Source organism: Virgibacillus profundi (genome assembly GCF_002287375.1).
Lineage (GTDB): Bacteria > Bacillota > Bacilli > Bacillales > Amphibacillaceae > Virgibacillus_K > Virgibacillus_K profundi.
In genome coordinates, this window is record NZ_NPOA01000004.1 from 1 (window position 1) to 115,343 (window position 115,343).

Annotated in this window: 107 protein-coding genes, 1 rRNA gene and 2 pseudogenes (1 of these 110 running past the window's edge); 47 read left to right on the forward strand and 63 right to left on the reverse strand. The window is 35.6% G+C overall.

Annotation, left to right across the window (positions count from 1 at the left end):
* Window positions 1-195 precede the first annotated feature (195 nt).
* Window positions 196-311, forward strand: a 5S ribosomal RNA gene (gene rrf / locus CIL05_RS06465).
* Window positions 312-862: 551 nt separating this feature from the next.
* Here the strand turns inward: rrf and CIL05_RS06470 are convergent.
* The 3 genes from CIL05_RS06470 to CIL05_RS06480 all read right to left on the reverse strand — a co-directional run bounded on the left by CIL05_RS06470 (window position 863) and on the right by CIL05_RS06480 (window position 3,901).
* Entirely contained in the window at window positions 863-2,050 is a 1,188-nt protein-coding gene (locus CIL05_RS06470) for a dicarboxylate/amino acid:cation symporter (RefSeq protein WP_095654703.1), read from the reverse strand.
* A gap of 302 nt (window positions 2,051-2,352) precedes the next feature.
* Entirely contained in the window at window positions 2,353-2,556 is a 204-nt protein-coding gene (locus CIL05_RS06475) for a hypothetical protein (RefSeq protein ID WP_095654704.1), read from the reverse strand.
* 73 nt (window positions 2,557-2,629) lie between these two features.
* The gene (locus tag CIL05_RS06480) at window positions 2,630-3,901 is read right to left on the reverse strand and encodes a BaiN/RdsA family NAD(P)/FAD-dependent oxidoreductase (RefSeq protein WP_095654705.1); all 1,272 of its coding nucleotides are present in this window, start codon (window positions 3,899-3,901) and stop codon (window positions 2,630-2,632) included.
* A 180-nt stretch (window positions 3,902-4,081) separates the two neighbouring features.
* Here CIL05_RS06480 and CIL05_RS06485 point away from each other — a divergent pair, with 180 nt between their 5' ends.
* The 6 genes from CIL05_RS06485 (at window position 4,082) to CIL05_RS06510 (ending at window position 9,778) form a co-directional block, all read left to right on the forward strand.
* Window positions 4,082-5,704 (forward strand): putative polysaccharide biosynthesis protein, encoded by a 1,623-nt coding sequence (locus CIL05_RS06485; protein WP_095654706.1) that lies wholly within the window; start codon window positions 4,082-4,084, stop codon window positions 5,702-5,704.
* Window positions 5,705-5,719: 15 nt separating this feature from the next.
* Window positions 5,720-6,436, forward strand: coding sequence for a pseudouridine synthase (locus CIL05_RS06490; RefSeq protein ID WP_095654707.1), 717 nt, complete (start codon window positions 5,720-5,722; stop codon window positions 6,434-6,436).
* 14 nt (window positions 6,437-6,450) lie between these two features.
* Window positions 6,451-7,032 (forward strand): RNA 2',3'-cyclic phosphodiesterase, encoded by a 582-nt coding sequence (gene thpR, locus CIL05_RS06495; protein ID WP_095654708.1) that lies wholly within the window; start codon window positions 6,451-6,453, stop codon window positions 7,030-7,032.
* Entirely contained in the window at window positions 7,016-7,933 is a 918-nt protein-coding gene (locus tag CIL05_RS06500; RefSeq protein ID WP_165769056.1) for an NERD domain-containing protein, read from the forward strand. The genes thpR and CIL05_RS06500 overlap by 17 nt, the downstream gene beginning before the upstream one ends.
* A gap of 3 nt (window positions 7,934-7,936) precedes the next feature.
* Window positions 7,937-8,878: a diacylglycerol/lipid kinase family protein gene (locus tag CIL05_RS06505; protein ID WP_095654710.1), complete on the forward strand. Its 942-nt coding sequence runs from the start codon at window positions 7,937-7,939 to the stop codon at window positions 8,876-8,878.
* An 81-nt stretch (window positions 8,879-8,959) separates the two neighbouring features.
* The gene (locus CIL05_RS06510) at window positions 8,960-9,778 is read left to right on the forward strand and encodes a phosphotransferase family protein (protein ID WP_095654711.1); all 819 of its coding nucleotides are present in this window, start codon (window positions 8,960-8,962) and stop codon (window positions 9,776-9,778) included.
* Here the strand turns inward: CIL05_RS06510 and CIL05_RS06515 are convergent.
* Window positions 9,765-10,052 carry a YtzH-like family protein gene (locus CIL05_RS06515; protein WP_095654712.1) on the reverse strand — a complete coding sequence of 96 codons (288 nt, stop codon included), beginning with the start codon at window positions 10,050-10,052 and terminating at the stop codon, window positions 9,765-9,767. The two genes, CIL05_RS06510 and CIL05_RS06515, sit on opposite strands and share 14 nt — an antisense overlap.
* 81 nt (window positions 10,053-10,133) lie before the next feature.
* Here CIL05_RS06515 and trmB point away from each other — a divergent pair, with 81 nt between their 5' ends.
* Entirely contained in the window at window positions 10,134-10,772 is a 639-nt protein-coding gene (gene trmB / locus CIL05_RS06520) for a tRNA (guanosine(46)-N7)-methyltransferase TrmB (protein WP_095654713.1), read from the forward strand.
* Between the two features lie 204 nt (window positions 10,773-10,976).
* Window positions 10,977-11,831: a YtnP family quorum-quenching lactonase gene (locus CIL05_RS06525; protein WP_095654714.1), complete on the forward strand. Its 855-nt coding sequence runs from the start codon at window positions 10,977-10,979 to the stop codon at window positions 11,829-11,831.
* A gap of 105 nt (window positions 11,832-11,936) precedes the next feature.
* Here CIL05_RS06525 and CIL05_RS06530 read toward each other — a convergent pair whose 3' ends face one another.
* Entirely contained in the window at window positions 11,937-12,251 is a 315-nt protein-coding gene (locus tag CIL05_RS06530) for a PepSY domain-containing protein (protein ID WP_095654715.1), read from the reverse strand.
* A gap of 180 nt (window positions 12,252-12,431) precedes the next feature.
* Here CIL05_RS06530 and CIL05_RS06535 point away from each other — a divergent pair, with 180 nt between their 5' ends.
* A complete protein-coding gene (locus CIL05_RS06535; protein ID WP_095654716.1) occupies window positions 12,432-13,499 on the forward strand; it encodes a M42 family metallopeptidase in 1,068 nt (355 codons plus the stop codon).
* A gap of 63 nt (window positions 13,500-13,562) precedes the next feature.
* Complete coding sequence (locus CIL05_RS06540; protein WP_095654717.1) at window positions 13,563-14,069, forward strand: DUF84 family protein; 507 nt, start codon at window positions 13,563-13,565, stop codon at window positions 14,067-14,069.
* A 309-nt stretch (window positions 14,070-14,378) separates the two neighbouring features.
* Here the strand turns inward: CIL05_RS06540 and CIL05_RS06545 are convergent, their stop codons facing one another.
* A complete protein-coding gene (locus CIL05_RS06545) occupies window positions 14,379-14,819 on the reverse strand; it encodes a YtoQ family protein (RefSeq protein ID WP_095654718.1) in 441 nt (146 codons plus the stop codon).
* 174 nt (window positions 14,820-14,993) lie between these two features.
* Here CIL05_RS06545 and CIL05_RS06550 point away from each other — a divergent pair, with 174 nt between their 5' ends.
* From CIL05_RS06550 to CIL05_RS06590, 9 genes are all read left to right on the forward strand, one after another.
* Window positions 14,994-15,524, forward strand: a complete 531-nt coding sequence (locus CIL05_RS06550) for a hypothetical protein (protein ID WP_095654719.1) — start codon at window positions 14,994-14,996, stop codon at window positions 15,522-15,524.
* Window positions 15,525-15,639: 115 nt separating this feature from the next.
* The gene (locus CIL05_RS06555) at window positions 15,640-15,957 is read left to right on the forward strand and encodes a thioredoxin family protein (RefSeq protein ID WP_095654720.1); all 318 of its coding nucleotides are present in this window, start codon (window positions 15,640-15,642) and stop codon (window positions 15,955-15,957) included.
* Window positions 15,958-15,985: 28 nt separating this feature from the next.
* The gene (locus tag CIL05_RS06560; protein ID WP_095654721.1) at window positions 15,986-16,792 is read left to right on the forward strand and encodes a DUF1444 domain-containing protein; all 807 of its coding nucleotides are present in this window, start codon (window positions 15,986-15,988) and stop codon (window positions 16,790-16,792) included.
* A gap of 12 nt (window positions 16,793-16,804) precedes the next feature.
* Complete coding sequence (gene ytpR / locus CIL05_RS06565) at window positions 16,805-17,407, forward strand: YtpR family tRNA-binding protein (protein ID WP_095654722.1); 603 nt, start codon at window positions 16,805-16,807, stop codon at window positions 17,405-17,407.
* A 114-nt stretch (window positions 17,408-17,521) separates the two neighbouring features.
* Window positions 17,522-19,690, forward strand: a complete 2,169-nt coding sequence (locus tag CIL05_RS06570; RefSeq protein ID WP_095654723.1) for a DNA translocase FtsK — start codon at window positions 17,522-17,524, stop codon at window positions 19,688-19,690.
* A 154-nt stretch (window positions 19,691-19,844) separates the two neighbouring features.
* Window positions 19,845-20,951, forward strand: a complete 1,107-nt coding sequence (locus CIL05_RS06575) for a nicotinate phosphoribosyltransferase (RefSeq protein ID WP_095654724.1) — start codon at window positions 19,845-19,847, stop codon at window positions 20,949-20,951.
* Between the two features lie 129 nt (window positions 20,952-21,080).
* The gene (gene murC / locus CIL05_RS06580; protein ID WP_095654725.1) at window positions 21,081-22,394 is read left to right on the forward strand and encodes a UDP-N-acetylmuramate--L-alanine ligase; all 1,314 of its coding nucleotides are present in this window, start codon (window positions 21,081-21,083) and stop codon (window positions 22,392-22,394) included.
* A 253-nt stretch (window positions 22,395-22,647) separates the two neighbouring features.
* Window positions 22,648-23,052 carry a DUF948 domain-containing protein gene (locus CIL05_RS06585; RefSeq protein WP_095654726.1) on the forward strand — a complete coding sequence of 135 codons (405 nt, stop codon included), beginning with the start codon at window positions 22,648-22,650 and terminating at the stop codon, window positions 23,050-23,052.
* Window positions 23,053-23,082: 30 nt separating this feature from the next.
* Window positions 23,083-23,505, forward strand: coding sequence for a YtxH domain-containing protein (locus CIL05_RS06590; RefSeq protein ID WP_095654727.1), 423 nt, complete (start codon window positions 23,083-23,085; stop codon window positions 23,503-23,505).
* Window positions 23,506-24,249: 744 nt separating this feature from the next.
* On the opposite strand, the gene CIL05_RS06595 is transcribed toward CIL05_RS06590, so the two are convergent.
* Window positions 24,250-26,382, reverse strand: a complete 2,133-nt coding sequence (locus tag CIL05_RS06595) for a cell division protein FtsA (RefSeq protein ID WP_095654728.1) — start codon at window positions 26,380-26,382, stop codon at window positions 24,250-24,252.
* A gap of 124 nt (window positions 26,383-26,506) precedes the next feature.
* Here CIL05_RS06595 and CIL05_RS06600 point away from each other — a divergent pair, with 124 nt between their 5' ends.
* The 4 genes from CIL05_RS06600 (at window position 26,507) to motS (ending at window position 30,377) form a co-directional block, all read left to right on the forward strand.
* Entirely contained in the window at window positions 26,507-27,583 is a 1,077-nt protein-coding gene (locus tag CIL05_RS06600; protein WP_095654729.1) for a bifunctional 3-deoxy-7-phosphoheptulonate synthase/chorismate mutase, read from the forward strand.
* 156 nt (window positions 27,584-27,739) lie between these two features.
* Complete coding sequence (gene ccpA, locus CIL05_RS06605; RefSeq protein ID WP_095654730.1) at window positions 27,740-28,735, forward strand: catabolite control protein A; 996 nt, start codon at window positions 27,740-27,742, stop codon at window positions 28,733-28,735.
* A gap of 54 nt (window positions 28,736-28,789) precedes the next feature.
* The gene (gene motP / locus CIL05_RS06610) at window positions 28,790-29,614 is read left to right on the forward strand and encodes a flagellar motor protein MotP (protein ID WP_095654731.1); all 825 of its coding nucleotides are present in this window, start codon (window positions 28,790-28,792) and stop codon (window positions 29,612-29,614) included.
* The gene (gene motS / locus CIL05_RS06615; protein WP_095654732.1) at window positions 29,604-30,377 is read left to right on the forward strand and encodes a flagellar motor protein MotS; all 774 of its coding nucleotides are present in this window, start codon (window positions 29,604-29,606) and stop codon (window positions 30,375-30,377) included. Before motP ends, motS begins: the two co-directional genes overlap by 11 nt.
* 402 nt (window positions 30,378-30,779) lie before the next feature.
* Here the strand turns inward: motS and CIL05_RS06620 are convergent, their stop codons facing one another.
* From CIL05_RS06620 to CIL05_RS06635, 4 genes are all read right to left on the reverse strand, one after another.
* A complete protein-coding gene (locus CIL05_RS06620) occupies window positions 30,780-31,937 on the reverse strand; it encodes an acetoin utilization protein AcuC (protein ID WP_095654733.1) in 1,158 nt (385 codons plus the stop codon).
* Window positions 31,934-32,584, reverse strand: coding sequence for an acetoin utilization AcuB family protein (locus CIL05_RS06625; protein WP_095654734.1), 651 nt, complete (start codon window positions 32,582-32,584; stop codon window positions 31,934-31,936). Before CIL05_RS06625 ends, CIL05_RS06620 begins: the two co-directional genes overlap by 4 nt.
* Window positions 32,585-33,238: a GNAT family N-acetyltransferase gene (locus tag CIL05_RS06630; protein WP_095654735.1), complete on the reverse strand. Its 654-nt coding sequence runs from the start codon at window positions 33,236-33,238 to the stop codon at window positions 32,585-32,587.
* Between the two features lie 146 nt (window positions 33,239-33,384).
* Window positions 33,385-36,420 (reverse strand): transglycosylase domain-containing protein, encoded by a 3,036-nt coding sequence (locus CIL05_RS06635; protein ID WP_095654736.1) that lies wholly within the window; start codon window positions 36,418-36,420, stop codon window positions 33,385-33,387.
* A gap of 427 nt (window positions 36,421-36,847) precedes the next feature.
* On the opposite strand from CIL05_RS06635, the gene tyrS reads away from it, so the two are divergent.
* Complete coding sequence (tyrS, locus tag CIL05_RS06640) at window positions 36,848-38,119, forward strand: tyrosine--tRNA ligase (RefSeq protein ID WP_095654737.1); 1,272 nt, start codon at window positions 36,848-36,850, stop codon at window positions 38,117-38,119.
* Window positions 38,120-38,209: 90 nt separating this feature from the next.
* Here tyrS and rpsD read toward each other — a convergent pair whose 3' ends face one another.
* On the reverse strand, window positions 38,210-38,812 hold the full coding sequence (gene rpsD, locus CIL05_RS06645; protein ID WP_095654738.1) for a 30S ribosomal protein S4: 603 nt from the start codon (window positions 38,810-38,812) through the stop codon (window positions 38,210-38,212).
* 378 nt (window positions 38,813-39,190) lie between these two features.
* On the opposite strand from rpsD, the gene CIL05_RS06650 reads away from it, so the two are divergent.
* Entirely contained in the window at window positions 39,191-41,017 is a 1,827-nt protein-coding gene (locus CIL05_RS06650; RefSeq protein ID WP_095654739.1) for a sensor domain-containing diguanylate cyclase, read from the forward strand.
* Between the two features lie 35 nt (window positions 41,018-41,052).
* On the opposite strand, the gene CIL05_RS06655 is transcribed toward CIL05_RS06650, so the two are convergent.
* Complete coding sequence (locus tag CIL05_RS06655; RefSeq protein WP_095654740.1) at window positions 41,053-41,532, reverse strand: free L-methionine (R)-S-oxide reductase MsrC; 480 nt, start codon at window positions 41,530-41,532, stop codon at window positions 41,053-41,055.
* A gap of 130 nt (window positions 41,533-41,662) precedes the next feature.
* Here CIL05_RS06655 and refZ point away from each other — a divergent pair, with 130 nt between their 5' ends.
* The 6 genes from refZ (at window position 41,663) to CIL05_RS06685 (ending at window position 49,165) form a co-directional block, all read left to right on the forward strand.
* Entirely contained in the window at window positions 41,663-42,295 is a 633-nt protein-coding gene (gene refZ, locus CIL05_RS06660) for a forespore capture DNA-binding protein RefZ (protein WP_095654741.1), read from the forward strand.
* Window positions 42,296-42,448: 153 nt separating this feature from the next.
* Window positions 42,449-44,140 (forward strand): septation ring formation regulator EzrA, encoded by a 1,692-nt coding sequence (gene ezrA / locus CIL05_RS06665; RefSeq protein WP_095654742.1) that lies wholly within the window; start codon window positions 42,449-42,451, stop codon window positions 44,138-44,140.
* 72 nt (window positions 44,141-44,212) lie between these two features.
* Window positions 44,213-45,352, forward strand: coding sequence for a cysteine desulfurase family protein (locus CIL05_RS06670; protein ID WP_095654743.1), 1,140 nt, complete (start codon window positions 44,213-44,215; stop codon window positions 45,350-45,352).
* Window positions 45,353-45,358: 6 nt separating this feature from the next.
* A complete protein-coding gene (gene thiI, locus CIL05_RS06675; protein WP_095654744.1) occupies window positions 45,359-46,561 on the forward strand; it encodes a tRNA uracil 4-sulfurtransferase ThiI in 1,203 nt (400 codons plus the stop codon).
* A 649-nt stretch (window positions 46,562-47,210) separates the two neighbouring features.
* A complete protein-coding gene (locus CIL05_RS06680) occupies window positions 47,211-47,408 on the forward strand; it encodes an alpha/beta-type small acid-soluble spore protein (protein ID WP_095654745.1) in 198 nt (65 codons plus the stop codon).
* 152 nt (window positions 47,409-47,560) lie between these two features.
* A complete protein-coding gene (locus CIL05_RS06685; RefSeq protein ID WP_095654746.1) occupies window positions 47,561-49,165 on the forward strand; it encodes an amidohydrolase in 1,605 nt (534 codons plus the stop codon).
* A gap of 180 nt (window positions 49,166-49,345) precedes the next feature.
* Here the strand turns inward: CIL05_RS06685 and CIL05_RS06690 are convergent, their stop codons facing one another.
* Window positions 49,346-50,146, reverse strand: coding sequence for an NAD kinase (locus CIL05_RS06690; protein WP_095654747.1), 801 nt, complete (start codon window positions 50,144-50,146; stop codon window positions 49,346-49,348).
* Window positions 50,147-50,279: 133 nt separating this feature from the next.
* On the opposite strand from CIL05_RS06690, the gene CIL05_RS06695 reads away from it, so the two are divergent.
* The 4 genes from CIL05_RS06695 (at window position 50,280) to CIL05_RS06710 (ending at window position 52,391) form a co-directional block, all read left to right on the forward strand.
* Window positions 50,280-50,855, forward strand: coding sequence for a DUF2953 domain-containing protein (locus tag CIL05_RS06695; protein ID WP_095654748.1), 576 nt, complete (start codon window positions 50,280-50,282; stop codon window positions 50,853-50,855).
* 24 nt (window positions 50,856-50,879) lie between these two features.
* Window positions 50,880-51,341: a GerW family sporulation protein gene (gene ytfJ, locus CIL05_RS06700; protein WP_095654749.1), complete on the forward strand. Its 462-nt coding sequence runs from the start codon at window positions 50,880-50,882 to the stop codon at window positions 51,339-51,341.
* Window positions 51,342-51,478: 137 nt separating this feature from the next.
* Window positions 51,479-51,985, forward strand: coding sequence for a thiol peroxidase (gene tpx, locus CIL05_RS06705; RefSeq protein WP_095654750.1), 507 nt, complete (start codon window positions 51,479-51,481; stop codon window positions 51,983-51,985).
* A 61-nt stretch (window positions 51,986-52,046) separates the two neighbouring features.
* Window positions 52,047-52,391: a recombinase zinc ribbon domain-containing protein gene (locus CIL05_RS06710; RefSeq protein WP_095654751.1), complete on the forward strand. Its 345-nt coding sequence runs from the start codon at window positions 52,047-52,049 to the stop codon at window positions 52,389-52,391.
* 310 nt (window positions 52,392-52,701) lie between these two features.
* On the opposite strand, the pseudogene CIL05_RS23025 reads toward CIL05_RS06710, so the two are convergent.
* The 49 genes and pseudogenes from CIL05_RS23025 to CIL05_RS06945 all read right to left on the reverse strand — a co-directional run.
* A pseudogene (locus tag CIL05_RS23025) lies at window positions 52,702-52,896 on the reverse strand (peptidoglycan-binding domain-containing protein); the annotation flags it as partial.
* A 126-nt stretch (window positions 52,897-53,022) separates the two neighbouring features.
* Window positions 53,023-53,976 (reverse strand): annotated as a pseudogene (locus CIL05_RS06715) (peptidoglycan recognition protein family protein); the annotation flags it as partial.
* An 88-nt stretch (window positions 53,977-54,064) separates the two neighbouring features.
* Window positions 54,065-54,358 carry a phage holin gene (locus tag CIL05_RS06720; protein ID WP_095654753.1) on the reverse strand — a complete coding sequence of 98 codons (294 nt, stop codon included), beginning with the start codon at window positions 54,356-54,358 and terminating at the stop codon, window positions 54,065-54,067.
* A 46-nt stretch (window positions 54,359-54,404) separates the two neighbouring features.
* The gene (locus CIL05_RS06725) at window positions 54,405-54,842 is read right to left on the reverse strand and encodes a hypothetical protein (protein ID WP_095654754.1); all 438 of its coding nucleotides are present in this window, start codon (window positions 54,840-54,842) and stop codon (window positions 54,405-54,407) included.
* A gap of 14 nt (window positions 54,843-54,856) precedes the next feature.
* Window positions 54,857-55,126: a hypothetical protein gene (locus CIL05_RS06730; protein WP_095654755.1), complete on the reverse strand. Its 270-nt coding sequence runs from the start codon at window positions 55,124-55,126 to the stop codon at window positions 54,857-54,859.
* Window positions 55,127-55,363: 237 nt separating this feature from the next.
* A complete protein-coding gene (locus CIL05_RS06735) occupies window positions 55,364-56,734 on the reverse strand; it encodes a BRO-N domain-containing protein (RefSeq protein ID WP_095654756.1) in 1,371 nt (456 codons plus the stop codon).
* A 74-nt stretch (window positions 56,735-56,808) separates the two neighbouring features.
* Window positions 56,809-57,162, reverse strand: coding sequence for a phage integrase N-terminal SAM-like domain-containing protein (locus CIL05_RS06740; protein ID WP_095654757.1), 354 nt, complete (start codon window positions 57,160-57,162; stop codon window positions 56,809-56,811).
* Between the two features lie 135 nt (window positions 57,163-57,297).
* Window positions 57,298-59,211, reverse strand: a complete 1,914-nt coding sequence (locus CIL05_RS06745) for a hypothetical protein (RefSeq protein WP_095654758.1) — start codon at window positions 59,209-59,211, stop codon at window positions 57,298-57,300.
* 85 nt (window positions 59,212-59,296) lie between these two features.
* Window positions 59,297-60,979, reverse strand: a complete 1,683-nt coding sequence (locus CIL05_RS06750) for a tail fiber domain-containing protein (protein WP_095654759.1) — start codon at window positions 60,977-60,979, stop codon at window positions 59,297-59,299.
* A gap of 88 nt (window positions 60,980-61,067) precedes the next feature.
* Window positions 61,068-61,298 carry a hypothetical protein gene (locus tag CIL05_RS06755; RefSeq protein WP_095654760.1) on the reverse strand — a complete coding sequence of 77 codons (231 nt, stop codon included), beginning with the start codon at window positions 61,296-61,298 and terminating at the stop codon, window positions 61,068-61,070.
* Window positions 61,299-61,332: 34 nt separating this feature from the next.
* Window positions 61,333-67,092 (reverse strand): DUF7359 domain-containing protein, encoded by a 5,760-nt coding sequence (locus CIL05_RS06760; RefSeq protein WP_095654761.1) that lies wholly within the window; start codon window positions 67,090-67,092, stop codon window positions 61,333-61,335.
* Between the two features lie 27 nt (window positions 67,093-67,119).
* Window positions 67,120-67,893: a phage tail domain-containing protein gene (locus CIL05_RS06765; protein ID WP_095654762.1), complete on the reverse strand. Its 774-nt coding sequence runs from the start codon at window positions 67,891-67,893 to the stop codon at window positions 67,120-67,122.
* A 66-nt stretch (window positions 67,894-67,959) separates the two neighbouring features.
* The gene (locus CIL05_RS22775; RefSeq protein ID WP_133065293.1) at window positions 67,960-72,558 is read right to left on the reverse strand and encodes a transglycosylase SLT domain-containing protein; all 4,599 of its coding nucleotides are present in this window, start codon (window positions 72,556-72,558) and stop codon (window positions 67,960-67,962) included.
* A gap of 305 nt (window positions 72,559-72,863) precedes the next feature.
* On the reverse strand, window positions 72,864-73,082 hold the full coding sequence (locus CIL05_RS21815) for a phage tail tape measure protein (protein ID WP_107505448.1): 219 nt from the start codon (window positions 73,080-73,082) through the stop codon (window positions 72,864-72,866).
* Between the two features lie 884 nt (window positions 73,083-73,966).
* The gene (locus CIL05_RS06775; protein WP_165769057.1) at window positions 73,967-75,445 is read right to left on the reverse strand and encodes a phage tail tape measure protein; all 1,479 of its coding nucleotides are present in this window, start codon (window positions 75,443-75,445) and stop codon (window positions 73,967-73,969) included.
* Window positions 75,446-75,724: 279 nt separating this feature from the next.
* Complete coding sequence (locus CIL05_RS06780; protein WP_095654765.1) at window positions 75,725-76,750, reverse strand: tyrosine-type recombinase/integrase; 1,026 nt, start codon at window positions 76,748-76,750, stop codon at window positions 75,725-75,727.
* 41 nt (window positions 76,751-76,791) lie between these two features.
* On the reverse strand, window positions 76,792-77,295 hold the full coding sequence (locus CIL05_RS06785) for a YomN family phage-derived protein (protein WP_095654766.1): 504 nt from the start codon (window positions 77,293-77,295) through the stop codon (window positions 76,792-76,794).
* Window positions 77,296-77,368: 73 nt separating this feature from the next.
* Window positions 77,369-77,941 carry a YomO family phage-derived protein gene (locus CIL05_RS06790; protein ID WP_095654767.1) on the reverse strand — a complete coding sequence of 191 codons (573 nt, stop codon included), beginning with the start codon at window positions 77,939-77,941 and terminating at the stop codon, window positions 77,369-77,371.
* 227 nt (window positions 77,942-78,168) lie between these two features.
* A complete protein-coding gene (locus CIL05_RS06795; protein ID WP_095654768.1) occupies window positions 78,169-78,900 on the reverse strand; it encodes a YomU family phage tail tube protein in 732 nt (243 codons plus the stop codon).
* 29 nt (window positions 78,901-78,929) lie between these two features.
* A complete protein-coding gene (locus tag CIL05_RS06800) occupies window positions 78,930-79,733 on the reverse strand; it encodes a YomV family phage-derived protein (protein ID WP_095654769.1) in 804 nt (267 codons plus the stop codon).
* The gene (locus tag CIL05_RS06805) at window positions 79,730-80,260 is read right to left on the reverse strand and encodes a YomW family phage-derived protein (protein ID WP_095654770.1); all 531 of its coding nucleotides are present in this window, start codon (window positions 80,258-80,260) and stop codon (window positions 79,730-79,732) included. Before CIL05_RS06805 ends, CIL05_RS06800 begins: the two co-directional genes overlap by 4 nt.
* Window positions 80,257-80,871 carry a hypothetical protein gene (locus CIL05_RS06810; protein ID WP_133065294.1) on the reverse strand — a complete coding sequence of 205 codons (615 nt, stop codon included), beginning with the start codon at window positions 80,869-80,871 and terminating at the stop codon, window positions 80,257-80,259. Before CIL05_RS06810 ends, CIL05_RS06805 begins: the two co-directional genes overlap by 4 nt.
* A gap of 35 nt (window positions 80,872-80,906) precedes the next feature.
* Window positions 80,907-81,206 carry a hypothetical protein gene (locus CIL05_RS06815; RefSeq protein WP_095654772.1) on the reverse strand — a complete coding sequence of 100 codons (300 nt, stop codon included), beginning with the start codon at window positions 81,204-81,206 and terminating at the stop codon, window positions 80,907-80,909.
* Window positions 81,206-81,634, reverse strand: a complete 429-nt coding sequence (locus CIL05_RS06820) for a hypothetical protein (RefSeq protein WP_095654773.1) — start codon at window positions 81,632-81,634, stop codon at window positions 81,206-81,208. Before CIL05_RS06820 ends, CIL05_RS06815 begins: the two co-directional genes overlap by 1 nt.
* A gap of 14 nt (window positions 81,635-81,648) precedes the next feature.
* Complete coding sequence (locus CIL05_RS06825) at window positions 81,649-82,083, reverse strand: hypothetical protein (RefSeq protein ID WP_095654774.1); 435 nt, start codon at window positions 82,081-82,083, stop codon at window positions 81,649-81,651.
* An 83-nt stretch (window positions 82,084-82,166) separates the two neighbouring features.
* Window positions 82,167-83,153, reverse strand: a complete 987-nt coding sequence (locus CIL05_RS06830) for a YonB family capsid-like protein (RefSeq protein WP_095654775.1) — start codon at window positions 83,151-83,153, stop codon at window positions 82,167-82,169.
* A 71-nt stretch (window positions 83,154-83,224) separates the two neighbouring features.
* The gene (locus tag CIL05_RS06835) at window positions 83,225-83,644 is read right to left on the reverse strand and encodes an MBL fold metallo-hydrolase (protein WP_095654776.1); all 420 of its coding nucleotides are present in this window, start codon (window positions 83,642-83,644) and stop codon (window positions 83,225-83,227) included.
* Between the two features lie 96 nt (window positions 83,645-83,740).
* Window positions 83,741-85,222, reverse strand: a complete 1,482-nt coding sequence (locus CIL05_RS06840; protein ID WP_095654777.1) for a DUF8531 domain-containing protein — start codon at window positions 85,220-85,222, stop codon at window positions 83,741-83,743.
* Between the two features lie 31 nt (window positions 85,223-85,253).
* The gene (locus CIL05_RS22085) at window positions 85,254-85,406 is read right to left on the reverse strand and encodes a hypothetical protein (protein WP_165769058.1); all 153 of its coding nucleotides are present in this window, start codon (window positions 85,404-85,406) and stop codon (window positions 85,254-85,256) included.
* A gap of 13 nt (window positions 85,407-85,419) precedes the next feature.
* On the reverse strand, window positions 85,420-86,883 hold the full coding sequence (locus CIL05_RS06845) for a hypothetical protein (RefSeq protein WP_133065295.1): 1,464 nt from the start codon (window positions 86,881-86,883) through the stop codon (window positions 85,420-85,422).
* Between the two features lie 151 nt (window positions 86,884-87,034).
* Window positions 87,035-88,267, reverse strand: a complete 1,233-nt coding sequence (locus CIL05_RS06850) for a hypothetical protein (RefSeq protein WP_095654779.1) — start codon at window positions 88,265-88,267, stop codon at window positions 87,035-87,037.
* 939 nt (window positions 88,268-89,206) lie between these two features.
* On the reverse strand, window positions 89,207-89,485 hold the full coding sequence (locus tag CIL05_RS06860; RefSeq protein ID WP_095654781.1) for a hypothetical protein: 279 nt from the start codon (window positions 89,483-89,485) through the stop codon (window positions 89,207-89,209).
* A complete protein-coding gene (locus CIL05_RS06865) occupies window positions 89,482-90,390 on the reverse strand; it encodes a YonG family phage-derived protein (protein WP_095654782.1) in 909 nt (302 codons plus the stop codon). Before CIL05_RS06865 ends, CIL05_RS06860 begins: the two co-directional genes overlap by 4 nt.
* Window positions 90,391-90,688: 298 nt before the next feature.
* Complete coding sequence (locus CIL05_RS06870) at window positions 90,689-91,126, reverse strand: hypothetical protein (protein ID WP_095654783.1); 438 nt, start codon at window positions 91,124-91,126, stop codon at window positions 90,689-90,691.
* Between the two features lie 87 nt (window positions 91,127-91,213).
* Window positions 91,214-91,537: a hypothetical protein gene (locus tag CIL05_RS06875; protein ID WP_095654784.1), complete on the reverse strand. Its 324-nt coding sequence runs from the start codon at window positions 91,535-91,537 to the stop codon at window positions 91,214-91,216.
* A complete protein-coding gene (locus tag CIL05_RS06880; protein WP_095654785.1) occupies window positions 91,538-91,753 on the reverse strand; it encodes a hypothetical protein in 216 nt (71 codons plus the stop codon).
* On the reverse strand, window positions 91,753-92,013 hold the full coding sequence (locus tag CIL05_RS06885) for a hypothetical protein (protein ID WP_095654786.1): 261 nt from the start codon (window positions 92,011-92,013) through the stop codon (window positions 91,753-91,755). The genes CIL05_RS06880 and CIL05_RS06885 overlap by 1 nt, the downstream gene beginning before the upstream one ends.
* Window positions 92,014-92,077: 64 nt before the next feature.
* The gene (locus tag CIL05_RS06890) at window positions 92,078-92,668 is read right to left on the reverse strand and encodes a ClpP family protease (RefSeq protein ID WP_165769059.1); all 591 of its coding nucleotides are present in this window, start codon (window positions 92,666-92,668) and stop codon (window positions 92,078-92,080) included.
* Between the two features lie 91 nt (window positions 92,669-92,759).
* Complete coding sequence (locus CIL05_RS06895; RefSeq protein WP_095654788.1) at window positions 92,760-92,999, reverse strand: hypothetical protein; 240 nt, start codon at window positions 92,997-92,999, stop codon at window positions 92,760-92,762.
* 36 nt (window positions 93,000-93,035) lie between these two features.
* A complete protein-coding gene (locus tag CIL05_RS06900) occupies window positions 93,036-93,914 on the reverse strand; it encodes a GIY-YIG nuclease family protein (RefSeq protein WP_095654789.1) in 879 nt (292 codons plus the stop codon).
* A 100-nt stretch (window positions 93,915-94,014) separates the two neighbouring features.
* Window positions 94,015-95,208 (reverse strand): hypothetical protein, encoded by a 1,194-nt coding sequence (locus CIL05_RS06905; RefSeq protein ID WP_095654790.1) that lies wholly within the window; start codon window positions 95,206-95,208, stop codon window positions 94,015-94,017.
* The gene (locus tag CIL05_RS06910) at window positions 95,208-95,417 is read right to left on the reverse strand and encodes a YonK family protein (RefSeq protein WP_095654791.1); all 210 of its coding nucleotides are present in this window, start codon (window positions 95,415-95,417) and stop codon (window positions 95,208-95,210) included. The genes CIL05_RS06905 and CIL05_RS06910 overlap by 1 nt, the downstream gene beginning before the upstream one ends.
* A 262-nt stretch (window positions 95,418-95,679) precedes the next feature.
* Entirely contained in the window at window positions 95,680-96,330 is a 651-nt protein-coding gene (locus CIL05_RS06915; protein WP_095654792.1) for a PhoH family protein, read from the reverse strand.
* 139 nt (window positions 96,331-96,469) lie between these two features.
* Window positions 96,470-96,754 carry an HU family DNA-binding protein gene (locus CIL05_RS06920; RefSeq protein ID WP_240510138.1) on the reverse strand — a complete coding sequence of 95 codons (285 nt, stop codon included), beginning with the start codon at window positions 96,752-96,754 and terminating at the stop codon, window positions 96,470-96,472.
* A gap of 514 nt (window positions 96,755-97,268) precedes the next feature.
* Window positions 97,269-97,892 (reverse strand): hypothetical protein, encoded by a 624-nt coding sequence (locus CIL05_RS06925; protein WP_095654793.1) that lies wholly within the window; start codon window positions 97,890-97,892, stop codon window positions 97,269-97,271.
* A 238-nt stretch (window positions 97,893-98,130) separates the two neighbouring features.
* Window positions 98,131-98,946, reverse strand: a complete 816-nt coding sequence (locus CIL05_RS06930; RefSeq protein WP_095654794.1) for a hypothetical protein — start codon at window positions 98,944-98,946, stop codon at window positions 98,131-98,133.
* Window position 98,947: 1 nt separating this feature from the next.
* Window positions 98,948-101,722 (reverse strand): RNA dependent RNA polymerase, encoded by a 2,775-nt coding sequence (locus CIL05_RS06935; protein ID WP_095654795.1) that lies wholly within the window; start codon window positions 101,720-101,722, stop codon window positions 98,948-98,950.
* Between the two features lie 35 nt (window positions 101,723-101,757).
* The gene (locus CIL05_RS22405) at window positions 101,758-103,587 is read right to left on the reverse strand and encodes a zinc-ribbon domain containing protein (protein WP_206207756.1); all 1,830 of its coding nucleotides are present in this window, start codon (window positions 103,585-103,587) and stop codon (window positions 101,758-101,760) included.
* A gap of 27 nt (window positions 103,588-103,614) precedes the next feature.
* Window positions 103,615-103,827, reverse strand: coding sequence for a hypothetical protein (locus CIL05_RS06945; RefSeq protein ID WP_095654796.1), 213 nt, complete (start codon window positions 103,825-103,827; stop codon window positions 103,615-103,617).
* A gap of 530 nt (window positions 103,828-104,357) precedes the next feature.
* Between CIL05_RS06945 and CIL05_RS06950 the strand changes: the two genes are divergently transcribed.
* The 11 genes from CIL05_RS06950 to CIL05_RS06995 form a co-directional block, all read left to right on the forward strand.
* Window positions 104,358-106,601, forward strand: coding sequence for an AAA family ATPase (locus CIL05_RS06950; protein ID WP_095654797.1), 2,244 nt, complete (start codon window positions 104,358-104,360; stop codon window positions 106,599-106,601).
* 200 nt (window positions 106,602-106,801) lie between these two features.
* Window positions 106,802-108,319, forward strand: coding sequence for a DEAD/DEAH box helicase family protein (locus CIL05_RS06955; RefSeq protein ID WP_206207757.1), 1,518 nt, complete (start codon window positions 106,802-106,804; stop codon window positions 108,317-108,319).
* A gap of 221 nt (window positions 108,320-108,540) precedes the next feature.
* Window positions 108,541-110,400: an ATP-dependent helicase gene (locus CIL05_RS06960; protein ID WP_095654798.1), complete on the forward strand. Its 1,860-nt coding sequence runs from the start codon at window positions 108,541-108,543 to the stop codon at window positions 110,398-110,400.
* 194 nt (window positions 110,401-110,594) lie between these two features.
* Complete coding sequence (locus CIL05_RS06965; protein ID WP_095654799.1) at window positions 110,595-111,170, forward strand: hypothetical protein; 576 nt, start codon at window positions 110,595-110,597, stop codon at window positions 111,168-111,170.
* Window positions 111,167-111,289 (forward strand): hypothetical protein, encoded by a 123-nt coding sequence (locus CIL05_RS22780; RefSeq protein ID WP_276245332.1) that lies wholly within the window; start codon window positions 111,167-111,169, stop codon window positions 111,287-111,289. Before CIL05_RS06965 ends, CIL05_RS22780 begins: the two co-directional genes overlap by 4 nt.
* 1,610 nt (window positions 111,290-112,899) lie before the next feature.
* Entirely contained in the window at window positions 112,900-113,220 is a 321-nt protein-coding gene (locus CIL05_RS06970; protein WP_095654800.1) for a hypothetical protein, read from the forward strand.
* Between the two features lie 30 nt (window positions 113,221-113,250).
* Complete coding sequence (locus tag CIL05_RS22090; RefSeq protein ID WP_165769060.1) at window positions 113,251-113,418, forward strand: hypothetical protein; 168 nt, start codon at window positions 113,251-113,253, stop codon at window positions 113,416-113,418.
* Window positions 113,419-113,494: 76 nt separating this feature from the next.
* Entirely contained in the window at window positions 113,495-113,725 is a 231-nt protein-coding gene (locus tag CIL05_RS06975) for a hypothetical protein (protein ID WP_095654801.1), read from the forward strand.
* Window positions 113,726-114,147: 422 nt separating this feature from the next.
* Complete coding sequence (locus tag CIL05_RS06985; RefSeq protein ID WP_095654803.1) at window positions 114,148-114,462, forward strand: hypothetical protein; 315 nt, start codon at window positions 114,148-114,150, stop codon at window positions 114,460-114,462.
* A gap of 1 nt (window position 114,463) precedes the next feature.
* The gene (locus CIL05_RS06990; protein ID WP_095654804.1) at window positions 114,464-114,820 is read left to right on the forward strand and encodes a hypothetical protein; all 357 of its coding nucleotides are present in this window, start codon (window positions 114,464-114,466) and stop codon (window positions 114,818-114,820) included.
* 146 nt (window positions 114,821-114,966) lie between these two features.
* A protein-coding gene (locus CIL05_RS06995) for a hypothetical protein (protein WP_095654805.1) crosses the window boundary here: on the forward strand, window positions 114,967-115,343 show its 5' portion. Its footprint extends 235 nt past the window's final position; 377 of the gene's 612 nt are visible here — the first part of the coding sequence; it begins with the start codon at window positions 114,967-114,969; the stop codon falls past the right edge of the window.

A 115,343-nucleotide genomic window follows, 5' to 3' on the forward strand; every position in this document is an offset into this window, starting at 1 on the left:
GGTTGATAGGTTCGAGGTAGAAGCGTGGTGACACGTGAAGCTGACGGATACTAATCGATCGAGGACTTAACTAAATTCTTTTAGATCGTCCGTTGATAACACTCTTATTTAGTTTTTAGGGTATAAATCTAAAAAACCCTTGCATTTTTCAAAAGAAATGCATATAATATATTTTGTCCTTATTTTTAAGGGATGTCTGGTAGCAATAGCGAAGAGGTCACACCTGTTCCCATACCGAACACAGAAGTTAAGCTCTTCAGCGCCGATGGTAGTTGGGACTTTGTCCCTGCAAGAGTAGGACGTCGCCAGTCAAATGATAAAAGCTAAGAAACATAATTGTTTCTTAGCTTTTTTTGTATGATTAAAACTGAACACCACCAAAGGTAATTAATGGGCTACATACGGCAGCTTTTAAATAGTGATTCTTAAACGACCACCTGGCTAAAGCAGGTGGATTTAGACATAAATGCCGGCGATTAAAGTCGCTTTTCAGGCTGAAGTTCTGCTCGAAGTCCTTATGCTTAAGCATACTCTAATGTTGACTAAACTCATTCCTCAATCTTGAATATTTCATCCCTACCTTCATTGAATTGATTTGCTATAAAATTTCTTATTATCTCGTCTGTCACAGTGCTAACAGTGAAACAAGAGTGACCTTGTCAAAAAAGAGGAAAAAAGTTACTTATAAACTTCTAGGAACATCCGTAGAAAAGCAGAAACTCCGAAGAACATCGTAAGAAGAATGAGAATAACTTAGAAAATCGCTTACTTCCGAAGTTATATTAGCACCGAAATATATGTTTTCCATTAAAAAAAGCACATCAAGATACACTTGATGTGCTTTTTCAGCATTCTTTACTTATTAAGCTTCTGCTTGATCAGTTTCTGTGATATTTCTGCGTTTACTTATGGAATCTGTAATAGATGTAATTGCCCCATCACCCGTTACGTTACATGCGGTTCCAATGCTGTCCTGGGCAAGATATAATGCAATCATTAATGAAACCATTGTAGGTCCGAATCCCAGCATAGTTTCAAGTAGACCAATTGCTGCCATAACTGCTCCACCCGGAACACCAGGTGCTGCTATCATCGTTACTCCTAACATTAGAATAAACGGCATAATAGAGCCAAACGTAACAGTTTCTCCCTGCAGAAACACAACTGCAAGTGCACAGCTTATCAATGTAATAGTACTTCCGGATAAATGAATATTTGCAAGTAATGGTACAGTAAAATCTGCTGTACTTTCACGCACTTTTAAGGATTTTGTTCGCTTTAGTGTTACCGGGATTGTTGCAGCTGAAGACTGTGTTCCTAATGCAGTGAAATATGCCGGTGACATCTTTTTAAGCATTACAAAAGGGTTTTCCTTACTCAGTGAACCTGCAATCGTGTATTGTACTATTAAATAAAGAAGATGCAAAATAATTATCATTACAAAGACCTTTGCAAAAACACTTAATATAGTAGTTACCTGTCCGGCATACGTCATATTTGCAAAAATACCAAAAATATGAAATGGAAGTAATGGAATAATTACTTTTTCGATAACTAAATGGATAATATCCCGAAATTCTTCCGTTAAATGAAGCAGTGTGTTTCCTTTAATTGCAGCAATTCCGAGTCCAATTACAAATGAAAGAAGAAGTGCGGTCATAACTCCCATTGGTGCCGCCATTTCAACTTCGAAAAAACTTGTACTCAATCCTTCGGAAGGATCAGAGAATGCTTGTAGGGATTGTCCACTTAATAGTGTTGGATAAATATTCTTTGCAACAAAAAAAGCAATGATTCCGGCTATGATTGTGGAAGAATAGGCGATTAAACCTGTAAGCCCAAGAAGTTTTCCTGCTCCCCGCCCCATGGAGCCAATTCCCGGTGCAATAAAACCTAAGATAATTAATGGGATAACAAATCCCAGGAAATTCCCAAATAGTCCATTAAAAGTCGCAAATAGCTTAATAAACCATTCATTTGCAACAGAACCGATGGCTATACCTAAGAGAATTGCTACAACTATTCGTGCTAGTAATCCAAAACTTTTCATGATGTTCTCTTCCTTTCTACAGCCGATTATGTAAAAAATAAATAACATATTCATTCTACATAAAATGTCATGAATAGTCTATCAATTTTTTATTTGTAGAAAGAGCGTGCCCAAAGGACACGCTCTCTGACGGGATTTAAGGTATAAATTAAACAGCGACGTCGACTGCGCTTTCTCACCCCATCGAATACCGGAATGCCCAATATCATTGAAAAAGAAAATTCTTCGTGCGATATATTTTAGGGAAGCTTTCCTTGCCCTGTTGGCCTTGGTTCAACCGTCGCCATTGGTGCGCCCGAATGTTAGCTCATTCCAAAAGGACCTAGCTGTTGGGAATTTCCATTGGTTCCACCACTGTTATTACCACCGCTCATTTGTGACACGAAGGGTACCATTTTTTGCATGGTTTGACCCAGATTTTGGTTGTTCTTGGTCATTGTATAATAAGTCGCTGCTCCAACCCCGACAGAAGCGATTAAGGGTAGCCACATTCCGTTCTTTTGCATACCTAATCATTCCTTTCTATAATGTCCCCGGACACTATTAGGATGGCACTGTTTTTTTAAAAAATGTCAGGAATCATATACCAGTATAAAGTGAAGCTTCGTCAGCAGCATTCCATCCTGCGAGTCTGCCGGTAACTAAAGCTGATGTTATATTATATCCGCCGGTGTAGCCGTGAATATCCAATATTTCACCACAAAAATACAGACCATGCATTATTTTTGATTGCATGGTATTTGGTACAATTTCTTTAATGGATACACCGCCACCTGTAACAAATGCTTTTTCAAGTGGTAACGAACCATGGACATCAAAGGTAAAGTTTTTTATGTCATGGACAATGGAGCGGATAGATTCTTTGGAAATATTGCCGGCTTTTTGTTCTTCATTTACATTATTTTTTGATAAAAGATATGATAATAACCGTTCTGGAATAATACCTTTTATTAAATTTTTAATGGATTTTTTTGGATTAGCCTCCATTGAACTTAAAATATCTTCAACAAGCTTATGTTCATTTTCTTCTGGTAAAACATCGAGCATCATCGGCACATGCTGCTGTCCTTTCATAAATTCTTTTACGACAAATTGGGAGCAGCGTAGTACTGCAGGACCAGATACTCCGAAATGGGTGAAAATCATATCCATTTGATGTGTGATGATCGGCTTGTTCTTTTTATTCAAAACTGTTAATGCAACATTACGTAAAGATAGCCCTTGCAGACTTTTATTTTTGATAAACGCTTCAGTGGATGTAAGAGCAACCTCTGTTGGATACAGCTCTGTGATCGTATGACCTGCTTTCTTTGCCCAGCTATAGCCGTCTCCTGTAGATCCTGTGTGTGGAACTGCTTTTCCACCAACCGCAATTACAACAGCCTTTGTTGTTATCTTTTCCTTATCTGATAAAATTATTGTATGTTCAGATTCGTCAAAATGCACTGCCTTAACAGGAGTATTCAGATAAACCTCAACATGCAGTTCATGTAATTTATCAATTAATGCATTGACTACCGTTTTTGCTGAATTGGAAACAGGGAACATGCGGCCATGATCCTCTTCTTTCAAACCAACACCCATTTTTTCAAAAAAATCGATGATATCATAATTATTAAAAACTGAAAAAGCACTATATAAAAATTTTCCATTCCCGGGTATATGTTTAATAACCTCTTCCTGTGGCAGACGATTTGTAACATTACATCTGCCCCCACCTGAGATGGCTAACTTTTTCCCTAATTTACTTCCTTTTTCAATTAACATTGTTTTTGCCCCATTTTCGGCTGCAGCAATAGCTGCCATTAGACCTGATGGGCCTCCACCGATAACGACTACGTCATATTGCAATTAGCTTCATTCCTTTCGTATGTATCTTACCATTAATGGGAGAAGTGCTACAATATATTACTGATTTTATTATAGGAAGTCTTAACGCTCCGGATAAAATGTAATGGAATCGTTATCTGTATAATGTCCATGTATGGTAAAATAACGGTTGTATACATAAATAGAAATCAAGGTGAAAAAATGTCGAATAATATAGTAAGAGGTGCAATGTTGCTTACAGGAGCAACATTTTTATCGAAGTTTTTAGGGATGATTTATGTCATTCCATTTAATGCGCTGGTAGGAGGAACCGGGGGGACACTATATAATTTTGCTTATACGCCATATAATATAATACTTAGTATATCAACAATTGGCGTGCCACTTGCTGTCTCAAAATTTGTTTCGAAATACAATTCATTAGGTGATTATGAAACAGGACGGCGAATGTTTAAAGCAGGAATTACATTAATGCTTGTTACAGGATTTTTAGCGTTTTTAACATTATTTTTCAGCGCCGAATGGCTGGCAGGGTTTATGATCACAAGTGAAAATTCCGAGAATATTACAGTTGCAGATCTGACTTTAGTAATACGCATGGTCAGTTTTGCTTTAATAATTATTCCTGCTACAAGTATTGTAAGAGGTTTTTTCCAGGGACATCAATCGATGGGGCCAACAGCTGTTTCACAGGTTGTGGAACAAATCATTCGAATTATATTTTTATTAATTGCAGCGTTTATCGTTATTGTTGTTCTTGACGGACCAATTTCTACTGCGGTTGGTTTTGCTACATTTGCTGCATGTATTGGTGGGATAGCCTCAGCAATTGTTTTATGGGGATATTGGAAAAAACGTAAGCCGGGCCTGGATAAACAATTAGCACAGCAAACCTATACGAGTAATATTCCAAGAAGTGAGTTATTCAAGGAATTATTCAGCTATGCAGGTCCATTTATTATAGTAGGTTTAGCCACTTCATTGTATCAGCTCGTAGATTCCTTTACATTTGAAAGGGCGATGGTAGCATCAGGCAATAAAGATGTATGGGAGATCTCTCTGTCTGCGATCAACCTATATGGTCATAAACTTGTTATTATTCCAGGAACCATTGCCACAGGACTATCCCTGGCAATATTACCGGTATTAACTAAATCTTTTACACAAAATAATCGTGCATTATTATACCAGCAAATAAATCAGGCACTGCAAATTGTCCTCGTTCTTGTCATTCCAGCAGTTGTCGGACTTTCTGTATTATCTTACGAGGCGTATGGTGCATTATATGGATTGTATAAGATTGATATCACAGGATCATTATTAGCATGGTACGCACCAGTCGGGTTATTATTTGCTTTATTTACCGTATCTTCTTCCTTATTACAGGGGATAAACCAACAGAAGTTTGCTGCTGTCAGTTTATCAGCAGGTCTCCTTGTTAAAATATTGCTAAATATACAGCTGATCCATATGTTTGGTGCAAGAGGTGCTATTTACGGAACGATGCTGGCAGTGGGAATTGCTGTTACATTAAATATATGGCGTGTTAAAACAGCAGTACAATTTCCATTTAAAGAAGTTATTAAACGAACGATGTTAATCGGTATTTTTGTGATTATTATGTGTATTACCATCTGGATCGTCAAAGCGGTATTCGGAACCTTCCTTCCATACGAAGATGAAAGATGGGCAACTATTTTAATGCTTGCTCTTGGTGTTGGATCCGGGGGTATCATATACTTATTCCTTGCACATAAATCAACATTGCTTGAGCGGGTACTTGGTAAACGTTTCGGTATATTGGATCGGATATTTGGCAAATAAAGGAGGCAATTTCAGATGCGTCTTGATAAGTTGCTTGCCAATATGGGAATTGGCAGTAGAAAAGAAGTAAAATTATTACTGAAGAAAAAACAGGTTACAGTCAATAACAAGCTAATAAAAGATGGAAGTTTTCATATTGACCCGGATAAGGATATTGTGGAAGTTGATAAAAAACAAATAAATTATCAGCAGTTTATTTACCTGATGATGAACAAGCCACCGAATTATATTTCAGCTACAGTGGATAAACGGGAGAAAACAGTGATCGATCTTTTAGCTGAAGAACACCAGCACTTTAAAGTCTTTCCTGTAGGGAGACTGGATAAAGATACGGAGGGATTATTAATAATTACAAATGATGGGGATCTTGCACACCAATTAGTTTCACCGAAAAAGGATATAGAAAAAACCTATTATGCTAAAATAAGTGGAAAGGTTACAGAAGCGGATGGACAAAAATTCACGCAAGGTGTCGTGCTGGAGGATGGTTATCAAACAAAGCCAGCAAGCTTGAGAATCCTTGAGAGTGAAGCTGTTTCCAAAGTGGAGATCACAATAACCGAGGGGAAATATCACCAGGTTAAACGAATGTTTGAAGCTGTTGGGAAGCAGGTAACTTATTTAAAGCGGATTAGGATGGGGGACCTGCTTTTGGATGAAAACATTAAATTAGGCTCATACCGGGAGTTAACAGATGCCGAATTGAACTATTGTCTTTCACTGAAAAAATAGATGGAGGTTTTTCCGTGTCAGAATCCCATTATTTTATAGCAATTCCTTTATCGTCTAACTTACAAAATCTCTTTTCATCATGGCAGGAGGAGATTAAAGGAAAAGTATTCTACAAACAATGGCCCGAGAAACAAGACCTGCATATAACATTAAAGTTTTTAGGTGCAGTTGCCGATAATAAAGTACTAGCGTTAAGAAAAGAGCTTAAGAAAATAGAGGAATTAAGTGAATTCTCGATTGAGGCAGGATCGATTGGTACTTTTGGAAACCCATCTAAACCGCGTGTTATATGGGCAGGTGTGGATAAAACGGAGTCTCTAACCAATTTATATGCGAAAATTGAAACCATTACGGCGAGCATAGGGTTTCCAAAAGAAAACAGAGAATATCGTCCACATATTACACTTGCTAAAAAATGGGCAGGGGATGCAGCAATCGCAAACTTAGAAGAGATAAAAGATCAGTTTACGGCTGTGGAATTATTACATGTCAATCATATCGTCCTATACCGAATCCATCCAGCCAAGTCACCAAAATATGAAGTTGTACAAAAGTATAAGTTAAAAAGGGATGAAGGAAATGGCCCAGCTGATTAAATTACGGGATTATATTTCCCGTTACGAATGGAATGCATACCGTTATCCAAGCCAGTTTATTCGTTTAAAACAGGATAATTGGAGAAAACTTCAACACACTTGGAATAATCCAAGTGAAGAAATAAAAGAAGAGAATTTAGAAGCCCCTGAAACTGGTTCCAAATTTTCAAAGTGGAAAAACTTCCTAAAAAAAGATATTAAAAAGGAAGAAGTAATTAAGCAGAAGCCAAAATTGCCCGACACTAAAACAGAATTGAAACATTATTTTTTAGATGAAATGTTACGTTTTCAATTAAAATGGGCCACTTCTACAGTTACAGATAAGTCATTTATGGATGAAAGCTACCATAAAGATCCACTACTAAAATATTTCCTGCAGCGATTTCCGGATATTTATCTCATTATGTTTTATCCGGTATTTAATGTAAGAAAGGCTCCTATAGATGGAGAAATTATTTTAATAAGTCCTGTTGGAATAGAAATTATCTATGTATTGGAAGAACCCCCCCAAGCCGAAATTGTGGCCGGAGATGAACGAACATGGACAATTGAAGATAGCGGAAAAGAGTCCAAAATAATTAACCCAATAATTTCTTTAAAAAGAACTGAACAAATTATCCGAAGTATATTAAATTCAGCGGTTCTTGATTTTTCTATACAGAAGACTGTTTTGTCACGCACAAATAATATTGTTTTTTCGGCAGAGCCTTACAATTTATCTATTGTTGGAAACACAGCATATGAAGAATGGTTCCAGGAGAAACGCAGATTACAATCCCCATTAAAAAGCCGCCAATTAAAAGCAGCAGAGGCTTTGCTGAAACATTGTCAATCCACTTCTGTTAAACGTCCGGAATGGGAAGAAGATACAAATGCGTATTCTTTTATGGATGAGAAGTAGTAAATGTATATTTTTATTGTAAATCCTAGTGCCGGTAATGGACGTGCAAGACGGGTCTTCTCAAAGCTTGCAAAAAGTTCTTTATACAAAGAAATTGACAGTACATATTATTATACGGAATATAATGGGCATGCCGAATTACTTGCAAAACAGATAAAAGAAAACCTTTATAAACAGGTCACCGCAATAATTGTTATCGGGGGAGACGGGACACTTCATGAAGTGATAAATGGTCTAGAAAATGATGAGATTCCAGTTTCATTTATTCCTGGGGGATCAGGCAATGATTTCGCCAGGGGTATTGGTATGAAACATAAACCGCTCGACATATTGCGTGATATAGTTACAGGTAAAAAAGAAAAGTCGTATTGGCTGGGCAATTACAAATTGGATAACAACGCTGGTCGTATTTTTGTGAATAATATGGGATTTGGTTTTGATGCAGAGATAGCAAAAACCGCAAATGAATCAAGTTATAAAATTTTGTTTAATAAACTTCATCTTGGTACAGTTAGTTATATTATTGCACTTATACAGGTTTTATTTAAGTTTAAACCAAGGGAAATTAAAATGGAAATCAATAAACAAAAGCTTACTATCCCTGAATGCTGGATGATTACAATCTCCAACCATCCCTATTATGGTGGGGGAATGAAAATTATACCAGATGCTAAGATACAGCCAACTCGTTTTCCTGTATTAATTATTCACGGTATTTCCAAATGGAAGGTTTTAGCATTGTTTATGACTGTATTTACAGGTAAGCATATTAATTTCAAAGAAGTTAAATTGTATGAAGCTTCAGAGGTAAAGATTTTTTCAAATGAAGAAATGTATTATCAGGTGGATGGCCAGACAGATACGTTTGAATCAGTTGTGATTCGAAAATCGTCAAAGGCAATTAAAATGATGGGAATTGAATATAATAAAAATGCAGGTGCATAATGTACCTGCATGGTTGTGTTTTTTAATCAATCACTATAAAATGGATAGTTGAATGTTAATTTTGAAAGATGTGAGGAATGTATGGTGGATTGGCTTAAACGTGTACTGGGCACAGGCTGGGAAGTAATGCCTGCCGGTGGACTGACAGGTGATGCTTATATTGCAACAAAGAATAATGAACGCCTATTTCTAAAAAGGAATTCTTCGCCATTTCTGGCTGTATTGTCAGCAGTAGGTATTGTTCCTAAGCTTATCTGGACAAAACGGATGGAAAATGGTGATGTAATAACTGCACAGGAATGGTTGGATGCCAGAGAACTCAAACCTCTGGAAATGCAGCATCATCAAGTAGCGGAATTATTACGTAAGATTCACCATTCCTCCGAATTGCTGCATATGCTGATGCGAATGGGAAAGAAGCCCGTAACCTCAGACGAAAGCTTTATTAATATGAGTGAGCGTCTGGACTCAACGGATTTGATAACAAAGTATGATGATGTTCGTATCGCAATGAGATACCTGGAACAATTATTACCAATAACCGGAGAACAAAAGCTGGTTGTCTGTCATGGTGATTTAAACCATAATAATTTATTACTGACAAATAAAGGTTCTCTGTATTTAGTTGATTGGGAAAATGCAATTATAGCAGATCCAGTAACAGATTATGGCATGGTTTTGAAATGGTATATTCCAAAAGAAAATTGGAATGACTGGCTGAGAAATTATGGGATTGCTAAGGATGAACATTTAATTAAAAGAATGTATTGGTATTTATTACTCGACGGACTTAACTATTTAAGCTGGCATAGTGAAAGAAATGAACCAATTAAAGTAATGGATCGACTAAAGGATTTAAATGAATTAAATGAGTATATTGGTACATCTATTCTAAATTAGTTTGTTGTATTGCACTTATCCAGTTTTCGATATTCTGTTTATTTGTAGTAATATGCTCAGGTACATTTTGTGCATTTTCACCCTGGCGTCCATAATTATAAATTTCTGGAAGCAGCTGCAGTAATTGTTCGTCGGTTATCCTGTTGTTTGCTAGCATAGAACTTACTAATCGCTTAATTTGCTGGTATTCGGATATATTTCCAATACTATCCAAATTTTGTTCATCCAAAAGATCATGTAATAATGTCAATTGGTTATTTACTGTTAAGGACATTGATAATCACCTCTTGTCATAGTTTTAGTTATTTTAATTTTTATATACAATTTTAATTTGTTGTAAGGAAAGGTGTAAAATATGCGTCAACGAAATAAACCATGGGCTGATGATTTTCTGAAGGATAACCCACATATCATCATTCCAAACCCGGTTGAAAATAAAGCAAAATGGCAGTCTGTATTTGGAAATAATAATCCAATTCATATAGAAATAGGTACAGGTAAAGGGCAGTTTCTTGTAGGTATGGCTAAGCAATTCCCGGAAATTAATTTTATCGGAGTGGAGCTTGCCAAAAGTATTATCGTAACTGCAGGTCAAAAGGTAATCGATTCAAAATTGGATAATATATTATTATTAAATGAAGATGCTGAGAAGCTGCAGGAAATTTTTGCGGAAAATGAAATAGCTTCCATTTATTTAAATTTCTCAGACCCATGGCCGAAAAACCGCCATGAGAAACGAAGATTAACTTATCATACTTTTTTAGAGCAATATAAAAAGATAATGACTGCATCAGGCGAAATAATTTTTAAGACAGATAATCGAGGGTTATTTGAATATTCGCTAGTTAGTTTTTCTAAATTTGGAATGATGCTGGAAGAAGTAAATTTGGATTTGCATGATCATCAGGATCCATTAAATGTAATGACAGAATACGAAGAGAAGTTTTCTGAAAAAGGACAGTTAATCTATCGATGTCGGGCAAGGTTTTTATAATATGGAGAAATAAGGACCTGTATAGGTTCTTTTTCTTTAGGCAGTTTTTTAAAAGAATAGGCCTGTGCTTACTTTTCGATCCATTGAAATAAATGTCGTTTTTGCTATAAAAGATGTAAAAGGTGATTTAACTAAAGATGGCAGCGTTTGCAGAAAATTATATAATTAGCTACACTTTGTGTAGAGAGAAAGGGGAAGATATAGATGGAGAAACTGCAAATTGGAAGAGCAAATTTAACATGGCTAAGTGGGGGAGTAAACTTCCTTGATGGTGGTGCAATGTTTGGAGTTGTACCTAAAGCTCTGTGGGCAAAGAAATATCCACATAATGACAGAAACCAGATTGAATTACGTACAGACCCGATCTTATTACAGATAGATGGGAAGAATTTTATAATTGATTCCGGCATGGGAAATGACAAATTGACGGACAAGCAGTTACGGAACTTTGGTGTACTTGAGCAATCTTTGGTTGAAGAATCGCTTCAAAAAGCCGGCTTAACAGTAGAGGATATTGATAGTGTTATCATGACACATTTACATTTTGATCATGCATGTGGATTAACGAAGAAGGTTGGGGACAGCTATGCATCGATTTTTAAAAATGCGACAATCTATGCCTCAGCAGTTGAATGGAATGAAATGAGAAATCCTAATATTCGTTCGAAAAATACATATTGGGAAATGAACTGGAAGCCAATTGTGAACCAGGTAGAAACGTTCGAAAAAGAAATTGAAATAGTCCCCGGATTAAAATTGATTCATACGAGTGGACATAGTGATGGGCATTGCATTTTGACTTTTGAGGATGGTGAAGATTGTTTCATTCATATGGCTGATATCATGCCGACACATGCACATCAAAATAAACTATGGGCACTTGCATATGATGATTATCCAGTAACCTCTGTTCATGAAAAGGAAAAATGGATGGATTTCGGATATAAACGAAAAGCATGGTATACCTTTTATCATGATGCCTACTATCGTGCGGTTAAATTTGATGCATCTGGAGAGAAGATTGATGAAATTGAACGATTGCGTTATGAATATAAATAACCTGGGATCTGGTGAACATCAGCCCAAGCGCCGGAACATCATCCGACCAACTAAATGAATATATCACAAAAAAAGAAATCGGCTCTTTCGCCGATTTCTCCTAAATTATGCGGTTTGAACAGATCCGATTACTGCACCTGTTTCCACATCTACATAAAATTCGTATTGTTTATTTTCACCATCGATACTTCGTGTAACTCCACCACGATAGGCATTGTACAATAGGCCGTTTTTTTCAACTTCTTCCGGCTTCATATAAATCCAAGAACCACTGATTGGGCCATTTTTCCTAAACGTTTCTTTTGCTTGTTTCAATGCTTTTTCCGGTGTGATTTTTTGAAAGTTATCCACCTGCTGTTTAGCTAAATAGCCTACTGCTACACCTAGACCTGCTGCAAGAACTGTTTTTCTTACACTCATTTTCCCTTCACCTCTTGCTAAAATTTTAATTTATCCAGTAACCTTATCTTCAATAAATAGTATACCTTAAATACAAAAAAATAGAAAATCATACAAAAAATGACCGAATGGTGGAAACTAACTGACACTTTCCGTTATACTAAATATATTACATAGTAATTGAGTTGGAGGGAATTACAGATGAACCAGGATACAATGGATCTTTTTAAAAACCTAACTGAGCTACAAGGTGCGCCAGGAAATGAACATCTTGTACGTTCTTTTATGAAACAGGAATTGGAAAAGTATTCAGATGAAGTTATTCAGGATAATCTTGGTGGTGTTTTTGGTGTGAAAAAGGGAAACGGGCCAAAGGTTATGGTGGCAGGACATATGGATGAGGTTGGCTTCATGGTAACACAGATAACTAAAAATGGGATGATTCGTTTCCAAACATTAGGTGGCTGGTGGAGCCAGGTATTACTTGCACAACGAGTACAAATAATGACGGGTGACGGCCCGGTTACAGGAGTGATCGGTTCCATTCCACCACATAATTTAACAGAGGCACAACGTAAGAAACCAATGGAAATAAAAAATATGTTAATTGACATTGGAGCAGATGATAAAGAGGATGTAGAAAAAATCGGTGTTAAACCAGGACAACAGATTGTTCCGATATCCCCTTTTACTCCAATGGCAAACAATAAAAAAATCCTGGCAAAAGCTTGGGATAACCGCTATGGATGTGGACTTTCCGTAGAATTATTAAAAGAATTGCAAAATGAAACATTATCTAATCAACTGTATTCAGGCGCTACAGTTCAGGAAGAAGTAGGTTTGCGCGGCGCTCAGGTTGCTGCACATATGATTAAACCGGATATTTTCTATGCACTGGACGCATCTCCTGCAAATGATGCTTCAGGGGATAAAGAAGCATTCGGTCAACTAGGAAAAGGTGCATTGCTTCGTATTTTTGACCGGTCCATGATTACACACCGTGGCATGAGAGAATTTATTCTGGACACAGCAGAATCGAATAATATTCCTTATCAATACTTTATTTCCCAAGGTGGAACAGACGCCGGTCGTGTGCACCTGTCAAATGATGGTGTACCATCTGCTGTAATTGGTATCTGTTCGCGCTATATTCATACATCAGCATCGATCATTCATGTTGATGACTATGCAGCGGCTAAGGAGCTAATTGTAAAGCTTGTGAAAGAAACGGATCAAAATACTGTGGAACAAATTCGTACATCAAGTTAATTTAAATAAATTGCTGCTATCAAAATGGATAGCAGCAATTTTTCAGTAAAGGATGAACTAGCAGTGGAGATTATAATCGGTTCAAAGAATCCAACAAAAATAAAAGCGGTCCAGGAAATTTTTCCGAATTATACGGTTCATTCATTAAATGTACCTTCTGATGTAGCTGCACAGCCATTTTCAGATGAAGAAATACGGCAGGGAGCGATAAACCGGGCAGTTCATAGTATGGAATCCAGTCCGAATGTGATAGGTATCGGCCTTGAGGGTGGAGTAATGTATGTGGAGAACCAGTTATTTTTATGTAATTGGGGTGCGCTTGCAACTCGGGATGGGGAAATTTTCACCTCAAGTGGTGCCAGAGTAGTTTTACCCGAAGAAATTGATTTCGATCTGAAAACAGGTATGGAATTGGGTGACGTGATGGATGTATATGCAAAGAAACAGGAAGTAAGAAAAAAGGAAGGTGCAATTGGCATTTTTACAAATGAACTTGTTTCACGGCAGGAAATGTTTGCTCATGTTGTTAAATTGTTAAAGGGACAGTGGGAATACTGGTCAGAACGCTGAGGCGTATCAGAGTTGGAGGGTTTATGGCTGGAGATTGCTTGGAATTTGAGAGGTTTTGTGTGAAAGTTGAGAGAAAACATATGGAAGTTGAGAGAGCTCAGACCAAAGTTGAGAGATAAACAGATATCATGCAGGTGTCTCTCAACTTCATGTGCACGTCTCTCAACTTTAAGCACACTTCTCTCAACAAAGCCAAGCTATCTCTCAACTTTACCGAACCGCACCTCACACCTGAGCACCCCCACAACCCCACTAAAACTTGCACACTAAAAAAGCAGCGACAACACATCGCTGCTTTCACTTTCAAAATCATTCAAAAATATAACCCAATACTTCCAATGCCTGATCAACTGTTTCCACAGTGACATTTGCTTTATTTGAAAGCTCTTTTAATGGGTGAATTAAAACTTTAGGTCGAATGATAATTGTTGGTTTATTCATTGTTATCGCGGCACTTGCATCCATCGCTGTATTCCATTGTTTATATTGCTCACCAAATAAAGCGATGACTACATCCGATTTTTGCATTAAAACCTGAGTCCGAAAATTATTTACACTTGAGGCAGCATCATCTTTATATACGCTTCCTGGCTGCTTTCCTAAAATATCTTCACCAATATCATCAGATCTCCCGTGGTTCGTTTGTGGTGCAACGAAAGTTAATGGCAGGTTTTTTTCTTTTGCTTTTTGTTGTACCTGCTCACGCCAATCATCATGAATCTGTCCTGCTAAATATACAGTTAGCTCCAATTATACCCCTCCAATATTTTTCCATTGATTTAATACTATCCAATTATTTAATTATTCGCAAATAAATTGCTGTATGGAGGTTGTTATATATTTTTAAAAATCTTTTATTGAAAATTTATGATTTCATAGTATTATATTAAATAGGTTAAAAGCACTAATGCAGGAGGAAGAAAATTGAAGAAACCAATACAAATTGTCATAGCGGTATTCTTTTTACTATTTGTGACACTCAGTGGCTGCAGTATGAAATCGGAAGAGGAAACAATAACAGACACGAAGGATATTGCGGAAAATACGTTTATGGATGATACACCGATAGAATCTAATTATGAGTTTAAAGGGAATTCTTTCTATCTCCCAAGCGGGTTGGAAGAAAAAAGTGGAGATGAAAATAACCTTGTTTTAGAAGATGGAGACCAGACCTATATAGTTTTTAATAATAACAATGAGGAGCCTTTAAGTCAGTTACATTATAATGCTGCACAGGATAAAAATGCATTATTACTTGAATCCTTCAGTGATGAGAATAAATTTGGCTATATTCGACTGCAGCCTGATGAAGGTGAAGGTTATGAATTACAGATTGGTATTGGCGGTGTAAAAATAACTACCTATACAACAAAAGGAAAGATGGAAGAAGATACCGAGGAATTAATGAAAGTTGCTAAGTCTATTGCAATGGATGCTACAAAAGAATCCGAATAAAGGAAGAAGCTGTCGGGATTATTGGACAGCTTCTTGCTCGTTACCTAGTTTATAATTCCTGATAGTTGAAAGCGAGCAAAAACAAAGCTATGATAAATTAGGGAGATGATTTGAAATGAAAACACTGGAAACTATTGAACAATATAATGAAATGACAAATAAGGAAAATGTTATTATGATGTTTACTGCCGGCTGGTGCCCGGATTGTCGCGTTATTGAACCTGTACTACCAGAAATTGAAGCAGAATTTCCTGAATATACATTTGTGGAAGTAAACAGAGATGATTTTATAGAAATATGCCAGGAACAGGATGTGTATGGGATCCCCAGTTTCCTTGCATATAAAAATGGTAAAGAAGCAGGAAGATTTGTCAGTAAGGATCGTAAAACCAAAGAGGAAATTATAAAGTTCATCAAAGGATTACCTGCGTAATTCCTCCCTGAAGGAAGGAGAAGCAACCATGAAAATGACCAGTTTAAAACTGAAAAAAATATTGGAAGAACGACTATCAAATGATAATTATAGAACGTCTTATAACAGGGACAAAGATACGTTTCGAATTGAATGGAAAGAATCGAAGCAGGGAATGACAGTTACATTGCCTAACGTTATTTCTAAATATAATCAGCGTGGAGAAGAAGCGATTGATGAGTTGGTGGATCACATTACAGAAGCGCTTAAAATAATGAATGAGGAACATCATTTAATAGGGATGGAGAAATTTATTTATCCTGTTATCCGATCAACTTCTTTTCCGACTGAAACCAAATCCGGTATGAAGCTTTTAACGAAAGAACATACTGCAGAGACTCGTATCTTTTATGCGTTGGATCTGGGAAAGTCTTATAAGCTTATTGATGAGGCCCTACTTGAAAAAGAAGGGTGGACCAAAGATAGAATAGATGAAATTGCATCCTTTAATGTTCGCTCATTGCCTGTTGACAGAAAAAGAGACCGGGTAGCAGATAATGACTTTTATTTTATAGCAACTCAAGACGGCTATGATGCCAGCCGAATTTTGAATGAAGCATTTCTTGAGGAAATGAAGGCAAATGCAAAAGGCGAACTTGCTGTTGCTGTACCACATCAGGATGTACTGATAATAGCTGACATTGAAAACAAAACAGGTTATGATATATTAGCACAAATGACGATGAAGTTTTTTGCGGAGGGAAGGATTCCAATTACATCACTATCTTTCATTTATGAGGACAGGAAATTGGAGCCGGTATTTATTCTTGCAAAAAATCGACCGAAAAAGCAATAGGAGGATAAGGAAATGGACGTTTTTTATAACCCAAATGGAGTTGGTGATGTATTGATTATCCCATTGGAAGAGGGAAATCGATATGAAATCAAACATGAAAACTATGGTGATATTACAAAAATAACTTCACATGATGGAAAGGTATTGGGATATAATATTTTTCAGGCATCAAAACATTTTAACTTAAGAGAAACAGGACAAATAACGTTAACCGAAGAATTATTAAATCAAATAAAAAATTTCTTTAATGAAAAGGATTTAAATGATTCCCTTGATTTTGATTTAAGTCCTAAATTTGTAATTGGTTATGTAACCAGTAAGGAACCTCATGAAAATGCTGATAAATTAAATGTCTGTAAGGTTGATGTTGGTGACGCAACACTGCAGATTGTATGTGGAGCACCAAATGTTGATCGGGATCAAAAGGTAGTTGTAGCGAAAGTTGGTGCTACCATGCCTAGTGGATTGAAAATTAAACCGACAGAATTAAGAGGGGTACCATCGAATGGTATGATATGCTCTCAAAAGGAATTGGGGTTACCTGATGCACCGCACGAAAAAGGTATCTATATTCTGGATGATTCATATACCGTTGGTGAAGCTTTCCCATTTTAACAAGCCTAACAACCTGAGTTTATACAAGGGTTGTTTTTTCTTTTTCTACTGTCTACCAATTCCTTTAAAAACTGATAGAATATAAGTAATGAATAAAGAAATGAGTGAATTCAAGTGTTGGAGCAATGGAAAAATAAAATAAAAGCTCTATTTAAAGATGATGAAAAAATAGAAGTTACTAAAAATAATGAATTAAACCAAGTGCAACAAAATGTTCAGGCGAAAATAAAATATCAATATCCAAATAAAAAGTCTTTTCGTTTTCCCGTTATTCCTGATACTGTAGCAGAACGGAAAGTAAAAAGTGATACGCCGTCCTATCAAAGAAAAAGAAATAATAATCCGGATGAAAACAGGAAGAAACTTGGGAAACAGCCGTCTATAAGTAATCATAAAGTATATAAAAAAAATAACGATATACCATTTGAACCAACAGATGTGCCTTCACCAATTCATGGTTTCCAGCAAAGAAAGAAAGACAAAGAGATAGAAGAGGTGCCCGCTTTCAAACGGAAACAGGAAGAACAGGAAAAACCTGAAGATAATAAACCAAATGATATGCAGCAATTTGTGGAAAATACGCAGGTAGAAGAGAAAACCGCGCCTCAGGATGTAATACATAATGAAGTTGCAAGCACAAACGAACCGGTCACCAATCAAGAGCAGCCTGTTACGCCTATTAGGCAGCCTGTAGAAGATATAAAAAAAGATGATACACAGAAAAAAACAGAAAATAAGCAAAGGAAAATTAATACCAGGCACAAAAAGACTACGCAACAGGGTCCTTATAATGTAATTATGACTCCAAGGGATAAAAAGAATTTATTTGATAAAAGTGCAAGAAATGCTGAGAAAAAAGAAAATCCCGAAAAACTTACCCGTCCGATTCCATTCCATTTGCTGAATGATCCTGTTCAAAAAACCAATGAAGATCATCTTTGGGTAAAACAGCAGCAACGATTGCTTGAGGAGACACTTAAACACTTTAATGTCCGTGCAAGGGTAGTTAATGCAACACAGGGACCTTCTGTAACAAGATTCGAAGTACATCCGGAATTAGGTGTGAAAGTAAGTAAAGTCAAAAACCTAAGTGATGATTTGAAGTTAAACATGTCTGCCAAGGACATTCGGATTGAAGCCCCCATACCGGGAAAAAATACGATTGGGATAGAGATTCCCAACCTTCATGCAGAAATGGTAGGATTACAGGGTATTTTTGAAACGGAGCAGTTCAGGCAAAGTACTTCACCATTAACAATAGCTTTAGGTTTAAGTATTGAAGGACTGCCAATGATTACAAATATCCAGAAAATGCCACACGGATTAATAGCAGGTGCAACAGGTTCTGGAAAAAGTGTATGTATTAACACAATATTAATAAGTTTACTGTATAAAGCAAGTCATGAGGATGTAAAGTTTTTATTAATTGATCCAAAAATGGTAGAGTTAGCTCCATATAATGGTATTCCTCATTTGGTATCTCCTGTGATAACAGATGTAAAAGCTGCTACAGCTGCATTAAAATGGGCTGTCAGGGAAATGGAAGATCGTTATGAGCGTTTTGTTCAAGCAGGTGTACGTGATATTGAACGATTTAATCAAAAAATGATAAACCAGGGTCAAACCGTAGAAAAAATGCCATTTATTGTAATTGTAATTGATGAATTGGCCGATTTAATGATGAGTTCTCCGCAGGACGTTGAGGATGCGATCAGTAAAATCGCCCAAAAAGCCCGTGCCTGTGGGATTCACTTACTACTTGCAACACAAAGACCTTCTGTAGATGTAATAACTGGATTAATTAAAGCAAATATTCCTACAAGAATTGCGTTTAGTGTATCCTCCCAGGTTGATTCCCGTACGATTATTGATACAGGCGGGGCAGAGAAGCTGTTAGGAAAAGGAGATATGCTCTTTATCGAAAATGGTGCCGGACAAAGTATTCGACTGCAAGGCCCATTTGTATCTGATGAAGAAATTGAACGGGTTACAAGCCATGTGAGAAATATTGCAGCACCGAATTATTTATTCGAGCAGGAACAATTGCTTGAACAAACCTATGCTGATGAGGAAGAAGATGTATTGCTGCAGGATGCGACGCAATTTGTTCTAAATCATAATAGTGCAAGTACATCTTTATTGCAAAGGCATTTTAAAATCGGTTATAATCGCGCAGCACGCTTAATTGATACGTTAGAATCCAAAGGTATTATTTCAGGACAAAATGGAAGCAAACCGAGGGAAGTACTGGTTACACAAACACAAATTGAAGAAATGCAATAAGAATAGACCCGAGAAGAGTTTGGGGGATCACTATGTTAATTTGCTTATATCTTTCCCCTTTTGTTCCCGGACATTATAATATAAATTCTTGTTTAGTTACTAAAATTTATATATGATTAGAAGAACAGAGAATTAGACGAAGGAGAAAGTTGTTATGAAGGAAATTGAACAAAAGCTAACAGGACAAATAAAACGATTAACAAATAAAACTTTTAAATTTGATGAACGAATAAAAGAAGGCTGGTTCTCAGCTGTTTATTTTTTGAAAACAAAAGAGATAGTTGAGGAAAAGTTACCCGAAAATTATGTGACCATGCAATTTTTTCAAAAAGAGAATGCAGTTCTATGTGGAACAGATGAAGCAATAGCATTGCTTCATACATTTGCAGATCATCCCGAAACACTGGAAATAAAGTCATTGATGGATGGGGATAGAATTAGTCCATATGAATCTATCTTAACAATTTCCGGAGCATACCAGCAGTTTGGATTTCTGGAAGGTATTATAGATGGAATTTTAGCGAGAAGAACATCAGTAGCTACAAATGTATACAATGTTGTAAAAGCAGCCAGAACTTCAGGCAAACAAAAGCCGGTAATTTTTATGGGGGATCGTGATGATCATTACACACAGCAGGCAGGAGATGGGTATGCTGCATTTATCGGCGGCTCCACAGCACAAGCGACACATGCCATGAATGAATGGTGGGGAAAAGAAGGCATGGGTACAATGCCACATGCGTTAATTCAGATGTTCCGCGGAGATATTGTTGCTGCTTCAAAAGCCTATTATGAAATGTATCCTGAAGATGAACTTGCAGCACTTGTGGATTATAATAATGATGTAATAACGGATTCATTAAAAGTAGCTCGTGAATTTGGGAAAGATTTAAAATCTGTACGATTAGATACATCAAGAACATTGGTGGATAAATATTTCCTGAGAAATCATCACCTTATGGGTACTTTTGATCCCAGAGGTGTTAATCCGGAGCTTCTGTTTGCTTTAAGAAAAGCACTGGACGATGAAGGATTTACACATATTAAAATAATGGTTTCCGGTGGTTTCACAGAAGAACGTATTACAGAATATGAAAAAATGGGAGTACCGGTCGATATGTACGGAGTCGGCAGAAGCTTGTTGCGAATAAATACCGGATTTACCGGTGATAATGTCTTATTAAATGGTACCCCTTCAGCAAAAGAAGGTCGTCGCTATCGACCAAATCCACGCTTGAAGAAAGTTGAGTATTTCGGGTAGGGTTAGTAGTGTCGAAACATTTTACTGTATTGCGTATTATATTTTGGTATAATAAGATAGTTATATGATTTCACTTTTTATGCGAAATTAAAATAAATCCTTTTATGCACAATTTGGAGGTTCTTTTTTATGACAACTTACCATTTTATTGGTATTAAGGGGACAGGAATGAGTGCGTTGGCGCAAATTCTTCATGATTCCGGAGAGAACGTACAAGGCTCTGATGTAGAGAAACAATTTTTTACACAGGCAGCTTTGGAAGATAAAAACATTCCTATTTTCCCTTTTTCAGAAGATAACATCAAAGAAAATTACACAGTAATCGCAGGTAATGCATTTTCAGATGACCATATTGAAATTAAAGAAGCAAAAAAACAAGGTGTTACCTACTATAGATATCATGAATTTTTAGGTGAATGGCTAAAACAATATACAAGCATTGCAGTAACCGGAGCTCACGGAAAGACGTCTACTACCGGCTTATTAGCGCATGTCCTTAATGAATCCTTTCCAATTTCCTATTTAATTGGTGATGGAACAGGGAAGGGTCATGTGGATAGTAACTATTTTGTTTTCGAAGCATGTGAATACCGTCGTCACTTCCTGCGCTATGAACCAGATTATGCCATCATGACTAATATTGATTTTGATCATCCGGATTACTTTACAAGTATCAATGATGTGTTTGATGCTTTTCAATCGATGTCAGATCGGGTTAAAAAAGGGATTATAGCATGTGGAGATGATGAACAGCTCCAGCAAATCCAGGCAAAGGTTCCTGTAGTTTACTACGGTTTTGATGATACAAATGATTTTCAGGCTCAAAACTTAAAGGAAACAGAACAGGGCACAGAATTTGATGTGTTTGTCAGAAATACGTACTATGATACATTTATGATTCCTATGTTTGGGGATCATAATGTGCTTAATGCATTATCTGTTATTGCAATCTGTCATTATGAGGATATTGGAGCGGAAGTCATCAAAAACCTGTATTCATTTGAAGGCGTTAAGCGCAGATTTACTGAGAAAAAAGTTGGAAATCAAATCTTAATTGATGATTATGCACACCATCCTAAAGAAATTACTGCAACAATCGATTCAGCAAGAAAAAAATATCCGGATAAATCCATTGTAGCTATTTTTCAGCCACATACCTTTACAAGAACAAAAATATTCCTGCAGGAGTTTGCTGACAGCTTAAGTCTGGCTGATCAAGTGTATTTATGTGATATATTTGGGTCTGCAAGAGAAGAATCCGGAAAGCTTACAATTAATGATTTACAAAACCTGATAGATACCAGTACAGTATTGGAATTATCTCATACAGACGTATTAGCATCCCATCAAGACAGTGTTTTAATATTTATGGGAGCAGGGGATATTCAAAAATTTCAACAAGCCTATGAAGAAAAAGTAAATGCTAATACCATTAATAACTAAAAGTTTACACTAAAGGCAAAGAGTCTGATTTGAATAACAGACTCTTTGTTTGATTGCTGTAAAAAAACATCCAAATAAAAAAAGGAATTCATATATATTTGTCGAATTGGTTATTATATACATAATTAATGTTTAATGGAGTATACAAAGGGTATGACTTATAGAGGGTATTTATGTTAATGTAAATATAGATATTTGTTTTTTACACGAATTTATAAATGACTTTTTACAACAGAAGGGGTGGATAACACAAATGGAAATCATGCTATATATAGCTGCACTAATTGCGGCTGTTGCATTTGCTGTACTTGTCGTCTATTTTGCAATGACACTTAAAGCAACAAAGCAAACGCTGAATAATGTAGCAAATACATTGGAAAGTCTTGAAAAACAAATGCAGGGAATTACAACGGAAACAACTGAATTACTAACTAAGACAAATCGATTAGCTGAAGATATTAATCAAAAATCTTCGAAATTGAATGGGATCTTTGATGGTGCAAAAGGTATTGGTGAAACAGTAAAAGATTTCAACCAATCACTAAGACAGCTATCCAACAGTATTTCACGTACTTCTGAGCAAAATCAGGACAAGGCTTCACAAGCTGTTAAATGGGGAGCAGCAATGATGGATATATGGAATAAGAAAAGGAAGTAAATCTTCAAAAAATACGAGGAGGAATTTGAAATGGGAGATAACAATATTAACAGTAAAGACTTTATCATCGGTACACTAATCGGAAGTATTGTTGGGGCGTCTGCAGCATTATTACTTGCACCTAAGTCCGGCAGAGAATTAAGAAGTGATATCAATCAAGGGGCAAGTCAGGTTAAAGGCCGTGCATCAGAATGGAAAGATACTGCACAGGAAAAAGGATCCGGTTGGAAAGATAAAGCATATACAACTGGCTCGGAATTAAAAAGAAAAGCAATGGATACGACATCTCAATTTACAAAGAACGCTTCAGAAAAAACGAAAGAACTAACCAAAACAGTTCAAGGGAAATTACAGGAAAAAAGAAGCAAAGAAGATGAAGCACTGGAGGCTGCAGAAGAGGTTGCAGAAGCAATCGACGACGCAGCTAAAGAGCTGGAAACTTCAAATAAATAAAGAGCACCTAAAAGGGAGCAGTTCATTCATTTGAACTGCACCCTGTTTTATATTGGCTGTTTTTTAAAAGACCGGCGATTGGAGACTGCCTTTCCTATAGAGACGACGTAAAATCAATGATAGTAGGTCTATAGATCGCACCGGAAACACACTACGCGGACCTTAGGGCGGCTGGTGAGCCTCCTCGTGCTACTCGTCTTTAGGGGTCTCACCTATGCCTTTCCTCCCGCAGGAGTCTGCGTGTGTTTCCTCGCTGGTATTGTGCTTGTCAACTTTAAAAAGTGTTTTATCAATTGAATTAATCAATCAATTGATATCTACATTTGTATGGTTGCTTTGAGGGGAGAACAGTTTAGCTCGTTTCGTAATCTTTTCCTCTAATCCTTTAATTGGATATAGAAGAAAACATTAGCAGCTAAAATTATGAAACATTCAACTTTATGAGCTGGAATAGAGAAATTATCCACTAGCGTAGGCAGAATACGAAGACTCCTGCGGGAACAAAGGTTTTCGGTGGGGCGAGTAATCACAGCCCCAGCACGTGTCCGAAGACCCCGCAGAGTGGGTTTCTCGAGGAGTCTGAGGCTGTGCCCGCGGAAAGCGAAGTATTCTTGCCGGAGCGAGTTTTAGCGCTCAACCAGCATTCGCAATATTGAATACGTAACACAAACGAATTTTCACTGTGCCGAGTTTTATATCTACACCGGTACCTAAAAAAACAATCAAACTAACGAAAGCGGCTTTTTAATGAAACCATTCGATATTTAATTGATCGCCGTCTTGCAAAATTTCATGAAAAGTAGCGGGTTGGTTATTTTTGTAAATTTTAAATTTGCCGCTTGCATTTGTAAGGTCAATATCAACATAACGAAAAACATCCTGGAATATGAAGGGACCCTGCTGCTTCGCTTCTATTATTAAATCATCATTTAATATTAATGTACTACGCTCATCTAATATTTTATCATTTCTTTTGACAGTTAAAAGCTGTTGTTCCATTACAATGGGCTTACCATTATAACTAACCCGAATCGTGTCCCAATATTTCTTATCCAGATGTTCCAGCAAATCGTTTACTGTTGGCTTTTTGGCAGCTATTATAACCAATTGATCATTATGTTTAAGAAAGTGATCCATACTTGCTTTATACTTATTCAAATAGATTTGAGTTTCGCCCTTGTCCAGGTTTATTTTTTTATTGTTTACTGTTAAAGTAAATACCTTTGTGTTTCCTAGTTTTTCGGTACTATTCTGTGTTAAAAATTCCTGAATTGTTTTAGTCTGTTTCAAAGTAATAGTATCATTATCCTTAATTTGGTAATCCTTTGACTTTAATTGATTATTTACATAAAAGTTCATTTTCAATGCGAATGGCTCCTCATTAACATATATGGTGATGGAAGGTATATTTTCAATTAATTGTTCAAGGGTAACTTTAGACGCCTTCCCGTCTGCTCCTTTATGAATAATAATTTCATCATCATTTTCAATTATACTTTCAACAGTAGCAGGATTTTGATTCAAATAAATTGATGGAGGGTTTCCATACGCACCAGGCAATGTGATTTCTTTATCATTAAGGGTAATTATTGACGCCATACCAGGCTTTCCATATAGCTTATTAATTTCAATTCCTGACTGGATTAGACTGTCCCCAATTGTTAATTGTTTCATCTCAAACATTCTGATTAATTTTTCATTTACTTTAACACTTACATAATGGACTGGATTTTGTTCAGCGGCAATTGCAATTCCGATAGGTGTTACAAAATCTGGACGATTTGTTAGGCTATCTGTTTTAATTAAATTCTGAATGGCATCAATTCCTCTTATTGCTACACGATTGTCAGGTAATTTAAGTTTATTTGCCAAAGCAGTTGTTATTTCCGGTGTCAGGCTTCCACCACCCACAAGCATAATAGCCTTTGGTGGTTTTGAATTTAATTCAATAATTTTTTCAGCAATCGAATGTGCCAGATTTTCAATTTTATCAGCTGTATCTTCGATTAACTGTTCATATGTAATCGTTGTTTCGAAGCCCAGAATATCTTTTACTACATCTTTTCCATGATCAACAATATTCCGTTTCACCTGCTCTGCCATTGGGAAGTCCAGTAAATAATGATCACTGATTGCTTCTGTAATTTCATCCCCGGCAACAGGAACCATCCCATATGCTACGATTGTACTTTTGTCTGTAATAGCAATATCACTTGTGCCGGCACCTATATCTACGAGTGCAACATTCAGTCTGCGCATTGATTCCGGAATAAGCACATGTATCGCTGCAATTGGTTCCAATGTTAGAGCTTCCATTTCTAAATCAGCTCTGTTTAACGCGGCAATTAATGATTCAACAACTACCTTTGGGAGAAATGTGGCAATAATTTCTACAGCAGCCTCGTCTCCGATTTGGTCAATCAGTGAACCTATTTGTTCATTATCGAGTTTATATTGTAATACCGAATATCCAGCACAATAATAATTTTTAAAATCATTTTCTTTATCCTGTATAGCTAAGTTCTTTTGGGCTGATTGAACTGCACTTAACTCAAGATGTTTTATTGTTTCGTTTGTGGTAATTGGTTGTTGGTCCAATGAAATAGCGGATGAAGCCTGAACGGTTTTTAATGCTCTTCCTGCAGCTGCAACACAAACCTTATGTAAATTGCCATTTCTTTTCTCCAGGTTCTTTTTTACCTCTTTAATTACTTCTGAGACTGCTACAACGTTATGTATTTGGCCATCACGCATAGATCTTTCATGATGTTCTTTTGTATAAAAATCCAACACTTGAAATTTATCATTCATTTTTTCCATTATAATTCCTGTAACGGATCGAGTACCAATATCCAGTGCAAATATATGATTTCCCATAGTTAAAATCCTTTCAAAATAAAGAATATCTCTTATATTATAAACTTTTTAATGACAAAGGAACAATTATTCGTTATACTTGTTTCTAATTATTAAAAATAATATGTTCAGGAGGCGTTTTAAAATGAGTCAGAATGAAATGGATCAACTAAGGGTACAAATGGATGATGTTAATCTGGAGATACTTGAATTAATTAATCGTCGTGCAGAGATTGTTCAGCAAATAGGTCAAATAAAAAATAAGCAAAGTATTAAAAGATTTGACCCTGTACGCGAGAGAACGATGTTAGACCATATAACAGATAATAATAGTGGTCCGTTTGAAAACGCAACGATTGAGCATATTTTTAAAGAAGTATTTAAAGCAAGTCTGGAGTTACAGGAAGATGATCACCGAAAAGCATTACTTGTTTCAAGGAAAAAGAAACCGGAAGATACAGTCATTGACATTAAAGGTGCAAAAATTGGTGATGGAAATACACACTTCATCATGGGACCATGTGCTGTTGAAGGTTATGATCAGGTAGCTGAAGTAGCTGAGACAATTAAAGGCAGAGGTCTTAAGCTATTACGCGGTGGGGCATTTAAACCAAGAACATCTCCATACGACTTCCAGGGCCTTGGAATAGAAGGCTTGCAAATATTAAAGCGTGCTGCAGATGAATATGGTTTAGCAGTCGTCAGTGAGATTGTAAATCCGGCACATATTGAAGAAGCATTGGATTACGTTGATGTTATTCAAATTGGTGCACGAAACATGCAAAACTTTGAATTGTTAAAAGCAGCAGGGGACGTTAACAAACCTGTACTATTAAAACGTGGCTTGTCAGCAACCATCGCTGAATTCATCAATGCAGCAGAATATATTAACTCCAGAGGTAATGGAAATATTATTTTATGTGAACGTGGAATCCGTACATATGAAAAAGCTACCAGAAATACATTGGATATTTCCGCAGTGCCTATATTAAAACAGGAAACCCATTTACCGGTTATGGTAGATGTAACACATTCAACAGGTAGAAGAGATTTACTGCTTCCAACTGCTAAAGCAGCAATAGCGATTGGTGCAGATGGGATTATGTCTGAAGTTCATCCAGATCCTGCAGTCGCACTTTCAGACTCAGCTCAACAAATGGACATACCTATGTTCAACGAATTTATGGATGAATTAGAAGATCTGGTAAGACGCTTGAAATAAAACTTCATTAATACGAGTAATAATTTCTTATAGGCTGATGCGTCCAGGTGACGCATCAGCCTATAAATTTTTTGTAATTTATTACATAGTGGAGTATGATAAAGAAAATAGTAGTGATTAGGTATTATTTAAGGATTTTTAGGAGGAAGTATTAAAATGAACATAACAATATATGATGTAGCAAGAGAAGCAAACGTATCCATGGCCACCGTTTCACGTGTCGTTAATGGAAATCCGAACGTTAAACCAACAACGCGAAAAAAAGTACTGGCAACGATTGAACGTCTTGGTTACCGACCAAATGCCGTAGCCAGAGGACTGGCAAGCAAAAAGACAACAACAGTTGGTGCGATTATTCCGGATATCTCCAGTATTTTCTTTGCGGAATTGGCTAGAGGAATAGAAGATATAGCCACAATGTATAAATATAATATGATTTTGAGTAATTCCGATCAAAATAAAGATAAGGAATTACAATTAATAAATACAATGCTGGAAAAACAAGTGGATGGAATTATTTTTATGGGTGGAACCATAACAGATGAACATGTGAAACAGTTTAAAACCTCATCCGTTCCGGTAGTTCTTGCAGCAACATATGATGAAAACAATGCTATTCCATCCGTTAATATTGACTATGGACAAGCAGCATATGAAGCAACGAAATATTTAATTGATAAAGGAAACACAACTACTGCATTTATCTCTGGGCAGGAAGACTCTCACATAAATCAACTTAAATTTGACGGTTATTTACGTGCAATGAAGGAATCGTCTATTTCTATCAATGAAGATCTGATTTTAAAGGGTGATTATTCGTATGATTCCGGTATAGAAGCGATTAATCAAATTTTGGAAATGGAAAAAAAGCCAACCGCCGTATTTGTTGCCTCTGATGAAATGGCGCTAGGTGTTATCCATGGGGCACAGGATAAAGGCTATCGTGTACCTGATGATATAGAAGTATGTGGGTTTGATAATACAAGACTAGCTACAATGGTACGGCCGACATTGTCCACAGTCGTTCAGCCGATGTATGATATTGGCGCTGTTGCCATGCGTTTATTAACCAAATTTATGAATAAAGAAGAAGTTGAAGAACAAAAAGTTATTTTGCCGCATCGAATTGAAAAAAGAAACTCAACAAAATAAATATAATGCCGATATAAGATATAACTATATTCAACCAGTTTGGGGAGAGGGATTATGAGAAAAAAAGATTTATTGACCCCTATCGGTATTACGTTAGGTTTTGTTATGATTATGGCGGCAATTATGTCTAAGGGTGGAAGTGAAGGAGCTGGTCTGTTTTTAGATATTTCATCCATTTTTATTGTGATTGGCGGTTTAATAGCATCCATGTTAATTGCCTTTAAAATGGATCAAATTAAATTAACAAATAAAATATTGCGTGAAGCATTTAATAAAAATGATCTTAAACTTCCCGAGCTGATCGGTTTATTTATTCGTCTGTCAGAACGTGCAAGGAGAGAAGGAATACTTGCACTTGAAAACGAATTGGATGAGGTTGATGATCCTTTTATTCGAAAAGGTATTCTACTGGCAGTGGATGGCATTGAACCTGAAGTAATTAATGACATTATGAATGCAGAAATAACCGCAATCGAGGATCGTCATTACAAAGGCCGATCTTTAATTGAAAAGGCGGGAGAATATGCACCTGCATGGGGAATGATTGGTACATTGGTTGGATTGGTGCTGATGTTAAACAACCTGCAGGATCCTGCAACACTTGGACCAAGTATGGCTGTTGCATTACTGACAACCTTATATGGAACAGTACTTTCGAATTTAGTTTTTGTTCCAATGGCTAATAAATTGGAAAATAAGACAGAAGAAGAAGTATTTACGAAACAAATTATAATAGAAGGTGTAATTGGCGTACAGTCCGGACAGAATCCACGGATACTTGAAGAGAAATTAAGTGCCTTTCTTTCCAATGAAACAAAAGTTAAACAAGATCCGGAAGATGCAACAGGTTTCATGGAGGAGAGCGTAAATGAAGCGTAGGGAAATAAAAAGGTCTAAGAGCGGTGGTGCACCTAAATGGATGGTAACGTACTCCGATATGGTTACACTTATCCTGGTTTTTTTTATTTTACTATTCTCCATGTCCCAAATTGATTTAGTGAAGTTTGATGCTGTATCTGAATCCTTTAAAAATAGAATGATATTTGATTTTTTCCCATCGCCGGTTCCAATGGAAAATCCAACGGAAAGTACCAGTCATATGGAAAGTGGGAAAAATTCAAATGAATTCGAAACACCTACACAGTTGGATGATATAAATGATCGGGATGAAAAGGATTCATTAAATAACTTAATGGATGATGTTGAAAGTTATTTGGATGAAAATGGATTGAATAATGTGATTTCTGCCAGCAGAACAGAACGCGGTGTCGTTTTAGTATTACAGGAGCTTATTTTATTTGAGCCTGGAAAGGCAGAATTACTACCATCCGGAGAACCATTTCTAAGTAAAGTCGGAAGTTTATTATCAGATATTCCAAATAAGGTAAAGGTTGAAGGTCATACAGATAGCCGCCCAATGTCTACATATAAATTTCCATCAAACTGGGAGCTCTCCGGCGCAAGAGCAGGCAGTGTAGTCCGTTATTTAATCAGTGAAAATGATTTTGATGAATCAAGGTTTACAATTGTTGGCTACAGTGATACAAGACCTTTGGTTCCTAATACAAATCCAGGTAACATGAGCCAAAATAGACGAGTCGAGATTGTCGTATTGGAAAACACAGAGGAAACGGAAGAATAAGAAAGCAGGGACGGTGATTTGCATAAATCATTTCCCTGCTTTCTTAGTGGTAAAAAAATTTGAATTTTGTTAGTATTTTTGCTGAATACAGCTAAAGTTGAGAGAAGGATGGAATTAGTTGAGAGAAAGACTTATAAAGTTGAGAGAGGAGCTTATGAAGTTGAGAGAAGTGTGCGATTAGTTGAGAGAGAAGCCTATAAAGTTGAGAGATAATTGCATATTCCCTGGTTTCTCTCGACTTTTTCCCAGTATCTCTCAACTTTGCTGCTTTATCTCTCAACTCTCACGCTGTGTCTCTCAACTTTGCCATTGTATCTCTCAACTTCCATCCCAAATACCTGCATACGGCCATTCTCCCCGCACTTGCTAAACAAACGCACGCGTGCAACCCCGACCGGTTCATCATATATTATTTTTCGTATATTTAAGTGTATTGATTAATATTTTTTCATTTTTTTCAGTGATGTCTGATTTCCTTGGTATATTGGGTACGATACTTTTATCATCATGCCAAAATGCTGGAAGCTTTACAGGAGCTTCCTTTTGCCATTTAGTTAACCAACTTTCTGGGATTTGCCCATGCTGGGGTTCCCCTGATTTCATTACATTCCAAATTTGTGCCCATGCCCGTGGTACGACACGCCATATATCATAACCGCCGCCACCTAATGCGATCCATTTGCCATTGCAGTACTCATGTGCTATTTCATGTGCGAGTAGAGGTATCTTTTCATAGATTTCCATTGTTGCACACAAATGAGTTAAAGGATCATAACAATGTGCATCAGCACCATTCTGTGTGAGAATTACATCCGGTTTGAAATATGCAGCAATTTCCCTTATAGCAGATTCATAGACTTGCAGGAAAGACTCATCCTCTGTGAAGGCATCGATCGGAAAATTAAAGGAATACCCATGGCCTTCTTTTATTCCGCGTTCATTAACATTACCTGTTCCAGGAAAAAGATATCTGCCAGTTTCATGAATTGATACTGTACAAACATTTGGATCATCATAAAATGCCCATTGCACACCATCACCATGATGTGCATCCGTATCAATATATAAGACCCTTAAATTATATTTTCTGCGAATATATTTTATTGCCACTGCCCCATCATTGTATATACAAAATCCTGCTGCTTTACGTTTAAAGCCATGATGTAGACCGCCACCCAAATTTAATGCATGCTCGCTATTACCTTTTAAGACCGTATCGATAGCGGTTAATGTTCCGCCAACAAGATAGCTTGCTGCTTCATGCATGTTTTCAAAAGTTGGGGTGTCCTCCGTGCCTAATCCATATTCTATTCCCTCGTTTTCTTCAAGCTTTCCATTACTCGCTTTTTTCACCGCCTCGATGTATGCACTATCATGGAAAAGGGCAAGTTCTACTTCAGTAGCCTTGCGTGGTGCGATTATTTCCTGTTTAGATAGTGTATTCGACTCTTCCAGTAATTCCTTTGCCATCACGACCCTTTGTTGGTTAAAAGGATGTTCTTCATTGAAACGATAGTTCAAGAAGGAATCAGAATAAACAAAGCTAGCAATGTTAGTCATAATTTTGGCTCCGGTATATTATTCGGCCACATTAACTCATAGCCGGCATCTCGTAAATCCTGAACAATAGGCAGTGGATTCATTGTTTGAATACGAAAGACAAGAATTTTATAACTCGGGTCATCATTATATGGATAAACCAGAACGGATACGATATTTGTTTTTCGCTTACCGAAAACGGAAGCTACTTCCGGGAGAATCCCGGGCTTGTGTGGAACTTTTACTTCTATATGAGAGCTTTGTACATGTGTTCCAGTCAATTGGATTAACTTATACAGCATATCCTTCTCCGTTACAATACCAGTAAGTTTATTATCTCTCACAACAGGAAGGCAGGCGAACTCTTCATCATAAAAGATACGGGCTATTTCCTCAACAAAATCCAATGGATGTATGGTTACAACCGGATGAGTCATGATGGACCTGATTTTATTTTGCAGCTCGCTATGATCTGAATTTTTTATAAAACTGGATGGACTCGCATCACGTACATCACGATCAGAAACGATACCGATAATATGCTGCTCCTCATCTACAATTGGAATATGTCTAATTCGATGCTTTTGAAGCAACTGTAATGCCTCATAAATAGTTGCAGTAGGTGGTAATGTAATAACATCTGTCTTCATAATTTCTTCAACTAACATTTAGTATCCCTCCCGCATTTTCCGATTTTGATGTCGTCCTAAGAATCTTAATTTATCAAATTGTTTGATCGATTCTTCAGAAACATTTTTCCCAATACGTACCATTAAACAATTAGCCGGATGTGAAATGATTTCGGGATCATCTGTTGGGGCAGGCAAAAGCCCACCTGCAGCCATCATTTTTTCCATGACTTTACGGTAATCCCAAACACTTAATCTAGTTCTGTCCAAATCCCAATGCCAGTAATATTCTGTAGAAATAACAATGTAATTTTCCATGAAATCATCCATCATGGATAGCTTCAATAATCCGGAGGCTACTCCTGCGCCACGGTATTTTGGGATTACTTCAATTGCCCCTAATTCAATCAAGTCCTTCATCTTAAATTCAGACCATCTCTCCATCGGATCCGGATGTAAATATGTAACATAACCAATAATGGTATCCTCTGTTCTGGCGATGATAATTCTTCCCTCAGGGAAATCAGCGATCCCGAGTAGTGCCTTAAATTGTTTTTCAGCGGGGCGAAAGGCTGTTAAATGTTCGTGAAAGTAAAAGTTTTCCAGTTCCTTCGAATTAAGTGGCCCCTCGATAACAATTGTTCCATTAGGTGTTTCATTTGATAATGAATGATAAGTCTTTATATGTTCCATTATTTCACCACCTGTTTAAATATTAGCGCTTTCATAATTCTATTATACAGGATAATGGTGTGAATTTTTAGTCTTAATGAAAATAAGCAATAAAAAAGAAGGGAGGTGGCTCCCTTCAAAGTTAATTGTGGTAGTTATGATACGTTTTAGTTTCCTCCGTTATCAGTACCACCATTTTCATTTCCTGAATCATCTTTGTCTTTACCATCTTCATTTTCTGAACCGTTCCCGTTATCCTTGTTGCCACTGTCGTCATGGCCATTATTGCCGCCACTATCTTCTGGCGGATCTTCGGTGCTGTTATTATCTTCTTTGCTATTATCTTCCTTGCTATTATCGTTATCCTTATTGTCGTTATTGGTTTCCGGTTTTTCAGTATCCGTATCCGGTGTTTCTTCTTCTGGATCAGAAATATCACCAACAATTATTTCCTGTGATGCTGCTGATTCAAGTCCAAAGTAGTCAACAGCTTTTACATGATAAACTGCATCACTGTCACCAATGGAATAGCTTGTGGAGGTTGTGCTGCCAACCCTACTGAAATTACCTCCTGCTTTAGTTGCCCGGTAAATACGATAACCAACAACATCTGTACTTTCCGACTTATTCCATGTTAAATTACTTCCGGATTTATTTAAGCTGCCGGGAACACTTGGAGCTTTGCCGTCATCAGAAACAGCATTTCCGACATCAGCACCGGGAACACCGATCTTTTCCCATTTTTCCCGATTTGTAAGGGGGAAGAGCTCTGATATATTATTTAATCTATCATAACCCATGCGTTCCAAAAATTCCGGATTAAATGCAAGGCCATCTCCCTCGACAAATTCACCAGGGGTGTTTGGACCAGCGACCACAGCTTTTCCATCGACGAGGACAAAGCTTCCTCTAATTAAACTGTCATCTGTCTTGGTCGGTACAAATTTAGCATTAAATAAATCAGTTTGAACCAATCCTGCTTGTGCACATAATTCTGATGGGAGCATACCTGAAATCGCACAATAGCTGCGGGAAACAATTCCCTCTGGACGTTCAAAACTATTTGAAGGTGCCATTAAATCAGGGCGTATATCTGTTGCAGCATTTACAAACGCTGCCCATAGCTTGATATTTCTATGACTATGGTATAACTCACAGGAATCACATTGTAATGAGTCCTGAAATTGATAGCCGAGCCATGATCCGAATGTAACATTTGGGTTTGTACCAACAAAATGTACGTCCCATGTGTCTTGTGAAGTTCCCGTTTTTCCTGCCCAGTCCACATTACGGTATTTCAATTGTGAATTTAAATAATTTCCTGAGCCCCGGCTGATCACATCACGCATCATATCAAGTGTTAAATAACTTGTCTGTGGTGAAAATACATCTACAGGTTTGCTTTTCTGTTCAAAAATAACTTCCCCATCATTTGTAGTGATTTTTTCGATCATATAGCCATCGACGAATTTTCCTTTATTAGCGAAAGTAGTAAAAGCATTTGTGTTTTCTTCTATTGTTATTCCATGCTTCGTGCCACCTATAGCGAGAGCCCGGTTTGCATATTCTTTTTCACCTAATGAAGTTATTCCCATTTTTTCAATATATTGTTCAACAGGATTAGGGTTATCATTCATTACTTTTGAATATGTTTTGAGTGCTGGAATATTATAGGAATGCACTAGATTTTCACGAGCAGATAAGAGTCCATGAAAACGTAAATCAAAGTTCCCTGGTGTATAACCGCCCCATGAAGTCTTCACATCTGCAATTGGTGTTCCAGGCTGGACAGCACCTTTTTCCATTGCCGGTGGATATGCAAGTAATGCCTTCATTGTACTACCATTGGATCTTTCTGCTTGTGTTGCATAGTTGAAATGATCTTTCCCACTACGCTCACGACCACCAAAAAAGCTAATAATTCTGCCTGTACTATTTTCTATTAACATACTGGCAGCTTGGACGGATTGGGTAATCTCTACCTCTCCATCTTCCGTCTTCAATTTGGTGACAGTGTCAGGGCCATAGTGCTGGTAGTTTTTTGCGACTTCCTGAAATGCGTCATAGATTTCTTTATCGATACTTGAATGAATTTCATAGCCTTCTGTACGTAAACTTCTCTCAGCCAATGCATTATATTCATTTCTTAATTCTTCATTGTTTTCAAGATCCTCTTTTGAATAACCATCTTTTTCAGCTAAATAATTCAAGATTTTATCTTTTGCCCTGTCCTGTACTTCAAAAGTTAAAACCGGATACTTTTCGATAGGTGAAGCGGAACCCTCGATGAAGTCTGCAACTAAATCATAGTTGAGTGCTTCGTCATACTCCTCTTTTGAAATATATTCCGACTCATACATTCTGTTTAATACTGTTTTCATTCTATTTAGTCCAGGTTGCAGTCCTTCTTCTTCCTTTAATCCACCGTTATTTGCGAATGGTGTGTAAGCAGAAGGGCTTTGTGGAAGTCCAGCCAGATATGCAGCTTGAGCCAGGTTAACATCTTTGGCATCAATTCCAAAAATCCCCTGAGCAGCCGTCTGGATTCCTGCAATGTTTCCTCCGGATGCATCACGACCGTATGGAACTATATTTAAATAGGCAGCTAATATTTCATCTTTATCAAAAAAGCGTTCCAAACGTAGTGCTAATAATATTTCTTTTGCCTTTCGTTCAAATGATACTTCGTTTGTCAGAATTTGATTTTTAATCAACTGCTGTGTCAATGTACTTCCACCTGTCTTAACATCCGCATTTAATGCTTCCTGCAGGATGGCACGAACAATTGCTTTTGGGACAATCCCTTCATGTTTCTCGAAATACTCATCCTCTGTTGCGATTACGGCATTGATAAGTGAGTCAGAGATCTCTTCTAAAGTAGTTTCTTCCCGGTAAATTTCTGATTGTACATCACCAAAATATATTTTATCTGCAAAATATAATTTTGAAGTTTCTTCATAATTATATATATCCTGTGCCATAACTTCATAGCTTCTGATAGGTTCATCTTTTACAAGGGAAGCAAAATATCCTGCTCCCATCCCCCCTGCGAAAAATGCGCCGATAAAGCCAACTACCAGGAAAAATAGAATTACATTCCAAAAAACGTCATATGTAATCCGGGATGATCGCTGCACTTTACCAGTCTTCCAAATTCCTTTTGTTTTCTTCCAGTATTTATAGAAAAATTGCTTAAATTTCATCGTTAAACCTCCCAAAATTCCACCTTTATTATAGCATAAGTCTGTTTTTGATTGTATTAAAAATTTTACCGGTCTGTTGCTTTTTCGTTAAATATATGATAAGAATGTAACATACCTAATATATTTTAAGCTATGAAGGAATTAGTAGTGTTGCAAATCCCTATTTGAGTGTTTGTTTAATGAAAGAGTAAACATACTCAGCTAAGAGAGCCGGAGTTGGTGAGAACCGGTATATATTTGCAGGCGAATTACAATCTGGAGCAATTTCTTTTTAGATGTATTTCTAAAGAACGGTGGCGACATCGTTAACAATCCCAAGTGGCAAATGATTTGCAACAAGGGTGGTACCGCGTGTTAAACTCGTCCCTTTTATTATGAGGGTGGAGTTTTTTTATTTGTAAAAAATAACTGATGGAGTGTGAAAAGCATGGATATTTTACAGGATTTGGAAACTCGTGGATTAATTCATCAAACAACAGATCGGGAAGGGTTGGAGCAACATTTATCAACAAATCAGGTTACATTATACTGCGGTTTTGATCCAACTGCAGACAGTTTACATATCGGACATTTACTCCCGATAACGATGTTAAAAAGATTTCAAAAAGCAGGCCATAAACCAATCGCTTTAGTTGGTGGAGGAACAGGAATGATCGGTGACCCGAGTGGTCGCACAAGTGAACGCTCATTAAATGAAGGGGAAGTTGTTAAAGAATACAGTGAAAAAATCAGACAGCAGATTGCAAAGTTGCTTGAGTTTGATCAAGGGGAAAATCCGGTTGTAGCCAGAAATAATCATGACTGGTTAGCGAGCATGAACATAATAGATTTTCTACGTGATGCAGGAAAGCATTTTGGCATAAATTATATGCTGGGAAAAGAATCGGTATCTGCACGTATTGAACAAGGAATTACATTTACGGAATTCAGTTACATGATTCTGCAATCACTTGATTACTTAAAATTATATGAACAGGAAAACTGTACACTGCAAATTGGCGGCAGTGATCAGTGGGGTAATATTACTGCTGGTATGGAACTGATTCGTCGTTCAAGAGAGCAGGAAGAAGAGGAAATTAAAGTTTATGGTTTAACAGTTCCTTTAATTACAAAAGCAGACGGAACGAAATTTGGTAAAACAGCAGGTGGGGCTGTTTGGCTGGACCCGGAGAAAACAAGTCCTTATGAATTTTACCAATTCTGGATCAATACTGATGATCGTGATGTCATGAAGTTTATCCGCTACTTTACATTCCTTCCTGAAAATGAGATAGAGCAACTGCAGGATGAAATAACAAACCAGCCGGAAAAACGTAAAGCACAAAAACGATTAGCTGAAGAAATGACAAGCGTTGTGCATAGTGATGAAGCACTCGAGCAGGCACAAAAGATTTCGGCATCACTGTTTAGTGGTGATCTTAAGCAATTATCTGCAAGTGATATCAAGCAGGGATTTAAAGATGTTCCAACATATCAAGCAGCCAAAGAGGATATTGGATTAATTGATCTGTTAGTAAATGCATCTATTTCTTCATCTAAAAGACAAGCCAGGGAAGATGTAGGAAATGGAGCAATATATATTAATGGAGAAAGAATACAGGATCTGCAATATACCGTAAATGATGATGATCGCATTGAAGGAAAGTTTACAATTATTCGCCGCGGGAAGAAAAAGTATTCACTGATCAGTTACAAATAAATAGATAAATAATGGAAAAGGATATGAATGATGATTGTCCTTTTCCATAATAAAAAAACTGCTCACAAATTGTGAACAGTTTTTTGTCTATTATCTTGAGTAGTACTCAACGATAAGAGCTTCATTGATTTCTGCTGGAAGCTCAGAGCGCTCCGGAAGGCGAGTAAATGAACCTTCCATTTTATCTGCGTCAAAAGTTAGATATTCGGGAACAAAGTTGTTTACTTCCAATGCTTCCTCGATGATATCCAATTTTTTCGCTTTTTCACGCAAGCCAACTACTTGACCTGGCTTTACGCGGTATGATGGAATATCAACACGTCCACCATCTACTGTGACATGACCATGGTTTACAAGCTGACGTGCTTGTGCACGAGTACGAGCAAGTCCCAGGCGGTAAACAAGGTTATCAAGGCGAGCATCAAGTAAAATCATGAAGTTCTCACCATGAATACCTTTCATTTTACCAGCTTGATCAAACAAGTTACGGAATTGACGTTCTGTCAAACCATACATGAAGCGCAATTTTTGCTTCTCTTGTAATTGTAAACCATATTCAGATATTTTTCTTCTTGAGTTCGGTCCATGTTGACCAGGAGCGTAAGGGCGTTTATCTAATTCCTTACCAGTTCCAGTTAATGAAATGCCAAGCCGACGGGATTTTTTCCATACTGATCCAGTATAACGAGCCATAAGACATTTCCTCCTTTATTATTTTATTTGCATAAAATAAAACGACCGTGATTCTAAACGTTGTCCATTATGTTTTCATGTACCATCGCTCCAGCAGCAGAGAGTTACACGATACACCTCTTAGTTGATAGAAATTCAAGCTTAGTATGAGGAACAAAATGGGTTCAAGCGCCGATCCACATAGGCTACCTTATTATTTTACACAAAGAATATTATATAAGTTATACACTTATAAGTCAACTAAAAAAATAATATGTGTCATTTTTGATTATTTATAGGAAAATAGAACTAGTTGATATATAATAAAGGTACAATAGGCATGTTTTAATGTACATATAATGACGACAAAACATTTTAGTTGATGATGGGTGATAAATAATGAATAGAAAAGAAAAGCTGCATAATAAATTAAATAGCGTATATTTTGATTTGTTGGCTAATATTGGAACTTATCGATATGAACAATTTCTATCATTGATGGCAACAGAAATAAAAACATTACTACATGCACCATATACAGCGTTTTACCTTTATGATAACTGGAGTAAAACATACAGTCTAGTAACGGATTCAATTGCTGAAGAAAAGCTGTTGCATAAAAATGTAAAGTTGGAAACTGATTCTTATAGCGAAACTGATTTTTTACAAGGTAGTCCTGAGGGCATGGAAACATGTTTGATCCCTTTGAGCCTGAAGCATGAATCCCATGGGTTTTTAATTATTTTAAACGACAATAATAAGGATTTGCACTCCAATGGTATAGCTGATCTTCTAAAGAAAGAAACGGAGAACGTACTTGGTGTCATTCATCAATATCATATCAATGAAACAAATGATTTAAACAATCGATTACTATTTGCATTTGCCACAAAGGTTTTTCCATCAACAAATCGAACCGATATATTAAAGGAAATAATTAACGTGTTAAAGAATCGCTATCCGGAGTTTTCATACAATCTCTTATTATCACAGGATAATGAAGCAGATAGTTCTTTGCCAATTCAAACAATTGAATATAGTGATGCTGTAACCAAGCGTATGAGTACACAGGCTTTTTTAACCGGTGTTGTACAAATCGAGGACCAGGTAAATGAGAAGCAGACTTGCATCTATGCACCACTATCTGGCAAGCAGGCTGTTTATGGTGTATTAAAGATAATATCGCCGGAGCTGGAGGTCTTTTCGGAGCAGGAAATAAAATTCATTGAAAAATTTGCAGAAACTGCTGGAAAAGCAATTGAAAATGCTACACTGTATCAGCACTCAGAACACCATGTATCCAATTTGAAACTAATTAATGAAACTACACAAAAGCTGAATTCTAATTTAAAACTATCGGAAATTACGAAATTGGTTAGAAATCAAATTTTATGGTCAAGCCATGCATCGCAAGTTGGAATTATTTATTATAATGAGGAATCGAATCAAAAGTTTGATATTCTGACAGAAAGTACGGCATATTTCAATACAAAAAAAGGACATTCATTTGTAAATCATTTATCTGAATCAATAAATATAGAAGCCTTATTTAGTGGGGACTATAGAAGTAACGAATCCTTCCCTTATCGTTCGGTTATGGCAATTCCAATGTCTCAATCAGGGACAGTTCATGGTTTAATTGTTGTCATGCATGAGGAATCCTACTTTTTCTCTTTTGAAACATTTAAACTGGTTCAATCGCTTGTGCAACATTCTACACTGGCTTTTATGAATACGATTTTAAAAGATAAATTGGAAAAAGCGGTGATTACAGATTATCTTACAAAGCTATATTCAAGGAGCTATTTGGAAGAAAAAATTAATCAGCATATGGAAACAGATGAAAATGGCGTACTAATTTTATTTGATATTGATGATTTTAAGCGAATCAATGATAAGTATGGCCATCATGTAGGTGATGAGGTACTTAAGCAAATTGCTTCTATTATGAAGCAACATATCGAAAGTGAAGATGTACCCGCAAGATGGGGTGGGGAAGAATTAGCAATATATTTACCTGCCACCACGATTCAGGAAGGCTTTCAAATTGCAGGAGTAATTAGTAAGCAGGTGGAGGAAAACACAAAACCAACTGTCACCCTTTCTAGTGGGGTTTCTTCGTGGGTTAATGGGGTACTAGATACAGTAAGTGATTTGTTTATTCGAACAGATAAAGCACTTTATGAAGCAAAAGGTGCTGGGAAAAATAGTGTTGTGCAGAGATAGAAGCGGCTAATAGAAATAGCCGCTTCTTCACAGGCTTATAAAAATTCAATTAATACTTGGACAAATTTTTCAAGATATTGCTGATCTGTTTCATCAAATCGATCAGTGATAGGACTATCAATATCCAGTACACCATAAACACTGTCGTTGATTATTATTGGTACAACGATTTCCGATCTGCTTGCACTGTCACATGCAATATGACCTGGAAACGTCATTACATCATCCACAAGTTGTGTTTCACGTTCTTTAACTGCTGCACCGCATACCCCTTTACCAGATGCTATTCGAATACATGCGGGTAATCCCTGAAATGGGCCCAGTACCAATTCATTCTCTTTCCAAAGATAAAAACCGACCCAATTAACCTCAGCCAAAAATTGGTTTAGCAATGCTGAAGCATTTGATAGAATAGCAATAGAATCTGTTTCGTCTTCACTTAAAGCATGTAATTGTTTGATCAGCAATTCATAATCTTTTGCCTTGCTTCCTGAGTATGCTGTAGCTTGAAACATATAAAATACCTCCCAAAAGTAAATTTGATAAAATAATAGAACATTCGACAACAGGTGTTTTAATTGTCGAGAGAAAAATGCAGGATAAATATACTATACGTCGTAATTTAGAAGTAAGGAGTTGAAAATGATGAAACGAAAAACGTCCAAACAAAAAGTGATCGATGCTGCCTCTTCTTTGTTCTTTCAAAATGGATTTCATGGAACGTCTGTCAGGGATATTGCAGATAAAGCATCAGTAAATGTATCGTTGATCAGTTACTACTTCAAAGGAAAACAAGGACTCCTGGAATATGCTGTTACACAGTACTATGAAGAATATTTAAAAACAATCGAAGAATCATTACAGCAAACAGAATCATTTATTCCTCTGGAAAAATTAAAGAACCTAATTTTTACTATTATACATTATAAACAAAGCCATCATCAATTCTCATGTTTTATTCACCGTGAATTAACCCTTGACTCGGTATTTGTAAGGGAAATGGCAGTAACTTATTTGGCAAAGGAAAATCATTATGTCAGTAAAACATTTTTCAGTACTTTAAATAATAAGAAGAATAATGAAGAAAACCAATATTTACTGATGCAATTAAAAGGGATGTTAATTACACCATATATTTTACATAATGAATGGAAAAATCATGTGATTGGTAATTATTCACATAATATATTTGTAAAAAAATATGTAAAAACAATTCATCAATGGCTGGATTTTATCATTCTTCAGGAGAAGGAAATCCTAGAGAATAATAGATATTAGTGAAATTTTTGGCGAAATGCAAATTTATTTGTATAATTTTAGCCAAAAGTGCCATTTACATGGTATTATAAATAATATATTTTAAAATTAAACTAATATAAAAATAATACCTGTCCTTCGATAAATTATAGAAATATAGTGAGGAGGAATTCTATGGCATATACTATTGGAATTATACTAGTAATTATCGCATTAATAATTATTGGACTTATTTTACGAAAACGGGTATACGATGTTGTGGATAAATATGAAGCCTGGAAAATGGACATTATGGGTCGTAATATTGCCTCACAACTCGGACGAATTAAAGCTTTAAATTTATCTGGTGAAACTCAAGTGAAATTTGAAACATGGAAAGAACGTTGGGAATTCATTGTTACAAAGGAATTGCCTGATATTGAGGAATATTTATTTGATGCAGAGGAAGCGGCAGATCGGTATCGTTTTTCCAAGGCTAAGAAAACGCTGAATAAGGTGGAGCAGGTTTTGCAATCGATCGAAAACGATATTGAAAAAATGCTGCAGGAACTCGATCAACTAATGGAATCAGAGGAAACCAGTCGCAAGGAAATAGAAGAGTTACAGCCAGCGATTAAGAGTTTACGTAAACAGGTTTCACAAAATCGTTACCAATACGGAAAAGCAGAATATCACTTTGATGTAGTAATTGATGAACACGAAGAAAAACTTAGTAAATATCATGAGTTAACCGAAGCCGGAGATTATTCCGAAGCAAAGGAATTAGTAGATACATTGAAGGATGACATAGAAGAGCTGGAGTCTCAGATCCAGAGGTTTCCAGAGATTTTCAGACTGTGTAAACATGATCTGCCAGCCCAATTAGATAATCTATACTCCGGGCTTACAGGAATGAAAGAAGATGGATACAGGGTTGAGCATCTGTCCTTCGAAAAAGAAATCCGTACATATCAGGAACGATTGCTGGATACTGTTTCTACACTGGAAAGTGGAGATATGTCAAATGTAGAAGAAGTAATTACTGATATTGAAGAAAGAATCAAAGAAATGTATCAACTTCTGGAAAAAGAAGCAATTGCAAAAAGTTATTTAGAAACAAAAGTACCAATGTATCAGGAAAATCTATATGATTTAAGCAATACCTTCTATCATACAAAAGAGGAAGTTGAGAAATTAAAACAAGCATACTATTTTGAAGATAGTGATATGGAAAGGTACTTATCCCTGGAAAAAACCATAACAAATTTAAAAACAAAATTGGAAGAACTTTCTTATGAGATGGAAAATGAGGATACAGCCCATTCTGAATTACGTGAGCAGGTAGAGCTTGGTTTTCAGCAAATAGAGGACTTGCAGCAGAAGCATGAAGAGTTTACAAAGCGTATTCATAACCTGCGCAAGGATGAACTAGAGGCTAAAGATAAGTTGATTGAGATGAGAGATCAGCTTCAGGATGTAAATCGTAAATTAAAGAAGAGCAATATACCCGGAGTTCCGAATTTTATATGGAGTTTAATGGAAACAGCTTCGAATAAAAATACGCATGTTATTAAAGCATTGGAAAAAACACCACTGGATATGGGTGAAGTACAGCAGGCATTAAATACAGCAAAAAATGCTGTTGACCAGGCAATTGAAAAAACTGATATGATGCTTGAGCAGGCATATTTGACGGAACAAGTTATCCAATATGCGAATAGGTATCGAAGTAAGTATCCAATTCTGGCAGCAAAATTGTCGGAATCAGAGCGGTTATTTAGGGTCTATGAGTATGAGCTATCCCTGGAGCAGGCTGCAAAAGCTATCGAGGAAATCGAACCAGGTGCATTAAAGCGAATTGAGGAATATCAGGAAGCAGTAAATTAAATAAATAAGTATTTTCTTAGAGGAAGGATATTATATAATATCCTTTTCTTTATGGTGTAAGGAGTTAATTATATGATTTATTTAGACAATAGTGCAACAACGAAACCTAATCCAGCAGTACTTAAGAGCTTTGAACAGGTTACAGAAAGGTTCTTTGCAAATCCTTCTTCCATTCATCAATTTGGTGGAGAAGCGGAGCGGCTGTTGATGAAGGCTAGAAACCAGGCTGCTGAGATGCTTGGTGTCGGTCAAAATGAAATTATTTTTACTTCAGGTGGTACAGAAGGAAATAACATAGCTATTAAAGGAATTGCATTAGAGCATCAGAACAGAGGGAAACATATCATTACAACTGAAATTGAACACCCATCTGTTTATGATGCTTGCAGTAGTTTAAAGGCATTGGGTTTTGAGATTACCTATTTACCTGTTGATCATAATGGTGTAATATCATTAACGGATTTAAAAAATAGCATTCGAAAAGATACGATTTTAATTAGTATCATGCATGTAAATAATGAAACAGGTTCCATTCAGCCCATTGAAGAAATCGGAAAAATTGCAAAAGAACATCCGAAGCTCTTTTTTCATGTAGATGATGTACAGGGACTGGGTAAGGTTCCATTGCAGCTACCTGAAAGCGGAATAGATTTATGTACATTTTCGGGACATAAAATTCATGGTCTGAAAGGCACAGGCATTTTATATGTTAATAATCGAACAACATTATTTCCGTTATTTCATGGGGGAAATCAAGAAAACGCGATTCGTTCCGGTACTGAAAATTTAGCTGGTGCTGTAGCCATGGTTAAAGCATTGCGGTTAATAAAAGAGCGGGAGAAGGAAGAATTAAATAATTTATACGAATTACAAAAATACCTTCTGGATGAAATTAACAGGCTCGAAGGAGTGGTGATGAATACGCCGCTTCACAGTGCTCCTCATATTATCAATATCTCCGTTCCGGGAATCAAGCCTGAAGTGATTATTCATATGCTGGGGGAAAAAGATATTTATATTTCAACAAAATCTGCATGCTCTTCCAAGCAAAAGGATGAAAGCAAGGTACTTACGGCATGCGGATTTAATAAAGAAAGATCCATCTCTGCACTTCGAATAAGTTTGTCATATGATACATCCAAATCAGAAATCAGACAATTTATTCATGCATTGAAAATAGCAGTTAACCAATTCAAAGAAGTAATGGAGTAGATAATTATGCAATATGATCATATTTTAATCCGATATGGAGAAATGGCGTTAAAAGGTAAAAATATAAAGAAGTTTATTGTAAAGCTGCAGGAAAATATTCAGCATAAAATAAAAGACTTTCCAGAAGCAAAAGTCAAACGTACACAAGGTAGAATGTTTGTACTGCTGGGTGGTCATGACCCTGAACCAATAATTGAAAAATGTAAACATATATTTGGTATCCAAAGCTTAAGTCTGGCAATCAAAGTTGACAATGAACTTGAAGCAATAAAGGATGCGGCATTATATGCATTAGAAAATAGTGAGGATACACGCAAATTTAAAGTGACTGTTAAACGAATAAATAAAGATTTCCCAGTTCGTTCGCAGGACATGAATCAGATTTTAGGCGGGCATTTGTTAAGTAATACAAATAATATTACTGTTGATGTTCATAACCCGGATTTGGAGATTAAGGTGGAAATCAGACTGGAAGCGACATATATCACCTCAAGTGTAATTCCAGGGTTAGGTGGTTTACCTGTTGGAACATCCGGAAAATCATTACTATTATTATCAGGTGGGATTGACAGCCCTGTTGCTGGTTATCTGGCAATGAAGCGTGGTGTTCAAATTGAGGCGATCCATTTTCATTCTCCACCATTTACAAGTGATCGTGCCAAACAAAAGGTACTTGATCTTGCCAAGCAGTTAACAGGATACGGTAAATCCGTAAAAATCCATATTGTTCCATTTACGAAACTGCAGCAGGAAATTTTTCGCGAAATGCCCGATGGTTATGCCATGACAATTATGCGGCGTATGATGATGCGAATAAGTGAAAAAGTCTGCAGGAATGAATCGATTTTATCAATGACCACAGGTGAAAATCTTGGACAGGTTGCCAGCCAGACAATGGAGAGCATGAATACAATCAATGAGGTTACCAATTATCCAATTATACGTCCATTGATAACGATGGATAAAACTGAAATCATAAAGATATCGCAGGAGATTGGAACATACGAAACATCCATCCTGCCATATGAAGATTGTTGCACCATTTTTGTTCCAAAATCACCAAAAACAAAACCAAAAAGAGAGAAAGTAAACGTATATGAATCAAAGAAGGATTTTACTGATTTAATCGAAGATGCTGTGGCTGGAATAGAAGTAGTAAAGGTTACAGATCAAAAAGATTTGGATAGTGTGTTTGAAGATCTTTTATAAGATGGCAGTTTTCTAAATTGGGACTGCGGTTACTCGTACCCTCAAAATTGTTTTTGTCATAAAAAATATAGAAGGCGCCGTATGCGTTTGGTCGTTTTCCGCTGCGGACCGTTGCTTTCCGCGGGCACGGCTTCAGCCTCCTCGAGAAAACCACTCTGCGGGGTCTTCAGACACGTGCTATTCCCGCAGGAGTCAACGGTCCTACGCTCCAAACAACCGCTATAAAAGTGTAACTATTTATTTGAATTAATCGAGATCTTTTTTAAATTGCAAACCACACTTCCAGCGGAGGAAACACATGGAGACTCCTTGAAAAAGAAAAGCACTTTTTCTGCGTGCGATGTTTCGCTTAGGTAGTCTTCCTTATCCTGCGGGAGGAAAGGCATAGGTGAGACCCCACAGTGCGTAGCACGAGGAGGCTCACCAGCCGCCCTAAGGTCCGCGAAATGTGTTTCCGTAGCGGTCGATGTGACCTACTACCATTGATTTTTTACGTTGTCTTTTATATCAACTATGGTGCAGAATAGCAATAATCTATACGAAAAAAGCCTATAAAATTTAGTTAAACTAGCAACAACTACCAGTTATTTGTATGAATGAATTCGCTTTTTGTTACACATTCTAAGGTGTACCAAGGAGGTGAACTAACATGGCAAATAACAATTCAAACCAATTAGTAGTTCCTGGTGTTCAACAAGCTTTGGACCAAATGAAATATGAAATTGCTCAGGAATTTGGTGTGCAACTTGGGCCTGATTCAACATCTAGATCTAATGGCTCTGTTGGTGGAGAAATTACGAAACGACTTGTTTCTGCGGCTGAACAGCAATTCGGTGGTAGTCAATAACAAAAACTAAATAATAAAATGGCTATAGGGCTATTCCTAAAAAAGGAGTAGCCCTTTTAATATGTTAGAACCCATCTATTTGTTTTTCTTGATTAATATAATTGGTAGGAGTAAAGTTTTCTACAGGAGTTTGAATTGGGAGGAATGTTTTAATGGGGATTCTTTGGTTTGGTGGTTCCATTTATACACTGGAAAATGCAAGAGAAGCTGTTGAAGCTGTTTATACGGAAAATGATGAAATTAAAGCAGTTGGTACATATGAAAAGCTATACCATGAACATTATAAAAACATTGATAAAGAAATGAATTTACAGGGGAAAACGATGCTACCAGGATTGGTGGATAGTCATCTGCATATTATCATGCATGGTGAAAAGCTGCTGCGGTTGGATTTATCACAAATGAAATCTGCAGAAGAAGTAAAAGAAGCATTACGTAACAGAATGGCCAATCTTGCTGAAGGGGAATGGTTAGTTGGAGAAGGCTGGAATGAAAATCAGTGGGACGATCCTTCCATCATCCATAAATCAGAGTTGGATGAGATTTGTCCAGATAATCCGATGATGCTAACGAGGGTTTGCAGACATGCTATTCTTACTAACTCAAAAGCAATGCAACTAGCCAATCTTAATAAACAGACCCCAAATCCCCAGGGTGGAATTATTGTCCGGGATGAGCAAGGGGATACAACTGGTTATTTACTGGATACTGCACAGGAAATAATTAAACAAGCCATGCCAGGTGTATCTCAAAATTATTTGGAGCAAGTAATTAAAATTGCTGTTGATGATTTAATATCCAAAGGACTGGTAGGGGGACATAGTGAAGACCTGAATTACTACGGCGGCTTTCTTAAAACCTATAATGCTTTTAAAAATGCACTAAACGATGATAATAAAAAATTTAAAGCTCATCTGCTTGTCCATCATGAGGTTATGGAAGATATGGTAAATGAAAAATTAGGATATTTAGATGGTACAGCAAATGTTGAATTGGGTGCAGTGAAAATTTTCTCTGATGGCGCACTTGGTGGAAGGACAGCCTGGTTAACAGAGAGTTACTCTGACGACATTGGAAATAAGGGTGTAGCCATTCACAGTCAGAATTCACTGGAACAACTAGTAAGAGACGCACGTCAATATGGGCTGCCGATTGCGGTACATGCTATTGGTGATAAAGCAGTTGACGAAATAACAAATATAATAAAAAAATACCCATTAACAAACGGTGCAAGGGATCGAATTATTCATGGGCAAATTTTAAATAAACAATCCCTGCAAATGCTTCAGAAGCTTCCGGTAGTTGTTGATATTCAACCATCCTTTGTGACTTCAGATTTTCCGTGGGTGATTGACCGGATCGGTGAAAGCAGAATTCCATTGGCTTATGCCTGGAAAACCATGTTGAATAATAAAGTCCATTGTGCAGGCGGTTCTGACGCTCCAATCGAGGAAGTTAGTCCATTATTGGGAATTCAAGCTGCAGTTGAACGAAAGTCTTCGATTGACGGGAAAGTTTATAATGAAGCGGAAAGACTGTCAATATATGAAGCAATCCAGTTATATACAAGCGGAAGTGCTTATGCTGTCAAACAGGAACATGAGAGAGGATTAATTGCTAAAGGGTTTAAAGCTGATTTTACAATTTTAGAAGAAGATGTATTTAAAGTTGAAACAGACAAAATACATGAAATAGATGTAGCAATAACCGTAATTGATGGTGACATAGTGTATGAAAAAAATCCTTCTCAGAGCTGAATGAGAAGGATTTTTTCTGTTTAAAGAGGATGTTCAAAAAGTCCGGTAAAAATGACACATCGAATTTCTTCGTTGGCTTGTTTTTCCGTTCCTCACGTATTAATTGCATACGTTCCGGTACTCAAAACTACACCGCCTCGAACTTCTCGGTCCTTTTTATCCCCCTTTTTGAAAACGCACTTATAGGAATGTTCGTTTAACACGATCCCAGTAGGAGTTGTTTTTAAGTTTTACCGTTTTAATAACTTTATCACTTAGGGTTATTGTAATATCTTTAATATTTTTAATCGAATAAGCTTCGTTGTCCAATCCAATAATTGGATAATCATTTCCATCCTGGATGATATCGAGAGTCAATTTTCTGTTTTGATTAAGCACAAAGGATGATCCCAGTGTACGGTAACGATTATTATTTATAGATGCTAATTCGGATACTTGGAAACAGGGAATTTTCGGATCAATGACAGCCCCATTTGTTGATTTGCTATATCCTGTACTTCCTGTTGGTGTTGCAACAATTAACCCATCACCACGAAAAGTTTCGAAATGGTTATCGTCAATATAGACATCCATGGCAATAGATTTAATGATGGTTGACCTTACACTTACTTCATTAATACAATCAAAAGATGTCTCTCCATTTACCTGGACATTAATCACAGGAAATCGCCTAACTTCCAATTCTTCATAGGCCATGGCATGGACCATTTCCTCAAAATTGTCCAAGTTGAAATCACAATACAAACCGGACTCATTGGAACGGGTGACCCCTGTGTATAAACAATCCTGACGAAAGCCTGTTGTTCGTACAGCCTGAAGGAATGCACCATCTCCTCCAACACTAACAATAATGCTTGCATCTTTATGATCTTCAACAATTTTAAGGTTATTTTCTCTTGCTAAATTAAATAATGGCTCCAGTTTATTTTCAAGTTCTTTATCTTCATGATAATAAAAATATATATTTTTCCGATCTGGCATCTGAACATACCTCCATTTTAATAATAGGACCAGCTTTATTTTATCATTTTCCCATATTTTATCCTAACATTATGAAATAAATAGACTAAAAAATGGAAGTTTCAGCAAAATAAAGGAAAGGAGTTGTTTTCAGATGCCATGGATTTTTTTAATTATCATATTTTTATTCTTAGTTTTACTATTTTCACGAATAAATATCACATTTAATTATACATACAGTCAAAATGAAAATATGCTACTGATTTCTGTATCTATTTTCCGACTAAAAGTATTCAGGAAAAATGTAAATCTGAAAGATAAAAATAAAAATGGGGCAGATATATTTGATGATCTAACCTTTGACTCTTTTCCAAAAGAAATTAAAAATATGGTACAGCAAATAAAAGCTTTAAATAATACAGCGACTTTGTTGTTAAAAAACATACAAATACATAAGCTAAAATGGATTACAGGCGGTGGTACCGGAAATGCAGATACAACCGGAATTGTAAGTGGAGGTGTATGGACATTAAAAGGGGCACTTATTGGGTTGTTAGCAGGAAAAGTGCGGTTAAAATGTAAGCCAATAATAAATATTATTCCTCATTTTCAGGCTAGGTATATTCAAACAAATTTTGACTGCATTGTTTCGATTAGATTGGGACAAGCTATATACGCACTTCTTAAAGTGATGCGAATCAGCAAAATAAAAGAAAAAGCATTTATATAAGAATATCTAAATAGGAGGATTATGATGGAAGAACATCCGATACAAGGTTTAATGACAACAGCAATGGAAAATTTAAAAGACATGATTGAAGTAAATACGATTATTGGGGATCCCGTTGAATCTCCTGATGGCAGTGTAATTATACCTGTATCCAAGCTGGGATTCGGGTTTGCTGCAGGCGGAAGTGAATTTAATGCAGGCAGCAGCCAGGGCGATTCTGAAGCAACGTTACCATTTGGAGGAGGTAGTGGTGGCGGGGTGTCCATTACCCCAGTCGCATTTTTAATTGTAAGCGAACAGGGAATAAAAATGGTTCACTTGGATCAGAGCACACATATCTATGAAAAAATGCTTGACTTTGCTCCACAGGTCGTAGAAAAAGTACAGCAAATTATCAAAGAATCAGGACAAAGCAATAATAAGCCAAAGAATCAGGAAAAAGAAAAGAAGCAACAACAAAAATCACAATCACAATATGACATTTAATTTTCACAAAAAAGAAGAGCATGTGAAACCAATCTGTTCACAAATTTGTTTATATTTCTTCGATCCATTTTGATGGACAAATGTTATCGAAATATCCATAATTAGAGAGAAGAATATAAGTAGGAGGAATGATTCATATGGCTAATGTAACATTCCAACAAGAGCCTGTCACATTACTTGGAACAGAATTAAAGGTGGGGGATCAGGCACCTGATTTCACCGTGTTATCAAACGATCTTCAAGAAGTATCGCTCGCTGATTACAAAGGAAAAGTAAAACTAATCAGTGTTGTACCTTCCATTGATACAGGGGTTTGTTCCGAACAGACCAAACGATTTAATGAAGAGGCAGACAAGCTAGGTAATGTACATGTATTAACAATCAGCATGGATTTACCATTTGCCCAAACACGCTGGTGTGCGGCAAACGGTATCAAAAAGCTTGATACCCTGTCCGATCATCGTGATGCGGATTTTGGTGAAAAATATGGCGTTTTAATAAAAGAATTACGTTTGCTATCCAGATCAATTTTTGTAGTGGATTCAAATGATAAGATTACTTATGTTGAATACGTTAGTGAAGTGACCAATCACCCTGATTATGATAAAGTGTTGCACCATATTCGTCAGGATATACTAAGTTAGTTATCCCCTTGATACAAATGAGTTTGTAAGATTTGTAAAATGAGATAAGTAAATATGAGAGATGAAAAGTGAGGAGAGTGTTGTGGCTTTATTCTCAAAGAAGATTAAATGTGCTCATTGTGGTGGAAATTTTAAGAGTAAGATGCAGAGAGGAAAGAGGATTTATTTATGTTCTCGATATGACGCAAGAAACGGAAGCTGCAACAAAAGAGTGGCATTATTTGAACAATTTCTAATTGATGTAATTAATAAGAGATATGAAATTAAATGGGGAAGAGTATTAGATGAAGACGAGATGAGGGATAAAGTTGTGGAAATTAATGTAGAGGAGAAAAATGTGTTTAGGATTAGGTTGGCGGATTTTGAGGAAGATATTATTTATAGTGAAAATAAGTATGTGTTTTAGGTTGAATTTTTTGAATAAATTTGGACAATGTAAAACGGGCGACTTTGAGAAACAGGATTGTTTTACTTGAGGGAGTGTGGTTGTTGATGGGATGGGAAAATGAATTAGGATAGATTAGGGAAACGGGCGACTTTTTGAGGTGAAATAGTGGGTAGGGTGGAGTGAAAAGAGAGGGAGAAAAGAGTGATATGACTCTCTTTGAGTGACTATTATTATTTCTATAACGTGTCATAGATGTCCCATGACAAATAAGAAGAGACTCCACATAAACTGTGAAGTCTCTGATATTCAAACAATATTCAAACAATATTTACTGATTCAACACTACGATCAATTTAGCTCTAGTTGACTTACCATAGCTTCCATCTTCTTTTAGCCCATGTACACTTTGAAATCTACGTACTGCATCGGCGGTATTATTTCCATAGTATCCATCACAGCCATTATTCTTTGCGCCTTTTTCAGGATAGAAATAGACACTTGACAATGCTTTTTGAACAGCTAAAACACCACTATCATGAAACTGAGGTGATTTTACCCAGTAGGTAGCATTAGGTAAGTTGAAGTCATTTGCTTTAGGTTTGGATACAGAATTAGCAGTTTTCATTTTGCTTTGAGATTTAGTACCGTAGTAGCCATCAACAACTAATCCATTATCTTTTTGAAATTGTTTTAAAGCTGCCAATGTATCATTTCCGAACACGCCATTACTTCCATAACTACCAACATCGTATCCTAATCTAGTTAAGTCTTTTTGTAGTTGTACAACTTTTGAGTTGTTATCACCTTTTTTAAGATACCAAGACTGTTGCTTTTGAGGTTTTGACTTCTTATTCTTATCAGCAACAGCTTTCTTCATAGCTGCCTGAGAACCGTACCCATAGTATCCGTCTACCTGAAGGTCGTAATCATCTTGAAACTTGCGTAATGCTGACTCGGTATCGTTGCCGAAGACTCCATTATTTCCATAGCTTCCAACACTATAACCTAATGTGATTAAGTTGTTTTGTAGTTCTACTACATCAGAACCTCTATCACCATTTTCTAACCAATACTTGTTGACAGGCTTAAGGGAAGGTTTAGTTTCGGATGGTTTGAAAGATGGATCACTAATCATTCTCTTAAAGTCATCCCAATCTACGCCATGTGAACCGCTACGTAAATTAGCAGGACAATTCTTTCCCCAGCTAGATGTAACATTGTGTTGTATCACATTTGTAGCAGGAATATCATATTTATCCATTAAGTGTCTAACTAATTCAACCGCATTCTGTACTGCAACTCTAAAATCACCATCTGAGTTTACGCAAATTTCGATACCAATTGACTGTGTATTGCCTATACCTCGTCCATCGCCCGCATGATGGCATTGCACTGTGTCAGGATAAGATTGCCAAACCCCATCAGAACCACAAGTGTAGTGCCAAGAAGCAGAGAAACCATTTCTTTGCAGTTTGGCGTGTACGTAAGCGTTCGCCCCATATGACGCATTAGCTGTTTCGTGAATCACAATGTAATTACAAGGATTTGTTCCACTGTACGTGTTTCTTCTACTAGAGACCAACATTTGATTAATTTTAACCATTATTTAATCATTCTCCTTTTTTTACTTAATCAACAAAATAAGGACATATCTCATTTAATAGAGACATGTCCTTTATAATTATGATATATTATTTATTATCTTTAGGTTTATCATAAGTTAATGCAGTTTGGCTATCCTTCAATCCTTTAACACTTGGATCATTCACAGCATTAAACACACTCACAACAATTAACCCTAATAGGTATGGATTACTATAAGCCGATTGAATCAAATCACCTATTGAGCTCCAAGTTGTTAAGTCGGCAAAGCTTAGCCCAACGTATGCTAATATTGGTGTTAATACTGCCAATAAAATTTGCGCATAGAACACTGGATTTTTAAAACGAATCTTCCAGTTAATACCCTTTTTTTGTTTATTCATATTTATCATTCTCCTCATATATTATTGTTTAACTACGTTTTACTCTCTATTTTATTCCTGTTCTCTTAACCTCAGCTATACTAATCAAACTGAACACAGCCATGCCAGTAAAGATAACTGAGCCAATGGTGGGAAAGGTAATCGAATACGTTATAGCAAATACTGTATAAGCCAATACGCTAACAATCAATCCACTGATTCTCAAATACTTGTTATCAATTAGCATTCCAATTCCTTTTAGTATTCCTGCTCCGAAGAATGTAAATGCCCAACATGGTTGTGGCATAATCAATAATAATAGTCCATAAAGACTGGACATACCATGAACTCCATCGCTCAACATCTCAGGAAATAGGAAAAGCATAATCGCTAACACTAGGCTAATGAGAGTGATAAATACTTCAAAAATTGGTGGGTTTTTTGTAGGCTTATAATTATTAACTTTTTCACTAATTTCTTCTAGCTGTCTTTCTTTTTGATCCATCTATATCAACTCCTTTATGATGTAATCAACCACACTAGAAGCGAAGCGATAACTGTTGCAATTGCACCCAATATAGTTGTAGTGAATGTTTTTCTTATCCATTGACTGTCCTCTTTCATTTCTTCGATTGAGTTGAAGATTGTAATAAGCTTTTCAACTGTTGAATCCTTAAATGATTGAAAGGATGTCAACCGTTTATCATGTTCATCTAATCGTTCCTCATGCTTATCTGTCTTTTTATGTAAACTTTCAATCTCCCATTTAGTTCTGTTATCCTCTGACAATATCACCACCTCTAATCTCCAAAATTGATCTTCCTGTTAAAATTATGTATTCCCATATAACTCTCTCCTAGATCCGTCTTTGAAAAATAATCTCCTTTCGATTCATAAAAGTGTTTAAACAGTTTTATTAATAAGTCTCACTACGTTTTTGTTCAATCAACCACTCAAAATATTGAGCTTGCTCTGACTTTTTATCCACCATTAAAATACCTCCATCTAAATTGTGTTATTGTTCATCTATTGAAGAAAATAAAAAACCTCATCGAGAGGTTTCTTTAAATCTTCTGGATAAATAATTGTGTAATTTACATTGTTAGCTTTTAACATAGTTTCTTTTTCAGTTAATCCTGTTTTATACTTTTCTCTTATGTAATCATCTTTGTATCTGTTGACCTTGGAATAATCTAACATACCAGCTACCTCTACATACCAAATCTCACCATTATGATTAATAGTGTAGTCACAATCTTTATGACCGTCATAATCGTCAATAAAAGTGGAGTATAATACATCTCTTTCGTATTCGTAATTCTTATCTTTAAGAAAGGAAGAGACTTGATACTCAAATTTACTATATGTTGTTTCTCCATCATCGAACTCATAGATCATTCCCACACCCTCTCTATTGGGATAAAAACCAATAGATTCTATGTATTGTCCAATTGTCATGTTCATCTCATGCTTAAAATATCTATTGTATGTGCCAGAGAATAAGCAGTCATCACATTCATTAATATCGCTGAGTGATATATTTCTTCGCCCTTCACGTTGATATATGTCATCGCACAGTTTCTGTATGTCTTGTTTTAATTGATCTATTGTCCTCTTCTTTGGCATCATGCTTTCTTGATTTATAGGCAAGCTTAAGTCTAAAAGCATATTGTTAAGTGTGCCCCAATATTTTCGAATGATGTAAAGCCCAACTTCACCATCTTTAGGATTTCTAAAATCATCATACATTAAATTCCTCCCAAGAGACTGATGTTTCAAGTGGATCAATTCTGTTGCATAATCTTTGTTTAGTTGCTTCTTTAAACCTAGATACTCTAAGAAATCTGAGCATGTTTTAACGTTATTCTCTGGACAGTGTTTAATATACCACGACACACTATGCAGATTTTTATTGTTACTTAATTCTGTATGATTCAAAACTTTATTCTGTGAGTCACATTCCTGAATAAGTAGGCTGCAAGCCTCATCATAATATTTTTTGCTAATTATGCCTCGGGGATTATAACTGTACTCGGTAGTAAATTCTTCAAACCTGTCTCCACAAACCTTCTGAACAAATTGCCAACTTGGCAATCTATCATGATTATTACAGATTGTGGAATTTGGATAATGACCATGCTTATCTTTGTATTTTCCCCATACGTCTGTTAAATCTTCATATGTATTAATCATGTATGATAATTGATATGGGATGTAACCCAATCCGAGAAAATGTTCATAATATGTTTTATCAAATTTTTTCTTAAATATAACCAACATTGTCCTTTTTGAGGGGAAATTAGATTGAGAATAGAAATGAGTTAGGTTTGGAACATACCCTAATTCCTCTATTTTATTGCGAACTCTTTCATACACCTCACTATAATTCCAGTTCATAAAGCTAAATCACTCCAACAAAAAAGAGACCAGCTATAAGTTGATCTCTTAAATATATTTATTTATATTATTATTTAATTATCTACAGTCCCTACCATCCAACTCTTATTTGAGGCTAAATACTGTCTAATATCCAGCGTTGTGATTTGCACAGTTGCTTTCTTGGTAAATTTATTAAACATTCTAAGCTCAATCAAATACCCTTTTAACGTTTCAGCACTTAATCCTTCCAATTCCCTTGCCGATAAAAACATCTCAACTTTTTCTGGAAAGTCGTCTTCTATTTGTGTTTCTGTCTTTCTGTGAATCTCGTAATTATTTAAAACCTCTTCTAGTCTCAATTTCATTTTTACCTCGTCAACATCAGGAGACAGAACTGATGTTATAACATTCATATCATTCATCAATCGACTTGTATCATTTATCATTTATTGTTCCTCCTATTGGGGTTGTATTTTTTGTATCTAAATACATTATAATACGACCCAATAAGAAAGTCAATAGATAAATAATAATATATTGGTTTAATTATTCACAACATCACAGTTATGTCCGAATGCGACTTAAAAAGTGTCTGCCACTTTATCCATTCCTTCAAACCAGCTCTTTAATATTAGTTCAGTTTGAGAATCTGTTATAATTGATAAATTAGGAGAAGTTCCTCCACAATTTATTAAAATAGCCTTGGCAATTGTTGAACCAACGTCTGTAGTAAATTGATAAGAATTACCTCTACTCGTTGTTAATACACTATCATTGGATTGAGTGTCGATTAAAACGCTGTAACAACCATTAACATCTGCAACAACAGGCCCTCTGCTTTCTCTGTAGTCCCCTAAAACTCTCAATATGCTTATCCCGCCGTGTGCGGTAGAACAATTGTTGTTTACATTCGTATCACGAAGTCCATTTTCATAACTTTTAATATTATATTCAAAAACAAAACAATTCCTTCTTTGATCCAAAGGAATATCGGGATAATGATAATTTAGACCATCTCTTAAAGCTTCATGCGTTGTATAATTAAACACATAAGTTTCACCTATATTTTTTATATTTAGATTGTTGGTGTTATCGCTTTCCCCGACTTCGCTGTTGTCTATCGCAAAAACAGAATTAATATTACCTTCCACAATTAAACCATACGTATTAAAAATATCTAATCCATCAATAAATAACACAGAATCAGGAATGTCAAAACCCATACCTAAAGCTTTATAATCCGCAACCAATACAACATCTCCCGTTGGTTGTCCTCCATAATTAACATAAACTAAACCTCCATCTATATAAGATGAATAAGGTGTATTGATACATTCACTGACACTGCCTGCAGCTTCAAACTTTCGATATGCACCATTAAAATCTTTTTGTGACATGTCTAAGAGGTGTGAAATGTTTGTTCTTTCAACGACATAAACACTATCTTGATGATGTTCCCATGTTATTGCTGTAGTCTCTTCCCAAACTTCTTCAGCGTTTTTGTAGACGTAAGGCCTATGAGAACTATATCCTTGTACAACAGGAACTCTTTCATTATTTAAAGTTGTTATAACAACGTGTTTATTTGAAAAGTTTGTTAGTTCATCATACGCAATATTAAACTCATTTAATAGAACCATTTTGCCTTGTATTATTATTTTAAATCTTGATAGTGCCGATGATTGTATAGATTCAAAAGACTTAGAAGGTGTTTGAAAAGGGTTGCCAACAGTACCATCACCATTATTATTATCTCCATTGTCCGTATCGATATAAATTTCTAATTCAATGTTATTGTTTATCCATCTTTTATCTAAATCAATGTCATGCACAACTTTTCCATTATTTTGCCTGTACAGTTTAAAATCAATAGGGTAAAAGTCATTCGGTAGTTTTATCTCACCATATTTAAGCGCAATTTCTGCCAACTGCGACGAAACTGTATTAAATGAAGTTGATGTTTCTTGCTTAAAATTATCATAATCCATCTTTGCAGGTGTCGTATTTTTAACTTCATTTATAGCATTGACTGTACTAGACTTATCAGATGTCTCCAATATGGATGTATTACCAATCTTATTGTCTAAATCGGACACATCTGTATTCTTCCATTGGTCTATAATATCTTGCAACGTTTCGTTTGGAGGTGTGTTGTCGCCCGTGGTGTTGACCCTGTGAGCTGGCATTGAAACATACCCAGTTCCAGTGTAGTTAGCTTCTATCTCTTTACCGCCCATATCTTCATGGAAAAACATAACTCCTTGCGTATAATCTACTTTATACTCTCCAGAGTTTAATGTGGTCTTATTGATATCGACTTCAGTTAACGAAGTACCTGACAAATCAATTGCAGACACTTTATCTATATATCTAGGAACCTCCCTTAAAACCACTCTGAAATTTATAATTTTAATAATTTCTTTTAGTTGTATGTATTCAGCTTCTTTTCTTTGATATAGATACACTGGATCTACGTTTGGAAAATAAAAACTCATGTAATACCTCCTTGTTGTATTAGACAAAATAAAAAAGAGTAGAATATCTACTCTTTAATTCGGTGAAAAATTAATTAAACTGTGGTTATTGAGAGTTTAACGCTTTTCTTAGGTAGGTAATCTCATCCTCCAATAATTCAACCCTATCAATTAACTCCTGAGTACCTCTGAAGTTTGTGGCAATAGCACCAACTATGTCCACACCTTCACCACGTTTCATGAAATTTGGAACTTCCTCATGCATAAACCCTAAGTGGTATCTATCTTGTAGTGATGTAAATGAATCCGTTGATTTTCTTTTGAAAGTATATACAGGAGTATTTTTAATATTATCTAGCACACTTTTGTTGTACATATTGATATTTTCTTTAGTTTTTCTCTGTGAACCAGTCACAAACTCACTGGCATGTATTTCAGCATAACCATCATCACGCCCATTTCTCACTTGCAATGCAATTGTGTCACCATTTAAAAACTTCAATATCGAGTTTCCTGATGTAATTGTCCTATGATTATGACCATCAACAGGATCGTAACCAAACGAAAACATGGGTATTCCACCTACAAACATATTGTGGATTCTATTTGAGTACTGTCCACCCAATTCTGCACCATCCGCCCTAACAGCATAGTATGTATATCTATCCTTTTGAAGTCTCATAAAAGGCTCAATATAATCAATCCTACCGTCAAAGTTGTCAACATTGTCATTACCAAAGTATATCTGTCTATTTGTACCATTCATAATCAGAGTGTTAATTTCACCAGCATTAATAACTCCAAGTTCACCAGTAATATCACTTAACACATCTACTGCGCCAACTAATTTAATTTTGTTAGAGTCTATAACAATTTCTTCTGGTGATAAGTTAATTGATGAAATGACATCGTCAGCATTGACCTTTAAATCGATTTCTCCCGGAATCACTGAAATACTGGATTCAAGAACAGAGACCCTTCCATTATACTCCTCTTCTACACCTTTAACCCTCAGTTCAAATTCACCCGGAAGTAGCGTCATAGTAGTCTCTAAAGAGGTGATTCTGTCATCTAATCCTGTAGTGATTTGACCTACTTCAAAAGATATTTTTCCCGGAATTAATTCAAACTCTGCCCAGATGTCAGTCACAGAATCGTCCATGTCATCTAGTCGTTCTTCATGTGCCAATTGTATGGAATCAATTCTTGCCTTCAAAGAAGGATGTCTAAATGCCTTAGTATCAACATAGGCATCTTCTATCTTCTTTTGTTCTGCATTTATCCTATCTCTTGCAACATCAAATACAGTTCCATTTCTATCAATACGTATATCAACTAATTCACTAGGTTGTGGGTTTTCTCTTATTAACGTATCGACACGATTTCTTTGTTCAAGAATACCTCTGTCAACATCATAAAATTTATCTCTTACGTTTGGAAATTCTAAGTCGTTTGTGAGGTATATTCTAGAATCTGGGAATAACAGTACACCTTCACCCATGTATTCAAAGTCTAAAGTTTTTCTTGTTTGAGACTCATGGAAGTAAACAATGCCATTAACATAGTCTACATTGAATGTATTCTCGGATAAAAACTCGTCCTCAACCTCATATAAATCCACATTATTGAAAGAAACTTTAACTCTTTCAAACTTAACAGGAACCTCGGAAAGAATTACATAGTGTTTTTCAACAGCTAATGATTCAAATTTTTTTCTAAACGGGTCAATATGTGTTCCTTTTCTTTTTTGTGATATTATAGGATCACCATAAATTTTTCTTGTGTCCACCAAATCATCTCCTTTCTTAATTTATTGCAAAAGAAAAGAGACTAAGAATTACTCTTAGACTCTTTATAGTTGTGTTGCTATGTATTGACTAGGCGGTTGATACCGTTAGTTTATCTACAACGAAAGTTCTTATCAAGTCATCAATTGTGCCATCTATACCAGCCTGAAAATATTCTGTAACAGGAACCTTAGGGATGTGTCCATTAACATCTAGCTCCCGTGCTGGATCAATTCCTCGAAAATATACCTTCCTAAATTGCTCACCGTTTTCTTCTACTGGCATAGAATTTGTCTCGCTAAATTCATACTTCTCCATCATTTATTTTCTCTCCTTAGCTGTGAATTTTAATTAGTTATCTTGATTCTTCTAGGATTCTGATTCGCTCTTTTAGCGCTTTTATTTCTGATTTATAGTCTTCATGAAACTGTTGAACCCCTTTTGTAACTAAGGAGACCATTGCGTAAGCTGAGATACCTTCCCCTTTATCAGTAATTATTTCAAGTGGTGCTTCATCAACAATTACACCTAATCGCTTACGTTCCCAATCTTCGTCTTCCTTTAAGTTGTAACATTGAACATTAATATCCAATATTTCCTTTAAGGCATTTCCTTGGTATAACTCAATGTTTTTCTTTAGCTCTCTCTGTGACCGATCAACAATATCAGAACCGGAAATTACACCGCCAGTAATCCCTGTATACGCTGTGTCTGCTAAATTCCGAACTTGCATCTGAGAAGAAGAACCGTTTAACATTTTCAAGCCTGTTTTTCCCATAGTCATCCATCCATGATCATACGATTCTACTGTAGTAAACCTTGCAAACAAATCTCCTGATTTGTAAAACTGAACATCCCCCAGGTAGTTCTGCATGATATAGTCTGAGTTAGTTCTTCTCCACCTTGCATTGCTACCTGTATTATCTATGGATGATCCATTGGCGAAATTGATAATATTACCGCCTAATAGTGATAGTTCAGGAGATCTTATGCGCAATGGTGTGGTTGTTTCTATTTCATTACGTCTAATAAACATGGCCTGACCGCCAATTTCCCCTCCATTGTCCTGAACAAGGGAGACAATACCACCAAACATATTAACTTTTTCGGATGTTCCAAACATGGTAACAGGGCTTGATGATGTCACGGTATCATTTTCAATGGTCACAAAACCAGTCGGCCCTGATGTAACTAAACTACCAACAAACTCACCTGATACACCAACTAGCTCGCCTGTGATAACGGCATTTTCTATAGTCGCATCAACAATTGTAGCTTCATCGAATGTGCCTTTTAAGATAGTAGCATTGGCGGCAGTAAGCGTACCTGTTACTGTGCTGCTCTGCAAAGTTGCACTAATAGCTGTCATGTCTCTCATTGTAGCAGACGTAAACGTTGCATTAGCTGCACCAATAGTCCCAGTTACAGTCGCATTTGCTAAAGTAGCTCGATTTGCGATTATGTCATTAAAGGTACCTTTCGAAATAACAGCCGTTGCAGCAGAAAGTGTTCCTGTGACTGTACTATCCTCAATCGTAGCATCAACAATCGTGGCTGTATCAAACGTGCCATGCAGTATCGTCGTATTCGTAGCAGTCAAAGTACCAGTAACTGTGCTATTTTCAAAGGTGCTACTAATAGCTGTCATACTCTGCATAGTCGCATTATTAAATATCGCATTGTCGGCTCCGATAGTGCCTGTGACAGTCGCATTTGCTAAAGTAGCTCTGTTGGCTATGATGTCGTTAAAAGTACCTTTTACGATGACTGAGTTAGTCGCTGTGAGCGTGCCTGTTATTGTTGAGTCTTGGATAGTCGTTTCAATCGCTGTCATACGTCTGGTTGTCAGGTCAAGGAATGTTGCATCTGGTGCCGATATGCTACCTTTTATAAGCGTATCGCCTGTAATCTCTACGTTGGCTCCATTGATTCTGTCGTCTCCGATTCGGATTCCTGCGATTAGTTCATCATCTTTCACATAAGATAACTCAATCGCATCTTCCAGTATTTTAACTTGTGATCTGGTATAGCTTGCGTGATCTTCAGGTGCAGGTGTCCAGTCTGTGGCTTTGTTTCCTTTTTCAATCTGTACTTTAGGTATTTTATCACTTTGATTAGATAAATAAAGCAACATGTAATTTCCGCTGTTAGGTACTGTAATATTTTCAATTTTTAATGAAGTATCCCTAGTAATTGCACCACCTATATACTCAACGCCATCATCTGGTTGTTGTTCAGTAAATACAACTCTGAATCTATTGTTACTTAGGTTTTCTCTTGATATGGAATATACCTCACCAGCGACAACGGGCAGCGTGTAGCCCCTATAAGCACTTGATTCAACAACTGTTCCAGATAACGCTAGGTTATTAACTAATGACGGTCTGAAGTAGTTCCTTCCACCAATCTCCAAATCCCCAATAGCCCCATCAATATCAGCCTGTTCGACCTTTAAAGTGATATCATTTTTCAAAGCATTAATATCGACTGTAGCTGTACTAATCCAAGTCTGCTGCCCTTCCACAACAGAGCTTTCAGCCTTTAGTTCTACTTGACCCGCGATTGTGTTAATGCGACCCTCTGCGCCTGTCATACGCCCTTCAAGCGCATTGTAAGTCTCCTCTGTTACTCTTAAATTGATAGCATCCCATGTTTGGGATATGTTTGTTTCGTAGTTTACAAATCGCTGTACATAGTTGTCTTGGTCAGTCTGATATGCTGTAAGCGATACGGTATTATCAAACATGTCGTCAATGTCTGCTTTGATGTAGACATTATCTAAATCAGCCTTGATGTCGATGTCTGCGAATATATCTTCTGGTGCTGGCGTCCAGTCTGTGGCTTTGTTGCCTTTTTCGAGTTTAATACCTTCTTCATAATCCCCAGCTGGACTTTTTCCGCTGTACCGAACAAAACGTGTATTCTCCCCCAAATTATAAGTAAATACTTTCCCGCTATTGTTACTTATCCTTCTTATAAATTGTCTGTTTTCGTCATATTCGCTTATGGCTGATGCGGTGGTTATTTCGGGATGCGTTTGGGTGGAAGTAAGAGTACCTTCACCTTCAACCGCTATAAGCCCAGTAGTAAAAGCGTTGTTTTCAGTAACTACACTTCCATCTGAATTTATCCATGTCTGCGGTTCAACGTCATCCGCTATTACTAAGTTCCTACCGCCGATTTCTATATCATCAATAGCAACCCTTAACCTGCCATTTACCCAATCCCCATCAACTTTAGAAGCAATATCATTCGTCAAATCAGTTATTTTGGAATTATAAATAGACAAATCAACCTTATCAGCTACATCATCTCTTACATTGCCTAAGTCTGTTTCCAACGTATCTAAATCAGTCACTGCGGTATCAATGCGCCCTTTTGCAGTAATAATATCCTCTTTCGCAGTACCTAGATCAGTTTCAGCGTTGCCTAATCGAGTTTCAGCACCTGCTAAATCGTCACCTAAATTAATCAAATCCTGCTCGGCAGTATCTAGCCTTAAATCAGCATCAATTAACTCCTGTTCAGCATCACCAATACGTATTTTCGCATTATCAATCTCAACGTTCGCTTTCCGCAATTCTTCATCAAGTACACCTAAATCTATATTGGCTTGATCTATAATCAAATTAGCATTTATCAGTTCTTGATCAAGGCGTTCAAGCTCCTCAATTGCTTCACCAATTCTTTTGTCGCCTTGCTCAAGCTCGTCTTCAGCCTCCTTGATTCTATCCTCAGCATCTCTAATTTCTCTTTTTGCGTCTTCGAGTTTTTCTAATGTCTCTTCGGACATCTCTGTATTACTGTTTATAATATCTTCTATTCGTGTAATTTCATCACCAAGCTCAGTATCAATCGACCAATTCTCTCCGTCCCAAATCCTAGTCTTAAAGTCTTGCATACTAATCCATACATCATTTACATTGGGGAGTTCAGGCTCATCTCCAACTGTATACTTGGAGCCATTTATTCTACCAATCACATTTACATCTGTGCTAGGTTGATAAGGAATAGAGAGAGGGTCATTAAAATCTTGATTGGAGTTGCTTGCTACATTGCTGGTTGTCGAGTCTAAAGAAAAGAGAGTGCCGGGATCAGATTCCCCATCCTCTTTTTCCACCCCATTAAAACGAACGATGTCAGAAAATAAAATACCGTCTCTGTTGATATCCTCATCAACACGACGGTAAGCTTGAATTCCTATTGTATAGTATAGATTTGAAGGAACTGAAGGGAACGAAAGTGATCTCGCACCGTAAGACACGTCCTTCATTTCTTCTGTGCCCATTTTTGAACCAAATTGATACGGCTCATTGTCTGTATCATGGTGCAAGTAGATCACAAATCCATCAATATTATCTTCATTTTTATCAGTGTCACTGTAATCTGGAAATTCCCACTTCAAATTTAAGTTAACTGAACCATCATCATTCTCTTGGTGCTCCAAAGAAAGGGGAGTGGGTCTAGTTGGTTTTTCTGATATTCTATCATTGCGCAAATTGAAATTATACGCTGCTTTATCCCAGTTAATCTTGCGTTTATTGGTATCTGTTTCCACTTTATCAATAGTATATAACACTCTATATCCTTGATCCTTATTTTGATTTAAACGTTTGGTGTTTGAGATAGTTACATTGATAGCAGCATTCTCAAAATCAAATTCAATTTTAGATAGCGTAGCTTTCACATCAATTCCCAATTTTGCGTGATTAATTCTAATAATATCTCCAATAGAAAATCGATCCCAGTTGTGTGATTCACTCACCATTTGCAAGAAATTAACCAAACTAACCGTAATATCAATAGGCGGGCTATTCTTATCAGCTAGTTCTTTTAGTCCAGCTTCATACAAATCACTTTCGTCATATAGATTGCTATCTGTCCATTCTTCTTCTTGTACAAAGTTGGATAACTCTGTCATTTGTGACATGGTTAGATGATTTTCCATTTTTAGCAGGTTGCTCCATTTTTGGATTTCTTCATCTACATTATTGATTTGACTATTGAGGCTGTCCACTATTTGTTTTTTGTCGCTTATTTCAGTGTTCTTTAGGTCTCTCTGTTTCTTTAAATCTGTTGTTGACTGATTAGTTTCTTTTGCTACTTGAATACTATCCAAGATAATCTCTAGATCTAACTCCAATTGAGTTAATTCATTTTCTTGCTCTGTTCTATTTTGTTGAAATCTTCTTTTTTCCTCCAAAAGATCTCGAAACGTATCTTTGTTGTCCGAAACAAATTGGTTGTAATGTACCAATGACTTAGCCAAGCCGTCTTCCATGAAATCACTATGAGATGTGATTTTACCTTCATCATCCATACTGAAAGGATACAGAAAATATGAAAAATCATCTATGTATCTTTGTCCTGTAGGATTTACCGAGTTAATGGTTAGTCCTTCACTGCCATAGACATGTAAGCGTGTTACAATCTCACTGGCATCAATATGTTCCTCAACGTTTTGAATATATTTTCCGTAACCAACTGAAAACCCCTTATAAAAAGAAATCTCTTCTTCTTTGTAGAAGTTGACTGTTTTGTTTACAGAATCAAATCGAATAATAGCATCAAATGTCTCTGCAATTTCATAAAGAAAATCTAGTTTGGATTGACTGGATACGTCAAACTGTCTCCAAACTAGATTGAATTCAGGATTTATATATCCCGGTTTCCAATCTTCTCCTCTTAAGACATCTTGTGTCACCATAAGACAGTTTTTACTCCTGCCTAAATATCCAATCATTTTTTTCTTAGTGAGTTGGTGAGCCAGCGAATAACAAGTAACAATTAAATCATCAGATTCATTAGATGATTTGGTGATCCTGTGTACAACAAACCATTCAACCTTCTTATCATAAATTGATTTAACTAGAAATTTTTCTTTAATTTTGTCTATGACTGGATTTTTAACAAGCCCGCTATTCACATCAAGCTCAACTTCAAAAGGGACAGTGAAAGTTATTACATTGATACTATCATTATGATCAAGAGTTAATGTTTCGTTTTTAATATGTTTTGTTTTCTTGTTGGTAGTTAATTTGGCTATCTTTGTCTTATCTGGTTTAGCTAACCATAAAGACAACTGTTTTGGCTCAATCTTATCTATCGTATACAATATTTTTACTCTCCTTTCTTTGCCGACCTAAGAAAACAGGTATCTATATCTGAATTGAAATCTTGCATTATTTGTTAAAGTTAATAAGTTTTTCCCATATACTAACTCTAAATAGTTATCATTGAAATCATCATACCTGTGTTCTCTTTTTTTATTGGTTGTAATAATTTCATTGGTGCAATCCACAAATAATGTTTCACCTTTGTCTATATTCTTAAATGTAAATTCTTGATTTCCATTTGTGCGGTTAAAAATCGTTATATCTCCATCTCCTACTTTCTCGATCCAAATATCTGGATAAGTGGAAAAATGTCCGTAATTATTTAACTCAATATTTGTGCTTTCTGTTAGTTCATTTGAGTCAGTTGGATATACGGGCGTGGTAATATCATGACTATAACTCTTACTGGAATTGCAACGCATAGTAAGATTCAAATATCCTTGTTTTAATCCGTTGTGAATTAATTCTATTCCATTGACAGGAATCACATAGAAAACCCTGTCTACATCTGCACTGAAAAACAATGGTTGGTAATAATCAATGTTTAGCCATCTAATCACTTCATCAATTAATCTGTCATCCCATGTTCTGGAAAATGCAAAACGCAGTTGTATTGTCGTTGGTTCCTCTGTTGTGTCTACAAAATAAGGCTCTTTTCTACCCCTAATACGTACCTCATTGATATTTTTTGATGCTACTACTTGCTCGTTATACATGCCACTTGCTATGGATACATTACGAATATCAAAATCAGTTGATTTTCTCCCTGCAAAATGAAAATGTTCGCTTTCTCTAATCAATGTATAAAACACCACCTACAATTTTAAAAGAGCCAGCCCAAATAGACTGACTCAGTATTCTTATATTTAAAATTTAATGCCTTTTCTATTTGCTTCTTCTATAACTGCTGCCCAAGTGTCTTGTGTCTCTTTCTTAGACGCACTAGAATTAGCAACATGAACAGTGATATTGGTTTCGTTGCTTGTGTCTCCGTCAGTTCTATTCAACCTAGGAACATTAGGTGTGTTGAATTGTCCTATTAAATCTCGATTAATTTTAACTGAGTTAAGAATATTCTCAGTGTCGTCTGGTTTGAGTACAAACTCATCATCGTGAAGTACAGCTAAACCACCGTCTCTACTCTTAACTTTTACTCCTCCGCCCCCGTCAAATTCAGGTATATCTATACCCTGAGCATTGGGGAAGTAGGCGTTGTTAATTTGAGAGATAGCACGTTGTAAATTCTTAACAACACTTTTACCAAGTTGATCAGTCATTGTTCCAATATCTTTATAGAATGCATCGAGTTTCTTTTTAATATTATCTGTATTGCCTTCTATGACCTGAGATCGCATATCCATAAATGCCTGCTCATCATTAATCAGATCATCATAATTTTTCTCGATTTCTTCTCTTTCTTCATTTAATGATTTCTTTCTATCCTCAATAGCTTTATCACGTTGAGTATTATCAATTTCCTCTTCTGATTCTTGTAGCGATTCATTTAACTCTTTGATACGTTTTTTAGCAGCATCTGAGTCATCTATACCTAATTCAGCTAGTTCATTTAATATCTCTTGACGATTATCTTGTTGATCTTTGAGACGTTTTTGATATTCTCTCTCTTTTTCTTTATCGTCAATCTCACTAATTAAATCATCTACGGCTTTTAAAGCAACTTCTTTTTGTGCTTCAAGTGAGCGTTTAACCACATCTTCTAATCGTTGATACATGCTGATGCGCTGTTCTAGAATTTGTTGTTCCATATTCCACATTTCAATTTGACGCTCACGTAATGTATCATCTAGTCGCATCTTTTGAGCGGCAGTAAGATTCTTATTGGATTTGATTTCTCTTTCTAGCCATTTAATAGAGCTCTTTTGTTGTTCAATTTGTTGCTGCATGAGTTTTTCGCGTTTGACTTGTTGTTTTGCCCATGCGTTAGAATTCTCATGATATCTAGACTGAAAATAATCTACTTCTGCTAATCCTTTATTGAGTTTTGCTTTAGCATGGTCGAATGCAGCTAAGTGCGATTCAACAATAGCAAAATACAGTTCTTCTATCTGATCATCTATGGAAAGCATGTCGCCTTGCAAACCTACCAAGGAAGATCTAGCATCTTCTACATTTCCTCGACTTTGTGCAGCCGTTTTAGAGAGCTCTTCTAGGTATTTCATTGGATCAATAGATTGCCCATTACGATCAATCTGCAAGTGTAGGTGTGCTCCTGTTGAGTCTCCTGTACTACCTACTCGTCCAAGTTGTTGTCCTGCATCTACTCTTTGACCTTTTTTAACACGCAAGTCACCAAGCATATGCATATATTTAGCAACAGTGCCATCATCCTGTTCAATAACAACCCAGTTACCAGCAGATTTATCATATCCAGCAATTGTAACTTTACCACTACGCAAAGCTTTAACAGCATCACCAGATCTTCCATTTGCCAAGTCTACCCCATGATGCATTCTGTTTGTGCCTTTTGTGGGGTGCTTACGCATACCGTAGCCAGAAGTTGTTGTAAATTGGTCAAGATAGTAATTTGCAGTTTCATTCATTTTAGAATTGCTAGACTTTACTTGTGCAGTGGTGTTTCCTACCGCAGAGCCAAAACTTTCAAGATTTGAATTTACTTTTTTGACGTAATTTTGTGTCTCTTCAAATGGAGGAATACCTCCATATTTACGTACATTTCCAGCACCAGCATTATAGGCAGCTAAAGCTTTGTTTAAATCTCCACCAAATGCCTTTAATTGTTGTGCTATGTATTTAGTGCCGCCATCAATGTTTTGAGCAGGGTTAAATGAATCTTTAACACCTAGTTCTCTCGCTGTTGCAGGCATTAATTGCATTAATCCTCTTGCGCCTGCACCGGACACAGCTCTAGAATTGAAACTGGACTCTTGTTGTATAATGGAAGCAATTAAAAATGGACTAACACCATACTTTTGTGCGGATTTGTTGATCTCGTTAGCATATTTTCCAGTGTACGTTCCACTAGCGTCGCTACCAGTGACAACTCCAGTTTGTCTAATATTCCCAGAAGCAATCTGACTTCTTAAATCATCAGCTTGTTCTTTGGTTAAGGTTTTCTTTTCCTTGAGTAACTCCAATTCTTTCTCAAGTGCTTTTCTATATTGATTTGAGTGTTCAGGATATTTCGATTGAATAGAGTTTTGTTTCTCTAATTCCAAGTTTAAGTTTTCTAAAGCTAAAGCGTATTTGTCTAATACATAAGTAGTGCTCTCATACTCTTTTGCCATGTTTTTAGCTGATTCAGAGGCTTTATCGGATGCCTCAGATGCTTTACTGGACGCACTATTTGACTTAGCTAAAGATTCATTCACTTCGCCTAGTGCGCCAATTTGGCTTTGATATGATGGCATTAATGCATCAATGGAAGATTTTAATTCGGAGATTGTGCCTCTGGCTTTAGAGGCAGCTCCGCTACTGTGAATCATCTCCATTTCAGCCATCTCACGTTCCATTAATCCAACATTGGCGTTTGCGGCTTCTTTATAGGCTTTTTGAGCTTCTTCATGTGCCTGAATTACTGCAAATTGTGCCTGAATTTCCTTTTTCATACTTTCCATTCTTGCACGAGTGCCCATTGCTTGAGCAACAGTCTTAGCATCTTCCGAACTTAGTTTTCCTTTTGCTAGTAAGTCAGTAGATTCACTTAAGACTTCATTTGCAGCTATTTCGTTCTGCATTGCCTTAATATTTAAATTTGAGCCTTCGACTAAATGAGGAAATTGTGCGATCAGGTTGTCTTTGACATTCTGATATTCTTCCTCTTGAGCAGTGGTTAGTTCAGTTTGTTTACCGAGTTCTTGCAAAATTTGATATGAATTAAGTAATGATTGATTCACTTCGTTGGTGTCAGAGCTAATACCAAGCATGGTTGTCCTAAAATGGTCAGCGTAATCAGACGCATTTTCTAATGAGTTTGCAAACCCTTCTGTAGATTCTTCTGCGCCATCGGCAGAAATAGAGGCTTTGTCCAGTGTGCCAGAAAGAATGCCAATAACTTCATCGGCTTCTTCTGCATCAAATTCAGCACCAACTAGAGAGGCTCTTAGTAAATCCCAAGATTCCTCCGATTCAATTGCACCAGTTGACACTGTGCCAATCACTTCATTTAATTTTTCAAGTTGGTTAATATCTAATCCATCAAGAGAGTAACCATCACCTAACTCTTTCTTTAAGGTGGATACTTTATTAGCAAAATCTCCAATTTCATCTTGGGCAATTTCTGCTTCCTTGACCATGCTTCCAAGCCAAGTAATCTCTGAGTTGTTTAAGTCTACATTAGCTAGTTCAGCTTGTTTATACACAATTGCCTCGTAGGCTTCTTGGATTTTCTCTGATTCTCCGGTTACAGTGTCTCTATACTCTTGCATATCGACTTGCACACCAGCAATCATATTATCCCAGAACTCAGCATCTTTCATGCCTTTGTTAGTGCCTTTACTTACAGCTTCAGCCATTTCTTCTCGGTAGTAGGCTAAATCTTCCTCTAGCTTTTTCATTTCTTCTCTGGCTTGCTCAATATTTTCTGTGCTAAATGCTATATTGGTCTCAGCCGATTCAGCAGCCAAATCTCTTTCGAAGGCTATTTGCTCTTCTAGTGCGGAGATGTGTTCTTTTACAATTCCTGTGTTCTCTAGGATTCTATTTCCCTTTTCATCCTCATATTTGACAACAGTAGGGAGAAGATCACCTAATTCGTTTTGTAATTCTACATAACGTGTTTCTTGTTCAATATTTCTATCATTTTCTCCAACATTCTCTAATTTTTCATATTCGCTCACAAGTTGAGAAATGTTGTCTTTTTCACTTTGTATTGATTTGATGGACTGATCATTGGATCTTTGATAATCATCTATTGCTTTATTTCTATCTGCAATCTTGCCACTGACCCAAGAAATTGCAGCACCAAGCGCCATAAAACCAGCGATAGGTAAAGCAGCACCTGCGAGGAAGCGCAATGCTCCTGCGCCAACTTTAGCGAAGGAGGAGAAAGCTCTACTAGAGCCATGAATAGCAGTTTGCATCATTCCATGGGATTTGACATGTGCTCCTATAGCAATGTCTCCTGCTCTCATACCTTTAATCAAATCGGCTATATAAGTACCACTAGTTATTGATGCGGTTCTGAGTTTGGAGCTGAATGCTAATATTGCTACACCTGCTACACCAAACACTGGTGCTAAAAGTCCTATAGTATCAATCATTTTAGTAAAAGTATTAAGTGTTGGAATAGCTGCGTTTGTAAAGTTGGTTATTGCGTCTCCAAGTACATCTTCTTCTAGACCGATTATTGCTTCTGTCCATGCGTTTTTAACTTTGTTAATTTTAGCTTCATATGAATCTAGGTACGCTTCGTTTTCTCGCATAGCTGAACCATGTGAGTCTGTTGCGGATGCCGATGCTGCTGTAGCTTGGTCAAATTGTTCCATTAAAACTAAGAACCGACTCAATTGATACCTCTGCTTTACTACGGTAAAGTAATAAAGTGTTCTGTTACTTTCACTCTTTACGAGTTACTGACCATAGCTAATATGGCGACCAACCATTTCTGATTGGTTCTACACCTTACTGTTAGATTATTGTGTAGTTCGGACTTTCCCTTTTTCTTCACCATGATGTGTTAAGAAAGTGTATTAAAGTCTCTGCACGTCTCCTTTAAAAAAGGGTTTCGCTCACGATTGTCTGTCTCCAGAGTTTTCCTGAATTTAACACGTTGTTTACTAATCATTTCTGACTAGGCTGGCAGGTTTTGTTTACCAGCTATTTTCAATCCTAGATTCTGTTGCTCAGCCTTCGATAATGTATCCCATTTACCTGCTAAATCAGCTAAGATATCATCTACGGTACGCATTTCACCAGATGATTCTTTAACGTTGACTCCAATTGCAGCCATTGCGTCAATTGCAGGTTGGATGGATGTGATACGGGAAGAAATGGATTTTAAACTATTCAGTTCTGTTACTTTCGCTTACTTTAAGTAAGTTACTGACTATACAGTGTTATTCATATAGCGGTAAGGCACTTCAACCTTACTCTCTATGTTTCCATAGATGCTCAGACTATCGCTTACTGCAACAATACGCTACAGTCCCTTATGTTTAGTCGTTCACGCTGCACAAATATATAATTTTGCTTGCGCCCTGTCATCCTCAGCACCATCTGTTAGGAGTTCCAAGTCAATTAAAAAGGGTTTAAACTCGGCAAATTTTACCGATGATATTTCCACTTTCCCTTGTTACTTGCCCGATGGCTGTGGTGTATCCTACGAGATTGGACAATTCTATCAATATTGTTACTCTTCTAATAAATAGAAGGGACAAGTCATTTCTGCTTGTCTCAACGCCTTCTGTTAGATTATGTGACGTTGTTCGGAACATCCCTTCATCATCATCATTACATGTTAAGATGGTGTATTATGTTCTCTGCACCTCTCTGACAACGGTCAGATTTGGCTCACGATTGCCCAATCTCTGGGGTTCTCCTGAATTTAACACATTATTCACTAATACATTTCCATATTAGGCGGCACTGAGTTTACCGTATGTCCCCGCGGCTCCAGCGGACTTTTGAATCGATTGTGCTAGTTGTTGGGTCGTAACACTATAATTGTTCAATTTATACCCTGTCTTTCGACATATTTGTAGGGTTTAGACTATCCCACGTTCTCATAGAGAACTCGCTATTATAGTCGTTGAAGCTTCCTCTATTATGTAGAGACTTGCCTGCGGATTTCCTATGTATCTCAATCTTTTTTACTATACCTGAATGATTAGTTCAGCCCCTACTCGTGTTTCCACAATAGGTTAGTAGATTGAGCTTTAAGGGTTTCCCGTCAATTTAAGCGATTTGCAATATATCATCACTGACATATGGGACAATAAATTTATCCACTTCATTGAGTTGATCAACTATTCTTATACTATCTTCAGCTTCAATATTAAAACCTTTCATTGCAGCCGTTAACGCACTTGCAGAGTCATCTACAGTTAAATCTGATACGTTACCCATAACTGTTGCAACTTCCGTTATAGCGCTCAGATCGGTTCCTCTGTACCCTTGTCTAGCAAATGCAATTAAGCCTTCATTTACCTCGCCAATCGTATTACCTAATCTTTCAGCTATATCGATACTGCTCTCCATAGCATCATTAATCTGAATTGTTCCATTAGATACACGCTCCAACACAGTCATCTGTGAATCTAGCTCAACAATCTGTCGTAGAGCATCTCTCAAAGCTATTATAGGAGCATACATTGCTGCCATACCTGCGGCATATATAGGAATACGTAGCATTGCTGATGCAGTTTGACCAGCAAATCGAGACATACCTGCGTCAGCTTTTCTAACATCAACCGCAAGCAGAGAAAACTGTCTGCTCAATGCCTTGGTTTTGTTCATGACATCAGGTGTTAGTGAGTTCAATCGATTATATTGTTTAGTCAGATTAGTTAATTGCTCGGTATGCTTGGGTGACATATTACCTGCTAAACCTTGAGTTAGTTTTTGGGTGTTTGTTTCAAATTGTGCTCTAGCATTGTTTACTCTGGATTCCAATGCCCTCTGTGCTTGCAAGCTTTTAGAGGATGCTTCCACTCTCTTAAGTTGTGTTTCTAGTTTGTTAAGTTGTGCTACAGATTTAGCTGTGTTGACGGAATTTCCCATTCTAGATAGTGATTGTGCGCTAAGTTGTCCTTGGTTACCCATTTGTTGTAATTTGAGTCGTAAACGTTCTTGTGTAGCTATCAATTGCTCAGCAATAGATTTAGATTTTAACGCTTCAGCTTGTTGTCTTTTTTCAAGTTTGAGATGATTTTCTGCAATATTATATCTAAGGAGTTCATCCTTTGGCGTTTTTGTAACAGTTAGTACATCTTCACTGTTAGGTTTACTGTACTTTTGGGTGATTTCTGCTTCACCTTTTTTATTGTACTTTGTGACTTCTTGATTCAGTTTCTGCCAACCACGCACAACCTCAGAAAGTGATTTCTTCTGCTTACTCTGAGCACCAGTAACTCCTTCAACAGCCTTCTTCTGTGAATCACCCATTTGAGAGACAGATTTTTTGAGATTGTCTATTTCTTTTTGACTCTTCTTTGTGTTAGGTGTGAGCGATTTGTTGACTTGTTTGCCTGTATCAGTTGCGGTGTTTCTCAGGTTTCTCATTTCTTTGTTGAATGTTCGTATTGATTTTAGTGCTTTATCATCCATGTTAACTTTAATTCTGATTGGTTTGAGTCTTTTAGATATTGCTTTGAGTTGACTTTGAATACTACTGCCATCCACTGTGGTGGTGAGTTTAATTCCGAAAGAATCCATAGTTTGAGTTATCATTCCTTTCTGTTTTGAGTTTGGTTATTGATGTTGATGCAATGTTGTTTGTGCAGATTAAATTGCATAGGCTATTGAGGATCAATATCAAAAGAAAAAATATTGTGTTGTTGTGAGGTGGTTGTAAGTGGTATGGTGAGACGGGATTAATAAAGGAGAGGGTGAGGATGGATATTTTGTTGTATAATATTTTTTGTTTTGATATTGATCATCTTAAGCAAATCAAAAAAGCAATCAGAGGGACTGACTGCTTTGTGTTATATGGTATTATTTATCTTTAATCTGTTCCTCGTTTTTCTTCTTTCTTAATTCGGCAATTTTAGCCCTGACATCCGCTTTAGTTTGAGGCTTAATATATGCGGATCTAGTGGTTTCTACGCTTTTATGATTCCCCATAGAGGCTGCTAATGACAAATCTCCCGTAGCTTCGTAAATATTGTTGAGAGTTGTTTTACGAATGCTGTGACTTCGAAAATCATCTATCCCAAGTATATTTCCAATACGTTTGATTCTGGCTTGGATAGTTCCCTTAGTCATCGGTCTGTACTCACCTTTATATTTAGTTATAAACAGAGAGTCCACTTGAAGATCATCCATTTCTTTTCTCATTGCCAACCACTCTTCAATTATTGCTTTTGTGTATTCTTCGAAAACAACCTCAACTCTGTATCCTCGTTTTTCTCTTATGTCTTCAAATAACATATTGTCCAAATCTAAGGATGATAAGGTTAATAGAGAAATTGCTCCCACTCGGTTGGCTGAGTCAATCATAATACCCCAGATAAGCCTATCTTGAATATCGTATTTTTTAGTTTCCTCATCCAAAGCTAAGGTGATTTCCATAACTTGCTCTTCATCTAAGTAATGTGAACTGATTATCTTTTCGTCTGAAGCGCCTTTCATACGATCTAATTGCTTGTCGAAAGGATGTTTGTCAACCAACCCTCTTTTTAGACTCCATAAGTAAAAGCTAGAAACAGTAGATAGTTTAGTATTTATTACCTTCTTGTTGTTATATAAGACTTCCTGACAGAAAGCAATAAACCCCTCCATAATGTCTACAGCATCTTCCATGAACTCTTCACTATAAAGATCAATATTATCCCATTCTTCGCATAGGTATACTAGGAAGTGAGACATATAGTTTTTATAAACCAAATAAGTGCTGTTAGCTACTTCACGGTTTTTTATAATTGAGCTTCGTAAATACTTTTCGTATTTCTTAATGTTCTCAGGATTTATTTTATCTCTTTTCTCCTGAGTAAAATACTTCACTCGCTTAACTTTTCCCACGTCAATCTTCCACCTTCTTCAATATTCAGTTCAATCTACAATCAAAACGCGCTCAATCCTCTGGCTCGCAACCCTTTTTTAAGCACATCTACGGCTTTTCCACTTTCCTGCAATTCTCTCAATGTTTCCTTTTGAAATGGGCGGGCTTCCAAATACTCTCCAGAACCATCACCTTTGTGTTTATATTCTTTTCCATTGGTGTTGTCCCCACCTTCAACTAAGTCGGCAATCTGCATATCTGTATCTTGCTGTCCAGTAGTAGTGTTAGTAACTGTTAACTCTACACCTGTTAATGTGGGTGCGGTTTCTGCCTTCATGTTTTCAATATCACCCAAGCCGCCGCTGCCCTTGTCTGTGCCTCTCCGTTGGTATGTCCAAGGCTTACCTTTGGGGCTAGGTTTATATCGGTTGTAAACCTCTTTCTCGACCATATCTGACTCAGTTTCCTTGACAACTTGTGCAAGCTCCTGCTTCATTACTGAACTCAACTGAGTCTTCAAATATTCATTCAACTCAGCCAGATTACTTGCTGTTTTCTTAGCCATTTTATCACTCATTTCAGCTAAATTTATCCGTTTTACATATCAAGATAAAATCATCCTTTTATATCATTTAACACTACTGAATATTGTTATTTACTCTACTTCTAATAGCTTCTTTACTCAACGTGTTAAACATTTCCTGATTCTTTAATTCTAATACTTTTAGATTTTCTTTTGTGTTATCTTCAATAGAAGCTAAAAATTCATATCTGGATCGCAATTCTGCCATAGCTTTAGCTACTTTATCTATCTCACTTTGCGAAAATACTTCATTTAGGATCTGTTTGTAATATCCTGCGTCAATTAGTTGACTCATTTGTTGCAATTGCTCCTCAAATTTATCAGAAATCTGTGGTTTTAAATCTGTGAAATGTTTGATTGTTAAGAGGAATACGTGTTGACCTAATTCATCATCAGTGATATCTTCCCCGATTTCGTTTAGGTAGTTGAGGATGTTTTGCACCTCTTGTAATAATTCATGGATTTTGGATTCTGGAAATGTTGGATAGAATTTGATCGCAACATCTTCGTTTAGCTCATAAGAAGACATTGTATTGACTTCTTTTGCTGTACGTTTAACCTTTGCCATAGTTAGTTTTTTGGGTGTGGGTTGTTTAGTAGTTTTAACTTGCTTATTATCTTCTGACATTTTGTTGCCTCCTTGTTATTCTTGATAATTTATATATCACTATTTAATTATTGGTTTAACATCTGCGCATAATGACAAACCTTTCACTCTATCTGGTTTAATATAACAATAGAGAAAGAGAATAAGAATCTTCTCCTTGTCAGTTAAGCTCATGACTTCTCAACCTATCTCTGCATTCGTTATATAATATTTATTTCTTATTATCTTTTAAAACTAACAGTGTCTTATTAAACAGTGCGAGGAACCTGCACAACACGTCCAATTTTATCTTCGTCGTCACCTGTTAAAGCTTCCATTGTTAAAGCAGGAGTCAATGGAGTCCCAGCCTCTAGAGCCATTTCAAATTCAGTGTTGAAGACAACATTGTCAAAGATGAAATAGATGTCATTGACTACTGTGTTAGTTTTCGTATCATATTCAATTGTTCTATACTGAATTTCATAACTCTCAGAAAACTTACTAGCATCGATGTCAATTACTTTACCTTGTGCTTCTTCTTTGTAAATAGCAGTTACTTTATCTCCCTCTTCTGCAAAACCTTCGGGCACGGAAACACTATCAGTAGCTACGGCTACTTCTACAGATTCTCCACCGTTGATCAAAATAGCAGTAGAATCAACTGGGGTTCCTGTAAGAGTAACTGAAAGAGCATCAACGTCTGATTGTACAATTAATCCCGTTTCTGTTTTTTTTACAGTAGCACTGCCATCTGCAATTTCAACTCCTTGGGTCATTGCTAAATAGTTGAGATCAAATACTACATCTGTGATATTTAATTCAACAGTCTTAGAGTGGTTATACCTGTAAACAGGTTTAACTCCTATGCCTCCTCGTTGCGTTTCTGACTCACCAGTAATATTGAATCCAGCAGTGCTGCCAGTTCCCATGAATACTGTATGTTTGTCAGACTTTCTAGTTACTATGGCTTCTGCCACATCAATTATATAAGTCTTATTCATTTTGTGTATTCCTCCTATTATAATGTTTATTAATTATTGTTGAACACCTTATTTGCAGTTTGGTCAAGCTCTTCTTTTGTTATTACATGCTTATTTTTCTCAGCTATCTCATGGTTTTTAGACCAATTTGAAATATCCACTTTCTCCGCAACTGTTGCGAATAATGTGGATGTGTCATAATCCTTGAAGCCAGCTATTCTTCTAAACGTCATATTTAGTTGAAACACAGTGTAATTATTAATCTGTGCGTAACTTGCCCCTTGACCAACTGCAACACTGGTCATTAACGTTGTAAAACCAATGCCTTCGCCTGATTTAGACTTTGCAGCCATATCCAAAAAAGCTTGAATTTCTGGGTTGGGATTTGTTTCGGGTAATGTAATGCCATTCATCTTAGCTATCAGTTCACGGTAATAGTTAAAGTTTTGCTCACTGACCTTCTTCCAAGCACCATCATCTCTGAACAGTACGGAAAATAACTCTTGGTACGCCATATCAAAATTCGGGAGTTGTTTTATTATTTTAAACGTTGTTCCTTGTTCAACTACTTCTATACTCGCTATTAAACTTTTTAAATGTTCACCTGATGCTTTTTTCTTTTGTTGATGCATATCTGCCATGATTTTGTTCTTATCGTACACTAGCACAGAGAGTTTTCCGATCATCTCAGAATAATCTTTAACTTTGATAAAGTGGCAAAATCCTATTTCTGTTTTAATAGGTGAGCCTTGAATATAAAAGTCTTCAATGTCTTCAATGTGCTCAATTGCTTCTACTTGTTCTACAGTATCTGAATCTACAATCGTACTTTGCTTTCGCTTATCAAAATTCATCTTTTCGACCTCACTACTTGGTAAATGTGCCTATATGCTATGTATTCTTTGGGCGCTGTAAAGTCATACCCATTTGCATAATCGATTGTTCCTAAACCAGTCACTTGATTATTCATGAGAAGTTGATGTGCTCTATCTCCAATGCGTTCCATGCGTTGATCCACACTAAATGAGTTGTGACAGAATATATCTACAACAATTTCTTGTCTGGTTGTGCTTTTATTTGTTGCATGAGGTCTTGATTTACCCGCATAGAGATATATACGACACAAATAGTTATTTTCTAGATCATCGCTTTTCGAGGTTCTCTCGATGTGTCTGTTAATAATCTCCCACATTTTCAAGCTCTCAGGTGTTGGTGTTTTAGTTATGTCCTGCTCAACAACTAAATTAGGCAAGGATTCATCCAATGGGTTAGGTTGATTATTAGGAATACTAGTAGGTGGGTAGTAAAGAAGTCTGAGCAATTGTTCATCTGCATGTAAAATATTATAAGCGTCATTCATCATATTCGCTAATATGCTCATTCTTTGTCTACCTTCCTTTCAACAATAATCTCTATTACTCCAACCCCATTTATAACTTTTGTATAGTCAATGTCAGCCACTATATAACGTTTTTCATACAATACATACTCCTCATTGGTTTGAATGTTTGAATCAGGAACATATTTGGTATACACGCTTAATTTTCCTTCAGGTAGTGGCAACTGAGCATTATCATTAGAACTGTAGTATTTACTATCTATAATACAAGGAACATCTTCATATTCAATCTCAGTTGTATAGTAAGGTTGACCATTATGATCATACCCTGCAAACACTTTTGTTTCGCCTACTTTAACAGGAATAATATAGTTGCATTTCTTCATTACTCCAAAACGATATATATCATCCTCATCTGTTTCCATCAACAAATACTTATTGTCTTTGTAGGTAACGACACTGCCAACAAGAGGATTGTAACCATGTCTAAAATTCACAAGTTTCTCATCATACTTGGTCTTCTTGTTGATAATTGTATCTACCATTACACCATCAATATCCACACTGTAATAGGATGGGGAAGTATTAAAGTCTCTCTCAAAGGATTTAATTGCTTCATTCAACTGAGCTTCAACAGCACTCTTACCACTCATATTCAGACGCTTCACATATCTATCTAAGTAATCCATTACGTATCACCAGACTCAAAAAATTTATCCAGCAAACTCATATGACCAAATATCTCTCGTCTGATAGTAGCTAAATCTGGCTCAGGTTCTAGACTGTCAGAATACATGTGTTCCAAATCAGATATAAGAGTTTGTAACATACTATCTTGTACAGGATTTACTCTGTATCTCAATCCTTCTAACTCATAGATAACTGAGTGAATATATGTAGTTAATCCCTCATTCTCACCTTCAAACAGATACAACACTTTGAATATTTTATTTTTCAATTTATCTACATGGGTTTCAGTAACAAACATTACATCCCCTCCATGTAGTAATATTGAAGCATGAGTGTATTAGTTCTCTCTTCTTCTAATGCTCTAAGTTCTTTTAGTTGACCCAACAGATTGCCGGGGGAGAATATTTGGAAGTCTTTCGAACCTAGTTTTTGTTCAAACATTTCTGTCCTCAATAGTTTAGGCGACATATATTCAACAACCATGAACCGAGCAAGAATTTCTTTTTCTGTTGAAGAAAGGGATATAGTAAATTGCTCGTTTGTGTCGTCCATTACATCTTCAAATTTAATTGAAGCGTATGTAAAATGAGGGTGAGCGCTTTTGAGATAATCGAGTAGCATTTCTTTGGCAAAAGTTAAATCAGTCTGGATTTCATTGAGCAAATCGTAATCCTGTATTTTACTGAGAAACTTTTCGTATATTTCGTTGTAGGAAGTTGTATTCATTGTGGAAACCTCCCTTAAATGATATCCTCATCAATTGCATCAAAGATTTCAACATCATAAAGATCACCAATTACTTTTAATTTCGCTTGGGATAAATCTTGATCTTTTTTAGCAACATTGATTACTTTATCAATAGCATGTTTTGCATCTAACTTTTTCAACTCAGTTTTCATTTTTCCAACACCTAGCTTTAGGATCGCAGCAACTTCTTTTTCGGAAACAGTATTAGCATTTTTCTCTAGATATCCCATTTTCTCTAACATACCTTGATCCTCTGTGAAAATAACACCTTTACGAAACAGTTGACTTACTGCATCCACATAAAGAATGTCGTCTTCTTCCATATGAATGAATGTACGAGGCATGATAACCTGCTCACGATTTGAGCTATCGTCATATCGAATACCCACTCTAAAACCATTATTGTTGTGTACTTTATATTTAGCCATATTAATCTCTCCTTATTATTCAGTATTAGAGATGTATTAAATCAATAATACATCTCATATGTATAATACTATTTATCTTTAAATTACTCACTTAGAGTTGTATCTTCATACACGCCAAGAAGTTTACGAGCGCCAATAACACCAGCACCAATATATTGATCGAAACGGAACTCAACTTGTTTAGAATCAATGCTAACAGGTGCATCAGTAGTCTGAACCCCACCAGCAAATTGAACTTTTATTGGCTTAAGCCCTTCTTCAACGTTAGGAATTACATAAACCAAGTCTTTTCGTAGTTCAGTTTCAGTTAAAGAGCCAGCTTGGAATGGGTTGTTCAATTTAACCAAAGAAGAACCGTTATATTTACCAATCATTCCGTTCTGGTTATGTTCTGCTGCTAGATCGGCAGGTACATTACCATCAAATCCAGTAAGAGCAGTGAATTTAGCCAATGCTTCAGTATCCCCAACAATAGAAGTGCTTCCACCTGCACGAGCCATAGCAAATAAGATAGGGTCAAAAGCCTGTTTAGCAATACCTGAACCACTAGCATAGTTAACACCAGTAGTGCCTTTAAATGCCGCGTATACTGAATCTTGTATACGTTTAACAATAGCAAGCTCCATTTTAATTGCAGCTTTTTGAGCCAAGTCAGTCAAATTAGCCTTACCTGTTTGCAACTCTAAAAAATCAACAACTGGACGAATAGAAACTTCTTCTGTATCTAAACCAGTGTATTTAGAGCTAACTTTTGAGCGCTCAGTGGTTGCAGACTTAGCTTGGAACATGGCTTTAAGTCCGTCAATTTCAGTCTTGAATCGTGCTTTTGTATCAATATCAGTACGCTTAACATCAGCAATTAAATCTAAATAATTTACACGTTGACTTAACCCTTCGTTGATTACAAATGACATAATCTGTGCAATTTCATAACGATTATTAGGATTTGGATTTGAAGCCAACTCCTTAATATATTCGTGTGCATCTTTCAACTCATTTACTTCAATTTTACCTTTTAACATATCTGTAGAGAATACCTCTACGATACGTGATTCTTGATTAATGTTCATATTATTCTTCCTCCATTGTTTTGTTTTATTTTTTATTATTCCATACTGTATTATTTACTTTTTGATATTGATTAAAGTGCCAACAGACGTGCAGTAGGAACACCGTATTCACCAGTTAGTTCTTTAACTACAAATTGAGCTGTTCCATCAACTGGAGTTTTAACAACCTGACCACCAGCACCCACAGCTACTTCATCACCCTCAGCTAAGCCTTCAGCAATAACAGTTGTTACCAAAATTTCGCCTGCCTGTGGCTTGTGAGCACGTAAAAATTTATCTGCTTTAACACGGAAGTCAATAGTGTCAATAGCTTCTTCTTCAATATAATCTAATTCATTTGCAACAAAATAAACGTCTACTGCTCCTGCTGCTGCTAATGAACCTGTTTTTGCTGCATGATCTAATTCTACGAATGCCCCGTTTTCTACTTCACCTGTGCTTTTGTATGTACCAATATATTGGTCGTTGCCTAATGCAAGAAATCCTGCCATAATAAATCATTCTCCTTTTAATTTGTTTTATATTTGTTTAGTTTTAACGTACTAAGAACGTTTTTATTTATAACTGTGTATAATGTTTCTTACCTATTAAGAGCGTGGTGAAGCCCAGTAAGATGCATCTTTATCATATGTAATTAAATCTTTACCTTGAGTTGCTGCAATAACTACATCTTTATCTTTAGTTGACGCTGTTTCTAAATCTGTTTGCTTTTGTTTAGCAATTTCTTCTACAACAACCGAATTCAACTCAACAGAGTCTAATTCCTCAATAGCCTTAGTTACACGCTCAGAAGCAAACACTTCTTTAGTGATAAGCTTAGAGTATTTCTCTGTTAGTTCAGCAGTCTCTTTTTCTTTCTTGGCAGTTTCAACTTGTTCCTTAAACGGAGTTAGCTCATCAACTGTCCCGCTTAACTCAGTAATAGTAACTTCCAAAGCTTGTTTAGCTTCTTGTTCAGATACAATTGTCGCATTTAATTCAACAACTTTTTCCTCTAATTCTTTGATTTTTGCTTCATTTAACTCAACATCAGTTTGCTTTTCTTTTGACATTGTTTCTAATTCCTCCTTCGTTTTATCTAATTCTTTATTTAGCTCTACTAATTTAGCGTCGTGATTAACTATAATAGAATTCAGTTCAATTCCTTCTGGAATAAAGCCATAACTTCCAACTTGCCAGTCTTCCTTGGGAGCGATAGTGATAGTATCACCATCAATTTCATATGAAGCTTTATATAACACATCAAAATTGTCCCAGTCTTCCAGAATTAAGTAGGACGTAAAAAGCTCCATGATCATGTAATTATATTCACGCTCATCTTTTTCAGCATTGTACGGATTAACTAAATTAAAAACTTTGTCTCGCACTTCATGCCATTTTAAAGCTGATGTCTCTAATACACCATGATACTTAACTTCCACACCTTTGTTGAAAGTTTCAATCTTGTCTTGCTTGTTATTGTTAGGCATAATAACATCTCCTTTCTGATTTTTGATATCTTGCTCATACGCTTCAGCAATAAGAAGTGTTCCTTTAGCATTTACATCTGCCGGATTCGACACTAAACATGACGCAAATAGAGCATTTCTACCATCATTGTAATGAATCTTGCGAATTCCATCATCAGTAATTTCTTCGTATCCTTGTACCAAGATTTCGCAACTGGTATTAAGATTGCTTTCAGAAAATAGTTCAACTATTGCCTCACAAACACGGCTGTAGCGTTTCATGACTCTGATTTGACCACATAGATATAAGGTGTCTCCATCTTCCTCTTGCCAAAAATCCACAAAACTACCAATTTGATCTGTTCCCAATTCTCCATCGGCAGTGAGATTGTGTGACAACTGTGTAAAATCCCCTTCTTCGAGTCTATCTCTATCTACTACAAAGGGGATTCCTATCAGTTTATCCTTGTTTTGCACATTTTTCTCTATGAAATCGGATGTAAAAACAGCACCGTTTAAATTGGGTTTATTACTCAAAATTCTTATGTTTAAAGTCATATAGATGTCATTAGTGCTTTGCAAATCTAAAATCTTAGGCTTTACAGAAATCTGTTCCTTCAAATTTTCTCACCACCCTTCAAAGTGTATAATATTATTTATTACCTTCTTCATACTTACACTGACCATCTTTACAATCACATGTCTGTTGAACAGCGCCCAATTCTAAAAATGAATCATTGCGTCTATTGAATACTTCAACTTGGTTCTTACATTTGTCTTTTAGGTTTGGTTGATAACCTTTCATATATATCACCTCTTTATTTAGCGGCTCTCGGAGTATTATTATTATTGTCTGTTTTTGATTTCTCGGTGTTTTCGTTCGATGGTGGATTGCTATTTGGGTTCTGTAAGTCTTTGCCACTGCTCGTATGTGCATTTAGCGGTGGAGTAAACCAAGTAGCTGTATCCAATGTTTCTTTTTCATATTTGGATTGATTAATCATTGCGTTTAGTGATCCACTTCCAAAAATCGCATTTAACCAAGGCTCAATCACTCCGGTTTGCTGATAAAATTCTTTAAATTTTTCAATTTCTGACTCTTTTTCCAAGATGGTCGTTCTATCCAAAACCAATTTACACCTTTGGTTTTTAGGTAATACCATCTTAATGTAATCATTTAACACAGTTTCAAATTGCTCTAAAATCGTAGTAATGTAGCTAAAGAATTTGCTATGGTTTACATTGGCAGAAGCGTAGTTACCTTCAAGACCTGCCAGTAAACTTGGACTTACACCTAAATTTTGGTATATGTCATTATTCATTTTGCTGTACAACTCTTCCTTAAACAGTGTAGTATCCATTTTTACCGTGTCTAACTCTAAGAAATGAGGAAGAGCTATTAGCCCGTTGCCTCCTTCATTTTTCTGGATTCTACCATCGTCTTTTTTAGTAATTATTTTGCTCACTTCTCGGAAATAAGCTTGCAATACTTCTTTTGGAACAGGCTTAGTTTGCTCTTTGTCGATGTGACTCGCCTGTAAAACCAAAATTTGCTGGAGCAGCCTATTTGAAACTGATCTTTCGACCTTATTGATAACTTCTTTTTGTAAAATTGATTGCCACGCACCTAATGTTAGGGGAAGCCCAAAAGGTTGTCCCCTCCGCACTCCAATATTCAAAACGTGACAATTGCTAATTTCTACATATCTATCTTTCTCTTTATCATTGCTATTTCTGTATGCGTTGTAACTTTGTACCGTAACTTCATTAGGTAAAGAATTGATTTTTATCATTTTATCTTCCATGTTTCTAATAGAGTCTAATGTCTTAAAATCAAACTCAACTATCCATTTTCCATTCCTTTGTTCTCTAATCACGATGTCATCTAAATCTAAAAATTGTACGTACTGTCTATTCCGCAAGCAAGTAACTATAGTTCCTAACTCGGAAATTTCAAGCAGTCCATCTCTGAGCACCTGAACCACATCAATATCATCCAAAAAATCCTGAACTTTCTTCTCATGTTTCTTATTACGCTCTACGTCATCATAGTTAGACCAAATAAGATTATATTTCAATGTAGGCAAAGACTGCACCATACGTAACACATCTTTCAATATTCCATGTCTATTAGTCAAATAGGTAGAAGCATTTCTAATTTGCTTAATGTGAGCTTGTGGATTCATCAGATACTTATACAAATCTGTAATCTTGATATCTGCTGAACTTGCATAACTGTTTCCAAATTGCGAAACATAATCTGATAAACCTGCTAATTCCATCCATGAATCAGAGTAGTCATTGAATTCAGTAGATTGTGTTTCTGTATTGTTTTCTGTTTCTTTAGTAATAATAATTACCTCCTTTCGTTTAGTGTATATGTCTAACATGTATTTAATATAATATTGTTTAATTATTGAAGATGTATATAGATCAGAACCCAGATTGCATGAAAAACATGTAGTCTGACATATCTTCTTGTTTTCCGCGCAACATTTCTCTCTCCAATTGATTAGCTATATAGTTAAAATACATCGTACTAGAGAATCTATCCTTCCTAGCTGATCTCTGTTCTTTAAGTTTAATCAACCCACTGTCAGAATTACGCTCACCTTCGAGATTGATCATTTCATTAATCAACAGTGTAGTTTGCGCATACGGTAATTCCATTTCTGCCTGCACTTCTGGTGGCAACTTATCAAACCCTTTAATCTTTCTTAAAAAATCTCTACCTTCATTATCTGGAACAAGCAATCTAACTTTTCCACGTTGTAGTCCATCCTTTAATGAAATAGCAGCTTCACTGTTTAGTTGAGCATTGCCTTTAATAGAGTAGATAACTTTTTCTGCATCTGAATATGTACAACGTATAGCCATTTTTTCATCATTTATACATGAAATTGGCTCATATTCTGTTCCTCTTTCATCATCAAGCAATGGAACAACTAATTGATCATATACACCTAACCCTACGCCCATAGTATCCAACACAATATAGTCTATATCAAAGTCATCGTACATTTGTCTGATACGTACAGCTTGTGCTTGTGTATGTCCACCCTCTAAAGATTCCATATAAGATATTTCTCGTGTATAACCGTTGGCTGTTGGAATTAGTCTTGCCACAGTAAAAATACTAGCATCATTACGGTTTCCTGCCATTGCAGCAATGTCACAGCTTAATATTCTAATTTCATCTTTCTTTTTGGTATCAGGTTTGAACTTTTTATCTCTAAGCAAATCATATGTATTAGGTGGGTAGAGTGGTCTTGGTATTTTTCTGTTCCTGTGTAACTCTTCAAAATTGTAGTATGCTTTTTCAGATTCACCATAGAATAGGCACTCCATTTCTATTGAAAATTCAATCCTATTAAAATCGCTTTCAGCCATTTCATCTTCTATTTGGTTTCTATCTAAAAGATTCTCTTTGATAGCTAATTGGTAGGGGAGACCACAAACAAAATATTTTCTACCTTCCATCATGGAGTCAAAATAGGCTTGCATACGTTTGTAAGACCAATGGAACTTGTACCATGCAGAGCTTAGATATAACTCTTGGTTACGTTCAATAAGGTGGGCGTATTCTGGTTTCTTTAAGTAACCCGGGTTTCTTGGAGCCGACAAAAATTTACGTAAAACGCTGGAAATGACACTTATGTCAACCATCCTAAATTCCGTTTTTAGTCATATAGAGGCGCTAATCTCTATACAGTTCGCTTATGAACTTCTACATGTTTCCATATAGTCTAGACTATCTCATCATCCACATAGAGGGATGCTTCCTGTTTCCACTGTCAAAAGCTTACAGTGTACGCCTTCCGGCTAGTCGTTGAACCTTCTCCTTTAAGGAGCTTGGCTGCTGATTGTCCTCAACATTACTTGTTAGGAGTTCCCAGCAATTTAAGAAGTTTTCGCTATTGCATCACTGTCAATAGGGGACTAATTATTAATCCACAATTAGGATGTTTGCTCTCTTTCCTCGCGCACCATCGTTCGCTGCTACAGTTTTAATCCAACTACCATTATGGAATAAAACTTGCGGATCTTTTGAGCCTGTGTTTATATCACTTATTTCTCTTTTTAATCCCGGAGAGTCATGTCTAATTTCCTCTATCTTTTCAATTACTTCTCTGGATTGGCTACGCAAGCCAGCAGCTATGACTATCTTCGAATTCGGCTTAAGAACCGAAACTACGCAACAGTAAATAGCTGTCAAAAAGGTTTTTCCCTGCAATTTCGTGTTTATATTAAGTCGCCAGTCTTAATACAGATTTTAATCTCTTATGCTTTCACACAAGAACAGACTATTTCTTCATCCTCAGCATTATCTGTTAGGAGCAACCCGCTTCCACCACCAGTGGCTTGTGATGTACTTCCTTTCGGAATAGTCGTTGAACGTTTCTCTATTCGAGACTTCGCTGCATGAACATCCATTGTCTCAACAATTAGGATTTTGTCCGTATGTTATCCCTTTACTTTTTTCTGCTTTCGCTCCTTCACGTCTAGGTTTCTTTCATCCTTCCGTTGTGGCAAAAGGGCTTTAGGAGTTGCCTGCAATTCAAGTTGTGCTCTGTGCATGTTTCCATACACACGGGGCAGAATTAGTTACCCCCTCGACGCAAAATACATAAAATAGTTATTAAACATCATCATCATAATCAATATCTGTTGGAACATTTTCAGTTTAATTCCAAAATAGTCCTCAACAAATCGATGTGGATTGGCTCTATAGAAACTCGTCCACACTCCCACACCTTCCATTAACCGTTCTGACTTTGTTAAATTGTCATTATGTTTGTTAACATTTCTTCCAGCTTTAAATATGTTGTTACCTTTGTGGCGTTTGTTTCTCTCGGTTTGAAAAGGAACTTGGTTGCTACTCATTTATCATCACCATCATAACTAGGTGGTGTCACAGTATATTTACTAGTTTCTTTATCATAGTCATCTTTAGTGTCATTCTCATGACCCAACATTCTACTCAAATGCCCTTTAAAGAACACGTCTATATATTTCTTAATCTTATTAACATCTTTCCATTCTGGATCTGGCTCCGGAATTGGTCGCTCATCTTCAAATTTTTTAATCAATGTGCCAAATGTAGCTTGATCCGTTGCGTTTGCACCAGTCTCTTGCATTGGCTTAATATTTGCAGATGTGAATATATCTTGTAGTGTTTTCAAATCCTTATCTACAGCTACACCTTTTTCTCGATTCTGTTTAATTGTTAATCGTTGATGTGCAGCTTCTTGGAATAGTACTTCCATAGTATAAGAATCAGCTTCATACGCATTAAGAAATGTTTCATACTCTGTCTGCAAAAATTCATATTCTTCCAATGAAAATCCTCTACCCCAGAACTGGATTAATTGTCCCATCTCTTCTTCGGTAAAACCAATTTCGTCATGATTATAATCTGAAACCTTCTTAATTAACTCATCGCTATCTTCACCAAATTCGGAATCAACATAAGTTCTGCCTATGTTTTGTTTCATTCCTAACAACCGCATATACTCACCAGTCAAATTCTTCTTCTCTGACTTCTTAGCAGATGAATACATTTCATGTAAGTATGGTCTATCTATAGCTCTCAAAGCTTCAATGAGAGAAGACTTGTTTTCAAAATCAACTATATCCCAAAAGCATTGCTTGCAAATAGACAGTCTTTGATCTGCGTTCAGTAGTGTATTTGCAGTCATATAGAAATCTATTGTTGTTTTCTTTTCTATTAAACATTTGCTACAAACTTTGGATTTTGGCAATTTGAGTTCCTTCGTATCTTTAGTCAAATTATAAAACTCCTTTCTATTCAAATTTAAACTAAAATAAGATTCTTAATCGCCCACCCGAAATATTCAGATGGACTCAAAGAATCTTATGATTCAAGTCAAACATAATATTATTTACATATTAGATACTGCCCACATCTTTGCTTTAGGGGAATAGCATCCATAATATTATTTTTTCACATTACAACTATGCAGTTGTAATATGCCGTTATGTCGGAGCACTAAGTATCTGCTTTAGCGCTAACTTTAAACCTCACACTAAATGGTGGTGAAACACCAGTCCATCCAATCATAAAACTTACTCTGTCTCAGTCTCTGCCTCTTTTTTCTTAGCGTCTTTCTCATCGCTCAAAGCACTATACAGATACTCAAATGCATAACTTTCTCGACCATTCCATTCAACCTCTGACTCTTCTAATGATTGTTTAATTGACTTCAAAATCACTTGAGAATCTCCACTATCAATAACAATTTTTTCTTTTGTAAATTCTCCCATTGTCTTAAGATATTCTTCTTTATCCTTACATTTTTTATCTTCTATAATGGGGTTGCCATCCTCATCTAGTTCATAATATTCTTTTTGAATCTCTTTTTGCTCTTCAACTATGCGAGTTAACTTCTCACTCAATTCTTTAGCTAATCGTGTACGATGAATAGATTTCAAACCCTTTAAAGATAATTTATCTAACACATTAATACAATTTGCTACTTGTACATACTCAATTTTTAATTTCATTTATAACATTCTCCCTTTTCTTCTTAGTAACATATATTATTATTTAATTATAAACGTTCCATTCCAATTAAACACAAGTTTTATAGATTAAGCTCCACCTGATCCATCTATCAACGCTTTCAACTCATCAATAGCAGCTTGAATATCTGTAGCAGTTAATCCACTAGTTGTATTATCGTATGAATTCGTAATAAAACCACTATCATTACTCAAATCATTAGTGCTGCTTGGAATAGTAGGCTTGCTAGTTAAATCTCCATATGCGTGTGTATGGCTGGTGTCTGCATAGCTGCCCACAGGTTGATATGTGTCATCATGATTATGATCCGCTGAAGCATATTCATTATGACTGTGACTTACATTAGCCTTGCCATCTAAATCTGATTGTTTTGCAATTTGTATATCTGCCAATTAATTCACCGCCTTTACAAAAACATTTCCGCTTGAATCACTGTACATGTAAGCATTCTTATTTTCTTGGGAATAAAATACATTTCCATTTGCGTCAATATGAATAGGATCAACTGGTGTAAATACAATATTTCCATTGCTATCTATTGCTACATCTTCGTTTCCACTTGAACCGTCTGAGCTAGCACTACCTAAAAAATATCCTCGACCTAGCATTAACTTCCACCAACCCAAAAGTATTCTATTCCATCCTCAAGAAATTTAAAAGAACTAATCATTGCATCGTTTTGTTCTGTAGAGAATCCCATTCCACCTTTTAAAAAGATGGGGTTGCTTCCATTGATACTTACTGTACAATCTGTTGAATTGGACACTGAAAATTTGTATATATTGACCTTATTGGGAATTATTTCCTCATTCGCTACACTAGTCTGAATTGAATCAGAACCATGGAACTGTGAGCCAAATTGTCTCATTCTACCTCATCCTCCTTTAGCTATTAAGAGGATGAATATTAGACAATTACATCCTCATGTTTTACTACAAAATCTCGTCCACAATTCCATATTCTTTTGCTTGTTGAGCCGTCATCCACCACTCACGATCTGACATGGAATCATATTTTTCTTCTGTGATGTTTGTGTTGTCTACAACAAATCGTTTCACTTGGTCGTCTTTTGCCTCCTGAAATCTAATGGTATCTTTTACTTTATTTGAACTTCCTTGTAAAAATGTAGAACCATCATGCAAGAGTATATTAGAGTGCTCATATGCAAATGTCTTATGAAATGCAATAGCCAATAGCCCACCCATACTTGCTGACAAACCTAGTAGATATCCGTGTACAGGGATCTTAGATTTCTGTATAACTTCAGCTAGAACCATACCTCCGTACAAATCTCCGCCCGGGCTATTTAAATAAATATTTATAGGTTGATTCTTTGGAATTTCTGCGTCTTCCTTATTCCATTTCAAGATTTGCATGATTGCTCGCTCAACCAGTGAGTCATCTACTTGCTGATTGATAATAATTTCACGATTCTTTAAATGGTCAAAGAATACATACTCTTCAAATGAGCCAGTTTCATCTAACATAGCTATATAATCTTTACTGTACATTTCTTTACTCATCAACATCACCGTTCCTTATTATAATATTTAATAGAACGGCATCGGACAACAATCAAGTTGTCATACCAGTTTGTTCCAATCAAACCCAACCCTAATTCAGAAACTCATCTTCACTAGGAGTCTGAGTTAACACCTGTGTCTTAAACTCAATGTCATCTACCAATGCTGCTCTATAACCTTCTTGGTGAGCATCTTCATAAAGTCCTCGTAATATGTGACGCACTTCATCCTTAGAATCACTCTTTAATGCAATTTCTAGATGACTTTCTATAGTATGGCAAGTTTCACAATCACATTGTTCTTCCTCTTGAAACTTGAAAATATTACTCATTTGAAAACTCCTTTTGGTTTGGTTGTGTGGTATTGTTTAGCTATTATCATTGATATTAAACACATCTTCATTTACTAACTCTTCATAATCCTCTTTATACATCCACTTAAATCCTTTATACATTTCCAATATACCAGTACAACACTGTCGAATTAACTGTCTAGTATAACCACTCTCTTGCGCTTGTTTCATAGAACTGTATTCAACGATCAACTCCAACTCGCTAGAAAGTTGTACAACTCCTTGAGTTTTTTGATTGTTCTTCGTTCTATCTTTTATTAATTCATTAATGTTAATATCAGTATCGAACTTGTCTTTGTATAAAAATATACTTCCACCACATGTTCTATATTTACCTTTTAAACATTTCACAATGTTTGTAGCCAGTAAATCGTTCTCTCTGGCACAATGATTTATATTCTTCCAGTGAATAATAGTTTTATTCTTTATAGCTATTTGGGTAATGGGAATTTCTTGTGATTCATTGTATTCAACTATCATATGATAATTCTTAGGTACTTTGCCCTTTAGAGAGTTACTTATATTCTGTTTATGTGATTCAGGAAGCTTCCTCCCTAATTGTATTGCTGAAATCTTCTGTCTAGACTCTTCGGTATGTTTTAATCCTAAACTCCCGTCCCCACCGAGAGTCATGTTGTAACCAAACTCTTTAATATTTGACTTATATTCATTTATGTAGTACATCTCTCGCTCATTTACTATGTCTTCCGAACACTCTTCTAAGATTTCAAATGTAAAGTATTTTTCTCCGTACTTATTCCACGATCTTTGCAAATGTTTGTTCGGATGATAATCTTTTAGTAATGACGATCGATGCTCGCGTAACCTTTTATTAAGATGTACAGATTTACCGATATAAACTTTTCCGTTAACTGTGTTCGTTATTTTATATATGCCAGTCTGTTGAGACGTTTGATTTCCCTCCGCTCATATAAATAGAGGGTAGTGGGCACTTAACCCCACAATGCGTCACCCGATATTATTATAATATTGTTTAGTTCTTAAATTTGATTATGTATTCACATTCCATCCCAATCTCTTTATCAAACACAAAGAACTTTTGAGATGGTCTTCCACCATATCTGCCTTGAGTAGCAAAATCATCATTTCCTATCATGGAAGAGTTGACACATACAGTAGTCACACCATGTTCTCTGGTATAGTTATGATGAATATGTCCTGAAAAAATGTAAGAAGGAATCACACCGACCAATTGTGGCAACCTAGTAACAGCTCTATCGGCTTGGTCAAAATTGCCATGTGTATAGATTACATCCTGATCGAATATTTTGGCTACAATATATCCATCTTTATCGGTAATCATTTCAAGATTATCTAAATGGCTTAATCTAGCTTCTAAGAACCAAGGAACAAGGTACTCAAAGTTTTCAGTGATGCCGACTTCTGATTTCTTTCCTGCGCGACCATGGTTCCCAATCACATTATAGTAAACAATATTAGGAAACACATTGGCTAATTCATTGATTGCTTCTGCTAGTCTTTCAGATACATACTTAATCTGTTCAATTAAATCTTCATTAGCTTGAACACGAGTAGATACATGAATAAAACCTGCAAGTAAATCTCCGAGTTGAGCAATATGTAGTGTTGAAATTTTATGCTGAATACCATGCTCAATAGTTTTATCAATCAACTCTCTAAGGCGTAGATTGAAGATATCCTTATTGTACCTGTTGGTATTGTTATCTATTTCCATTCCAAAATGCCAATCAGACCATAGAGACAATCCATGTTTTTCCTCATCTGAAACCATATGTATCGAGTTGTTCTGAGGAAGTGGCTTGACTTTCTCTAACTCGCCTACAGCATAACGTATGTCATCTTGAAGTTTCTCGAACCTAGCAGAGTTGCGAACCATCTTGCGATATTCACGTTTCTGATCTTGTTGACGAACCTTTTCTTTTTCTTGTTCAAGTCTGGCTTCTTCATATAGTTGTAGGCGTTCATCATCCAAGTTGTTCTGAAGTATGTAATCCCGCCATTTTTTGTATAGTGCATAATCCTTACGCCATTTACTCTCATCATAGCTCTTTCCAGAAGCCTCATTAAGTAAATTAGCTATAGTATATTTGTCAATGTCGTAGTCATCTTGATTCTCAAAAAGACGAATGTGATAGCTATCAACACTTTCATCTTCACGTCTTTGCAAGTGCTCAGGTGTAATCATTATTCCACGTTTCCTTCGAGCACAACATCTTCCTTGATAGAGATATTGACTAAGCGACTAAGATCCTCCGTTGCAAACTCCCTTAAATGATCGGTCAATGAGAATGTTTCAGTTCCATCCTTTGTAACTTCATGAACTAAAATTTCTCCGTTTTCTTGAAATTCAATCGCTGCTTTTTGGAATGTAATATTGTTATTTAATTTCGCCATATATAATCATTCTCCCTTGTTATTCTAAGTTTATTTGACTTCATGTTTTTGTTATGTTATTATTTACTTTATAGTTCGCGTTTAATGGTAGCGAAACACCAGTTTGAATCATCTGTTTTAATGGATGACAGAAAACCGCTTTGCAAGGTGTCTACTAAGGCAAGACCTCTCCACCTTATATAAAATAAGGTAGTTAGAAAAACAATCTAACTACAACCACAAAATCGATATAAAGTCGAAAGTGGTGTAATACTATTTAGCTTTAAATCAATTCATCGGCATCGTTAGCCAAACGCCCTCTAAAATTCCAACTTAATTCACAAGTATGTGCATAATCTTTATTCTTAAAATGCTCTATGTAAGGTAAAAATCCACTATCTTGTATTCTTTCTAGGTCGATTTGCCCCGTATGTCCGATCATAATTACAGTACAATCGTCATGTATCCTAGTTAACAATTTACGTAACTCTGATTTGGTAAAGTTTTGAACTTCGTCCAAAATAACTGTTTTATTTTTAATATTTGTACCTCTGGCGAATACATGCGACTTCGCTTCAACCCATGTGTTACCATTTTTAACGTTTTCAACATTTTCTTCCGTTGCAATAACCTTGTCTGGATGCTCGTTTATTTCAATCAACGCATCCTTGAGTGGTTGAATATATTTCATTTCTTTTTCTTCCACAGACCCCGGTGTAAATCCAAGCGAATTTTCTTCCACTGGACTAAAAACATAAAGCAAATCTTTTCCGATAATCTTTGCACAAGCCACGGCTAATGTCGTTTTACCCGTTCCACTACGAGCGTTAACAATAGTCAGTTGATTATCTATAATTGAATCGACATACTCTTTTTGCTCATTTGTTAATTTATTTGCGTATCCGAATAGTAAATTATCCTTTGGTAGTGGCATATAGTTGTCTCCTAAGTTTATTTAGGTATCAGTGAGTGGAAGGGGATTGTTTTTACCCCTTGCTTCCACTGTTAGACACTCTAGTTTGTATTGTATATTATCATATATTATTGTTTATCTATGGATTATATTTTATGTATTATTTAACTAGTTCCTTCAAATGTTCTGAAGCCTTAAATTTTGGAGCCGTCTTAGCCTCAATTTGAATCTCAGATCCATCTTGTGGGTTCCTGCCTTTACGAGCAGCCTTCTCAACTGTGCCCAATTTACCTAGTCCACCCAACGGAACTTTTTTACCTTCCACAAGTGCATCTTCCACAGTCTCAAATACTCCAGCAATAACTTTCTCTGCCTCTACCTGTTTAATATTCAACTTTTCTGCTACTGCTTTCTTAAACTCATCTTTTTTCATGTTTACTGACATAATTGATCTTCTCCCTTTTTCTTCTAATATAATAGTATGTAACTCACGTTTATAGACACCCACACCCGAGGGAAGTCATTCTGTCATGTCATGGAATCGAACCATGATACACCCTTCATAACATAATATAAACTTTCCAGCTAATCTGCCAAGCAGTACTCTCTGAGTCAACAAACAACCACTCATAGACTGTTAATCTTGGATTTTATCGAACTTATCAAATTTGATTCCTAAACTTTACATCAAAAGAGCTTTAATACTTAAACTTTAAGAAATGAGCTTGTAAACTTTGAGCTTTTATGCTCTTGGGTTTTTATTTGCCTTTATATCTCTGTTATCACACAGGAGTATAAAGCAAATACTATTTTAATAGACACTCTTCTCTAAAGTATGTAAGTTTTAGGACGTTGCCCACGCCCAAAGGGTGTTTTGATTTAGAAAGTTTCGATTAACTGGAAGTTATATTAAGTTAAATTTATATGTGTATAACCTATTATATGTTATTATTTATCTATTATTCACTAACATTAATTGTAGTAATTGCGTTGCTCGTCGAGAGCACATGATCCACTTCCGTCAGAAAGTCTTCAATCTTCTGTTCCAACTTTTCAATCTGTGTCTTCAATCCAATAGGATCAATCAACTTAGCTTCATTTTGCTCCTTAAATGATTTCACTACTGAATCGGTTTGCTGCACATCAGTTTTAGCTTCTTTGCTAAACAAAGTTTCTAGATGCTTATCTAATCTACGATTCATGTCGTCATTAACATCATCTACACGACTAACAATTTGAGTGTAAGTATTTTTCAACCTATTTAACAAGTGTTCTTCATACTCAATAGAAGATTTACGCTCAATTGCTTCTGCAACTGTGTATTTGACTCCTGCAATTTCAACCTTAGTAGTAGCGTTTGACATTACAATAGCTGATTTAACCTCATTTCTACGTGCGATTAAATCATTGACTGAATCAAAGTCAGATTTAACCGTTTGTTCTAAATCCTCTTTTGTATCATATCCAGTCATTACCTTTTTACCAACTGAATATCCACCGAATATAGAATCACTGATTTTGCGTGAGATCCTTTTGTTGAGCATTTTGATTTCTGATAAGCTGCGTGTTATTGATATTTCCATATAAAACATCTCCTTTTTATTCTTTGAATTTTATTTGTTGATAAGCAACTATCTGATTCTATATACATTATACAATATTATTTACTTATAGTCAACTAGATTTGAAAATTCTTTTAAAAAAGTTTTGTGAGATGGTTTTGTGAGATAGCCTACTAATAATAGAGTAATCTCCTCTTCATATATAAATAATATATGAGAGTCGTTATTTCTTAGCAATATCAAGGAATTTAGAGCTTTCCTACTCCGTTACATTGCGATAACGACGGACTCTTTTTGCTGTTTTAATTCTTTCAATTTCTTTTTTACATTTATCACAATACTTTGTGCTATTAGATTTTACTCTGATGGGTACTTCGCATTCTTCACACTCTTTAACATTCTTCACACCCTTGTGTAAATCATAGTACAGACCAATATTTTCATAATCTACAATCTTTAAAGATTCATTGCCACTTTCAGAAATCTCATTAATAAACACTAGCTTGATCATTCCTTGGTTTAATACTTCAACCAAACCTAAACTGCTAAAATATCTAACAACATCATTGATATTACTGTAACCATCTTTCTTCATCATAGTGCTTGTTACTTGAGATGATTTAACCAGCTCATTGTATTTACGTAATGGATTCCCAAAAATATGTTCACTGTTAGGCTCTTTACCTGTTTTAATGTTATAAGATTCCATACTCAATTTATCCAAAACGAGTAAAGTAAAAATAATCTTCCTATATTTGTAATCTATTTTCAGTTTATCTATGTAATTCAATTCTTCTTTTGTAACAACTATTTTCTCAATTTCTACTAATTTATTCTTCTTATTTGAAGCATGATTTAAAGCGGCGTTGATTGCTTGATAATACTTGACTCTGTTATAACCTTCAATGTTTTTCTCACAGAAATCATACAATGCAATCCTACGATCTTTTCTCTCTTTATCCTCTACATCTCTGTAATACTTTGCAAGAACCCTCATTCCTGATTTTAAAAATTTTCCTTGAAATCCTTCTTTTAATATTCTTTCGGCATGTGTCTTTTGGTTATACTCATACAATCTATAACTCCACCTTTCTTAGATTGTAACGTTTGTTTAAATATGTAAAACTTCCAGTCTCATCCTCTACAGGAACACAGATTTCCTTAGTATTACTCTTGATGTTCTGGTATATTTGTTCACCATATATATTCCACAATATATCTTTATTGAACTTTCCTTCATCCACATAAAACATATAAATAAGATAGTCTACAGCTTCAACTACATTAGAACAAACTTCATTCATTTCCTTTTTGAATTTTTCATAATGTCCTATTATTGATATGTATTTTTCTTCGTCGAATCCGTCTTTCTTTGATGAACTATTTAGAAAAGCAAAGCTACTAACGTTGCTTCTGTATCGAGAGTATACTTCAACTACTTTCTTATATTTGTCTTCATCTACTCCACTAAAATCACTACTCATCAACAACTGGTGATAAACTTCTTCATTTTTACTCACGATATTCTTAATCTTAAAGTCAACTGTCTCGATATATCTACATAGATTGTTCATGACACACTCACTATCATTGACAGGAGAGTATTTTTCAAACAAGTGTAAGAAATCAATTTGCTCTTTAGTCTTTCTTTTTAATGATTTAAGTTCTTCTAATGTCATACCAAATTTCTGTTGTGTAGAAACATCATATTTTTTATAATGAGTCTTATATTTTCTTTTTGTGTCAGGATAGAGATACGTAAAGAAATATGGATGTTTATCAAGTAAAATACTATTCAAAAATTCCTTTTCGTCCTTGACGCTATCAACATCAACACCATTCACCTTTTGATATTTAGTCCAAGGGGAGGGGATACCTTTCACGTTCTCTCCAATTTTTGCTTTATCTATCTGGGCAGACTGCAATTTTGTACACATGCGGATTCGGTTTAAAGTCACATCATACTCATCTGTGCCTTCTTTTAACTCTGAAAGTAATGCGTACCCAGATGTACTCTTATTTGTTATTGAGCCGATTATAGAACCGAAACTAAATAAATCTGACTTATATAACGCTTCTTCTGTTAAAATCTGTTTTTCCGGTTTAGGTGCTTCATATACAACAGGTAATTCATCCTGATAAACTCCACTAATAACTGTTGGATCAGATGTTGTTGCTAAAATATCATAATCAAAATCCGATCCTGCCCACCTTACAGTTTCATCACCATGTATGTTTACGAGGATTCCCGTATAACAATATTTGTACCATTCATTCAGATTTTTACTTTCTTTTAAATCCAACAAAACATGCTCGCTGCGATAGGTGAGGGGAGACCTCATCGAATCCACTTTCTTAACACCTTTTTTATTCCAGTAGTTTGAATAGTATTCTCCTGCACCCAACAATCCTGTAACATCATCATGACCACAAACGTGTTGCATTTGAGCATAGGGATCGCTTACTATAACTTGGAAATTCCCATCTACAATGATGTCTCCAAGGCAGGCACGTTGGATCTTTCGTTTAACCATGTCATGAATTTTACGTTTTATATATTTGTCGTTAATCAAGTTGTGGTTTAGCAATAATGATTTAACCCAATAGTTTTCACCATGATTTATTAATCTATCAATTTTTTCTTCTGTAACATTCTCACCCATCAAAAACAGAAGGGTGTAGTATATATTTTCTGAGCTAATTCCTGTAATCCAATCCACAAACTTTTCAGATACTTTTTCTATGTCTTTTTTGTTTAAATTTAAAGTCTGCATAAACTGATAATTCATGGACAATATATCTTTATCTTGTTTAGGAGTATATAATGTAACTCCCCATTTCAAATTATTATCTTCACAGTTCTTTTCATACACTTCAATAGAAGGAAACGAGTCCCATAATTTAAACTGACTTTCTGATAAAATTACATCGATGTCTCTAAGATCAGCGGTAATAGGATTTTCACCTTCGTCTTTATAGGATGTATTAATTGTGTAATTTCCACTATTTTCTTCTTCACAAAATTTATGTATATCAAAAGTACAAAGCATTCCTTTAATGTAGTTTTGGCGTATACACCATTGAGCTGGTACATAGTCTAATTCCAACTCCTTTGCCCACTTCTTCGATTGTTCTACACTTATTAAACCTTGACCGTCAAAACGGTCAAATAACTCAGTGATTGTTGTTTCTTCCATAGTGTCATCTTTGTCCCAATCATCGTTTTCTGTTACAAAGTGCGCATTAAACTCTGTTTTGCTCTCGTAGTCTGGAACTAAGGCGAATCTCGGTGTAGGTACAACTTTAGTGCTTGAGCCAGCTAACCCCTTATATGCATTAAATTTGCTTGGAGCCATTGGAATGGTTTTATCTCTACCATTGTCCATGATTCTGTGCAATTCCTTTACAGTTTTTTCTTCGCAAAAAGTTACCGTAGAGGTTCTAGATTGACTAGCAGAAGAGTTAAACCTCTTATATATCTTCCCGTTTAGCCGCAAACCGTTTTTGTACAAGTGAGTGTAGTGGCTATTATGATCCATTACAATTGTAATGTATTCCGGCATGTATAGAACTTTATTAATTTTATCTTGTATAGATTGAATTTTTGCAACATTGCTATCTGAATGTTCCTGTTTTCTTAAGTAGTTTCTTTTCTTGTGCAGTCCTTCTAAATTATCATAATCAATTTCTCTTTTATGTATATCTCTTATTGAACGCAATACTTGGCTATCAAACAACGCAATCACTTCGTTATTCTCTTTTGCTTCGTCAAAGGTTAGGTTGATGTCATAATCGAATTCTTTTAACCTCGAAGACTTGAATTTAAATGTGTAGAATTGTCTGGTTTTCAATAATTCATGCACTCCTTTATTAAATATAATATTGTTTATCTATTTTGTTTTTGCTTACGTTTCTTTCTACATGACTTGCAACGTTTTGGTAAATTGAATCCCTTGTTTAGATAGAATTTTATCTCGCCAGCCTTTAATAGAATGTTTTTGTTACATTCTTTGCACATAATGTTGAGATCATGTTGAATTAAGCTTAAAATCGTACTCATTAATTCCGACTCATAATCATCGATTTCCTTAATTTTCTCTCTGTCCAATATATTGTTCTCACCAATAACTGTTCTTCCGAAATACAAGTTATCTTTATGAATATATAAAATGGGACGGATTAAACTCAATCTATAATAATTGTCGATCAGCTTGTGGATTCTTATCTCTATCAAACTCTCAGAATAATATTTACATTCCAACGAGTAGTTCACATTCCTACTTTTGATGACGCGTTTTCGTCTTTTACGTCCTGTTTTAGCTTTTTCTTCATAAATGTCTATAAACTTTATTTTGCGACACATGATATCCATCTCTTGTAGTATGCCTTCCAATTCGTTTATGTTATCGAATTTATCTACATTGTTTACATATCCATCTATTTTTTTATCATCAAGATATTCAATAATGGAAAAGTAATCATTTGAATGAGCAATTTCTTTAGGGATTTCAATACCAATTATTGTGCGTGAACCATAACAGAAGTCAGCACGCATAGTCTGAAAGTTTAATCGCAGATTGTATCTTTTGTCGATTTGTTTGTATTTCTCTTCAATATAGTTAATTGCATTTAGTAGCACGCTGTTGTTTTTGGAAATGGCAATATCCTTTTGAATTTGCTCTTTCTTTTTGATTTCAATAATTATATTTCTTACACTATCGTTAATTTCATTAGCTGTATATTTCAAAATATCATAACCTTTATAAAAGCCACTTTCGTTGCGAATCTCAATCTTCTTTGTCCAGTATTTCGTAGCCCAAGAATTCACAAAACCAGACTTTTCAGCATAATAACCACTTTTTTCTGAGTTATATTCTCTTAGCAATTCGTTGAAAACTACTTCTTGTTTATAGTTTAAGTAATCTTTATATACATTAGCGCAGCTTTGTTTATTTAGTATGTGATAAACCAAATCCTTTTCTTCACCATCAATTACATCAATAACCAAAGTCAAATGCTCAATATCGACTTCACCTTTCTTGTACCTGAAAACATCTTCCCAAAACCAATCCAACTTTTTAACTCTTTCTTTAGCATTTCTCCTAACACCACTGCTCATCAACTCTTCCTTATATTTACCAATCGTATTATAATAAGTATCATTTCTCTTAGTATTAAAACACTTTCCATTATAAAACAATGCCTTAAACTTAGGTATTTCATCTTGCTTCATCAAACTTTTTACATCTACTTCAACCACAATATTCTTTAATTCCAACCACATATCTAAATAATCTTTAACCTTCTTCTGATTTGAATAGTTCATCTCAAAGTATATTGTTTCTCCACATTCAGTCTCAATGGTCATATCAGGTCTATAAACACCATCTTCTACATCATGTGGCTGCTCTACAGACACATTTTTACACACATATTCTCTTTCCTTATCTGCTATAACAGTGAATGTATCACCAGATTCTAAGAATCTATGCTTGAACCACCAGTGAATCATTGTCTCTGAACTACATTTACTTGCATCCACATGTGCAAAATGTGGTGTAATTCGCTTTGATTCAATTGCTTTTGGCTTCAAATCTGATCCACATATTGGACAGTTATATGTATTGTGCTTGTTCTTTTTATCAACTTCATTTATCGTTATTATATTTTTTGCTTCATCTCTAGCAAACCATAGTTTTACATTTTCATAACTCAACACTTTACCTCCTTATTTATGGTATTATTAATCTATTAGATAACCATACAACTCCCAATCAAACTCACTCACATAATCTTCATTATAGCTATCCCATCTAATACTACTTATACCATTCTCACTTTTATCTTCACCAACCTCATCATCCCATCCAAATCTCTCATCCTCACACAAACCACTACGTCTCAAATGTTCTTCATATTTTTTATCAATCTCTAATTGTGAATCTTCCCAAATCATGTCGTACTCACCATATCCTTTTCCCCTTTTCCTCTATGTAGTATAGTATGTTATTATATATCTATTGGTCACTCAAATTTAATTAACTGGCTCCTAACATTCTATCTATATACATTATATAATATTATTTCATTATAGTCAACCTATTTCACAAATTATTTTTAAAAGTTTAAAAACCTACTCCATCCCACAATATACTCAGCATTATCTACATCTATTATATAGGAAGAGACACGTTTCCATCTTGTATTACTCCGTCTGATCATCTCACACCCAGACACCACACAACCATCACAGGAGTCATTTACAGACCTCCTGAGACGTTCTATTTACATTTGAATACCTAGCCTACCAAATCACTCAATCAATCCACAACACACCTTAAAACAAATATAATGTTATTTAGTTATTAATTTATCTCAACAAACCAACATTTTAATCTTATTTTTAATATGCAGTTGACAATAGACAATTAATATTATATAATCAATACATATATTAAATATAATACATAAAAGGAGCGATTTAATTTGAGCCAAGAAGAAATCATGGAACTTAATGTAACAATTAAACGGAAGCTATATCATAGCACTGAAAATATGTGGGGTGTTTTTGCTGCCATTCCAAACAACAACCGCACAATTGAGTTAAATTCATTTGGGAATATAGCAATCAGTGGTAATACGGCTGATTTATTAGAAGGAAATGACTATAATATAATAGTTGAACCGAATGATCACCCTAAATATGGCAAAGGATTCACCATTCTCTCTGTAGAGGCTAAACGTCCTGAAACAATCAAGGAGCAGCAAGATTATGTGAAAGCTTTAATCACAGACAAGCAATATGAATCAATTATAAAAGTGTATCCAAATCACAAACTGCTTGATATGTTTGACAATGATGAGATTGACTATACAAAGATTCATGGGATTGGCGAATCTACATATGACAAGATTAAAGGTAAATTAGTAAACAACTTAGAAATCCAAGAAGCATTAGTTGAACTAAAAGAATTCGATATTACATATGAAGCAACTAAAAGACTAATCAATCACTTTGGTTCAGCATCGGCATTAGTACAAAGTGTGAGAAATAATGTATATAATCTATGTGCCGCAGATAATTTTGGATTCAAAAAGGTTGATTCCTACGCAATGCATAGAGGAGACGACCCAACTAGTCCACACCGGATTGAATCAGCGATTAGATATACATTGGAGCAAGACGCTTCAAGTGGACACTCTTGGATCAGTAGAAGAGAATTAATTGAACAACTAGAAGAAATGTTGAAGATTGAAGAATCATACATAATGAATACTATAGAGGAATTGGAAAATTCCGGTGTTAAGGAAACCAATTTATACATAAAGGATAATAAGGTCGCTTTATACAAGAATTACTACTTTGAGAAAACTATTAAGGATAAATTGATGAGTATGTTGAATGAATCCTGTCCCACAAGCAAGGTGAACAGTACAGATGTTATTGCTAAACAAGAAGAACAAGGTGGATTTGAATTTACCGACGAACAAAGAAATGCAATTCAATTAGCTATTGATAATAATGTACTGGCAATAAATGGGAAAGGTGGCGTTGGTAAAACCTTCAGTATTAAAGGGGTTTTAAAGGCATTGAAGGACTATTCCTACATGACAACAGCTCTCAGTGGGAAAGCAACTCGTGTCCTAGCTTCTCATGGATTGGAATCAATGACTATACACAGAATGCTTGGTATAGATAAGTATGGCAAATTCATCCACAATGATAAATTCAACCTCCCGTATGACATTGTGGTATTGGATGAATCTAGTATGGCTAACAACTTCCTCATCTATAGTGTAGTTATAGCCCTTAAACCGGGTGCTAAGATGATATTCGTTGGAGATAATGGACAACTTCCATCGATTGGGACTGGTGCAGTCTACGATTCAATTTTAAACGAAGGAAGAGACATAATACCACAACAAGAGTTGACCAAGATTCAACGTCAAGCTGCTAAATCAGGTATTATATTGGCAGCAAATGATATTCGTGAAGGTAGACATATCACTGACAAATATAATTACAAACAGGAAACATTAGGCGAATTGCGTGACATGACAACCATCCCTGTTGATAAAGAAACAGATATTACTGATATGATACTTTCTATATGTGAACGTAATAAAAATGCTGATCTATTTGAGTTTCAAGTGTTAACTGGGTTACGTGAACGAGGAGAGTTATCTGTTAAAGATCTGAACATTGAATTACAAAAGGTGTTTAATGATACAGACAAACCATTCATAAGCAGAGGTGGCTATGATTATCGTGTAGGTGACAAGGTTATACATAATGGGAACAACTATGAAGCAGGAGAAAGCGGAAAAGTAAAAATATATAACGGAACACTGGGTAGAATTGTAGCGATTGAATTTGATGACGATAAGACAAGGCAGAATCACAGCGTTCATTTTCAATTTGAAGACATTGATGAAATAATAATATATGATATGAGTGAAATGATTAATGTTGAATTGGCATATGCTATTACAGTTCATAAATCTCAAGGTAGCTCGATTAAACAAGTTATATTCACATTTGATTTCTCAGCATATCTTCTGTTGAGTAGAGAATTTGTATATACAGGAATCACCCGTGCCTCTGAAGGTTGTATAATGATAGCTGAGAATAATGCGTTGCATTATGCAATTGAGCAGACTGCTGGTGGAAGTCGAAGGACATTTTTGGGCGATATGCTGGTTGAGGATGGGATTAGAGGGGCTAGTTGACTAAGGACAAATAATATTATATAATGAATACAAATAGGAAATTTCTAAAAGAAAGGAGGGTAATATATGTTCAACAAAGTAAAAATACTAATTCAAGATTGGGTAATACGTGTCCATATTATGGTTTTTGCCAAGCGTTTCAAATAAATACAAAATAAACAATCAATATTATATACTTATTATAAGAAAGGGGAAATAAAGTGAAGGTAAGCAACTTAATAACAAACGATGACATACAAAATTGGGAAAATGGTGATGTAATTACGATAAAAGCAGGAACGGGCAAAGGAAAAAGTTATTTTATCAAAAACAACCTATACAACATAGCTAAAAATGAGAATAAAAAGATTTTAATGTTAATACATAGAAAAAATTGTGTTTATCAATTTGAAGAGGAGATTCACAAAGATAAAAAATACGATGTTATAGATATAAAAACCTATCAGCATCTAGAACACCTATATAGCCGGAAAAAAGTATTCAACTTCGGAAAATATGATTATATAGTATGTGATGAATTCCATTATTTCATTAGTGATGCCAGCTTTAATAAGAAAACTGATATATCGTTTAATCAATTAATGAAGCAAAAGAAGCAAATTAAGATACTCATGAGTGCAACAGGAGATAGTGTAACGGATTACATAAATGAACATCAAATAACACAAACCATAGATTACGAAATACCTTTGGATTTTTCTTTTGTTAAGACACTAACATTCTATAATAAAGATGAAACCTTAAACCATTTCATGCAAGAATCAATCCAAAGAAAAGAAAGAACTATATTTTTCATAAAATCAGCTAAGAAGGCTTATGAGCTATACAGTAAGAATCAAAAAAACTCGTTGTTTAATTGCAGTGAAGCAAACAAAAATTACTATAAATTCGTAGACGAAGAAAAAATCAACAACTTGCTTAAAAATGAGAGTTTTGATGAAACAGCTTTAATCACAACTATGGCTATGGATACTGGCGTTAACATCGTAGATAAAAAGTTAAAGCACATAGTTTGTGATATTGAAGACATAGGTGTGCTAATTCAATGTATAGGAAGAAAAAGAATAACAGACAAAAATGACAAAATTAATCTCTATGTTAAATCTGTATCAAATCAGAGGTTAGGAGGAATGGAAACTCAACTGTTGAAAAAGGCAGAAATGGCGCAGTATCTGAGTTCTTTTGGTACAAAAGACTTTATTGAAGAATACTATCGTGAAAACGATCAATTTAATATTGTGTATGATGAAATAACGGAGGATGAGAATAAAGCAACGAAAAAAATAAATGAGTTAATGCTCTATAAGATAATGTGTGACCAAGATGATATGTCTGATATGAAGCGATTTGGTACATACGGATTTTCTAAGCATGTGGCAGATATACTAGGTTTTTATAATCCAACCGAAGGATTCCAGTACAGATTGATTGAGGAAGATATCAATGATAGAAATTTAAGTCTATATTTAGATTCTATTACTGGAGTAAAATTGTATAGAGAGGAAAAAGAGGTTATGAAAGAAACATTTAAAAAGAATGGACTTAGTGCTAGAACATTGGGAATAAATACGCTCAACGGAAATATCAAGGATAGAAAACTACCATACATTATTAACACGAAGAATGGAAAGTCATACCGAGATAAAAACAACCAAGTAAAGAAGGAAAAATCCTATTGGATTGTAGGAAAAATAACATTTAACGAAGATTGTTTGTAGAAGAAATTATGTAAAAAGCTCTATATAGAGGTTTTGGTATGTTTTGGTTACAAATAAAAATCAAACAAATAACAACCACCCCTTGAACGCGACAGCGTGAAAGAAACGTTGGCGCAAGACAACGTAATATTGTAATTATATTTTGAAAACAGTTGACTATAAGTAATAAATATTATATAATATATATAGATAGTATATTAATAGGAGGAGTTTTAAAAGTTATGACAAAAATAAATTTCAATCCCGAGCAGCAGGTTGCTGTCGATCATTTTGATGGTGCAATGGGGGTCATTTCCTCGGCGGGCAGTGGAAAATCTACGATTTTATTAGGCAGAATAGATAAATTGATACGCGAGCACAACATACCAGAAAAATCGATCCTTGCGATTAGTTTCACGAAGAATACGGCTTCAGAATTACAGTCGAAATTAAAAGCAATGAATCATAAATTCGTGAACGTAGGAACATTTCATGCTATATGTGGACGTATTCTATATCAAGAAGGGATACAAATAACTGGATACAACATGATTAAAGAATGGCAGGTTGACAATTGTTTTAAAAATATTGATAAAAATGCTGACACTAAAGAGATCACAAATTATATTAGCTTCCAAAAAAATTTCATGGTATCATATGATGATGAATTCATAAAAAAAGAATCTGATTACACCATTAAAGAGCTACGCAAATTCTACAAAGCGTATGAGGACTTGAAGAAACAAAAGAAATTATACGACTTTGATGATTATCTATTATTATGTTTAGAGGTGGTCAAAAACAACCCCGATAAATATACATATGATTACATACTTGTAGATGAGCATCAAGATTCTAATTTAGTACAAAATCATTTACTAAAAGAGTGGTGTCAGACTGGCAACATATTCACCCTAAGCGACTACCGTCAGGCGATTTTTGAGTTTCGTGGGGGAACTACCGAATACTCCATGAATTTCGATAAGTATTGGAAAGACGCAACTATACATAATGTATTTACAAATTACCGATCACCAAAGAACATTGTAGAACAATCTAATCACTTTATCCGTCAATACTACAGTGATTACGAGCATTATGTGGATGCAAAAGCCCACAACCAAGAAGATGGACACATAGAAGTAAACTCACACTTCAGTAGAGACGTGGAAGGTGTAGAAGTAGCCGATAAGATTGAACAGCTCATTGAAGATGGAGAGAAACTAAATGAAATAGCTGTTCTATATAGAATGAACGCTCATGCTGATTTCGTTGAGGCTGAGTTAAAAAGACGTAAAATTGATTATGAGATTGCTAATGACAGCAGTTTCTTTAAACGTAAAGAAGTTGCTGGGATTCTTGCTATATTAAGATTAGTCCATAATCCACAAGACGATAATGCTTTTGAAGGTGCGTTTAAAGCCAGAAACTACCCATTAACATACATGAGCAATAAGATATTCAATGATATGCAAAATTACGCAACTAAACACAATACATCTATGCTGGATGCAGCAACGGATATGCCATACAGTCAGATGTGGCAAAAAAAGAATATCACAGTATTCAAAAAGATAATCAATAACTTAAGAAAAATGAACGAAGACGGAGCAAATGTGATTTCTCTTATTGCTCATATAACAAAATCAACAAAGCTAGAAGAAACCATTAAAGAAAAATACAGGAATAAAGAAGAAATAGATGAACGTTTGAATAGTATTGAAGTATTGAAAAGTTTCGTCAAAGGCAACAATTTAGAACAATTTATCACATACGTATACAGTAGTTTCACCAAGAAGAAAAGTAAAAAAGACGCTGTAAAGCTAATGAGTATACATAGAAGTAAAGGTTTAGAGTTTGATAACGTATTCGTTGTAGGTGTGGAAAATGATAAATTTCCACATCACTTAAGCAGTCTGGAAGAGGAAGCGAGGCTCTTTTACGTGTCATGCACACGATCTAAGAAAAATTTGTTCATAAGTGAAATTGGTAGGAATACGAGATTTATTGTTGAGTATGGGATGGAAAGCAATTCAAGTAAGCAAAATGGCGATCAACATGTCATTAGTAATGTTGACGAATGGATTAAGAATAACTTTTAGTCGTGTAGATAAATAATAACATACATAGTTTAATATTAAAAAGATATGGCTAGAATCAATTTCAGACACCCTTGTGACTGTTTTACAGACAAAGCATAATAAATATATACAAATGTCTTAGAACATCTCATAGAGGTGTCTACGGGTTGAATATGAGATCAAAAATAACACAATAATATATAGGAGGAATATCAATGAGTAAAATTAAAAATGGGAAACTGTATGAAGAAGTTGAATTCGGATGGGGTAATACAATAGAGGGTGTTGTAAATTTATTGTTAGAATATAAGATTAGAGGGAAACTTGTCTATGGAGAGTTCAATCAACATTATCTATATTCGGATACAGTTGATATGGATGTAGCTTATAAGGCGATTACAGGTAAGACTAAGACTGAGTTTGATGAAGGTCAGAGGAAGTCTAGAGAAGATGTGGAGAGACGAGATAGAGAGCATGAGGATAAGATTCCAGAGTTGGAACAGTATTGGATGAAAAGAGGTAAAGAGGTGTTAGCAGAGGATAAATGGAAACTGTGGGACGAGATTGTGCCTGTTAGGCTGAGAGATCTATATCAAGGTATGGAGTTAGGTAACTGTTTGAGTATAGTGGAGATATTGGGTGGAGGACAGAAGGGGGATGTGGATACGTTGGAGGTTGCCAAGAAAGAGATTGATAGGCAGAATCATTCTGGTATGTCATATGGATTAGTGTGTAGTATGGTTGGGGAATTTAGTGATAGAGGAAAAGAGTTTGTGGAGTATGTACAATGATTGAATGGATAATTGATATGTTGTTGGATGGGATTAGAGATGAGGTTGGTGAGTGGAGTGATATTGATGATTGGGATGAAGGATGGAATGAGATAGATAGTTGGAAAGATGATTGGTGAGACAAATAATATTATATGTGGATATGCGAGGTAGTTGCTAATATGCATCTACCTTTTTGTTTTGGATAAATTAGCCCCCGGTGGGTGATGGGATGTGTTGATGATTGGTTATCGTATAGAGGGTGAATTGAATGATAGAAGATGGTGAGATTATGTAGGTGTGGTAAGGGAAAATTGAGGGACAGGAGATAGTTGTTGTGAGATGAGTAAATGAGGATGTGAGATGTGTATCGAGATAATGTGGGAATGATGGGGAAAATTGAGGGTGTAGGGAAGGAGTGATGAGGGATTGGATAAGATGTTGGAAGATTGAGGGAAAATGGGATAGTGGAAAATGTGGATGAATAGGGAGAATATATCGGATGCGTTCGATGACATTTACGATGACGGAGAGGTGAAAATTGAGAGAAAAATTGAAAATATGGGATAAAGTGGAAAATTAAGTTGGTGCGTGAATGTAGCTGCTCCCGGTTTAGAAAATGAGAACAAGTGATCCCATAGATGTAAATATGCCCCCATTACTGCCTTTTACAATGGTGGTATAATATGCATTATAGCACCATTGGAATATATAATCATGAATTTGCTGCATTTTGGATAATCAAAATTTCACCCATGATAACAGGGAAAAATCGAAGTATAAAAAGTATATCGATTATTACAAAATTATATATAATGAAGTACTGTATCACTCACATAGTACACTGGTTAACTAGTCAACTAACTAACCTATAGTTTTCCACACCTCATCACATAGTTTTCATAACTACATAGATAAATAAATAATACTATATTGTTTCACGTGAGACATTTTCCATATCCATAAATTGAAATAATAAAATATCAAAATATCAAAAAATAGAAAATCAATGTATCATAATATATCATAACATCCTAACTATATATAATCTGTATACTATAATCTATCCACAAAATAACATGCTGACTTCCACCATTTAATCTTATCCATACTATACACAATATGTCAACCAACAACCCACAATAACCAACAAACATATCCCAAAATGTTCACAAATTTGTCACATAATAATCCACCAAAAGACTTGCACCAATAACTAATAAATGTTATACTATAAGTATAGCAAATAAGAAAAACAACAAACACAGGCAACAAACATCTTATAATTAATAAATATTATACTAAAAACTTCACGAAAGTACTTGACATACTAAACGATACATAGTATAATATAAGTATAAGGTAGAGAAACAACAAAGCAACAAACAAGTGAGATCAACCTCACACCTTGAAAACAAACTATATAAAACTTGCATAGAAAGGAATGTCTAACAATAAACTGCAAGGAATGATATAGCAAGGTTTAGCACCTTGAAAACTAAATAACACCATACAGTAGTTACAAGCTTACTACTTTACAAAAAAATGCAGACTACAGACTATACTGTCACACGTATAGTGTTAGACTATCGACAAGACAAGCCATGACATACTTTCCAGTATCGAGCTTGTAAGATCAATACATTTTAATATGATATGAAATACATTTATCTATATGATCATACAATCTTACAATAGATAACAGTTTGATATGATATTAAAATAAATCATTATAAAGGGGAATGTTAAAATGAAAAAAGAAATACTTGCAATAAAAAGGAACAGTTTTTATGAATTATTTGATTATTTAAAGAGAGATGTTACAAGAATATTATCAGAAAACGACGAACAGAAAAAACGCAGTTTAAGATATAAGCTTTCAACAAAATGCAAGGAATGGACTGAACGTTTGCCTATAAAGGTAGAGAATGGAATCATTACGCATGATGAAGCTCAGAACGTTTTCAACGAAACAATCGAAATAGCTAGACAAACGGGTTTAATCGTTGAAAAAGACAAGAATGGGGAAATTCACTTTTTTAATACATTGAATTTACAAATAAATATCTAAAATAAATCAATATAAAGGAGATCACAAACAATGAACAAAACAAACTATATTTTTCAACTATCTGAACAAACTCAAAAGGAGATCACAACCGAACTAAAACAAGTATTCGGCAAAGATGATAATGAAAATATTCAACTTGCATTAGATAGCAGGCTATGCGACTTGTCAGATACAATAGACATTGAAAAGTACCTATAATATACATAACCAATTTGCTGCTTTTCACCATTTTAAAATTTTAACTACAAATTAACCACAAAGGAGACAACAAAAAATGAACAGACTAATAAACTTATTCAATAATCGTAAAGATCACTATGATGCATTAGAGGTTACACCAACCATGCAAGAGTTATTTATGTTAGGTGAAACAATCAACCAAAACTACAAAGAAGCATATGATGACTATTTCAAACACTATCACAAACAAATAGGTAATAACAAACAACCATATACAATCTATCTATGGTTAGACATTAAGGAAGGTTTAACATTCGAATGGTAAAATTAATTGTATGTTAAAGGATATAAGCTAAACGGTTTATATCCTTTATAGATATAATTAATAATCAATATCTAAAATAATTCAATACAAAAGGGGAAATACTATAATGAATTTTTATAGCATGGATATAAAGGAAATTGAGAACACTTTAAACATTAATCACATTACTAAAAGCATACACGACAAAGAACAAGCAACAAGCACTATATTAGATGACTGGGAACAAGTTCAAAGCTTATTAAATCAATTCAAACAATCACATAATATTATAAGCGTATACGGTTATGAACTAGTACACGACAACCATTTTATAAAATTGTACTACAAAGAAACATATTCCAATAGCTAAAATTTTAAAACGCCAAAGTGCAGCACTTTTACATTTTAAAATTCCAAAATAAATCAATACAAAGGAGAGCAAAATGAAAACAATACTAATCACCTTATTATTGTCTAGTCAACTAATCGGAGGTTTTCAATCAATCAATACAAATCAAACAAACGTAGGCAACAAACAACCATATCAATATGAAATAACTAACATAACAAATAACACAATACATGGTATACCAATCAATAAAGCAAGCCATGACAACAAAAGCATATTCTTATATGATCATGAAATATCTTTCAATGTATCTGTTGGTGACAAAATACAAATCGTATGGGGAAATGAGGAGGATATATTCAAAAGTATTACAAAAGTAAAATATAGTATCACAAAAGGAGATCATTAAAATGACAATCACTAAACAAATTAACAACAAATCAAAAGGAATTTACTCAAGCAATTATGAGTGGGCAAAAGATGTTAAACAGGAAGATGCTTTAAACTGTTTTAACAGGCTTTCTCGTTCAACCTTACAATTAATGACTTACAATAACATTGACGCTTCAATCGCTTCATATCATGATTTGGAATCACTTGCTAAAGTTTACAATAGTCACTTATCAGATAATAAAGCTTTCTACTATGGTAATAATAAAGTAGTAAACTACTTAAACGATTTACAATCACAAGTTATAGATATTGTTGCATACACAGACAAACAACAATATGAAATATTTCTATCTAACAAATCTAAGAATAACTAATAAATACCATATTAATAATATTATTTTATGCTAGTTAGAAACAATCTATTTACACTCTAGTTTGTTTCTAACAATGGATAGCATAATATTATCCAAAGTGCTGGAATTGACCAATTTAAAATTTTAACTAAAAGGAGATATTAAAAATGTTAAACACAAATAAAAAATATGCAATTGTAATGTTTGAAAACAATGCAGAAGAAAAAGAATACATCTACTATGGAAGAACTGAAAATGTAAATCATATATTAATCAAATCAGATGCGAGTATAATTAATATTGTAGAAGTGAAATATTTTAACAACACTGATGAAATGGATCTGATTTTAGAAACTGTCAGAAATGACTTTACAAACGATGAAATTTTAGAAGATGTATCTTTTTACAACAGTGATTATTTTATAGAGAAAAATAATATCCATACAGAAAAAATGATTACACTATACGACTATAACAAAAATATTTACACTCTACTTAGAAAATGGTTTCATGCTAAAAATGAGGTAAAAAGCAATTTAAATAA

What these genes read in the sequence shown, in the direction of transcription:
- CIL05_RS06970 (WP_095654800.1), top strand. Translation starts at nt 112,900, where the DNA reads ATGAAAAAAGAAATACTTGCAATAAAAAGGAACAGTTTTTATGAATTA.
- CIL05_RS06890 (WP_165769059.1), bottom strand. Translation starts at nt 92,668, where the DNA reads ATGAGTAAAGAAATGTACAGTAAAGATTATATAGCTATGTTAGATGAA.
- tpx (WP_095654750.1), top strand. Translation starts at nt 51,479, where the DNA reads ATGGCTAATGTAACATTCCAACAAGAGCCTGTCACATTACTTGGAACA.
- CIL05_RS06960 (WP_095654798.1), top strand. Translation starts at nt 108,541, where the DNA reads ATGACAAAAATAAATTTCAATCCCGAGCAGCAGGTTGCTGTCGATCAT.
- CIL05_RS06985 (WP_095654803.1), top strand. Translation starts at nt 114,148, where the DNA reads ATGAAAACAATACTAATCACCTTATTATTGTCTAGTCAACTAATCGGA.
- motS (WP_095654732.1), top strand. Translation starts at nt 29,604, where the DNA reads ATGAAGCGTAGGGAAATAAAAAGGTCTAAGAGCGGTGGTGCACCTAAA.
- CIL05_RS06590 (WP_095654727.1), top strand. Translation starts at nt 23,083, where the DNA reads ATGGGAGATAACAATATTAACAGTAAAGACTTTATCATCGGTACACTA.
- CIL05_RS06560 (WP_095654721.1), top strand. Translation starts at nt 15,986, where the DNA reads ATGAAAATGACCAGTTTAAAACTGAAAAAAATATTGGAAGAACGACTA.
- CIL05_RS06825 (WP_095654774.1), bottom strand. Translation starts at nt 82,083, where the DNA reads ATGGCTAAATATAAAGTACACAACAATAATGGTTTTAGAGTGGGTATT.
- CIL05_RS06805 (WP_095654770.1), bottom strand. Translation starts at nt 80,260, where the DNA reads ATGAGCATATTAGCGAATATGATGAATGACGCTTATAATATTTTACAT.
- CIL05_RS06775 (WP_165769057.1), bottom strand. Translation starts at nt 75,445, where the DNA reads ATGGATTCTTTCGGAATTAAACTCACCACCACAGTGGATGGCAGTAGT.
- CIL05_RS06990 (WP_095654804.1), top strand. Translation starts at nt 114,464, where the DNA reads ATGACAATCACTAAACAAATTAACAACAAATCAAAAGGAATTTACTCA.
- CIL05_RS06530 (WP_095654715.1), bottom strand. Translation starts at nt 12,251, where the DNA reads ATGAGTGTAAGAAAAACAGTTCTTGCAGCAGGTCTAGGTGTAGCAGTA.
- CIL05_RS06490 (WP_095654707.1), top strand. Translation starts at nt 5,720, where the DNA reads ATGCGTCTTGATAAGTTGCTTGCCAATATGGGAATTGGCAGTAGAAAA.
- CIL05_RS06815 (WP_095654772.1), bottom strand. Translation starts at nt 81,206, where the DNA reads ATGTTTGTTACTGAAACCCATGTAGATAAATTGAAAAATAAAATATTC.
- motP (WP_095654731.1), top strand. Translation starts at nt 28,790, where the DNA reads ATGAGAAAAAAAGATTTATTGACCCCTATCGGTATTACGTTAGGTTTT.
- CIL05_RS06735 (WP_095654756.1), bottom strand. Translation starts at nt 56,734, where the DNA reads ATGAACTGGAATTATAGTGAGGTGTATGAAAGAGTTCGCAATAAAATA.
- CIL05_RS06695 (WP_095654748.1), top strand. Translation starts at nt 50,280, where the DNA reads ATGCCATGGATTTTTTTAATTATCATATTTTTATTCTTAGTTTTACTA.
- CIL05_RS06835 (WP_095654776.1), bottom strand. Translation starts at nt 83,644, where the DNA reads ATGGCAGGATTTCTTGCATTAGGCAACGACCAATATATTGGTACATAC.
- ccpA (WP_095654730.1), top strand. Translation starts at nt 27,740, where the DNA reads ATGAACATAACAATATATGATGTAGCAAGAGAAGCAAACGTATCCATG.
- CIL05_RS06965 (WP_095654799.1), top strand. Translation starts at nt 110,595, where the DNA reads ATGAGTAAAATTAAAAATGGGAAACTGTATGAAGAAGTTGAATTCGGA.
- CIL05_RS06635 (WP_095654736.1), bottom strand. Translation starts at nt 36,420, where the DNA reads ATGAAATTTAAGCAATTTTTCTATAAATACTGGAAGAAAACAAAAGGA.
- CIL05_RS06810 (WP_133065294.1), bottom strand. Translation starts at nt 80,871, where the DNA reads ATGAGTGGTAAGAGTGCTGTTGAAGCTCAGTTGAATGAAGCAATTAAA.
- trmB (WP_095654713.1), top strand. Translation starts at nt 10,134, where the DNA reads ATGCGTCAACGAAATAAACCATGGGCTGATGATTTTCTGAAGGATAAC.
- CIL05_RS06585 (WP_095654726.1), top strand. Translation starts at nt 22,648, where the DNA reads ATGGAAATCATGCTATATATAGCTGCACTAATTGCGGCTGTTGCATTT.
- CIL05_RS06740 (WP_095654757.1), bottom strand. Translation starts at nt 57,162, where the DNA reads ATGATAAATGATACAAGTCGATTGATGAATGATATGAATGTTATAACA.
- CIL05_RS22775 (WP_133065293.1), bottom strand. Translation starts at nt 72,558, where the DNA reads ATGGAACAATTTGACCAAGCTACAGCAGCATCGGCATCCGCAACAGAC.
- CIL05_RS06485 (WP_095654706.1), top strand. Translation starts at nt 4,082, where the DNA reads ATGTCGAATAATATAGTAAGAGGTGCAATGTTGCTTACAGGAGCAACA.
- CIL05_RS06845 (WP_133065295.1), bottom strand. Translation starts at nt 86,883, where the DNA reads ATGGAATTAGCAGGTTTATCAGATTATGTTTCGCAATTTGGAAACAGT.
- CIL05_RS06895 (WP_095654788.1), bottom strand. Translation starts at nt 92,999, where the DNA reads ATGAGTAATATTTTCAAGTTTCAAGAGGAAGAACAATGTGATTGTGAA.
- CIL05_RS06790 (WP_095654767.1), bottom strand. Translation starts at nt 77,941, where the DNA reads ATGTCAGAAGATAATAAGCAAGTTAAAACTACTAAACAACCCACACCC.
- ytfJ (WP_095654749.1), top strand. Translation starts at nt 50,880, where the DNA reads ATGGAAGAACATCCGATACAAGGTTTAATGACAACAGCAATGGAAAAT.
- tyrS (WP_095654737.1), top strand. Translation starts at nt 36,848, where the DNA reads ATGGATATTTTACAGGATTTGGAAACTCGTGGATTAATTCATCAAACA.
- CIL05_RS06620 (WP_095654733.1), bottom strand. Translation starts at nt 31,937, where the DNA reads ATGACTAACATTGCTAGCTTTGTTTATTCTGATTCCTTCTTGAACTAT.
- ytpR (WP_095654722.1), top strand. Translation starts at nt 16,805, where the DNA reads ATGGACGTTTTTTATAACCCAAATGGAGTTGGTGATGTATTGATTATC.
- CIL05_RS06510 (WP_095654711.1), top strand. Translation starts at nt 8,960, where the DNA reads ATGGTGGATTGGCTTAAACGTGTACTGGGCACAGGCTGGGAAGTAATG.
- CIL05_RS06910 (WP_095654791.1), bottom strand. Translation starts at nt 95,417, where the DNA reads ATGGCGAAATTAAATAACAATATTACATTCCAAAAAGCAGCGATTGAA.
- murC (WP_095654725.1), top strand. Translation starts at nt 21,081, where the DNA reads ATGACAACTTACCATTTTATTGGTATTAAGGGGACAGGAATGAGTGCG.
- CIL05_RS06525 (WP_095654714.1), top strand. Translation starts at nt 10,977, where the DNA reads ATGGAGAAACTGCAAATTGGAAGAGCAAATTTAACATGGCTAAGTGGG.
- CIL05_RS06630 (WP_095654735.1), bottom strand. Translation starts at nt 33,238, where the DNA reads ATGGAACATATAAAGACTTATCATTCATTATCAAATGAAACACCTAAT.
- CIL05_RS06500 (WP_165769056.1), top strand. Translation starts at nt 7,016, where the DNA reads ATGGCCCAGCTGATTAAATTACGGGATTATATTTCCCGTTACGAATGG.
- CIL05_RS06720 (WP_095654753.1), bottom strand. Translation starts at nt 54,358, where the DNA reads ATGAATAAACAAAAAAAGGGTATTAACTGGAAGATTCGTTTTAAAAAT.
- refZ (WP_095654741.1), top strand. Translation starts at nt 41,663, where the DNA reads ATGAAACGAAAAACGTCCAAACAAAAAGTGATCGATGCTGCCTCTTCT.
- CIL05_RS06920 (WP_240510138.1), bottom strand. Translation starts at nt 96,754, where the DNA reads ATGTCAGTAAACATGAAAAAAGATGAGTTTAAGAAAGCAGTAGCAGAA.
- CIL05_RS06820 (WP_095654773.1), bottom strand. Translation starts at nt 81,634, where the DNA reads ATGAATACAACTTCCTACAACGAAATATACGAAAAGTTTCTCAGTAAA.
- thiI (WP_095654744.1), top strand. Translation starts at nt 45,359, where the DNA reads ATGCAATATGATCATATTTTAATCCGATATGGAGAAATGGCGTTAAAA.
- CIL05_RS06880 (WP_095654785.1), bottom strand. Translation starts at nt 91,753, where the DNA reads ATGCTAGGTCGAGGATATTTTTTAGGTAGTGCTAGCTCAGACGGTTCA.
- CIL05_RS06555 (WP_095654720.1), top strand. Translation starts at nt 15,640, where the DNA reads ATGAAAACACTGGAAACTATTGAACAATATAATGAAATGACAAATAAG.
- CIL05_RS06685 (WP_095654746.1), top strand. Translation starts at nt 47,561, where the DNA reads ATGGGGATTCTTTGGTTTGGTGGTTCCATTTATACACTGGAAAATGCA.
- CIL05_RS06745 (WP_095654758.1), bottom strand. Translation starts at nt 59,211, where the DNA reads ATGAGTTTTTATTTTCCAAACGTAGATCCAGTGTATCTATATCAAAGA.
- CIL05_RS06595 (WP_095654728.1), bottom strand. Translation starts at nt 26,382, where the DNA reads ATGGGAAATCATATATTTGCACTGGATATTGGTACTCGATCCGTTACA.
- CIL05_RS06710 (WP_095654751.1), top strand. Translation starts at nt 52,047, where the DNA reads ATGAAAAGTGAGGAGAGTGTTGTGGCTTTATTCTCAAAGAAGATTAAA.
- CIL05_RS06915 (WP_095654792.1), bottom strand. Translation starts at nt 96,330, where the DNA reads ATGCCACTACCAAAGGATAATTTACTATTCGGATACGCAAATAAATTA.
- ezrA (WP_095654742.1), top strand. Translation starts at nt 42,449, where the DNA reads ATGGCATATACTATTGGAATTATACTAGTAATTATCGCATTAATAATT.
- CIL05_RS06575 (WP_095654724.1), top strand. Translation starts at nt 19,845, where the DNA reads ATGAAGGAAATTGAACAAAAGCTAACAGGACAAATAAAACGATTAACA.
- CIL05_RS06945 (WP_095654796.1), bottom strand. Translation starts at nt 103,827, where the DNA reads ATGATTTGGGAAGATTCACAATTAGAGATTGATAAAAAATATGAAGAA.
- CIL05_RS06905 (WP_095654790.1), bottom strand. Translation starts at nt 95,208, where the DNA reads ATGATTACACCTGAGCACTTGCAAAGACGTGAAGATGAAAGTGTTGAT.
- CIL05_RS06850 (WP_095654779.1), bottom strand. Translation starts at nt 88,267, where the DNA reads ATGGTTGACATAAGTGTCATTTCCAGCGTTTTACGTAAATTTTTGTCG.
- rpsD (WP_095654738.1), bottom strand. Translation starts at nt 38,812, where the DNA reads ATGGCTCGTTATACTGGATCAGTATGGAAAAAATCCCGTCGGCTTGGC.
- CIL05_RS06975 (WP_095654801.1), top strand. Translation starts at nt 113,495, where the DNA reads ATGAACAGACTAATAAACTTATTCAATAATCGTAAAGATCACTATGAT.
- CIL05_RS06625 (WP_095654734.1), bottom strand. Translation starts at nt 32,584, where the DNA reads ATGTTAGTTGAAGAAATTATGAAGACAGATGTTATTACATTACCACCT.
- CIL05_RS06830 (WP_095654775.1), bottom strand. Translation starts at nt 83,153, where the DNA reads ATGAACATTAATCAAGAATCACGTATCGTAGAGGTATTCTCTACAGAT.
- CIL05_RS06670 (WP_095654743.1), top strand. Translation starts at nt 44,213, where the DNA reads ATGATTTATTTAGACAATAGTGCAACAACGAAACCTAATCCAGCAGTA.
- CIL05_RS06860 (WP_095654781.1), bottom strand. Translation starts at nt 89,485, where the DNA reads ATGAGTAGCAACCAAGTTCCTTTTCAAACCGAGAGAAACAAACGCCAC.
- CIL05_RS06515 (WP_095654712.1), bottom strand. Translation starts at nt 10,052, where the DNA reads ATGTCCTTAACAGTAAATAACCAATTGACATTATTACATGATCTTTTG.
- CIL05_RS06785 (WP_095654766.1), bottom strand. Translation starts at nt 77,295, where the DNA reads ATGGCTAAGAAAACAGCAAGTAATCTGGCTGAGTTGAATGAATATTTG.
- CIL05_RS06655 (WP_095654740.1), bottom strand. Translation starts at nt 41,532, where the DNA reads ATGTTTCAAGCTACAGCATACTCAGGAAGCAAGGCAAAAGATTATGAA.
- CIL05_RS06885 (WP_095654786.1), bottom strand. Translation starts at nt 92,013, where the DNA reads ATGAGACAATTTGGCTCACAGTTCCATGGTTCTGATTCAATTCAGACT.
- CIL05_RS06650 (WP_095654739.1), top strand. Translation starts at nt 39,191, where the DNA reads ATGAATAGAAAAGAAAAGCTGCATAATAAATTAAATAGCGTATATTTT.
- CIL05_RS06870 (WP_095654783.1), bottom strand. Translation starts at nt 91,126, where the DNA reads ATGAAATTAAAAATTGAGTATGTACAAGTAGCAAATTGTATTAATGTG.
- CIL05_RS06725 (WP_095654754.1), bottom strand. Translation starts at nt 54,842, where the DNA reads ATGGATCAAAAAGAAAGACAGCTAGAAGAAATTAGTGAAAAAGTTAAT.
- CIL05_RS06505 (WP_095654710.1), top strand. Translation starts at nt 7,937, where the DNA reads ATGTATATTTTTATTGTAAATCCTAGTGCCGGTAATGGACGTGCAAGA.
- CIL05_RS06600 (WP_095654729.1), top strand. Translation starts at nt 26,507, where the DNA reads ATGAGTCAGAATGAAATGGATCAACTAAGGGTACAAATGGATGATGTT.
- CIL05_RS06690 (WP_095654747.1), bottom strand. Translation starts at nt 50,146, where the DNA reads ATGCCAGATCGGAAAAATATATATTTTTATTATCATGAAGATAAAGAA.
- CIL05_RS22780 (WP_276245332.1), top strand. Translation starts at nt 111,167, where the DNA reads ATGATTGAATGGATAATTGATATGTTGTTGGATGGGATTAGAGATGAG.
- CIL05_RS06800 (WP_095654769.1), bottom strand. Translation starts at nt 79,733, where the DNA reads ATGAATTTTGATAAGCGAAAGCAAAGTACGATTGTAGATTCAGATACT.
- CIL05_RS22085 (WP_165769058.1), bottom strand. Translation starts at nt 85,406, where the DNA reads ATGAAAGGTTATCAACCAAACCTAAAAGACAAATGTAAGAACCAAGTT.
- CIL05_RS06795 (WP_095654768.1), bottom strand. Translation starts at nt 78,900, where the DNA reads ATGAATAAGACTTATATAATTGATGTGGCAGAAGCCATAGTAACTAGA.
- CIL05_RS06535 (WP_095654716.1), top strand. Translation starts at nt 12,432, where the DNA reads ATGAACCAGGATACAATGGATCTTTTTAAAAACCTAACTGAGCTACAA.
- CIL05_RS22090 (WP_165769060.1), top strand. Translation starts at nt 113,251, where the DNA reads ATGAACAAAACAAACTATATTTTTCAACTATCTGAACAAACTCAAAAG.
- CIL05_RS06925 (WP_095654793.1), bottom strand. Translation starts at nt 97,892, where the DNA reads ATGGAAATATCAATAACACGCAGCTTATCAGAAATCAAAATGCTCAAC.
- CIL05_RS06755 (WP_095654760.1), bottom strand. Translation starts at nt 61,298, where the DNA reads ATGATGGAGAAGTATGAATTTAGCGAGACAAATTCTATGCCAGTAGAA.
- CIL05_RS06475 (WP_095654704.1), bottom strand. Translation starts at nt 2,556, where the DNA reads ATGCAAAAGAACGGAATGTGGCTACCCTTAATCGCTTCTGTCGGGGTT.
- CIL05_RS06680 (WP_095654745.1), top strand. Translation starts at nt 47,211, where the DNA reads ATGGCAAATAACAATTCAAACCAATTAGTAGTTCCTGGTGTTCAACAA.
- CIL05_RS06470 (WP_095654703.1), bottom strand. Translation starts at nt 2,050, where the DNA reads ATGAAAAGTTTTGGATTACTAGCACGAATAGTTGTAGCAATTCTCTTA.